Annotated in this window: 102 protein-coding genes, 1 tRNA gene, 8 pseudogenes and 1 riboswitch (1 of these 112 only partly in view); of the genes and pseudogenes, 72 read left to right on the top strand and 39 right to left on the bottom strand. The window is 46.0% G+C overall.

From position 1 onward, the window contains the following. A protein-coding gene (locus EYA81_RS03075) for a hypothetical protein (RefSeq protein WP_119961297.1) crosses the window boundary here: on the bottom strand, window positions 1-113 show its start. 475 nt of this gene lie to the left of the window's left edge; 113 of the gene's 588 nt are visible here — the first part of the coding sequence; it begins with the start codon at window positions 111-113; its stop codon lies off the left edge, out of view. A gap of 160 nt (window positions 114-273) precedes the next feature. On the opposite strand from EYA81_RS03075, the gene EYA81_RS03070 reads away from it, so the two are divergent. The 4 genes from EYA81_RS03070 to EYA81_RS03055 all read left to right on the top strand — a co-directional run bounded on the left by EYA81_RS03070 (window position 274) and on the right by EYA81_RS03055 (window position 2,484). Continuing rightward, window positions 274-618 (top strand): helix-turn-helix domain-containing protein, encoded by a 345-nt coding sequence (locus EYA81_RS03070; protein WP_005831772.1) that lies wholly within the window; start codon window positions 274-276, stop codon window positions 616-618. A gap of 128 nt (window positions 619-746) precedes the next feature. Further along, window positions 747-1,262 carry an RNA polymerase sigma factor gene (locus tag EYA81_RS03065; protein ID WP_117964229.1) on the top strand — a complete coding sequence of 172 codons (516 nt, stop codon included), beginning with the start codon at window positions 747-749 and terminating at the stop codon, window positions 1,260-1,262. Then, window positions 1,243-1,767, top strand: a complete 525-nt coding sequence (locus EYA81_RS03060; RefSeq protein WP_118930882.1) for a hypothetical protein — start codon at window positions 1,243-1,245, stop codon at window positions 1,765-1,767. Before EYA81_RS03065 ends, EYA81_RS03060 begins: the two co-directional genes overlap by 20 nt. A gap of 6 nt (window positions 1,768-1,773) precedes the next feature. After that, window positions 1,774-2,484: a DUF4252 domain-containing protein gene (locus EYA81_RS03055; protein ID WP_117964231.1), complete on the top strand. Its 711-nt coding sequence runs from the start codon at window positions 1,774-1,776 to the stop codon at window positions 2,482-2,484. A gap of 67 nt (window positions 2,485-2,551) precedes the next feature. Here EYA81_RS03055 and recA read toward each other — a convergent pair whose 3' ends face one another. Genes recA through EYA81_RS03040 form a run of 3 tightly spaced genes read right to left on the bottom strand, consistent with a single transcriptional unit; the run spans window position 2,552 to window position 5,300 of the window. Further along, on the bottom strand, window positions 2,552-3,589 hold the full coding sequence (gene recA, locus EYA81_RS03050) for a recombinase RecA (protein ID WP_117601636.1): 1,038 nt from the start codon (window positions 3,587-3,589) through the stop codon (window positions 2,552-2,554). A gap of 18 nt (window positions 3,590-3,607) precedes the next feature. Beyond that, on the bottom strand, window positions 3,608-4,054 hold the full coding sequence (gene bcp, locus EYA81_RS03045; RefSeq protein WP_057258658.1) for a thioredoxin-dependent thiol peroxidase: 447 nt from the start codon (window positions 4,052-4,054) through the stop codon (window positions 3,608-3,610). Between the two features lie 52 nt (window positions 4,055-4,106). After that, complete coding sequence (locus EYA81_RS03040) at window positions 4,107-5,300, bottom strand: saccharopine dehydrogenase family protein (RefSeq protein ID WP_016272822.1); 1,194 nt, start codon at window positions 5,298-5,300, stop codon at window positions 4,107-4,109. Window positions 5,301-5,491: 191 nt separating this feature from the next. Between EYA81_RS03040 and EYA81_RS03035 the strand changes: the two genes are divergently transcribed. Beyond that, window positions 5,492-6,283: an META domain-containing protein gene (locus EYA81_RS03035; RefSeq protein ID WP_117601635.1), complete on the top strand. Its 792-nt coding sequence runs from the start codon at window positions 5,492-5,494 to the stop codon at window positions 6,281-6,283. A gap of 81 nt (window positions 6,284-6,364) precedes the next feature. Here EYA81_RS03035 and EYA81_RS03030 read toward each other — a convergent pair whose 3' ends face one another. Together EYA81_RS03030 and EYA81_RS03025 are read right to left on the bottom strand one after the other, a co-directional pair. Beyond that, entirely contained in the window at window positions 6,365-6,940 is a 576-nt protein-coding gene (locus EYA81_RS03030) for a Crp/Fnr family transcriptional regulator (protein WP_117601654.1), read from the bottom strand. Window positions 6,941-6,993: 53 nt separating this feature from the next. Next, a complete protein-coding gene (locus EYA81_RS03025) occupies window positions 6,994-8,394 on the bottom strand; it encodes an MATE family efflux transporter (protein ID WP_131225354.1) in 1,401 nt (466 codons plus the stop codon). A 443-nt stretch (window positions 8,395-8,837) separates the two neighbouring features. On the opposite strand from EYA81_RS03025, the gene dnaK reads away from it, so the two are divergent. Both dnaK and EYA81_RS03010 read left to right on the top strand, forming a co-directional pair. After that, entirely contained in the window at window positions 8,838-10,757 is a 1,920-nt protein-coding gene (gene dnaK / locus EYA81_RS03020) for a molecular chaperone DnaK (protein ID WP_005831748.1), read from the top strand. Between the two features lie 203 nt (window positions 10,758-10,960). Then, a pseudogene (locus EYA81_RS03010) lies at window positions 10,961-11,506 on the top strand (helix-turn-helix domain-containing protein). Between the two features lie 123 nt (window positions 11,507-11,629). Here the strand turns inward: EYA81_RS03010 and EYA81_RS19415 are convergent. From EYA81_RS19415 to EYA81_RS02990, 3 genes and pseudogenes are all read right to left on the bottom strand, one after another. Next, a pseudogene (locus EYA81_RS19415) lies at window positions 11,630-13,127 on the bottom strand (RNA-binding domain-containing protein). A gap of 50 nt (window positions 13,128-13,177) precedes the next feature. Further along, window positions 13,178-18,052, bottom strand: coding sequence for a RecQ family ATP-dependent DNA helicase (locus tag EYA81_RS02995; protein ID WP_131225352.1), 4,875 nt, complete (start codon window positions 18,050-18,052; stop codon window positions 13,178-13,180). 66 nt (window positions 18,053-18,118) lie between these two features. Beyond that, window positions 18,119-19,351 carry a Cof-type HAD-IIB family hydrolase gene (locus EYA81_RS02990; RefSeq protein ID WP_131225351.1) on the bottom strand — a complete coding sequence of 411 codons (1,233 nt, stop codon included), beginning with the start codon at window positions 19,349-19,351 and terminating at the stop codon, window positions 18,119-18,121. Between the two features lie 100 nt (window positions 19,352-19,451). After that, window positions 19,452-19,651, top strand: a riboswitch (cobalamin riboswitch). 58 nt (window positions 19,652-19,709) lie between these two features. On the opposite strand from EYA81_RS02990, the gene EYA81_RS02985 reads away from it, so the two are divergent. From EYA81_RS02985 to EYA81_RS02940, 10 genes are all read left to right on the top strand, one after another. Next, complete coding sequence (locus EYA81_RS02985; RefSeq protein ID WP_131225350.1) at window positions 19,710-21,725, top strand: TonB-dependent siderophore receptor; 2,016 nt, start codon at window positions 19,710-19,712, stop codon at window positions 21,723-21,725. A 53-nt stretch (window positions 21,726-21,778) separates the two neighbouring features. Further along, window positions 21,779-22,897, top strand: coding sequence for a YncE family protein (locus EYA81_RS02980; RefSeq protein WP_117966856.1), 1,119 nt, complete (start codon window positions 21,779-21,781; stop codon window positions 22,895-22,897). Between the two features lie 5 nt (window positions 22,898-22,902). After that, window positions 22,903-24,036 (top strand): ABC transporter substrate-binding protein, encoded by a 1,134-nt coding sequence (locus tag EYA81_RS02975; RefSeq protein ID WP_131225349.1) that lies wholly within the window; start codon window positions 22,903-22,905, stop codon window positions 24,034-24,036. Window positions 24,037-24,117: 81 nt separating this feature from the next. Continuing rightward, the gene (locus tag EYA81_RS02970; protein WP_117887667.1) at window positions 24,118-25,146 is read left to right on the top strand and encodes an iron ABC transporter permease; all 1,029 of its coding nucleotides are present in this window, start codon (window positions 24,118-24,120) and stop codon (window positions 25,144-25,146) included. Window positions 25,147-25,379: 233 nt separating this feature from the next. Next, entirely contained in the window at window positions 25,380-26,642 is a 1,263-nt protein-coding gene (locus tag EYA81_RS02965) for a carboxypeptidase-like regulatory domain-containing protein (protein ID WP_009038151.1), read from the top strand. Window positions 26,643-26,693: 51 nt separating this feature from the next. Next, window positions 26,694-27,245, top strand: coding sequence for an RNA polymerase sigma-70 factor (locus tag EYA81_RS02960; protein WP_005831734.1), 552 nt, complete (start codon window positions 26,694-26,696; stop codon window positions 27,243-27,245). Then, window positions 27,242-28,102: a FecR family protein gene (locus EYA81_RS02955; RefSeq protein WP_009038153.1), complete on the top strand. Its 861-nt coding sequence runs from the start codon at window positions 27,242-27,244 to the stop codon at window positions 28,100-28,102. Before EYA81_RS02960 ends, EYA81_RS02955 begins: the two co-directional genes overlap by 4 nt. Then, a complete protein-coding gene (locus EYA81_RS02950; RefSeq protein WP_131225348.1) occupies window positions 28,099-29,652 on the top strand; it encodes a carboxypeptidase-like regulatory domain-containing protein in 1,554 nt (517 codons plus the stop codon). Before EYA81_RS02955 ends, EYA81_RS02950 begins: the two co-directional genes overlap by 4 nt. Window positions 29,653-29,771: 119 nt before the next feature. Beyond that, window positions 29,772-29,948: a DUF4250 domain-containing protein gene (locus EYA81_RS02945; RefSeq protein ID WP_005832662.1), complete on the top strand. Its 177-nt coding sequence runs from the start codon at window positions 29,772-29,774 to the stop codon at window positions 29,946-29,948. A gap of 72 nt (window positions 29,949-30,020) precedes the next feature. After that, window positions 30,021-31,619: a ClC family H(+)/Cl(-) exchange transporter gene (locus EYA81_RS02940; RefSeq protein ID WP_131225347.1), complete on the top strand. Its 1,599-nt coding sequence runs from the start codon at window positions 30,021-30,023 to the stop codon at window positions 31,617-31,619. Here EYA81_RS02940 and EYA81_RS02935 read toward each other — a convergent pair. Then, entirely contained in the window at window positions 31,616-32,983 is a 1,368-nt protein-coding gene (locus EYA81_RS02935) for a TrpB-like pyridoxal phosphate-dependent enzyme (protein WP_005831725.1), read from the bottom strand. The genes EYA81_RS02940 and EYA81_RS02935 overlap by 4 nt on opposite strands. A gap of 133 nt (window positions 32,984-33,116) precedes the next feature. Here EYA81_RS02935 and EYA81_RS02930 point away from each other — a divergent pair, with 133 nt between their 5' ends. After that, entirely contained in the window at window positions 33,117-34,946 is a 1,830-nt protein-coding gene (locus tag EYA81_RS02930) for a TrkH family potassium uptake protein (RefSeq protein ID WP_131225346.1), read from the top strand. Window positions 34,947-34,951: 5 nt separating this feature from the next. Further along, window positions 34,952-35,638, top strand: coding sequence for a TrkA family potassium uptake protein (locus EYA81_RS02925; protein ID WP_131225345.1), 687 nt, complete (start codon window positions 34,952-34,954; stop codon window positions 35,636-35,638). 50 nt (window positions 35,639-35,688) lie between these two features. Here EYA81_RS02925 and EYA81_RS02920 read toward each other — a convergent pair whose 3' ends face one another. Next, entirely contained in the window at window positions 35,689-37,197 is a 1,509-nt protein-coding gene (locus EYA81_RS02920) for a DUF3843 family protein (RefSeq protein ID WP_131225344.1), read from the bottom strand. A gap of 226 nt (window positions 37,198-37,423) precedes the next feature. Here EYA81_RS02920 and EYA81_RS02915 point away from each other — a divergent pair, with 226 nt between their 5' ends. From EYA81_RS02915 to EYA81_RS02860, 12 genes are all read left to right on the top strand, one after another. Then, window positions 37,424-38,044: a DsbA family protein gene (locus EYA81_RS02915; RefSeq protein WP_005832650.1), complete on the top strand. Its 621-nt coding sequence runs from the start codon at window positions 37,424-37,426 to the stop codon at window positions 38,042-38,044. Then, window positions 38,004-38,315, top strand: a complete 312-nt coding sequence (locus EYA81_RS19320; RefSeq protein ID WP_117976735.1) for a helix-turn-helix domain-containing protein — start codon at window positions 38,004-38,006, stop codon at window positions 38,313-38,315. The genes EYA81_RS02915 and EYA81_RS19320 overlap by 41 nt, the downstream gene beginning before the upstream one ends. Beyond that, window positions 38,248-38,952 carry a 4Fe-4S binding protein gene (locus EYA81_RS19410; RefSeq protein WP_131225343.1) on the top strand — a complete coding sequence of 235 codons (705 nt, stop codon included), beginning with the start codon at window positions 38,248-38,250 and terminating at the stop codon, window positions 38,950-38,952. The genes EYA81_RS19320 and EYA81_RS19410 overlap by 68 nt, the downstream gene beginning before the upstream one ends. A gap of 185 nt (window positions 38,953-39,137) precedes the next feature. Further along, a complete protein-coding gene (locus tag EYA81_RS02900) occupies window positions 39,138-40,052 on the top strand; it encodes a formylglycine-generating enzyme family protein (protein WP_370293442.1) in 915 nt (304 codons plus the stop codon). 290 nt (window positions 40,053-40,342) lie between these two features. Continuing rightward, on the top strand, window positions 40,343-40,822 hold the full coding sequence (locus tag EYA81_RS02895) for an HU family DNA-binding protein (protein ID WP_009038158.1): 480 nt from the start codon (window positions 40,343-40,345) through the stop codon (window positions 40,820-40,822). A gap of 126 nt (window positions 40,823-40,948) precedes the next feature. Further along, window positions 40,949-41,176, top strand: coding sequence for a DUF4248 domain-containing protein (locus EYA81_RS02890; protein WP_005831704.1), 228 nt, complete (start codon window positions 40,949-40,951; stop codon window positions 41,174-41,176). Between the two features lie 136 nt (window positions 41,177-41,312). After that, window positions 41,313-41,762, top strand: coding sequence for a DUF4890 domain-containing protein (locus tag EYA81_RS02885; protein WP_005832642.1), 450 nt, complete (start codon window positions 41,313-41,315; stop codon window positions 41,760-41,762). A 60-nt stretch (window positions 41,763-41,822) separates the two neighbouring features. Continuing rightward, a complete protein-coding gene (locus EYA81_RS02880) occupies window positions 41,823-42,371 on the top strand; it encodes a DUF4738 domain-containing protein (RefSeq protein ID WP_005831701.1) in 549 nt (182 codons plus the stop codon). Between the two features lie 49 nt (window positions 42,372-42,420). Then, window positions 42,421-43,098: a response regulator transcription factor gene (locus tag EYA81_RS02875; protein ID WP_005832639.1), complete on the top strand. Its 678-nt coding sequence runs from the start codon at window positions 42,421-42,423 to the stop codon at window positions 43,096-43,098. Next, window positions 43,095-44,384, top strand: a complete 1,290-nt coding sequence (locus EYA81_RS02870) for a HAMP domain-containing sensor histidine kinase (RefSeq protein ID WP_131225341.1) — start codon at window positions 43,095-43,097, stop codon at window positions 44,382-44,384. The genes EYA81_RS02875 and EYA81_RS02870 overlap by 4 nt, the downstream gene beginning before the upstream one ends. Before the next feature lie 92 nt (window positions 44,385-44,476). Further along, complete coding sequence (locus EYA81_RS02865) at window positions 44,477-44,917, top strand: PepSY-like domain-containing protein (protein WP_005831697.1); 441 nt, start codon at window positions 44,477-44,479, stop codon at window positions 44,915-44,917. 36 nt (window positions 44,918-44,953) lie between these two features. Continuing rightward, complete coding sequence (locus EYA81_RS02860; protein ID WP_005831695.1) at window positions 44,954-45,457, top strand: PepSY-like domain-containing protein; 504 nt, start codon at window positions 44,954-44,956, stop codon at window positions 45,455-45,457. A gap of 69 nt (window positions 45,458-45,526) precedes the next feature. Here the strand turns inward: EYA81_RS02860 and EYA81_RS02855 are convergent, their stop codons facing one another. Together EYA81_RS02855 and EYA81_RS02850 are read right to left on the bottom strand one after the other, a co-directional pair. Beyond that, complete coding sequence (locus EYA81_RS02855; RefSeq protein WP_117966895.1) at window positions 45,527-46,738, bottom strand: L-serine ammonia-lyase; 1,212 nt, start codon at window positions 46,736-46,738, stop codon at window positions 45,527-45,529. Between the two features lie 56 nt (window positions 46,739-46,794). Then, a complete protein-coding gene (locus EYA81_RS02850; protein ID WP_131225340.1) occupies window positions 46,795-49,332 on the bottom strand; it encodes an endonuclease MutS2 in 2,538 nt (845 codons plus the stop codon). Window positions 49,333-49,448: 116 nt separating this feature from the next. Between EYA81_RS02850 and EYA81_RS02845 the strand changes: the two genes are divergently transcribed. The 4 genes from EYA81_RS02845 (at window position 49,449) to EYA81_RS19135 (ending at window position 51,756) form a co-directional block, all read left to right on the top strand. After that, a tRNA-Ser gene (locus tag EYA81_RS02845) sits at window positions 49,449-49,533 on the top strand. A gap of 326 nt (window positions 49,534-49,859) precedes the next feature. Further along, complete coding sequence (mef(En2), locus tag EYA81_RS02840; RefSeq protein ID WP_005786079.1) at window positions 49,860-51,065, top strand: macrolide efflux MFS transporter Mef(En2); 1,206 nt, start codon at window positions 49,860-49,862, stop codon at window positions 51,063-51,065. Between the two features lie 24 nt (window positions 51,066-51,089). Continuing rightward, complete coding sequence (gene lnu(AN2), locus EYA81_RS02835; protein WP_004308783.1) at window positions 51,090-51,602, top strand: lincosamide nucleotidyltransferase Lnu(AN2); 513 nt, start codon at window positions 51,090-51,092, stop codon at window positions 51,600-51,602. 10 nt (window positions 51,603-51,612) lie between these two features. Continuing rightward, complete coding sequence (locus EYA81_RS19135; protein WP_004308782.1) at window positions 51,613-51,756, top strand: hypothetical protein; 144 nt, start codon at window positions 51,613-51,615, stop codon at window positions 51,754-51,756. A gap of 292 nt (window positions 51,757-52,048) precedes the next feature. Here the strand turns inward: EYA81_RS19135 and EYA81_RS02830 are convergent, their stop codons facing one another. The 8 genes from EYA81_RS02830 to EYA81_RS02795 all read right to left on the bottom strand — a co-directional run bounded on the left by EYA81_RS02830 (window position 52,049) and on the right by EYA81_RS02795 (window position 60,577). Beyond that, window positions 52,049-52,402 carry a nuclear transport factor 2 family protein gene (locus EYA81_RS02830; RefSeq protein WP_004308780.1) on the bottom strand — a complete coding sequence of 118 codons (354 nt, stop codon included), beginning with the start codon at window positions 52,400-52,402 and terminating at the stop codon, window positions 52,049-52,051. Window positions 52,403-52,490: 88 nt separating this feature from the next. Continuing rightward, window positions 52,491-53,894: a hypothetical protein gene (locus EYA81_RS02825; protein WP_004308779.1), complete on the bottom strand. Its 1,404-nt coding sequence runs from the start codon at window positions 53,892-53,894 to the stop codon at window positions 52,491-52,493. 211 nt (window positions 53,895-54,105) lie between these two features. Further along, window positions 54,106-55,065 carry a toprim domain-containing protein gene (locus tag EYA81_RS02820; protein WP_007842328.1) on the bottom strand — a complete coding sequence of 320 codons (960 nt, stop codon included), beginning with the start codon at window positions 55,063-55,065 and terminating at the stop codon, window positions 54,106-54,108. 216 nt (window positions 55,066-55,281) lie between these two features. Then, window positions 55,282-56,358: an AAA family ATPase gene (locus EYA81_RS02815; RefSeq protein WP_007852816.1), complete on the bottom strand. Its 1,077-nt coding sequence runs from the start codon at window positions 56,356-56,358 to the stop codon at window positions 55,282-55,284. 14 nt (window positions 56,359-56,372) lie between these two features. Continuing rightward, complete coding sequence (locus tag EYA81_RS02810; protein WP_007842330.1) at window positions 56,373-56,681, bottom strand: DUF3853 family protein; 309 nt, start codon at window positions 56,679-56,681, stop codon at window positions 56,373-56,375. Window positions 56,682-56,904: 223 nt separating this feature from the next. After that, window positions 56,905-57,924: a hypothetical protein gene (locus EYA81_RS02805; protein ID WP_007842331.1), complete on the bottom strand. Its 1,020-nt coding sequence runs from the start codon at window positions 57,922-57,924 to the stop codon at window positions 56,905-56,907. 10 nt (window positions 57,925-57,934) lie between these two features. Beyond that, on the bottom strand, window positions 57,935-59,227 hold the full coding sequence (locus EYA81_RS02800; RefSeq protein ID WP_007842332.1) for a YhcG family protein: 1,293 nt from the start codon (window positions 59,225-59,227) through the stop codon (window positions 57,935-57,937). 66 nt (window positions 59,228-59,293) lie between these two features. Then, window positions 59,294-60,577: a site-specific integrase gene (locus EYA81_RS02795; protein ID WP_021992115.1), complete on the bottom strand. Its 1,284-nt coding sequence runs from the start codon at window positions 60,575-60,577 to the stop codon at window positions 59,294-59,296. A gap of 411 nt (window positions 60,578-60,988) precedes the next feature. Between EYA81_RS02795 and EYA81_RS02790 the strand changes: the two genes are divergently transcribed. Further along, complete coding sequence (locus EYA81_RS02790; RefSeq protein ID WP_060385845.1) at window positions 60,989-62,212, top strand: site-specific integrase; 1,224 nt, start codon at window positions 60,989-60,991, stop codon at window positions 62,210-62,212. 406 nt (window positions 62,213-62,618) lie between these two features. On the opposite strand, the gene EYA81_RS02785 is transcribed toward EYA81_RS02790, so the two are convergent. Then, window positions 62,619-64,541: a TIGR04086 family membrane protein gene (locus tag EYA81_RS02785; protein WP_060385846.1), complete on the bottom strand. Its 1,923-nt coding sequence runs from the start codon at window positions 64,539-64,541 to the stop codon at window positions 62,619-62,621. Between the two features lie 534 nt (window positions 64,542-65,075). On the opposite strand from EYA81_RS02785, the gene EYA81_RS02780 reads away from it, so the two are divergent. Together EYA81_RS02780 and EYA81_RS02775 are read left to right on the top strand one after the other, a co-directional pair. Continuing rightward, window positions 65,076-65,381 carry a DNA-binding protein gene (locus EYA81_RS02780; protein WP_005651667.1) on the top strand — a complete coding sequence of 102 codons (306 nt, stop codon included), beginning with the start codon at window positions 65,076-65,078 and terminating at the stop codon, window positions 65,379-65,381. Beyond that, complete coding sequence (locus EYA81_RS02775; protein WP_005655143.1) at window positions 65,378-65,707, top strand: hypothetical protein; 330 nt, start codon at window positions 65,378-65,380, stop codon at window positions 65,705-65,707. Before EYA81_RS02780 ends, EYA81_RS02775 begins: the two co-directional genes overlap by 4 nt. Before the next feature lie 110 nt (window positions 65,708-65,817). Here EYA81_RS02775 and EYA81_RS02770 read toward each other — a convergent pair whose 3' ends face one another. From EYA81_RS02770 to EYA81_RS02750, 5 genes are all read right to left on the bottom strand, one after another. Further along, a complete protein-coding gene (locus EYA81_RS02770; protein ID WP_060385865.1) occupies window positions 65,818-66,840 on the bottom strand; it encodes a hypothetical protein in 1,023 nt (340 codons plus the stop codon). Between the two features lie 81 nt (window positions 66,841-66,921). Further along, entirely contained in the window at window positions 66,922-70,995 is a 4,074-nt protein-coding gene (locus tag EYA81_RS02765) for an N-6 DNA methylase (RefSeq protein ID WP_082709293.1), read from the bottom strand. 48 nt (window positions 70,996-71,043) lie between these two features. Further along, on the bottom strand, window positions 71,044-71,223 hold the full coding sequence (locus tag EYA81_RS02760) for a hypothetical protein (RefSeq protein ID WP_008781871.1): 180 nt from the start codon (window positions 71,221-71,223) through the stop codon (window positions 71,044-71,046). Then, window positions 71,213-71,656, bottom strand: coding sequence for a DUF1896 domain-containing protein (locus tag EYA81_RS02755; RefSeq protein ID WP_082709294.1), 444 nt, complete (start codon window positions 71,654-71,656; stop codon window positions 71,213-71,215). Before EYA81_RS02755 ends, EYA81_RS02760 begins: the two co-directional genes overlap by 11 nt. A gap of 104 nt (window positions 71,657-71,760) precedes the next feature. Beyond that, complete coding sequence (locus tag EYA81_RS02750; RefSeq protein ID WP_060385847.1) at window positions 71,761-73,056, bottom strand: DUF3945 domain-containing protein; 1,296 nt, start codon at window positions 73,054-73,056, stop codon at window positions 71,761-71,763. A gap of 252 nt (window positions 73,057-73,308) precedes the next feature. Between EYA81_RS02750 and EYA81_RS02745 the strand changes: the two genes are divergently transcribed. Then, entirely contained in the window at window positions 73,309-74,220 is a 912-nt protein-coding gene (locus EYA81_RS02745; protein WP_060385848.1) for a hypothetical protein, read from the top strand. A 164-nt stretch (window positions 74,221-74,384) separates the two neighbouring features. On the opposite strand, the pseudogene mobC reads toward EYA81_RS02745, so the two are convergent. The 3 genes and pseudogenes from mobC to mobA form a co-directional block, all read right to left on the bottom strand. Next, window positions 74,385-76,397: pseudogene (gene mobC / locus EYA81_RS02740) on the bottom strand (conjugal transfer protein MobC). 47 nt (window positions 76,398-76,444) lie between these two features. Beyond that, window positions 76,445-77,617, bottom strand: a complete 1,173-nt coding sequence (gene mobB, locus EYA81_RS02730) for a conjugal transfer protein MobB (protein ID WP_060385851.1) — start codon at window positions 77,615-77,617, stop codon at window positions 76,445-76,447. 148 nt (window positions 77,618-77,765) lie between these two features. Then, window positions 77,766-78,200, bottom strand: a pseudogene (mobA, locus tag EYA81_RS19405) (conjugal transfer protein MobA). A gap of 740 nt (window positions 78,201-78,940) precedes the next feature. On the opposite strand from mobA, the gene EYA81_RS19850 reads away from it, so the two are divergent. The 25 genes and pseudogenes from EYA81_RS19850 (at window position 78,941) to EYA81_RS02605 (ending at window position 96,883) form a co-directional block, all read left to right on the top strand. Then, complete coding sequence (locus EYA81_RS19850; protein WP_138342084.1) at window positions 78,941-79,033, top strand: ParA family protein; 93 nt, start codon at window positions 78,941-78,943, stop codon at window positions 79,031-79,033. Between the two features lie 9 nt (window positions 79,034-79,042). Then, window positions 79,043-79,237, top strand: a complete 195-nt coding sequence (locus tag EYA81_RS02715) for a hypothetical protein (protein WP_025867500.1) — start codon at window positions 79,043-79,045, stop codon at window positions 79,235-79,237. 63 nt (window positions 79,238-79,300) lie between these two features. Then, a complete protein-coding gene (locus EYA81_RS02710) occupies window positions 79,301-79,711 on the top strand; it encodes a ParA family protein (RefSeq protein WP_025867501.1) in 411 nt (136 codons plus the stop codon). 2 nt (window positions 79,712-79,713) lie between these two features. Continuing rightward, window positions 79,714-80,142 carry a DUF3408 domain-containing protein gene (locus EYA81_RS02705; protein ID WP_060385852.1) on the top strand — a complete coding sequence of 143 codons (429 nt, stop codon included), beginning with the start codon at window positions 79,714-79,716 and terminating at the stop codon, window positions 80,140-80,142. Window positions 80,143-80,145: 3 nt separating this feature from the next. Next, on the top strand, window positions 80,146-81,057 hold the full coding sequence (locus EYA81_RS02700) for a hypothetical protein (RefSeq protein ID WP_060385853.1): 912 nt from the start codon (window positions 80,146-80,148) through the stop codon (window positions 81,055-81,057). A gap of 325 nt (window positions 81,058-81,382) precedes the next feature. Beyond that, the gene (locus EYA81_RS02695; protein ID WP_060385854.1) at window positions 81,383-81,838 is read left to right on the top strand and encodes a hypothetical protein; all 456 of its coding nucleotides are present in this window, start codon (window positions 81,383-81,385) and stop codon (window positions 81,836-81,838) included. A gap of 21 nt (window positions 81,839-81,859) precedes the next feature. Further along, the gene (locus EYA81_RS02690) at window positions 81,860-82,288 is read left to right on the top strand and encodes a hypothetical protein (protein ID WP_025867503.1); all 429 of its coding nucleotides are present in this window, start codon (window positions 81,860-81,862) and stop codon (window positions 82,286-82,288) included. A gap of 264 nt (window positions 82,289-82,552) precedes the next feature. Next, on the top strand, window positions 82,553-82,852 hold the full coding sequence (locus tag EYA81_RS02685; RefSeq protein ID WP_005682322.1) for a DUF4134 domain-containing protein: 300 nt from the start codon (window positions 82,553-82,555) through the stop codon (window positions 82,850-82,852). Between the two features lie 23 nt (window positions 82,853-82,875). Then, on the top strand, window positions 82,876-83,196 hold the full coding sequence (locus tag EYA81_RS02680) for a DUF4133 domain-containing protein (protein ID WP_008781886.1): 321 nt from the start codon (window positions 82,876-82,878) through the stop codon (window positions 83,194-83,196). Window positions 83,197-83,199: 3 nt separating this feature from the next. Beyond that, window positions 83,200-85,224, top strand: a pseudogene (locus EYA81_RS02670) (TraG family conjugative transposon ATPase). 630 nt (window positions 85,225-85,854) lie between these two features. Next, entirely contained in the window at window positions 85,855-87,501 is a 1,647-nt protein-coding gene (gene ltrA, locus EYA81_RS02665) for a group II intron reverse transcriptase/maturase (protein WP_005655094.1), read from the top strand. Between the two features lie 8 nt (window positions 87,502-87,509). Continuing rightward, entirely contained in the window at window positions 87,510-88,118 is a 609-nt protein-coding gene (locus EYA81_RS02660) for a TraG family conjugative transposon ATPase (protein ID WP_117742564.1), read from the top strand. A gap of 6 nt (window positions 88,119-88,124) precedes the next feature. Beyond that, window positions 88,125-88,256, top strand: a complete 132-nt coding sequence (locus tag EYA81_RS19785; RefSeq protein ID WP_005655090.1) for a hypothetical protein — start codon at window positions 88,125-88,127, stop codon at window positions 88,254-88,256. Then, window positions 88,257-88,532, top strand: a complete 276-nt coding sequence (locus EYA81_RS02655) for a hypothetical protein (RefSeq protein ID WP_060386368.1) — start codon at window positions 88,257-88,259, stop codon at window positions 88,530-88,532. 3 nt (window positions 88,533-88,535) lie between these two features. Beyond that, window positions 88,536-88,751: pseudogene (locus EYA81_RS02650) on the top strand (DUF4141 domain-containing protein); the annotation flags it as partial. Window positions 88,752-89,313: 562 nt separating this feature from the next. Beyond that, complete coding sequence (locus EYA81_RS02645; protein ID WP_131225338.1) at window positions 89,314-91,119, top strand: reverse transcriptase/maturase family protein; 1,806 nt, start codon at window positions 89,314-89,316, stop codon at window positions 91,117-91,119. Further along, window positions 91,112-91,648, top strand: coding sequence for a hypothetical protein (locus EYA81_RS19120; protein ID WP_060386370.1), 537 nt, complete (start codon window positions 91,112-91,114; stop codon window positions 91,646-91,648). The genes EYA81_RS02645 and EYA81_RS19120 overlap by 8 nt, the downstream gene beginning before the upstream one ends. 27 nt (window positions 91,649-91,675) lie before the next feature. Further along, window positions 91,676-92,689: a conjugative transposon protein TraJ gene (gene traJ / locus EYA81_RS02635; protein WP_008781892.1), complete on the top strand. Its 1,014-nt coding sequence runs from the start codon at window positions 91,676-91,678 to the stop codon at window positions 92,687-92,689. Window positions 92,690-92,738: 49 nt separating this feature from the next. Continuing rightward, a pseudogene (gene traK / locus EYA81_RS02630) lies at window positions 92,739-93,362 on the top strand (conjugative transposon protein TraK). Further along, on the top strand, window positions 93,352-93,642 hold the full coding sequence (locus tag EYA81_RS02625; RefSeq protein ID WP_060386371.1) for a hypothetical protein: 291 nt from the start codon (window positions 93,352-93,354) through the stop codon (window positions 93,640-93,642). The pseudogene traK and the gene EYA81_RS02625 overlap by 11 nt, the downstream one beginning before the upstream one ends. Further along, window positions 93,626-94,462, top strand: a complete 837-nt coding sequence (locus EYA81_RS02620; protein ID WP_060386372.1) for a conjugative transposon protein TraM — start codon at window positions 93,626-93,628, stop codon at window positions 94,460-94,462. Before EYA81_RS02625 ends, EYA81_RS02620 begins: the two co-directional genes overlap by 17 nt. Before the next feature lie 39 nt (window positions 94,463-94,501). After that, a complete protein-coding gene (gene traM / locus EYA81_RS19865) occupies window positions 94,502-94,879 on the top strand; it encodes a conjugative transposon protein TraM (protein WP_334312426.1) in 378 nt (125 codons plus the stop codon). A 4-nt stretch (window positions 94,880-94,883) separates the two neighbouring features. Then, the gene (traN, locus tag EYA81_RS02615) at window positions 94,884-95,783 is read left to right on the top strand and encodes a conjugative transposon protein TraN (RefSeq protein WP_060386374.1); all 900 of its coding nucleotides are present in this window, start codon (window positions 94,884-94,886) and stop codon (window positions 95,781-95,783) included. Between the two features lie 18 nt (window positions 95,784-95,801). Further along, window positions 95,802-96,392 carry a conjugal transfer protein TraO gene (locus tag EYA81_RS02610; RefSeq protein WP_082709328.1) on the top strand — a complete coding sequence of 197 codons (591 nt, stop codon included), beginning with the start codon at window positions 95,802-95,804 and terminating at the stop codon, window positions 96,390-96,392. A gap of 26 nt (window positions 96,393-96,418) precedes the next feature. Next, window positions 96,419-96,883: a TraQ conjugal transfer family protein gene (locus EYA81_RS02605; RefSeq protein ID WP_060386375.1), complete on the top strand. Its 465-nt coding sequence runs from the start codon at window positions 96,419-96,421 to the stop codon at window positions 96,881-96,883. Between the two features lie 699 nt (window positions 96,884-97,582). Here EYA81_RS02605 and EYA81_RS02600 read toward each other — a convergent pair. Next, the gene (locus EYA81_RS02600) at window positions 97,583-98,494 is read right to left on the bottom strand and encodes a DMT family transporter (protein WP_060386414.1); all 912 of its coding nucleotides are present in this window, start codon (window positions 98,492-98,494) and stop codon (window positions 97,583-97,585) included. 539 nt (window positions 98,495-99,033) lie between these two features. Next, entirely contained in the window at window positions 99,034-99,921 is an 888-nt protein-coding gene (locus tag EYA81_RS02595) for an AraC family transcriptional regulator (protein ID WP_060386376.1), read from the bottom strand. A 358-nt stretch (window positions 99,922-100,279) separates the two neighbouring features. Here EYA81_RS02595 and EYA81_RS02590 point away from each other — a divergent pair, with 358 nt between their 5' ends. The 8 genes and pseudogenes from EYA81_RS02590 to EYA81_RS02555 all read left to right on the top strand — a co-directional run. Next, a complete protein-coding gene (locus EYA81_RS02590; RefSeq protein ID WP_060386377.1) occupies window positions 100,280-100,915 on the top strand; it encodes a hydrolase in 636 nt (211 codons plus the stop codon). A 128-nt stretch (window positions 100,916-101,043) separates the two neighbouring features. Beyond that, a complete protein-coding gene (locus tag EYA81_RS02585; protein WP_131225337.1) occupies window positions 101,044-101,604 on the top strand; it encodes a YceI family protein in 561 nt (186 codons plus the stop codon). Window positions 101,605-101,750: 146 nt separating this feature from the next. Then, window positions 101,751-102,614 carry a pirin family protein gene (locus EYA81_RS02580; RefSeq protein ID WP_060386379.1) on the top strand — a complete coding sequence of 288 codons (864 nt, stop codon included), beginning with the start codon at window positions 101,751-101,753 and terminating at the stop codon, window positions 102,612-102,614. A gap of 185 nt (window positions 102,615-102,799) precedes the next feature. Beyond that, a complete protein-coding gene (locus EYA81_RS02575) occupies window positions 102,800-103,108 on the top strand; it encodes a hypothetical protein (RefSeq protein WP_195399624.1) in 309 nt (102 codons plus the stop codon). 92 nt (window positions 103,109-103,200) lie between these two features. Next, window positions 103,201-105,537, top strand: a complete 2,337-nt coding sequence (locus tag EYA81_RS02570; protein WP_117742429.1) for a TonB-dependent receptor domain-containing protein — start codon at window positions 103,201-103,203, stop codon at window positions 105,535-105,537. A gap of 45 nt (window positions 105,538-105,582) precedes the next feature. Next, on the top strand, window positions 105,583-106,599 hold the full coding sequence (locus tag EYA81_RS02565; protein WP_008781907.1) for a hypothetical protein: 1,017 nt from the start codon (window positions 105,583-105,585) through the stop codon (window positions 106,597-106,599). A 76-nt stretch (window positions 106,600-106,675) separates the two neighbouring features. Beyond that, a complete protein-coding gene (locus EYA81_RS02560) occupies window positions 106,676-107,128 on the top strand; it encodes a copper resistance protein NlpE (protein WP_060386382.1) in 453 nt (150 codons plus the stop codon). A gap of 153 nt (window positions 107,129-107,281) precedes the next feature. After that, window positions 107,282-107,985 (top strand): annotated as a pseudogene (locus EYA81_RS02555) (M48 family metalloprotease); the annotation flags it as partial. Between the two features lie 21 nt (window positions 107,986-108,006). Here the strand turns inward: EYA81_RS02555 and EYA81_RS02550 are convergent. The 7 genes from EYA81_RS02550 to EYA81_RS02520 all read right to left on the bottom strand — a co-directional run bounded on the left by EYA81_RS02550 (window position 108,007) and on the right by EYA81_RS02520 (window position 114,923). Further along, a complete protein-coding gene (locus EYA81_RS02550; RefSeq protein ID WP_060386383.1) occupies window positions 108,007-108,468 on the bottom strand; it encodes a hypothetical protein in 462 nt (153 codons plus the stop codon). Window positions 108,469-108,827: 359 nt separating this feature from the next. Beyond that, the gene (locus tag EYA81_RS02545) at window positions 108,828-109,067 is read right to left on the bottom strand and encodes a hypothetical protein (protein WP_060386384.1); all 240 of its coding nucleotides are present in this window, start codon (window positions 109,065-109,067) and stop codon (window positions 108,828-108,830) included. Window positions 109,068-109,222: 155 nt separating this feature from the next. Next, window positions 109,223-110,878, bottom strand: coding sequence for an IS1182 family transposase (locus EYA81_RS02540; protein WP_131225336.1), 1,656 nt, complete (start codon window positions 110,876-110,878; stop codon window positions 109,223-109,225). A gap of 132 nt (window positions 110,879-111,010) precedes the next feature. After that, a complete protein-coding gene (locus EYA81_RS02535; protein ID WP_060386385.1) occupies window positions 111,011-112,945 on the bottom strand; it encodes a ParB/RepB/Spo0J family partition protein in 1,935 nt (644 codons plus the stop codon). 25 nt (window positions 112,946-112,970) lie between these two features. Continuing rightward, the gene (locus EYA81_RS02530; protein WP_117742428.1) at window positions 112,971-113,561 is read right to left on the bottom strand and encodes a hypothetical protein; all 591 of its coding nucleotides are present in this window, start codon (window positions 113,559-113,561) and stop codon (window positions 112,971-112,973) included. A gap of 64 nt (window positions 113,562-113,625) precedes the next feature. Beyond that, complete coding sequence (locus EYA81_RS02525; protein WP_060386386.1) at window positions 113,626-114,636, bottom strand: hypothetical protein; 1,011 nt, start codon at window positions 114,634-114,636, stop codon at window positions 113,626-113,628. A 32-nt stretch (window positions 114,637-114,668) separates the two neighbouring features. Further along, a complete protein-coding gene (locus EYA81_RS02520) occupies window positions 114,669-114,923 on the bottom strand; it encodes a hypothetical protein (protein ID WP_060386387.1) in 255 nt (84 codons plus the stop codon). Window positions 114,924-115,343 lie beyond the last annotated feature (420 nt).

The following is a 115,343-nucleotide window of genomic DNA, read 5'->3' as shown; positions in this document are numbered from 1 at the left end:
AAAATGGCCAGCTTATTTTTCTTCTTATATTTCCGGTAGTCATTGTATATCCATAGCATAATAAAAATAATGCCGATAGGGATGGCTATGAGAATACATGTCAGTAAATTCATGATAGCAGATATTATTTGTTTGTTTATATGAATATGTTGCAAAAGTATCATAAAATATTTGATAAAACAAACGAATTATGAATAAAAAGAACGATACATACAGACAAATTGGTATTGGTGTTCCTTATAATATGAATGATTAATTTGTACCTTCATATAAATGGAAAAAAGTAATATATACATCGGAGAGATAATCAAGAACGTGATGCTTGAACAGCAGGTTACCAAGGCGGAACTTGCACGAAGACTGAAAGTTAAGCCTCAAAGTGTAGACTATATGCTTACGAGAAAAAGTATTGATACGGATACGTTGTATAATGTCTCACGTGCCTTGAACTACGATTTTGCTTTGTTGTATTCCATTCATAAGGAACAGATAAATTATGATACGTTAGAGCAGGAATACAGACTCTCCACAGCGAAGGTGTTGGTGGAGCTTGAGCTGAAGCCTGAAGACATTGCAAAATTGAATCTTAAAAAGCGGATTGCTGATGTCTTGAAATAAACGCACTCTTGGGCTGGTGCTATTGGTGTTTTCATTTTTTTTCCATTTTTTTTCCTGGTCGTGTAACAAAATCCTTTCCCCCTACGTCTGAAGGGTATAAACAGGAATCTACTATTGATAAATAGCCCATGGACGCTGAAAGTTTTAAAAAAGAGTTTCTGCCATATCATCGCAAGTTGTACTGCATAGCTTATAGACTATTGGAGAATGCTGCCGATGCTGAAGATTTGGTGCAGGAAGCTTATCTGAAGTTGTGGGACAAGCGGGAAGGACTGGCCATTATCAGTAATCCGGAAGCATTCAGCGTTACTCTGGTGAAAAATATGTGCTTTGATTTGCTTCGTTCGGGAAAGTATACTTTGAGCAGACAGAGTGTGGAGTTGGCCGAAGTGCATAATGTGTCTCAAGCAGATAACTTTGAAGTGAGGGATGAAGCGCAGCAGGTAAGGCACATCATTGCCCATCTGCCGGTGCAACAGCAGAAAATAGTAACGTTGCGTGATGTCAAGGGATGTTCTTATGAAGAGATAGAGCAGGTCACGGGATTGAATGCTACCAATGTCCGTGTACTGTTGTCCCGGGCAAGAAAAAAGATACGTGAGGAATTTAATAAATGGAGTAACTATGAAAGTCGAGGAAATTGAAAGGCTGCTCGCCGAATTTTATGAAGGGAATACCAACGAGCAGGAAGAAGAGTTGTTGAAGGAAGCTTTCAGAACCGAAGAAGTGCCCGAGCACTTGCAGAAGGACAAGAAACTCTTTCTCAGCTTTTTTCCCGGGAAAGTGGTGGATAATGTTCCCGCCGGATTGGAGGATAAACTGAGCCGGATGATTGATGAAAAGGCTGAAGAGGAACAACGTTTTTTCCACCGGAACAAGGCCAAACGTAATTGGCGCTGGATAGGAGGTATTGCTGCCACCATTCTGGTTCTTGTAGGTGTAGGTTATGGCATTACGAACATGGGAGAGGATATGCGTCCTCCTACACCTCAGGATACTTTCTCTGATCCGGAAGCTGCTTATAAGGCATTGCAGGCCACTTTAATCGAGGTGTCTGCGAATCTGAACAAGGGAATTGAGCAGATAGAGGAAACGCGGATAGACGTAACGAAGGTGAACCAGGAAGTAAGAAAAGAAATTCAACAATAATCTGATATGAAAACAATGAAAATTATTTTGGCAGGTGTACTGCTGATGTTGCCTTTGCTTTGCCAGGCACAGAAGAACCTATTCAACAAGTATGGAGATATGAAAGGCGTGTCGTCCGTCTACATATCCAAGGCAATGATAGAAACGAATCCCAACTTGTTTACTAAAGATGTTTATATTGGGAAAGTGTCCGGACAGTTGAACTCTGTGCAGGTACTTTCTACAATGGATAATAATGTAAAGAAAGAAATGCGTAAGGATCTTCGTTCTTTGGTGCAGTCTTCCAGATATGAATTGCTGATGAAGCAGAAAGGGACAGTCTCCAGTTCTGAATTCTACATGAGCCGTAAAGGGGAAAAGGTGAAGGAGCTGATTATGATTGTAGATGGTGCAGCTACTCTGAAATTTGTTTATCTGGAAGGTGATATGACTTTGAAGGATATACAGAATATCATGATGTATCAGAATACCAGCTGGAATGGTAACAATGTGAATATACAGCTTCCGGATATAAACTGGGCTGAGATAGAGAAGCTGAAGAACCGCGATTGGCTTGGAGAATTGAAGCATTCGCAAGAACTGGCATTGAAAGGGCTGGAAAATGTAGCTAAACTGAAAGACAACAAGTATCTGAAAGAACAGATGGATGCCGATACTTGGAAACGTTTTGAAAAAAGCATGGAGGCTTTGGAAGAACGTTTGGAAAAAATGGAATAGGAAGCGGTACCCTTTTAGGGAAACTTGCCAATAGAAAAACAAAACATTCTATTGGCAAGTTTTTTTGTTATTTGTCTTTTCTCAATTCTGCAAAGATAAGCCCTTCCAGCTCTTCTGCCAGTTCCGGATTGTCAAGGATGACCTGCTTGGCGGCGTCGCGTCCCTGGGCAATTTTCGTCTCGTTATAGCTGAACCATGAGCCGCTTTTCTTGATGATGCCAAGCTCTGCACCCAAGTCAATGATTTCGCCTGCACGGGAGATGCCTTCACCGAACATGATGTCGAATTCCGCTCTACGGAAAGGAGGAGCTACCTTGTTCTTTACAACTTTCACTTTGGTCTGCTTGCCGATTACTTCATCGCCGTTTTTGATGGCTTGGCTTCCACGGATGTCAAGACGTACGGAGGCATAGAACTTCAGTGCATTACCGCCGGTAGTTGTTTCGGGATTGCCGAACATGACACCGATTTTTTCGCGCAACTGGTTGATGAAGATGCAGGTGGTGCGTGTTTTGCTGACAGCTGCCGTCAGTTTACGCAAGGCTTGTGACATGAGTCGGGCTTGCAGACCCACCTTGTTGTCACCCATATCGCCTTCAATTTCAGCTTTCGGGGTTAAGGCAGCCACAGAGTCCACTACAATGATGTCAATAGCGGAAGAACGGATCAGTTGCTCTGCGATTTCCAGCGCTTGTTCGCCGTTGTCCGGTTGTGATATCAGCAGATTGTCCACATCCACACCCAGTTTTGCCGCATAGAAGCGGTCGAAAGCATGTTCTGCATCAATGAATGCGGCAATGCCTCCTGCCTTTTGCGCTTCAGCAATGGCATGAATGGCGAGGGTTGTCTTACCGGAGGATTCCGGGCCGTAAATCTCGATGATACGTCCGCGGGGATATCCTCCCACGCCAAGAGCTACATTGAGGCCGATGGACCCTGTGGGAATAACTTCTACTTGTTCGACACTTTCGTCACCCATTTTCATGATAGAGCCTTTGCCAAAGCTCTTTTCTATCTTGTCCATGGCAGCCTGCAAGGCTTTCAGCTTTTCACCTGATGCCAGATTGTTGCCATTTTCAAAATTCAGTTCGTCTTTTTTTGCCACGTTGTTAATGTTTAATGATTATAAAATTTGTGCCGCATGGTCTTTGGTCTTCACTTCTTTCGGAGTGATGATACGCTCTACAATACCTTCTTCATTAATGATGAAAGTTGTGCGGAACGTTCCCATATATTTGCGGCCATACATGCTTTTTTCGCCCCATACTCCGAATTGTTCTACCAGCTTCTTGTCGGTGTCTGCAATCAGGGTAAAAGGCAGATTGTTTTTCTCAATAAATTTCTGGTGTGACTTTTCGCTGTCCACACTGACGCCGATGACTTCATAACCGGCTTTGCGCAGGTCGGCATAATTATCCCGCAGGTTGCAGGCTTGTGCCGTGCAGCCGGATGTCATGTCTTTGGGATAGAAGTAGAGTACAATCTTCTTTCCCTTATAGTCGCTCAAGCGGATTTCTTCACCTTTTTCGTTGATGCCCAATACTTCGGGTGCTTTATCTCCTATATTCACTTTGTTAATGTTTAATGATTAGTGATTAATGGATAATGATTAATGGTTAATTTCAAACTTCCAAGTCTCCGTCGATAATCTCATGCCAAGGCAGGCCTTGTTTGTTGAGCTGTTCCATGAACGGGTCCGGATTGAATTCCTCGACATTCCATACCCCTGGCTTTTTCCACAATCCTTTGAGGAACATCATGGCACCAATCATGGCAGGTACACCGGTGGTATAGCTTACGCCCTGCATGCCGGTTTCCTTATAGGCTTCTTGGTGGCTACAGTTGTTATATACATAGTAAGTACGCTCTTTGCCATCCTTTAGTCCGCGGATGCGGCAGCCGATGGATGTTTCGCCTTCGTAGTTTTCGCCCAGGTCTTGCGGGTTGGGGAGGACGGCTTTCAGGAATTGCAGCGGAACAATCTTCATGCCGTTATATTCCACTTCGTCTATGCGGGCCATACCGATATTTTGGATGACACGCAGGTGTGTGAGGTATTCCTGGCCAAACGTCATCCAGAAGCGTGCACGCTTGATAGTGGGGAAATTCTTTACCAGAGACTCCAGTTCCTCGTGATAAAGTAGGTAGGAATCGCGTGGGCCGATGTTCGGATAAGTCAGGTCTTTGTGGATTTCCAGCGGCTTGGTTGTTACCCATTCTCCGTTTTCATAATAGCGGCCGTTCTGTGTAATCTCACGGATGTTGATTTCCGGATTGAAGTTGGTGGCGAATGCTTTATGATGATTTCCGGCATTACAGTCTACAATGTCCAGATATTGTATTTCGTCAAAATGATGTTTGGCGGCGTATGCCGTATATATTCCACTTACTCCCGGGTCGAAACCGCAACCGAGGATGGCGGTCAGTCCGGCATCTTCGAAGCGTTTCTTATAAGCCCATTGCCAACTGTATTCAAAGTGGGCAACATCTTTCGGCTCATAATTGGCAGTATCCAGATAGTTGACTCCACTTTGCAGACAAGCCTCCATGATGGTGAGGTCTTGGTAGGGGAGGGCTACGTTGATGACGATTTCGGGTTTGAAACTATTGAAGAGTGCTACCAGTTCGTCCACGTTGTCGGCATCTACCTGGGCGGTTTTGATGTTCGGGTTACCGATTGCCTTGACAACAGCGTCACATTTAGACTTGGTGCGGCTGGCTATCATGATTTCTGTAAACACATCAGGATTTTGAGCCACTTTGTGCGCAACAACGGTACCTACACCGCCTGCACCGATAATAAGAACTTTACCCATTTCTTTCTACTATATTATTATATTAAGTTTATAAAAAATATGGAGAGCAAATATAAGGGTTAATTCTTAGATAAACATTAAAATCCTGCTAAATACTTTGGGAAAAATGCTTCAAATATTAAATAAATTACTTGCATTTGGGTTATTTTCTATATATTTGCCCCTCGAATAAATTAACTTAAACAACGAAAATGAAAAAAGTATTTGTTTCCCTATGCATGGCAAGCGTATTGATGGGCTTGTCTTCTTGTGCATCAACTAAAAATGCCGCAACTCTTTCTTCTATCAACGGTGAGTGGAATATTATTGAAGTGAATGGCACCGCCGTAGTCCCTGCTCCTGGCCAGGAATTTCCCTATATCGGTTTCGACACAAAGGCTGGAAAAGTATTTGGCAATAGTGGTTGCAACCGTATGATGGGTTCGTTTGACGTGAATGCCAAGCCCGGCACGATTGACCTTGGCGCTTTAGCAAGTACCCGTATGGCTTGTCCGGATATGACTGTAGAAAATAATGTGTTGTCGGCTTTGAACAAAGTGAAAAAGTATAAGAAGCTGGGAAAGGAAAATATAGCTTTATGCGGTGCTTCCAATCGTCCCATAGTCGTGTTGCAGAAGAAAGAATCCGTTTCCAAGTTGTCTGATTTGGAAGGAAAGTGGATAATTAGTGAGGCTGCGGGCGAGGCCATTCCCGATGGAATGGAGAAGCAGCCGTTCATTGAATTTAATATTGCAGAAAAGAGCTTGCACGGTAATGCGGGTTGCAATTTGATTAACGGCGCTTTCCAGGTTGATGATGAAAATCCTTCGGCAATCTCTTTCCCGCAAGTTATCAGTACCATGATGGCATGCCCTGATATGGAGGTGGAAGGCCGTGTGCTGAAAGCCTTAAATTCCGTTCAGTCTTTTGGTAAGCTGGCAGGTGGAGGCATCGGGCTGTACGATGCTGACAATAACCTGGTGATGGTGTTGGTGAAGAACTGACAAGATAGGTTGAAATAATAAAGGCTCTTACAGCAATAATCTGCTAGGAGCCTTTTTTGTATCTTGATATAAAATAGTCTTTTACTTTTTCTTTAATCCTGCGCGTATCCGGCTCAAGGATTGCGGAGTGATGTAGAGGTAAGAAGCCAGATACTTGAGCGGTACATCCTGTAGCAGTTCCGGATTCTCTTCCATCAGCGTCATGTACCTTTCTTTTGCAGTGGGAGGGGTACCGTAGGCTACTGTAGAACTGTCTACCGACAGAATTTCCCGTTCAAAGATTCTTCTGCCGAAGTTGGCCATATCTATGGAATACGAAAAAAGGGCTTCCAGCTCAGGCTTACTGATACAATAGGCGATGCTCTCGTTCACTGATTCGATGTTGATGGGGGAAACTTCGCCGTCCACATATCCCCACGATGAGAAAGCTGTGTCGCCCGGTGCGGCGAACCAAAGGGAGTTTTCCGTACCCTCTGTCAGGTAGTAGGCGCGCCAGATACCTTTCTTCAAAAGATAGAAATTGCTGTTCCTCTCCCCTTCGCTGATAATGAGTTCTCCCTTGCTGAAACGAACTTCTGCCATGTGTGACAGAAGTTCGTGCAAAGTGTTTTCCGGTAGTTTATACTTCTTGCAGAATTTCTTTGTCATAGTTTCCATGCCGCAAAGATAGTGCAAACTGAAGACATAACTTTTACGCTTGCATGAAAAAGTCATGTCGGGGTGCAGCCTGTCTTGTCTAAAGATACGGATTTTTCTTTATGCTTCCTTTTCCCGGATATGTAAATCACGAGGATAAAGAGGGTTGTCAGCATTTCTGCAAGAGGGGTGGCAAGCCAGATTCCCCGGTCTCCCAATAGCAGGGGCAATCCGAAAAAGCAGGCTGTCAGCAGAATAAAACCACGCAGCAGGGTGATAACTGTGGCGCATTTGGCACGCTCCACACTCTGGAAATAGCCGATGGATACGATGTTAACAGCAAAGAACACGAAGCCGGTGGCATACAAAGGCAACCCTTTTACCGCTATGTCATAAGCCGGATAACTGCGGTCTATGAACATGCCTACAATTTCAGGACTGCAGAATATTGTGACCAGGGCAAAACATACACCGCAGCCTATGGCTGTTTTCAATGCCAGCAAGTAGGCGCGGCGGACACGTTGGCTTTCGTTCAGGCCGTAGTTATAACTGATAATCGGCTGTGCCGACTGCGCAATGGCATTATATACCATAAATATAATAGGAAAGAAATAGCAGGCGATGCTGAATGCCGCCACTCCGTCTTCCTTCAGATAATGGATGAACACCTGGTTGCCGACAAACATCATGCAGGCAATCGCCACCTCGCACAAGAAGGCGGAAGAACCCAAGCGGCACATATAGCCAATGTTGCGGCGCATCAGTTGCATGCTTTTCCGGCTCATCTTAATGGGGTGGAAGCGCAGTGTGCACCGGCGGCGCAGTAGATAGAATACTACCATCAATGCGCCTACCGTAGTGCCTATAGCACTTGCCAATGCGGCACCGAACATCCCCCAGTCAAAGGGGAAGATGAACAGATAATCCAATAGGATGTTCAGAACTGCAGCCACCACATTGCACATCATGGCAAAGTTGGGCGAACCGTCCAGCCTCAGAAAAAACATACCCGAATTGAGTAATGCTGTGAACAGAGAGAAAGGCACAAACCAAAGCATGTATTCCACAGCCAATGGCGTGAGCCGTTCGGACCCTCCGAGCAGCTTTACCACCTGCGGGGCAAATGAACAGAATAGGGTGGAGGTACACATCAGCAGCAAGGAAGATATGACTACAGACTGTGTGATGTTGATACGTGCCACCTTGACTTTCCCGTGTGACAGATGAATGGAGGCCACCACAGAGGCACCGACTCCGAACATAAGTCCCACACCCGTAGAGAACAACCATAGCGGTGCCACAATGTTGACCGCCGCCAAAGCATCACTGCCAATTCCTTTTCCGACAAAGATGCCGTCGGTGATAACGAATAGTGCGGAGAAAATCATCCCCAGTACAGTAGGGAGCAATAGTTTGCGGAACAATGTCTTGATGTCCGTGTTCTTGAAGTCGATACTGTCTCTCATCTTTTCCATACTCATCTTATTTATTTCTTTATATGTGAAAAACAATCATTTCCGTGCTGCGATTAAGCCCAATGTTAACTAATCCTTAATCGTTCCACCATGGTGGAACGATATTTCCCTCGTGGTGGAATGATATTTTCTCCACGGTGGAACAATATTTCCTCCATGGAGGAACGGTTAAAGGTATGCAAGGAAAATGATTAATGTTGTTCATGTTTTATTATCTCTGATTCGGGCGACAAAAGTAGAGCTTTTGAATGGAATGGAAATTAACAAATGGTAATTTCCGACAGAAAAAATGATTTTAATTCTGCCAAACTGACAGATAAACTGCCACAAGTATAAATCTGCGGCTGCTCTGAACAATTTGGCACAACGTTTGTCTTTTTATTGGCGTCTGCCACTGAGGTGGACGTCGAAACAGAATAATAACAAATAAAAAAATAACGATCATGGGAAAAATTATTGGTATTGACTTAGGAACAACAAACTCTTGCGTTGCAGTATTCGAAGGTAACGAACCTGTAGTAATTGCAAACAGTGAAGGTAAGCGCACCACTCCTTCAGTAGTAGCATTTGTTGATGGTGGCGAACGTAAAATCGGTGATCCTGCCAAGCGTCAGGCTATCACGAACCCCACCCGTACGGTTTTCTCCATCAAACGTTTCATGGGCGAAAACTGGGACCAGGTGCAGAAAGAAATCGGCCGCATGCCTTATAAAGTAGTAAAGGGTGACAACAATACTCCGCGTGTAGACATCGACGGACGTCTCTATACTCCGCAGGAAATCTCTGCAATGATTCTGCAGAAGATGAAAAAGACTGCCGAGGATTATCTGGGACAAGAAGTGACAGAAGCCGTAATTACCGTCCCCGCATACTTCTCCGACTCCCAACGCCAGGCTACAAAGGAAGCCGGACAGATTGCAGGTCTTGAAGTGAAGCGTATTGTGAACGAGCCGACTGCCGCAGCTCTTGCTTACGGTATTGACAAGTCTCACAAGGACATGAAGGTTGCCGTATTCGACCTTGGTGGTGGTACATTCGATATCTCTATCCTCGAATTCGGTGGCGGTGTGTTCGAAGTATTGTCAACCAACGGTGACACTCACCTGGGTGGTGACGATTTCGACCAGGTAATCATCGACTGGCTGGTTCAGGAGTTCAAGAACGACGAAGGTGCCGACCTGACTCAAGACCCGATGGCTATGCAACGTCTGAAGGAAGCTGCCGAGAAGGCTAAGATTGAGCTGTCCTCTTCTACCAGCACTGAAATCAACTTGCCGTACATCATGCCCGTAGGCGGTGTGCCCAAGCACTTGGTGAAGACGTTGACCCGTGCCAAGTTCGAGGCTCTGGCTCACAACTTGATTCAAGCTTGTTTGGAGCCATGTAAGAAGGCTATGAGCGATGCTGGTCTGAACAATGCGGACATCGATGAAGTAATCCTTGTAGGTGGTTCTTCACGTATTCCGGCAGTACAGAAGTTGGTAGAAGATTTCTTCGGTAAAGTTCCTTCCAAGGGTGTGAATCCGGATGAGGTGGTGGCCGTAGGTGCTGCCGTGCAAGGTGCCGTTTTGACGGACGAAATCAAGGGCGTTGTATTGTTGGATGTTACTCCGCTTTCTATGGGTATCGAAACTATGGGCGGTGTGATGACGAAGCTGATTGATGCCAACACTACCATCCCCTGCAAGAAGAGCGAGACATTCTCTACTGCTGCCGACAACCAAACGGAGGTTACCATCCATGTATTGCAGGGTGAGCGTCCGATGGCTGCGCAGAACAAGTCAATCGGCCAGTTCAACCTGACAGGTATTGCTCCGGCACGTCGCGGTATTCCTCAGATTGAGGTAACGTTCGATATCGACGCCAACGGTATCTTGAAGGTGTCTGCCAAAGATAAGGCTACCGGTAAGGAACAAGCTATCCGTATCGAAGCTTCCAGCGGTTTGAGCAAGGAAGAAATCGAAAAGATGAAAGCCGAAGCCGAAGCCAATGCTGAAGCAGATAAGAAAGAGCGTGAGAAAGTAGACAAGCTGAACCAGGCCGATTCTATGATTTTCCAAACCGAAAATCAGTTGAAGGAACTCGGCGACAAGCTCCCTGCCGACAAGAAGGCTCCGATTGAAGCTGCTTTGCAGAAGCTGAAAGATGCCCATAAGGCTCAAGACCTGGCTACCGTAGACTCTGCCATGGCCGAATTGAATACGGCATTCCAGGCTGCAAGTGCTGAAATGTATGCCCAGAGCGGTGCTCAGGGTGGTGCACAAGCTGGTCCTGATATGAATGCAGGGCAACAAGGCGGTGCTCAGGATAATACAAAGCATGGCGATAATGTGCAGGATGCTGACTTTGAGGAAGTCAAATGATTCCGATAAGGAAACAGATAATAAACAATAAGCAAAAGCGTGCAGCTCAATGAGTTGCACGTTTTTTGCGTTTATGGGGTTCATGGTTGCTATGTGTTTTCTATGGGCTTTTTTATCTCTTATTTGCGACATGTTTGCGACACGTCTTATTTGGCGATAAGGTACAACTTAAATTGATATAAACCATTTAAAACGAGAAGAATATGCCAAGAGGAAATTACACCATTCAAAGAAGTTGCGAGGAGTGTGGTAAAATATTTACTCCTCCCACATTAGTGTCGAAGTATTGTTGTCCGGCTTGTTCCAAGAGGGCGTATAAGAAAAGGCAAATCGCAAAAGAGAAAGAGGCGATACGTCAAGTACTGATTAGATGAATGCCATCCAGTAAGGGGTATCTAACCGTAAAGGAAGCTATGCTGATTTACGGAATTAGTAAAGACGTTCTTTATCGTATGATACGGCAAGGCTTGATACCGTCATACAATTTGGGTCAGCGTCTGATACGCCTTAGTCGGTAGTATATGGATGAACACTTCAAAACAAAGGCAGGGAGTAGAAAGAGAAAAAAGGAGGCATTGTCCTTTGAACCCAAAGATTGTTACACCATCGGAGAGATCGCAAAGAAATTCCATATCAATGACTGCAGTGTATTTAAGCACATACGCCGTCATTCTATTCCTACACGCCAAATCGGTAACTATGTTTATGTTCCCAAATCTGAAATTGATAAATTATATAAGTCGTTATGAAGCACTCTGTATCGCGTTTTATGATTTACATGTGGTAGGGAGGCAAACAAAAAGGCGATAATTAAAACGGCAATTATTGCACTGAGTGGTATGAAAGATGTTCCCATCGGTTTATTATTCAGTTTATGGTTTAACAATAATGCGCCAATAGCCATCATGGTCTGCTCCTTCACGAGACAAAATACCCATAGAACGTAACTTGGAAATATGTTTTTCTACGGCTCGGGAGCTTATTCCTATTTTATAGGCCATTGTTTCTGTAGACATTGACGGGTCGGAAATGACGAAATCAATAATCTTTTGTGCGGTTTTCCCAATACTTTTAGATTTGTTTTTCGAATCTCCGAACCTTTCTCCGAACTTTCTTGCGTATCACCGAACTTTTCCACCGAACTTCCTTCGTTTTCAAGGTACTTTTCAAGGGTACTGTTTACCCTGTTGGCTACTTCTTCCATAGGTATTCTTCCGTTTTCGCCCCAGTTCAAATTATAGAATGTGGTGTAGAAAGAAATCGCTTCCGTTTGATATTGCGGTTCTTTGCCTTGCAGGAAATTAGGCAGCTTCTCCGTAAGTTCCCGCATTTTGCGTAAACCGGAGCCACGTTTCTCCATGTAGTCCAATTGTGTAAATACATCCGCAATGACGGGGTTGCGGCGCATGGACGGCACTTTGTATATATCTCGGTCTTGAATCTGTGTACCGTCAAGTATTGCACCTGGTAACACTAGTTCTACTCGGTCATCGTAAATGTTGATATGCACTTCACCGCCCATTACAGTGTAATCCCAATGGATAAGGTGGTTTACCAATCCTTCAAAGATGGCCCGGTCGGAATAGTCGGGAAGGTTCAAGCGATAGTTTGGCATCTTTACCCATCCGCTCATGGTATAGTTCTTAATGAAGTCCATACCATATTTTAAGAGCAATACAAGGTTAGCCCGATGTTCCACGGAACTGATGGCATCATCCTTATAGAGTCCAGTCCAACGAGTACAGAAAATACGTGATTGAAATACAGTGCAATTATCCACAAACAACAATCCGGCATTAGTCAGTTTACCGTCAGGAGTTACTAGTCCAAATGATTCCAGATACTTGTCATTCCATTCTTGATGGGTTTGCTCACGGAAAGTATTGGAAGGATGATGAAAGAATGTTTGCTGGCATTCACTTGGGTAGGCAGTGAATCCCATGTCATGTGCGTACCTTTCAATACCAATGAAAGAAGTTGTTGAGAATTACATTCCACGCTTTCATTGCCAACTCGTGTATAAGCTGTACGTGTTCCGTCTTGATAATAATAATAAGGTGTAAGTGTTCCTGCCTTTACTTTCACTTCAATCAAAGTATGTCCTTCGTGTTCAATCGGAATAAGTTGTACCTCTGGTACTGGGTCAAGTCGTGCCTTTATCATTTCACTGATAAAATCAGCATCGGCTTGTGGATTCTCCAACCCTACAATTACGCCGTCATCATTCACTCCATAGAACAAACTGCCACCGTCCGTATTGGCAAAAGCCGACACGGATTTAAGCCATGACTTCACTTTCTTATGTTCCAACATTTCCTTGAAATCGTAAGCTGAGCATTCCGTTATCAATGTATTGTTATGTATTTGCATTATTCGTATCACAAAGGTAATGATAATATGATAATTTCAAGTGCTTTAACTTACAAAGAAAGTATCAAGTCTGCTAAAAGAACAGCCGTTTCCGTTTCATCTTTTGGTGCATCTTTGGGCTTCCATGCCACAACAAACCGTACAGATGCAGATTTCACCTTATAACCTCTTTGTTCCCATTCAGATAACGTGCCCTGCATTCTTGATGATAATTTTGCTATAGGTTTATCGGTCGATGAACTGTACAAAAAGAAATCACTGTAAATTAATGAATCTCCCCCTCTCAGTGCTAAGACCTCTTGCTTCCGTTCTTTGAAGAATCTCAAATTGACATCTTTGTGAGAGAGCTGTAGTATAATTTCTTCAGGCATATCATATTGTCGTTGGTCAATGAGATATTGGTTTACACTTAAATGATTGAAGCAATCGCCGTTTGTATGTATGAATAGTCTGTTTTTTGCACGAGTTATTCCTACGTAGTATCGACGCATCAGATGGATATCCTTTACATAGCTGTCAGATATGAGCATATATACGTCATCAAATTCCCTGCCTTTAGCCTTGTGGATGGTTGATACCACAACATCGGTGCCTGATGTGTCGCAGAAGTCTTCCACTGACGACTCAAATGCAAATTCTTTGAAGTCACTGAAATATTTTGTCTTGTTGGTTTGTTCAAACTGTTCCACACATCGCTTCACATACATCAAACCTAGACTTCTGTCATAAATAGAAAAGGTTGCATGTTTGGCTTCTTCCCATAGTTCTTCTGTGATTAGAGGTGTTTTTATCCGTTTGTCTATATACTTCAGGAAGTATCTCATTTCCGCCATGTTCCAAAAACGTAAACCGTCCATTGATTGTATCAGTTTACTGTTTATACCATGTTTTCGCAGGAGGGCTATCAAGATGACAGCCTCTTCGTTTGTTTGGGTGAGTACACACGAAGTGCCTTTGTCCTTGTGTTGAAGTAAGTTTTCGACAAGCGGCTGATACATATATGTTGAATGATGACGTATCACTTCCACCCAACCTTTCTCTTTTCTCATAGAGATGATAGGTGTACTTTTTATTCTTTTATTGATAGTTTTTAAGAATCCGTTGGCAAAATCAACCGGCTGGCGAGCACTGCGGTAATTCTCGGTCATTTCGACAAATGTACTTCCGGTTTCTTGCGCCAGCCGGTACATATAATCAGAATCGGAACCTCGGAATTCATAGATGTTTTGGTCATCGTCTCCCACTGCTATCACACGCATTTCTTCATTGTTGGTCATCAGAGCCTTTACAAGTGCGTGTTCTTCTGTTCCCATGTCCTGGGCTTCGTCTATAACCAATACTGTCTTACCGATTTTGTTCGGTTCTACTTCTTCTTGACATATCATCTCGGCTGCCTTTGAAACGACATTCTTTGAATCTTCAAGATTTCCTATCCGTCCCAGGAGATCGAAGCAATAGGAGTGGAATGTTTTTATTTCGACAAAATGGGCTGCATTGCCTATCAACTCCATAAGCCGTTGTTTGAACTCCGTAGCGGCTGCCCTTGAAAATGTCAGCATCAGTAGCTGTTCGTGTTTTACGTCTTCAAGTAGTAGGAGTGAAGCCAGTTTGTGGACTAACACTCGTGTTTTTCCACTACCGGGACCTGCCGCAACTACAATACAACGTGAATCCTTATCGGAAATAATTTCCATTTGCCGTTTGGATAATTGTCCAAACAATTGATTGTATTTCTGTGGCGTCAAGTTACGTTGTATCTCGCTTGTTCTGTCTCCTTTGAAATATTTTGTGACAAATTTCTTGTAGTCCATTTGGAAATAGTCTTGAACATATTGCAAGGCTGCATGATAATCTCTCACCATCAGATTGGCATATTCCCCCACAATATGCACTTGTTGGATTTTCAGTTTGTAGAATTCGTTCAGCATTCGGTAATCGTCTTGCTTGTATCTCGACTTATTGTCTTTTATTCTTTGGATATTCATGGCGTTGTAAAGTACCAAAAAGCCGCCTTCAAGTTTTAGCGCACCGATTTTCGATAAATATAGAAGTGCTTCCTCCACGTCTTCCAATTGAATGTCATCAAGTCCACCAAAAAGAGATTGGGAACTTGATTTTATTCGGTTCAGAAGCTCTACTATGGAGAACTGGATGGCTTTGTCGGATACATTCTTTTTTTCTGCATCAAAAGCTAGTTTGTATAGCCATTCTACAGCAAAGCGACTTATTTCCAATCGTTTTTCAAATCGCCTGATGGTGGATTCCATGTCTGCCTGACGACTTATCTCCATGTTACGGGCCGCATCTTCTTTTTTACGCGTATATCCCTTGACGGTGAGAAAATAGAGTAACGTCCGAATGTCTTTTTCTTTGGATGTGTTGATTCCGTCGTTTACGGCATTCTCATTCAGTTGCTTGTATGATATTCGTAAAGACTCATCGGGAATATGGTTGAGAATGTATTGTTCAAGTTTTGCAAAGCGTTCGAGGAGCATTTGCGACTTTCGTTCCGAATCACCTGCATCCTGCAAATAGGCAGATATATCTTTGCTGTCTGCCAATATGCCTTCCTGTCGCATGCGCTCCACTACAGATATAACATCTCTTTTGCTTAGTCCCAAAATATCTGCCAGATAGTCGATTCGTGATTCTGCTTCCGAGTCCTGAGCCTTAGCGATATGTTTTTGAGAAATCAATGACTTGATGATACGGACTGCCTTTTCTATTTCATCGTTGCCAAAAAGTAGTGATGTTGATATGCGTTCTCTAGCTTCGTCCATATTCTTTACTGTTATTCCTGTGGCATATACATGAGGTACATTGTTTCCTCTTACCAAGTATCCGCTTTGTTCCAAAGCTGCTAATGCTGTCCGTACACGGGTCTCAATGTCAGATACCGAATCATCCCATCCTGCTTGCCGGGCAATTTCCAACGCAGAACAGTTGACTTTCATACGGTATTTGGTAAGGTCTTTGACGGCTTTCCATACCTGTTGTATTTCGCTAATGCTAAGTTTCGTTTGGTTTAGCAATATAAAATGCTTGTCCAAATCATTGTCACTATAAAGCACATAACAACGTGCGCTAAGACCGGGATCACGACCTGCTCTGCCTGCTTCTTGAACATAATTCTCCAGCGAATCGGAAATATCATAATGTACCACAAGACCGACATCTTTCTTGTCGACTCCCATGCCAAATGCGGATGTGGCCACAATGATGTGTACCTGATCGTTCATAAAAGCATCTTGGTTGGCAATTTTTTCATCGGCTTCCATTTTCCCATTGAAAGGGAGTGCCTTGTAACCGTCGCGAGTCAGTTTTGCAGCCACTTCCTTTGTCCGTTTGGTGCGTGATACGTAAACAATTGTCGGACAATCGGCTTCTGCTACAAGTTCTCTCAGTTTTAAATATTTATCATTGTCATTCTCTACATGTATGACGGAATAGTGCAGATTCGTTCTTGAGGCCGTTGATGCGAATAATTCCAAGTTCAAATCCGAAGTCTGCTTGAAATAGTCACAGATGTCTTGGATTACTTTCTGTTTTGCCGTGGCCGTGAAACAGGATACAGGTATCGGGGTTTTGCATTTTTTCTTTTGCTGGTATTTTTGGATGAATTTGCCAATGTAGAGATAGTCAACCCTGAAATCCTGCCCCCATGAAGAAAAGCAGTGCGCTTCGTCTATCACAAACCTTACAACGTGGCGCGCCATCAATATTTTCTCGATTGTTTTTGAACGGAGCATTTCGGGAGAGATATACAACAACGAGGCTTCTCCGTCTTGTACTCTTTGTATGGACAGTGATCTTGTGATGGGGTCTAACATCCCATTTATGGTTACGGCATCCGTGATGCCTCTGTCGGCAAGGTTGTCTACCTGGTCTTTCATCAAGGACTGCAAGGGGGAGATGACTACCGTAAGCCCGTGCACGGAGTGCCCAGCCATGAGTGCGGGCAATTGGAAAGTAAGTGATTTGCCGCCGCCGGTAGGAAATATCGCCAGTAGCGATTCCCCTTTTACCGCAGCTTGGGCAGCACGTTCTTGCAGTGGCTCGCCTTCGTATGTCCGGAAGCGCTCATATCCGAAAAATATTTTTAGGTTATGGAGCACATCCAATTGCGTATGGCAGTAGTCGCAGCCTTCTTTGCAAGTAGTGTGTCGCAAGAGTTTTACGATAAATTCCACTTCCGGATAATTATAAAGTACCCATCCGGGAGTGATGGAGCGGTAATCGGTGGTGTCAATCAGAGCCAAAGCGTATGCCAATCCGCATGGGTATTGATTGGTGAGCATGTCAAGGTCGGCATGTTGGCAAATTTTTCCGGCATAAAGTTCTTTAATAAGTTCAGGTATTCCTTTATGAATATACTCCGCACTTACCATATTGAGAAATCCTTCAAATTCTTTCTTGTCCTTCAGCAACGATGCGAATAGTATACGCTTTTCTTTTGGTAATGAATGCCAGCATGCTATTTCATCCAGTAATAAGTCTTTTGCTTTCTTGCAATCGTTCACCGGATTGTTCATCTGTTCGCTCATCAGTTTATCATCTTTCACAAGCCTGTGGTAAGGGTGTTCAGGGAACAGTAAAGGCGAAACATAAAGTGTATCAACTAAAATCCAGCGGCAAATTTTGTCCGTAAACAGGTATTTAGCATCATGGTGAACGATATTGTGTCCGCAGATGTAGTCTATGTCGTTTAAGAAAATGAATAGTTCTTCTTTTGAGGTTTTATGAAATGTCGTGTCATCATGCTTGAGGGCTCCTATATCATGGATTCTGTGGTCTTTCAAGCCTATTTCAACATCTACTATGGCATAATTGTAGGCATTATATGGTACAGAGGTGGTTTTATAGCCGATGATATTGTTTCTATCCTCGGTTTTCTTGATTCCTATAAGCTTGCTCCATATTGACATATCTCAATATAATAAATAGTTTTACAACTTGGATTTGTTATGTGTCTGTATCGTTTTTTTATTATTTTATCTTTTCTTTATCACACTATTCACTACCCGTATAGAGGAAACCAGTTTATTGGTGGAAGTAAATACGTCCACATTCCATATATGGGATGAGCGTCCTTTGTGCAGGATAGTGCCTACTGCCCTTACGGTATCTCCTTCGTGTGCAGAAGAAATATGATTTCCGCTGACTTGCATTCCCACGACAATCTCATCAGGTTCGCAGATAATCATGGAGCCGAGCCCGGCAACGGTTTCTGCCAAGGCAAGGGTGGCACCGCCATGCAGAATGCCGAAGGGTTGGCGGGTACGGTAGTCGACCGGCATGGTTGCTTCTACGCGCTCATCCGAAGCGTATGTGTATTGAATGCCCAAGTTTCCCATCAATGCGTGTCGTGCCCGTTCGTTCAGTAAATCAAGAGGCACCTCTGCTGCACGCACTTCTGCCAATATTAGTTTTTCTACGGCCAGGGCCACTCCATCTTCTTCATTCGATGCAGTCACATAGTCTGCACAGACCTTTACAGAATCTTGTGAATGTCCCATAGCTACCCCCATGCCGGCCAATTGGAGCATGGTCACATCGCATACGCCATCTCCAACGGCAATGACTTCTTCCCGTGTTACTCCCAAATGCTCTAATAGGGCGCCTAACGTATTCGCTTTATTGACTCCGCAGGGCACCACCTCTAAAAAGTAAGGCTCGGAACGGAAAGCATCCAAAGTACCTGCCAGGCGTTTTTCCCAATGTTGTTCCAGCCCTATCAGAGCTTTTTCCTTATCACTCACCAGCATGCACTTGCAAGGCGCGAAGTCTATGGCAGTAGAGAATTCATCTTCCCTGATTATCTTCAAATTGTTTAGCAGGGCTTCATTCTTTATATATTCATTGTCCGGACTATCCGTAATGAGGGTATCATCGTGGTAGGTGAAGATGGCAAAGCCGTTCTTGCGGGCTTTCTTTTCCAGATAAGGCAGCATTTCCGGATTGATGCGTCGTTCAAACAATATTTCTCCGTTCTGTGCTTTTATTATCTGGCAACCATTATAGGAGAGAACAAACCCTCCATAATTGCCGAGTTCGAGGGTTTTGGCCAGTGGCATCAGTCCATAAGTCGGCCTACCGGATGCCAAAACTATGCGCACTCCCATCTGCTGGACCTTTAGCAGAGCAGCTAATGTCCTTTTACTGATTTCTCTTTCATCATTGAGTAGCGTTCCATCTACATCAAGAACCAATAATTTATATTTCATGGCAACTCGATTTTGGGGTTATTATGTTACAAAGTTAGAAAAATGACTGTTAAAACGGTAATATTCGTTTTATTGTTTACTGAAACTTCTTTTATTTATCCTATCTTTGTCCACGTTTTGTTCCGCGTTCTCTATCCGGAGAAGCGGATGAAAAGGGAATCGGGTGAAAGTCCCGAACAGTCCCGCTGCTGTGAGTTCCATGCTCGGTGTATCATACTTGTGCCACTGTTCTTCGGAAAGAACGGGAAGGCGATGTACCGGGAACGAGTCAGAAGACCTGCAAAACAAAGTCGAAAAATTGTCCATTCGAGGAAAGTGGGCAGTGCGCAAATGGTTTAAGATAATCTTCATTTATTCTATGTCAGGAAGGACTAAGGTACTACTGGTCTGTGCTGTTTCAGTGGGTGCAAGTATATTCCGGCTCTCTGCCCAGGAGGTGGGAGGAGATACGATTACAGGGAAAGTGCATCAGATAGAGAAAGTGACAGTGACAGCACGCAGGTCGCCCAATAAAGTGACTTCTGCCGTACCCATACAGACGATGTCACGGCAGGATATCAGCCAGCTGGGAATACAGAATATGGCAGATGCTGTGCGCCGTTTTGCCGGAGCCAATGTAAAGGACTATGGAGGTATTGGAGGACTGAAAACGGTTTCCATACGCAATATGGGAGCAGCCCATACAGCTGTCAGTTATGACGGGGTGGCGGTGAGCAATTGTCAGGCGGGGCAGATAGATATCGGGCGTTTTTCGCTGGACAATGTTTCCATGCTTTCGCTCGCCATCGGGCAGTCGGAGGACTTGTTGCAGTCCGCCCGCTTGTATGCGTCGGCCGGTGTGCTGGGCATAGAGACGGAAAAACCTCATTTTGATGACGGGCGCAATGCCGCTTTTCAGGCACGGGTGCGCGGAGGGTCGTTCGGCATGGTCAGCCCCTCGTTGCGCTGGTGGCAGAAACTGGGCAGCCGTACACGCGTGGCGGTAGATGCCGCTTATATGAGGGCGGACGGTAATTACCCTTTCACGCTGGTCAATGGAAAATACGTGACGGAAGAGAAACGTAACAACACCGGCATCTATTCCTGGCAGGGCGAAGCTACCCTTTATCATACTTTCAAGGATGACAGTGAACTGGATGTGAAGGGTTACTACTTCTATTCCCGTCGGGGACTTCCAGGGGCGGTTACGCTCTATAATCCCCTTTCCGATGAAACGCTTTGGGATGAGAATACTTTTGTGCAGGCACGTTATAGGAAGCATTTTTCGCCCCGATGGAGTCTGCAGGCACAAGCAAAGTATAATCATGGCTGGAACAAATATAAGGATGAGGGTAAGGAATATACCGACGGATATTATCGGGAAAATCACCGGCAAGACGAATATTATATTTCCGCGACCGTTCTCTACCGTCCTTTGGAAGCTTTGACCCTTTCGTTGGCGCAGGACGGGGTGATAAACAAGTTGCGCAACAGTTTGCCGGAATGTCCTTTCCCCACAAGATATACTTCCATCAGTGCCTTCAATGCACGCTACCGGCAAGGATGGCTCACGGCCACGACCTCGCTGGTGCATACCGCCACTTCGGAGCATGCCGAGAAAGGTACGGTCCCCGATGACTTCCATCGTTTTGCCCCCTCTTTATCAGTCAGTATGCAGCCTTGGCAGGACGAGTCGCTGTATTTCCGGTTGATGTATAAGAGTACGTTCCGTCTGCCCACTTTCAACGACCTCTATTATTACCGGCTGGGCAACCGCAATCTGCGACCCGAGAAGGCAGACGAATATAATGTCGGCATCACATGGAGCAAATCCGGATTGTCTGTGTTCGATTATATCTCCGTTACGCTTGACGGTTACTATAATAATGTGACGGATAAGATTGTGGCTTTTCCCACCACCTATGCGTGGAAGATGGCGAACTACGGCAAGGTGCATGCCGCAGGTGTGGATGCCACTTTGGCGGCAACCGTTCCATTGACGGAGAAAATAAGACTGATTATGTCGGGCGGATATACATGGCAAAAGGCCATTGACCTGACCGATTCCGACGCGAAGAACTATAAGGACCAATTGCCTTATACTCCTCTTCATAGCGGAAACGCGTCCGCCATTGTAGAAACGCCGTGGGTGAATGTGGGCTACTCGGCGGTAGGAGTGGGAAAGCGTTACTATTTGTCGCAGAACATTCCGGAGAATGAGATTGAGGGCTATCTGGAGCATACGATGAGCCTCTCTCATGAGTTTGTTTTGGGCGGTTGCCGGCTTCTGTTGCAGGCCGAGATTATAAATCTGACCGATGAGCAGTATGACGTGATAAAATATTATCCTATGCCGGGCCGTTCGTGGCGGTTGACGGGTACTTTCAAGTTTTGAATAATCTATTTATGAACAACAAAAACTAATTATAAACAATAACAACTGTGATTATGAAAGTAAGAAGTTTATTATTCGGTATGCTCTGCATGCTTGCTTTGGGTGCCTCTTTGGCATCTTGTAGTGACGACGATGACGATTCTCTGGATGACGGCGGGTCGAAGGTGACACTGCCGCAGACGCGTGTCTATATTCTGAACGAAGGCTCTCAAGGAGCCAACAATGCAGGACTTGCCTTTTATGCACCCAATAAGGATGCGGATTTTATCAGTGATATCTACAAGACCCAAAACAATGCCAAGTTGGGTGACCTTGGTCAGAGCATGATTGAGTATGAAGATGAAATATATATAGCTGTAAGCGGTTCCAATTATCTGACCAAGCTGAATGCTGCAGGTGTGGAGTTGAAACGTGTTTCGTTTGTAGATGATAATGACCTCAGTGCTGGTATTCGCTATATAGACGCTGAGGATGGATATATCTATGCTTCCTTCTACGGAGGAGCTGTGGCTAAAATCAATGCGAAAACGTTGGAGGTAGTGGATAAATTGACCGGACTTGGTGACAATCTGGAAGGTGTGGCAATCTGCGAGGATATGCTGTATGTGGCGAATAGCTGTACTGCTGATTGGAGCACTCGGCACACTGACGTAAAGGTGATAGATTTGCGCACTTTCAAGCTGAAAGAGCAGTTGACGGTAGGTTTGAACCCCAATGCTTTGATTGAAGAGGATGATAAAGTCTTTTTGATTTCATGGGGCAATTATGGCGATGTCGGCTATTCATTGCAGATGATAGATCCTGCTGCCAACAATAAGGTGACGGAATTAGGCAGTGCCACCCGTATGTGTGCTGCTGATGATATCTTATATCTGGTGAATTCAATGACGGACTGGAATACTGAACCATATACAACAGTCAACACTTTCTTTACTTATAACATCAAGACCGGGCAGATGAATAATGCTTCTTTCCTCAAAGACGCCCCTGCCGAACTTGCTTCAAGCACGTTGTACATGTTGGAAGTAAACGAAAATAACGGTGATATTTATATCGGTACTTCCGAGTTCACAACGAACGGTACCATCTACCGTTTCAAGAAAGACGGTACATTTATCGAGAAGTTCGATGCAGGAGGCATCAATCCTAATTCCGCTATCTTCTTTAATTAATATCAATGAAAAGAGGCTGCTTTTTTATCAGTATATTCGCAGTCTTGCTTCTTTTCTCCTGTGGGGGAAGGGGCAAGACTGCCTCTGTTTTGGTCAACGGTGACACCATTCCCTTACGTTATGCGGAGAATCTTACCTTAGTGTCCTATCCCGGCTATACCCTTGCCACCTTGCGCAATCCTTGGGATACGTTGCACACGCTACATACCTATATACTGGTCCCGAAAGACCGCGAACTTCCGGCACATCTTCCGGCAGGTACTGTGGTACGTACCCCACTCTCCAAATCAGTCATCTACTCTTCCGTCCACTGCGGACTGATGGATAATCTGGGTGTGTTTGGTAGCATCGGCGGTGTCTGTGACTTGAAGTACATCAAACTACCCGCCGTGCACGAAGCCTGCCGCCGGGGTGCCATCGCCGATTGTGGCGACGGTATGAATCCCGATATGGAGCGCATCATCGACCTGCATCCCGATGCCATCCTTCTGTCTCCGTTCGAGAACAGTGGCGGTTATGGCCGTATCGAGAAACTGGATATTCCCATCATCGAATGTGCCGACTACATGGAAACCTCCGCTTTGGGACGTGCCGAGTGGATGCGTTTCTACGGACTGCTCTTCGGGGTTGCGCCACAAGCCGACAGCCTTTTTGCTGAAGTGGACAGTTGTTACCAACGCCTCAAGATGCGTGCGCAACTTTCATCCACCTCGTTCTCCGTTGTCAGTGAGTTGAAAAGTGGCTCGGCATGGTACGTACCGGGAGGGCGTAGCACCATAGGAAGGCTTTTTCAGGATGCTTGCGGGCGTTACGCCTTTGCCGACGATACCCACAGCGGCTCTGTTCCTCTGGCTTTCGAGACCGTTTTCGACAAGGCGGGCGATGCCGACGTCTGGCTGGTGAAGTTCAACCGCGACCGCGACATGAGCTATGCTGATTTGGAGGCGGATTATATCGGCTACACCGGTTTTAAGGCTTTCAAGACCCGGAATGTCTATGGTTGTAATACGGCAAAAGTTCCTTTCTACGAGGAGACTCCGTTCCGTCCCGATTATTTGTTATCCGATCTGATACAGATTCTGCATCCCGAAATAGGAGATTTGGGAGGCTTGCGCTATTTTTGCAGACTGAAGGAGTGATGAACACAGAGATACGGAACTTTTGTGAAAGTAATAGAAAACTCTGTGCCTCCATGTCTCTGTGTGCTAAATAATGTAACTATGAGTAAAGGCTGGAAATATGGTATCGGGTTGGGAGTAGTAATCTTATTGCTTTTTGCGGGCAATCTGCTGGTGGGGTCGGTTTCGATTCCGCCTGCCGATGTTTTCCGTATCCTGCTCGGTGGAGAGGGGGAGAAGGCAAGCTGGAGCTTCATTCTTTGGGAATCCCGTTTGCCCCAAGCGCTGACGGCGCTGCTTTGCGGTGGCGCATTGGCTGTCTGTGGACTGATGTTGCAGACGGCTTTCAAGAATCCGCTGGCAGGACCATCCATTCTGGGCATCAACGCCGGGGCAAGTCTGGGAGTGGCCTTCGTCATGTTGCTGTTTGGCGGCAGCATCACGGCAGGGGCGTTCAGTCTGTCCGGCTTCTTCTCCGTACTGCTTGGCGCATTTATCGGAGCCATGCTGATTATGGCACTTATCCTTTTCTTTTCCACGCTGATAAAGAGCAATATCATGCTGCTGATAACGGGTATCATGATAGGCTACATCGCTTCTTCGGCCATTGCCCTGCTGAACTTCTTTGCTACGGCAGAGGGGGTGCAGTCCTATATGATATGGGGGCTGGGCAACTTCGGTGGAGTTTCCCTACAGCAGATGCCGGCCTTTGCGCTGGTCACCATTGTGGGACTGTTCGGCTCATTATTGTTGATAAAGTCCCTGAACGCCTTGTTGCTGGGAGAGCGCTATGCCGAAAATCTAGGTGTCAATATCCGCCGTGTGCGCAACTGGCTTTTGATTATCACCGGGCTCTTGACGGCTGTCACCACCGCTTTCTGTGGTCCGGTCGCCTTTATTGGCCTGGCCGTGCCGCATGTGGCCCGCATGATATTGGGGACAGCCAATCACAATTCCCTATTGCCGGTCACCATCCTGAGTGGCGGTGCAGTGGCACTGCTTTGCAATCTGATTTGCGTCTTGCCCGGCGAAGCGGGTATTATTCCCTTGAATGCCGTCACGCCCATTATCGGTGCGCCGGTCATCATCTACGTTATTCTGAGCCAGCGGAAGCCCCAACAATTCAACTAAGCTATTGCCGACAGCTTGACAAGTTTTTGCCTTACTATTGGCAAGACTTTGCCACCGCGTTGGCAAACTTTTGCCATAGGCATGGCAAAGTTTTGCCAAACCTATGGCAATGTCTTGGCAAAATTTCTCTCTGATTATCAACGTGCTACTTTTTTTGTATTTTTCTCTCCATTCTATAGGGTTTTATCTTCCTCACCGCTCTTATTAATAGAAACCCCTTAAAAACATGCCTTATGAAAAACTTTGTAGGATTTACACTTGGGTGTTTGTTTGCATTCTTATCTTCGGGTATCACCCCGTTGATGGCGCAGGACGCGGCAGTGAACGAGCTCGTCATCACCGGTACGGTCAAGAACAAGGACAGCAGGAAGAAACTCGAAAACGTGAACGTCTCTGTTGTCGGCAACAATATCGGAACGGTGACCAATGCCGACGGCACATTCTCCTTGAAAGTAGCGGAAGCGGAAGCTTTCCGTGGACTGGAAGTCTCCCATATCGGCTATCTCACTACACACCTCTCTCTGGAAGAACTTGAAAAAACGGGCGAGCTGACCATCTGGATGATACCGGCCCCCAATCTTTTGAGCGAGATTGTGGTCTATGGCAATAATCCCCGCGTCATAGTGGAAGAGGCCATCAAGAAAATTCCAGTAAATTATTCTGGCAATGACAACATGCTGACCGCCTTCTATCGGGAAACCGTGCAGAAGCGCCGCCGCTATATCAGCGTGTCCGAGGCAGTGATGGATGTCTATAAGACGGATTATAACTCCCGCGATGTAGACCGCGACAAGGTGCAGCTGCTGAAAGGCCGCCGCCTGCTGAGCCAAAAGCAGAGTGACACGCTGGCTGTGAAAGTGGTGGGAGGTCCCAATTTGTCCCTTTATCTGGACATTGTGAAGAATGGCGATGCGCTGTTGAGCACGGACAATCTGGACTATTATGAATTCCGTATGGAGGACCCCGTCAATTTGGATAACCGCATGCAGTATGTGGTCAGCTTCCGTCCGCGGGTCAGCCTGATGTATGCCTTGTTCATCGGGAAACTGTATATAGACTACGAACGGCTTTCCTTTACACGTGCCGAGTTTGGCCTGGACATGGCAAATCGGGTGAAGGCAGTGGAGGCCATTCTGCATAAGAAGCCCGTCGGCTTACGGTTCCGCCCGCAGGAAGTCACCTATCTGGTGACCTACAAGCAGCAGGGGGCCAAGACTTACCTGAACTATATACGGAATGTCATCCGCTTTAAATGCGACTGGAAAAAAAGGCTGTTCTCCTCCAGCTACACCGCTTTCTCTGAAATGGTGGTGACCGACAGGACGGAAAGCCCTCTCTCCGGCATCTCCAACAAGAACACCTTCAAACGGAAGCAGGTATTCTACGACCTGGTGGATGAGTACTGGAACGAAGACTTCTGGAGGAACTACAATATCATAGAACCTACGGAATCCCTGGAGAATGCAGTCAGCAAATTGCGGAAACAATCCAATTGATTATCTGATAGTTTTCCTTATATTTGGAGCAACCGAGAAAAAACACCGTGTATGCTGGACGAACTGATGATACTGGCCAGAATAAAGGAGGGCGATATAAAGGCGTTCGAAGGAATCTTCCGCCGGTATTATTCCCCTCTTTGCTGGTATGCTGCGGGCATCACGGGGGATACGGCGTCTGCCGAGGAAATTGTGGAGGAGCTGTTCTACGTGCTGTGGAAGAACCGGGAGCGGTTACAAGTATTCCAGTCCGTGAAAAGCTATCTCTACCGTTCTGTGAGGAATGAAGCCGTGCAGTTTTGTGAGCATCAGGAGGTCAAGGAGCGCTATCGGGCATCTGTCCGTACGGAGTCCGGGCCGGGCTATTCGTCCGACCCCCACGCGCATTTGGAGTACGAGGAACTACGGACTCTCATCCGGCATACGCTCGACAAGCAGCCCCGGCGCCGGCAGCAGATTTTCAGGATGCACCGCATGGAGGGGAAGAAATATGCAGAGATTGCCTTGTCGCTTTCGTTGTCCGTCAAGACGGTGGAAGCGGAAATGACCAAGGTACTCCGAACCTTACGAAATGAAATTGATAATTATATCCGGACACAATGATGGAAGTAGATAAAAAGAAGACAAGGACCGACGAGGCATGGGTACGGCTTTATGCCCGCTTCGAAACGGACTGCCTGCTGCCGGCAGATGCGGAACATGCTCCGGCAATGCACCGCAGGCTTTACCTCAAGTGGGGGAGCGTTGCGGCAGCCGTGATTGCCGGAATCGTATGTTTTGCCGCATGGTGGGCCGTACCGGAACAAGGTGGGGACAGTCGTAGCTTGCTGACGGAGGAGAACCGGGAGAAGCCCACACTGGTCAAGACCCTTGAAGACGGTTCGGTGGTATATCTGGCGCAGGAAAGCACGCTGAAGTATCCCGAACATTTTGCGGAAGACAAGCGGGAAGTGAACCTGCAGGGTGAAGCCTTCTTCGATGTGGCAAAGAAACCCGAGCAGGCTTTTACGATTGAGACGGCGAGGGTGCGTGTGGAGGTACTGGGCACGGCTTTCAATGTCAGGAGCAATGAAGGGCTCCCCTTCAGCTTGTCCGTGAAGCGCGGGAAGGTGAAGGTGCTGCTGAAACAAGAGGAACAGACGGTCTTTGTAGAGGCGGGAGAAACGGTTATCTTGCAGGGGGGCAGTCTGCTCGTCAGCGAGACGGAGAATCCGGAGCTCTTTGACCGCTACACCAGCAACATCCGTTTCAAGGACGAGTGCCTGGAGGATGTGCTGCGTGCCATCAATAAGGAGTCTGCCGGCTGGCAGATAGAAGCCGCGTCGCCAACCCTGGGCAAACGGCGGCTGACGGTCGAATTTTCGAATAACTCCCCGGAGTCTGTGGCCGAGCTGATATGCTGGACGTTCGACTTGAAGTGTACACGTCAGGGCAATAGACTGATATTGTCGGAACAATGAATTCAATGAAATGCTTCATTCTCCATTTGCCACTCTTCATTTTCTTCCTGGCAGGCAGTGCAAGAGCGGACGGAGGCGATGTGCTGGACCGCATCGTCCGGCTGCCCGGAATGAAGGGAACGGTTTATGCGCTGTTGGGGAAAGTCTCGGAGCAGTCCGGCTATCTGTTTATCTATGACAGCAAGGTCATCCATAACGACTCAGTAGTGAGGGTCAGGAAGCAGGAGTGTTCCGTGAGACAGGCCATTCATAGGATAACCGGCAGTCGGAACCTCGAATTGAAGGTATTAGGCAACCATATATTGATAACACGGGCGGCAGAAAGGAAGAGTATGGAAGAAACGGTACTCCTGCCGCCCCGACCGGCGTATTCCACCATTGCCGGAATCCTGTTGGACAAGGAGACGGGAGAGCCCGTCGTCAGTGCGTCGGTCATCGCACAAGGAACCTCACTGGGTAACATTACCAACCAGAACGGTGAATTCCGGCTCAACCTGCCCGACTCGTTGAGGCGCTGCATGCTCTCCTTCTCCCATCTGGGTTATGTGGGGCAAACGGTGGAAGCCTCTGCTTTGGAAGGACGCAGCAATGTTCTGAGCCTTGAGCCGAAAGTCATTTCCTTACAAGAAGTGCTTATCCGCTTGGTGGAGCCTAAAAAGCTGCTTCGCGAGATGATAGAGCACCGGGATAGGAACTGCTCCACTTCTCCGGTCTATCTGACCACCTTCTACCGGGAAGGTGTACAACTGAAGAACAAGTTCCAGAGCCTGACGGAGGCCGTTTTCAAGGTCTACAAATCACCGACGATGGAACCCGGACAGAAAGACCAGGTGAAACTGCTCAAGATGAGCAAGATAGATAACCGGGAGCAGACGGACAGTGTGCTTGCCAAAATCAGCTCCGGGGTGGAAGCATGTCTGCAGTTGGACATCATGAAGAATCTTCCAGACTTCCTCTTGCTGGAATCCGGCGAGGAACTTTATACCTATACTTCGGGCGACATCGTATCGGTGGACGACCGTACTGCCAACGTCGTCTATTTTGAGCAGAAACGTGGGGTAAAGGAGCCTTTGTTCTGCGGAGAACTCTATATAGACTCGGAGAACAGCGCCTTGCTGCGTGCCCGCTTCGAGATTCATCCCCGGTATGTGAAGGCCGCCACACGGCTTTTCGTGATACGCCAGGCTCCGAAAATCAGGCTGACAACGGAGAAACTTGTCTATACCGTCTCATACAAACCCTGGAACGGTACCTATTATGTCCACCACATCCGTGGCGACCTTTACTTCAAGATGAAGAGAAAACGCATGCTCTTCAGTAATCCCACTCTGTATACCTGGTTCGAGATGGTGACCTGCCGGATTGACGGGGAGAACGTGACGCGCTTCCCGCGTGCGGAACGGCTGCCGGTGCATACCGTCTTCTCTGAAACCGACTTCAAGTATGATGCCGATTTCTGGGGCGACTTTAATGTGATTCCGCTGGAAGAGGAGCTTGGCAAGATTATCGAGAAGGTCTCCCTGAAGATAGAGCAGACGGAAGCTCCGTAAACATGGCCCTCAATCGTTTGCGGTGGGTAGGTTGTATATTCCACACTAAAATTATCTCTATTTTGTTTTTTTATTGTAATTTTGTCCCCGGTATTAGTTTAAATTTAAAGATTGTAACTATGAGATTACCTGAGGACCCGGTGATGCTGTACAGCTTCATCAACATGAAACTGCGTGATTTCTATCCTTCGCTGGACGCGCTCTGCGAGGATATGAACGTAGAGAAAGAGGACATTGTACGAAAATTGAAGCTCGTGGGATTTGAGTATAATCCTGCAAAGAACAGATTTTGGTAAATAATGTTTCTGTATAAAACAACTCCCGTTGCTTGTTGTTGTAAAGCGCAAGTTAACGGGAGTTGTTTTGTTATGGAACTATGGGATAAGGCAGAACGTCTTTGGACGAGGGTCAAGAACTGGAAAACAGTACGCGGCTGGCACATCTGGAAGTTGAAGCTGGTGGATGCCCGGCTGTATTTCGTCAGCATGTTCGTCGGTTTGCTGACGGGACTGGTCGCTGTACCCTATCACTATCTTCTCTATTATCTGTTCCACCTCCGCAGTGGTTTCTTCGCTTCGCATCCGGCCTGGTACTGGCACATTCCACTCTTTCTGTTTTCTTGGGGCATTCTCGTCTTCGTCATGTGGCTCGTGGGGAAAATGCCGCTTATCGGTGGGGGAGGTATTCCGCAGACACGCGGCGTGATTAACGGGCGCATCACTTACCGGCATCCTTTCATCGAGATGGTATCCAAGTTTGTAGGGGGCATTCTGTCCTTCTCGGCGGGGCTGTCTTTGGGACGCGAAGGGCCTTCCGTGCAGATAGGCTCTTATGTGGGTAGCCTGGTATCTCGCTGGACCCATATCCTGAAAGGCGAACAGAAACAGTTGCTGGCAGCCGGGGCGGGAGCGGGGCTCGCTGCGGCTTTTGCAGCGCCACTGGCTTCCTCGCTCATTGTAATAGAATCCATTGAACGCTTCGATGCCCCTAAGACGGCCATCACTACCTTGCTGGCGGGTGTTGTGGCAGGAGCCGTGGCAAGCATGGTCTTTCCCGTGAATCCTTACCATCTGATAGAAGTAACGGAACCGGTTTTCGCCTTCTTTGTCCAGATGAAGTATTTCTTGATATTGGCGGTGATTGTCTCCGTATGCGGGAAGTTCTACTCCTCCACCATGAATGCTTTCAGGCATGTGTATGCCAAAGTCAATTCTCCGGCGTATGTCAAGATGTTCTATCTGGTGCTGGTGGCCTACATCATTTCGCTGATGCAGGTCAATCTGACCGGAGGCGGGGAGCAGTTTCTGCTGGCCCAGGCACAGAACGGCAGTACGCAGATTATGTGGGTGACGGCCGTCATGTTGTTGCATTTTGTCTTTTCAGTTTTCTCTGTCTCTTCCGGATTGCCGGGCGGCAGTTTCATTCCGACGCTGGTTACGGGAGGGTTGTTGGGGCAGATTGTCGGTCTGGTAGGAGTGAGGTATGGCATTATCGGGCAAGAGAATGTCAGTTATGTCATGCTTATTTCCATGTCGGCATTTTTGGTAGCCGTGGTCCGTACACCGCTCACGGCCATTGTGCTGATTACGGAGATTACGGGGCATTTTGAGGTCTTTTACCCTTCGGTGGTGGTAGGCGGGCTGACTTACTATTTTACGGAACTGCTGCAAATGAAGCCTTCCAATGTCTCCCTCTATGAAGATATGATTCATGCTCCTTATTTTAAGGAGGAGAAGCGCTATACGCTTTCGGTGGAGATTATGACGGACTCTTATCTGGATGGGAAACTGGTGGACGAACTTTCCCTGCCGGAGCGTTGCGTCATTATCAATGTGCATCGGGATGGAAAAAACTTGGTCCCCGCAGGAACTCGTTTGATTCCGGGGGACCAGGTACAGATTGAGATGGACTCGCAGGACATAGAGAAACTCTATGAACCGCTTGTCAGTATGGCGAATATCTATTAAGCCAGATTGCCTATCTCGTCCAGATTCTTCTGGATGTCGGCATCCGTCAGCTCGTAATTCACTAAATCGCCGGACAAATACTTGTCGTAGGATGCCATGTCGATAAGTCCGTGACCGGAAAGGTTGAACAGAATCACCTTCTCTTCACCCGTTTCCTTGCATTTGTTCGCTTCGCGGATGGTGGCGGCAATGGCATGGCAGGACTCGGGGGCGGGGATGATGCCCTCTGCTTGCGCAAACAGACAACCGGCGTCGAATGATTCGAGCTGCTTGATGTCCACCGCTTCCATATAACCGTCTTTCAGCAGTTGTGATACGATGACACCTGCACCGTGATAGCGTAGGCCGCCGGCATGGATATTGGCAGGGGCAAAGTTGTGTCCCAGTGTAAACATGGGCAGCAACGGAGTGTATCCGGCCTCGTCGCCGAAGTCGTATTGGAATTTGCCGCGTGTCAGCTTCGGACATGAGGCAGGTTCGGCGGCGACAAAGCGTGTTTTCTTTCCTTCGAGGATGTTGTGGCGCATGAAGGGGAAGGCGATACCGCCAAAGTTGGAACCTCCTCCGAAGCAGGCGATGACGGTGTCGGGATATTCACCCGCCATTTCCATCTGCTTTTCGGCTTCCAGTCCGATGACGGTCTGGTGCAGGGCCACGTGGCTCAATACGGAGCCGAGGGTATATTTGCAGTTGGGAGTGGTCTGTGCCAGCTCTATAGCTTCGGAAATGGCTGTTCCCAGCGAGCCCTGATAGTTGGGATGGGCGGTCAGTATATCTTTTCCGGCGCGGGTAGACATGGAGGGAGACGGGGTAACCTGCGCACCGAATGTCTGCATGATGCTGCGGCGGTAGGGCTTTTGCTCGTAACTGATTTTTACCTGATAGACAGCGGCTTCCAGTCCGAAGAGGCGGGCGGCATATGCCAGGGAAGCTCCCCATTGTCCGGCACCGGTTTCGGTGGTCACGTTAGTCACTCCCTCCTGCTTGCAATAGTATGCCTGCGGGATGGCGGAGTTCAGCTTGTGCGAGCCCATCGGGCTGACGCTCTCGTTCTTGAAGTAGATATGTGCCGGTGTGCCGAGCGCTTTCTCCAATCCATAAGCGCGCACCAGCGGAGTGCTGCGGTAGTATTTGTACATTTCGCGGACCTCTTCGGGGATTTCAATCCACGTGTCGGTCTGATTCAGTTCCTGGCGGCAGAGTTCCTCGGCAAAGATAGGATACAAGTCTTCTGCTTTCAGCGGTTGCTTGGTGCCGGGGTGAAGCGGTGGCATGGGCTTGTTCACCATATCGGCTTGTATGTTATACCAGTACTGTGGGATTTCCTCTTCCGGGAGAATGAATCTTTTCTTTTTGTTGCTCATAGTGGTTAAAATTATTAATAATTCAATGCCCAAATGTAGCTATTATTTTTGAACCAATTTCTTTTTCCTTTTGTTTTTTGTATATCAAGGTATATTTGTCTAAGTTTGCCGCGTTTCATTAATCGATGCATTTATGAAGATTTATCATAAATTCCTTTTGTATCAAAATAAATGGATTCACCCTTACGTACGGATGACAGTGGGAGTAATGACTTCCATCACTTATTTGGCCTCCATCCTGCTGATTGTCGGCGTGGTCTATGAGCATGGCTTTACGATTTCAGAGGTCGAGGCGCATCAGCTCCAACGCTTGTACCATGGGGTGTGGATTGTTTTTCTGGTAGATGTCACCCTTCGCATTTTGCTGGAATACAAGGATACCCGGCGCACCTTCAGTAAGCTCACCTGGATACTGACCATTCTGCTCTATCTGACCCTTATCCCGGTCATTTTCCATCGTCCGGAGGAGGAGGGCGCCATCTTGCAGTTCTGGGAATTTCTGCATGGCAAGGCCTATCATCTTGTCCTGCTGCTGGTGTTTTCCTTTTTCAGCCTTTCCAACGGGCTGGTACGGTTGTTGGGGCGGCGTACGAACCCTTCGCTTATTCTGGCTGCAAGTTTCCTGATAATCATAATGATAGGCACGGGGCTGTTGATGTTGCCGCGCTGCACGACGAACGGCATATCGTGGGTCGACTCGCTGTTCATATCCACCAGTGCGGTGTGCGTCACGGGGCTGACGTCTGTCGATGTGGCGTCCACTTTTACCCCGACCGGTTTTGTGGTAATCATTCTGCTGATTCAGATAGGCGGTCTGGGAGTGATGACACTGACGAGCTTCTTTGCCATGTTCTTCATGGGTAATACCTCGTTGTACAATCAGTTGGTGGTGCGCGACATGGTGAGTTCCAATTCCTTGAATTCCTTGCTCTCCACCCTGGTCTATATTCTGGCCTTTACGCTGGTGATTGAAGGAATAGGGATGCTTGCTATCTGGGGAGACATCCACGGGACGATGGGGATGGACCTTCAAGAAGAGCTGGCCTTTTCCGCTTTTCATGCCATTTCCGCTTTCTGCAATGCGGGATTCTCCACGTTGCCCGGAAATCTGGGTAATCCGTTGGTGATGACGGGGCACAATCCGTTCTTCATCTATATATCTCTGCTGATTATTTTGGGGGGTATCGGTTTCCCCATACTGGTGAATTTCAAGGATATTATTCTTTACCATCTGCGTCGTCTGTGGCACTTTCTGCGTACGTGGCATTGGGACGGCAAGCGTTTTTACCATCTGTACAACCTGAATACAAAGATTGTACTGATAGTCACCTTCCTGCTGCTGGTACTGGGCACGGTGGGCATTGCTGTCTTTGAGTGGAATGCCTCCTTCGCCGGCATGTCGGTGGCAGACAAGTGGACGCAGGCGTTTTTCAATGCCACGTGTCCCCGTACGGCAGGCTTTACCAGTGTGGACTTGGCAGGCTTGGGGGTACAGACATTGCTTATATATCTGTCTCTGATGTGGGTGGGAGGCGGTTCACAGTCTACGGCAGGCGGTATCAAGGTAAATGCCTTTGCGGTAGTGGTGCTGAATCTGGTGGCTGTGTTGCGCGGCACGGAACGGGTAGAGGTGTTTGGCCGTGAGCTGTCACACGATTCTATCCGTCGTTCCAATGCCACGGTGGTGATGTCGTTCGGCGTCTTGTTGCTGTTTATTTTCATCATCAGCATTCTGGAGCCGGGTACGTCGCTTTTGGCCATTACCTTCGAGTGTGTGTCGGCATTGAGCACGGTGGGGTCCAGTTTGAACCTTACCCCGCGGTTGGGAGACGACAGCAAGCTGCTGGTGGCACTGCTGATGTTTGTGGGGCGTGTGGGACTAATTACGCTGATGCTTGGCATCATCAAGCAGAAGAAGCATACGAAGTATCAGTATCCGAGTGGTCAGATTATAATCAATTAAATAAGATGAAGTATATTATTATCGGTTTAGGGAATTATGGTCACGTGCTGGCAGAAGAGCTTTCTGCACTGGGGCACGAAGTGATAGGTGCGGACGTGAGCGTCGGCCGGGTGGATAGTCTGAAGGAAAAGATTGCCACAGCCTTTGTCATCGACGCTACGGACGAGCAGGCCTTGTCCGTATTGCCGCTGAACAGTGTGGATGTGGTGATTGTTGCCATCGGCGAGAATTTCGGTGCATCCATCCGTGTAGTGGCTTTGCTGAAGCAGAAGAAGGTGCAGCATATCTATGCCCGCGCCATTGACGCTGTCCACCGTTCCGTACTCGAGGCTTTTGAGCTGGAACGCATTCTTACTCCCGAGGAGGATGCCGCACGCGGACTGGTACAGTTGCTGGAATTCGGTGCCGATATGGAGACATTCCGCGTGGCACCGGATTATTATGTAGTCAAGTTCACCGTTCCGGACAAGTTCATTGGCTATTATGCCAATGAATTGAATCTCGATAAGGAGTTTGGCCTGAAGATGCTCGCCTTGAAACGTGCCAAGACTTTGAAGAATTGCCTGGGCGTCTCGTATGTGGAACACAATGTACTGAACGAACTGCCGGAAAATGACCAGATACAAGCCGGCGACCAGTTAGTGTGCTACGGACGGTATAAGGATTTTCAGAAGTTCTGGAAAGCACTATGATAATTGGTAGTTGGAAATGTGTCAAAAGTGGTATTCACCCCCATTTTCAACTAATCAAAGTCTTTCTCCCGACACCGATAATGGAAATAATCAGTCAGGAAGTGTGCATTCTTGCGTATGAACTCTTGCCCGTATTCTTTTCCTTGCAAACTGTTCAGATAAGCATCCGGAAGCATGCCTTCGTCTTGCAGGATGCAACTCAATTGGTAGGGGATAATGTCTGGGTTGACGATGAACATAATGGCGTTTTTCTCTGCTTCCTCCTTATTATAATTGGGGTTGTCCGGAGATTTGATGCATTCGCACAGCTTGAATTGGATATGTAGGCCGGTGTGCGGGTTGGCCATCAGCATGGCTCCGGTTTCTGTATGTATGCGTGGTATGTTCAGGTCTTCTTTCAAGCCGTATCCCATTTTGTTCAGCAGAAAATCAGAGATTTCCTCTTGCGATTGGCAGAATACAAAAGATTTCCCGCCGGATGCTTTTATGAAATCATGGAATGTAGCCTTTTCATTCGTTTTTTCTTTCTGTTTCGTCAAGTCGTCCACATATTCCGCTATTTTCTGGTCGTACTTGTTTTCGAGAAGCATGCCGCACTGCCACCATGCATTGCCAAAATAAATCAGTTCGCAGATAAGGGTGCTTTTCCCTACTTCTCTGCTACGGATAGCTGAGAGGTTCAAGGACTTCTTGGTTATCTTGAATTCGCCTTTGTCTTCACTACACAAATCTCTGACATACAGATACTCGCCGTCTTCTTTCTCCAGCAGATAGCAACTGTTTTCCCGTGCCTTCACCTTGCCCCAAAGCTGATGTTCGGGATGGGCTTTTCCGATGAGAGCCAGCCATTCCGGTGAGGTCAGCGACAGCAGGTTGCGGCGCCCTTTGAACGTCAGTGAGGTGCGTGTGGCATATATGAGGGTCTCTGCCATTTCGGGAGTAATCTTTTCATCATCCAGCAACCGTTCAGCTTCGTCCCGGTATTGGGCGACATTTTCGATGTTGAAGTAGCATTGGTAGTGAAACCAATCCAGTATCTCCCGGTAGCGGAAGAAGTCTTCTTCTTCCATGGCAGAGTGGTATAGAAATTCCTGCATCCTTTCATTTTCGGGAGCGGTTTCGTATTCCTCTGCAAGCAGTCCGTATATCTTTTGTGCAGTCTGCTCTATTCCGGGATTCTCGGGGTTGATGGCGCTTATTCCCCGGCATAGATATTGTATATGGTGCCAAAGCAGAAAGCGTATGTCCTCCAGATTGATTTCATCCGGAAAATAATCGCCTTTGATGGGGTAGAAGGGCAGATAGCTTCCGTATCGCTTCCGGCACTCGGCAGTGAATGCCTGCCAGATGCCGGTCTGGGAGATGACGTCCTCAAACCATGCGGCGAGGCAGAGGCTTGTATAGCGTATGTTTTTCTCTTCTTCGAAGGCGTCGGCTATCGTTGAAGAATAAAGTCTTTTGTGGATTTCGTTTGCAATGCCGACGTAGTACTGGTCAACGCTGTTTGTCTGCTTGTAAGGATGCAGTTCCAACCATTCTTTGGGATATATTTTCTTCATGACTCTAAAGTGAGTTTGGTGTGTGTTTTTTATATGTTTCATTTCCGGCGTAAAGATATGTTTTTTATGGGAATTTTTTTGCTTTCCCTCCTTTCGATTAGTATATTTGTATGCTACTATTAAATCGTTCCATCGTGTGGAACGATTAAAGAATAGCATTTCTTCTCCTTAATGCCAGGGAAGAAGAAAAAACGGAATTACAGAACCATTTAAAAACAGAATATATATGAGTGCGTATTACGACCTTTTCGAGAAACCCGACGTCCGCCAGACCGGCGAGCAACAATCCCTTTATGCCCGCTTTGTCCCCAAGGGCACCATCGACCGCAAGGAATTTATCGAGCGTGTACATCTTTTCACCGGTCTCAGCCGCAGCCTGCTGGAAGGAGCGATGGCAGGCTTTATGGACGAGTTGCGCGACTGCCTTGCCAATGGCTGGACGGTGGAGCTGGGCGAACTGGGTTACTTCACCCCCTCTTTGAGTTGTACCCGCCAGGCGACGGACAAGAAAGAGCTTCGTGCCGCTTCCATCGCTTTGCGCGGTTTGAATTTCCGTCTGGGCAGGGAGTTCTATAAAGATTTAAAAGGAAAGATGCAGTTGGAGCGTTGTCCGCAATCGGCATCGGCGCCTGCTTCGTCTGCCGATGAGGCGTTGGGCGTGGAGCAGCGCTGGCAGTTGCTGGATGAGTATTTGCAGCAATATCCCTGCATCAATCGTTCCCAGTATGCACGGCTGGCAGGACGTAGTTATAAGCAGGCGGTTGTCGATTTGAATAGGTTTATAGAAGAAGGGGTACTGATGAGGCATGGGATGGGGCCGAGTGTGGTGTATGCCAGAAAGAGGTAAAATTCAAGATGTGTATTTGCATCCGAATCGAAATGCAAAGGACATATCCCGTGAGCTCAATATGGATAAAGGGCTGTTATCCCGCATATTGAAAAAGCTGGAGGCGAAAGAATACATATATAGGGAGAAGGCAACGAACGACAATCGTATGGAGTTCGTAAAAGCTTACAGAACATGGAGAAGAAATTTACCATACGTTGAATATGGCCGCGAACCAATCCGTCGAAGAGATATTTGCAGGATTGGACGAAAGCCGGATTCAAGAAAATAGAGCTTCACAACAGCTTTTACGAGTTAAGGGAGACGGTTCTCCTGCCATTATCGTTTGCTCCTATGGGAACAGAGATTATGAAGATATGCTTGTCGAGCTTAAAGATTTGCTGACTGCCAACGGGTTTAGAATCGTGTCTGCCGCCGCATTCATTGCCCGACACTCCGTATTCAGAAATGTCGCATCCGAACGTCCCGATATGGAAGACAACCGTATAGTCGATGATTTCGGTTGCAAGTCATGGCAGCTTCTATCGGGCATTACGGATACGAGTGCGATACCGGATATAAATATTAGGGGCAGCAGACTTTATCGGGATATACTGCAAGTTCCGCTTTATCCTACGGGGGACGACACATGCATTGATTGTAAAAAATGTGTCGAGGAGTGCCTGACATGTGCCATTGTGTTGGAGAACCCCATAAAGACAGATGAAAGTCAATGTATTTCATGTGGAAGGTGCATTGCCCTATGTCCTGTCGGCTCACGAAACTACCACTATCCGTTTTTCGGAAAAAAGAGTTTGGAGTTTGCAAGCGCAAATTCAGAGAGAAAAGAACCTGAACTTTTTTATGCTGTCTATTTGGATTTGTGTTATATGGGGATTGGCGTCTATGCGGAAAAAGAGAATTGTTAATAGGGCAACTGGGAATTTAAGTTTAATCCGGTAAACGGATACATATCAGGCACATGTTTTGCTAATGAGGCATATTGTAGTATTTAGACTGGGAGCATCTAAAATGATTTTTCAGTATCGGAATAAATTTAAAAAATAATTTTCTTATATTTGAGTTGTGATAGAATATCCATTAAAGGATAGTAATAAGCAGTTTACTAAAGTTAGAGATAAAGGCTTATGCGGAATTTTTTTTTAATATCAACGGAATAAACAATCTGATGCTTGCTTTTGTGCTGAGTTGTGCAATGGCATGTACCCCCGACAAATCCGAACAAGAACCAAATCTGACCAAAACTTTTACCGTAAACGGTGAAAACTTTGAAATGGTTCTGATGGAAGGCGGAACCTTCATGATGGGAGGTACAAAGGAGCAGGGAAAGGATTGCGAAGAGAATGAAAAACCGGTACATGAAGAGAAAGTGGATTCTTTCTATATAGGAAAATATGAAGTGACTCAAAGATTGTGGAATGCCGTAATCGGTAGCGAACACAACCCTTCCTTTAATACCGGATGCGATGATTGTCCGGTGGAAGGTGTAAGTTGGAACGATGCACAGGTATTTGTCACCAAATTGAGTATCCTCACGAAGCAACCTTTTCGTCTGCCCACCGAGGTGGAATGGGAATATGCTGCCCGTGGCGGCAGGCAGAGCAAAGGATATAAGTATAGTGGCAGCCATCATATAGACAAGGTTGCCTGGTATATTGACAATTATCAGAAAAACAAATCCGGAGATAAAGGCACTACGCATCCGGTTGGTATGAAGCAACCAAATGAATTGGGACTATACGACATGAGTGGAAATGTGTGGGAGTGGTGTGAGGATTTATATACCAAGGAATACGAACAAAATGGCAAGTCCGTCCATTCGGGCTGGCCTTTTGAGGGGACACATCTCTATTTCCGCCATGTACTGCGTGGTGGAAGTTGGGGAGGAACAGCCAAAGGGTGCCGTGTGTCCTACATTGATTACGATATGGGAACGTATCGTGATGAATATGGCGGTTTCCGTATAGCTCTTGGCATCAGCCCTGCACAAGTCTCTGAAGAAAAATAATTCATCAAGTATACCCCCCAGCCATAAAGGTAAAGTTAGAGCTGATAAACTGAATGAAAGAAGCATCTCCGATAATATTTCTCAAAGTTTTTTTACTCCTTGTTTATCAGCTCCTTTCTCCTCCTCCAATATCCTTTTTTATCCTACGAAAACCTCCTTAAACCTCCGTTAAAGCACCACCCCGTTTTCTGCCCGTTGTATCTTTGCATCGTGGTCACAAAGAAACTGGTTTTGCAGACTGACGAGCGAACAAGACCGACTTTTATTAATCAACTTAAAATTAAAAAACTATGGCTTTGAATTATGAAGTAAAAAAGAGAGTATTCGGTTTTGACGAGACAAAAACGGAAAAGTACGTGGCGCAGATGAAAACTTTGGGTGTGGTAGGTTTTAAGGATTTATGCGACGAGGTTTCCAAGATAGGCATGGCGCCTCGCGGTGTGGTGAAGCTGGTGCTGGACGGATTGATCGACACCTTGAATATGGATATCAACAAGGGATTTTCGGTACAGCTGGGTGAGTTCGGCTGTTTCCGTCCCGGCATCAACGCCAAGAGCCAGGACAAGCTGGAAGATGTGAAGGCAAGCACGATTTATCGCCGCAAGATTATCTTCACTCCGGGCTTCTACTTTAAGGATATGCTGACTCGTGCCAGTGTAGAGAAGATGGATTGGTCGGGCAACGGCACCGTTTCTGGTGGGGGTAGCTCCAAACCAAATCCGGATGGCGGCGGTTCCGATGGCGACCAGGGAGAAAATCCGTTAGGATAAACATTCTGTAAATAAGGAGAATATGAACTTTCTCAGAAAAAGGTTCATATTCTCCTTGAAATACTTGACTTCGCCTTTTGAATATCGTATCTTTACATCAATCATTTAAAAATCAGACAAACTGCTATGGAAACAGAAAATGGCTTTCGTATCACGACTTATAAAAAGAAAGATTTGGCATGCCTCTATTGCCCCAATGCTACTGCACGTTGTGCCATCCGCACCCTGACGCGGTGGATAAAACGGAATCACGAGCTGTATGAAGCCTTGGCGCATACCGGCTACAATGTAAGGACACGGACATTCATGCCGAAGCAGGTGAGCCTTATCGTACAGTATTTGGACGAACCTTAATATTCTTTTCAACCTCATTTATTATGTTAAAGCGGGAAGTTGCGGTTAAACTTCCTGCTTTTGTTTTTGTCATAGATACGTTGCAACACAATAGGTATAACTAACATAAGGTATTAATTAAAAAAAGAGAAAAATGATGAAAAGAATAGTTCTGATATGGATGGCCGCCTTCCTGATGGGTGGCATGGCAATGGCACAACATGCCCGCCACAGTGATAAAATGCCCGAACCGAAAGTCCGTGCCGAGCGCATGACGGAACGGATGGTGAAAGAGTACTCCTTGAACGATACGCAGAAACAACAACTGCTGGAGGCAAATCTAGCATTGGTTGAGAAAATGGGAGATATGCCGATGCATCGTGCCAAAGCACACAAGCATCATAAGAGAGATGGCAAGCGCCATCAATTGACGGATGAGCAACGCGCGCAGAAAAAAGCGGAGATGGAAAAGAAGCGTGAAGAGATGAAGACTGCCCGTATTGCTTATGATTCACAACTCCGGAAGATTATGACGGAAGAACAATATGCTGCATACAGCAAGAAAGTGCAGGATAGAAAAGCAAAAATGGAATCTAAAAGAAAATAAATTTTCTATTGCATTCAATTTGTACTATTTTTGTCCGGTCAACTACTAAAAAACAGAACGATGAAGAATATAGTCTATATTTTAGTGTGTGCATCGGTCATCTTCTTCACTGCTTGTTCGTCGCAAGACAAGAATAAGAAAGACGGTACGCAGGTATTGATGCAGGATAGTACAGAAATTGCCGGCCCACAGCGCATGCAGGTGTCTGATGTAAAAACATCCTTTACGTATAAGGGAAAAGAGTATCAGTCTTCTGTAGTGCGCCGGCCGGATGAATCTCTGCCGATAGTGAAAAACGAGCAGGGGGAGAAATTTGTGGATAACCGTATCACCTTGCGCATCACGTGCGGCGGGAAGCAGGTGGTGGATAAAGTGTTCACCAAAGATAATTTTGCTTCGTTGGTGGATGCCAAGTTCATGAAGTACTCTATTCTTGAGGGGCTGGTCTATGACAAGACCACTCCGCAAGGAATCATATACGCGGCCAGCGTCTGCTATCCGCAATCCGACCTTTATGTTCCCATCAGACTGACCATTACGGCTGACGGGAAAATCTCCATGGCAAAAGAAGAACTGATGGAGGATTATCAGACAGACAGCATTGATTAGTGGATAGTTTTCCAGATTGTTTCCAGTTTTATAGACCATCTTTGCCGGTATGAAAATCCTGATTGTAGAAGATGAGCAAGATTTGCGGGAAACCATCCGCACTTCGCTCTTGAAAGAAAAGTTTGTTGTAGAGACCGCTGCCGACTATTTTTCGGCATTGGATAAAATCAATGACTACGATTACGACTGCATTCTGCTGGATATCATGTTGCCTGGCGGGAGCGGTCTGGACTTGCTGCGTGAGCTGAAACGGCTGCATCGCAGTGACAGTGTGCTTATTATCTCGGCCAAAGACTCGCTGGACGACAAGGTGGACGGGCTGGAACTGGGAGCCGACGATTACCTTACAAAGCCTTTCCATCTGGCAGAACTCAATGCACGTGTCAAGTCATTGATACGTCGGCGGCAGGCGAAGGGAGATGTGACCGTCACCCTTGGAAATCTTTTGCTCTACCCCGACAAACGGCAGGTAGAGATAAACGGAAAACCCTTGCAGCTGAACCGCAAGGAGTTCGACCTGCTCTATTATTTTGTAGTCAACCCCGGCCGGGTCATCAATAAAATGAGCCTTGCCGAGTCGGTGTGGGGAGACAATATAGACCAGGCGGATTCGTTGGATTTTATCTACTCGCAAGTGAAGAATCTGCGTAAGAAATTGAAACAAGCTGAGGCTACCATAGAATTAAAGGCTGTCTATGGATTCGGCTACAAACTCTCCGAACTATGAAGCTGCTGAGCTACACCTACCGCAAACTTGCATTGCTGCTGTTTCTGTTGATGGCAGTGTGGGGTGTGCTGTTCTATTACGCAATCATTGACGAGGTGGTGGATGAGACGGACGATACGTTGGAGAATTACGGTGAGATATTGATGGAGAGTGCGCTTCACGACCCCTCGATACTCGAAACGGAAGGCTCGTTGATGTCTTTCTATAAGTTCACCCCTATATCCGAAGAGGAAGGGCGGCATTACAGACAAGTGTTCTATGATGCTACGGTTTATATCGAACTGGAGGATGAAGACGAACCGGTACGTGTCATGTGTACCGCTTTCCGTATGCCCGACGGGCAATATTATGAGTTGAAACTGATGATTTCCATTTTGGAGCGGGATGACATGGTGGAGGCTATGCTTTGGTATCTGGGAGCGCTGTTCCTGTTGTTTCTCATCTGTACTTCCATCGGCATCCAGTTGGTGCTGAAGAGAGTGTTCCGTCCGTTACATAGGTTGCTTGACTGGCTGCACTGCATTCAGCCCGGCAAGGAGGTGCCTCCATTGGACAACCCGACGAAGATACGGGAGTTCCGCCAGCTGAGCGATGCTGCATTGGATATGGGCAACCGCAGCTACAAGGCATACGAGGAGCAGAAGCAGTTCATCGAGAATGCCTCGCATGAGTTGCAGACACCGCTTGCCATCGTGAGGGGAAAAGTGGAACTGCTGGCTGAGAGTGAAGGGATGACGGAACAGCAAATGGAGCAGCTGGACGAGATATATGCCACGCTGGGGCGTGCCGTAAAACTGAACAAGTCCCTGCTGTTGCTTTCCCGTATAGAGAACGGGCAGTATACCGAGATGGAGGATGTCTCGGTGGATGAGATATTGGATGAACTCTTGCCCGACCTGATGGATATCTATGAACATAAGCAGGTGAGACTGATACGAAAACGGGAGGAGCAGCCTTTTATCATCCGTTGCAACCATTCGCTGGCGCAAATACTGGTTTCCAATCTTGTGAAGAACTCGTTGCTGCACAATAGGGAAGGGGGAGAGTTGCAGGTGTTTACTACTCCCGCTTCTCTGGTCATCAGGAATACGGGGGATGCCCCTTTGGATGGAGAGAAGTTGTTCCGGCGTTTCTATCATGGCATGGATGGCAAGAAGGACTCCACCGGACTGGGGCTTGCCATAGCGCGTTCCATTGCGTTGTCGTCTTCATTGAAGCTCACGTATGAATGGCAGGACGGTATGCATACCTTTCGTCTGGTTAAAGAAAGTAAAATTTACTGTTAACTGCGGTTATTCCTAAATCTTTCCTAATTCTCTACCGTTATTTGCAATGTGAATAATATGAAATTTATTAGTAACATTAAAAAATAACGATTATGAAGAAAGTATTGTCTATTCTTGTGTTGGCTCTTGTAGCTGTTCAGTTTGCCTTTGCCGGTGATGTCATCACTCAGGATACCAAGCAGCTTCCGCTGACGGCACGCAATTTTATCAACCAGTATTTCTCGAAACCGCACATTTCACACATCAAGATTGAAAGTGAAATATTGCAGACTAAAAAATATGAAGTGCTGTTGACAGACCGTACGGAAATAGACTTCGACAAGAAAGGAAATTGGTTGGAAGTGGATTGCAAGAAGTCCGCTGTTCCCGAAGCATTGATTCCGGTTCCGGTAAAGGAGTATGTGAAGGCTAACTTCCCGAGAGAGATTATTACTAAAATCGAACGCGGACGTACCGGCGTGGAAATTGAACTAGGTAATGACTACTCTTTGAAGTTCAACAAAAAGGGAAAGTTCGTCAGCATGGACGACTGATTCTCCGGTAGCTATTAACTTAAACCTTATAGAGAAATGATGAGAATGAAGATTCAAATGTTGGCGATGATGTTCATCGCCGCCTTGGCACTTGGTGCATGCAGTGATGATGACGACAAGGATGATGTCAAAGTGCCCGAAGCAATGTCACAAGCATTGAAGTCCAAATACCCTTCCGCAATCCATGTGGAATGGGAACAGAAAGGGGGCTATTTCGTTGCAGATTGTAAAGTGGATGGGCAGGAAAAGGATGTATGGTTCAATAATCAGGCGGAATGGCAACTGACGGAAACCGAATTGCTTTGGAATAATCTTCCGGGAACAGTACAGACCTCTTTCAGCGCCAGTGAGTATGCCGGCTGGAAGATAGAGGAGATTGTTCTTTTGGAGTATCCGGTAGTGCCTATGCAGTTTGTCATTGAAGTTGAAAAGGGAAATGCAGAGTATCAATTGTTCTATTCGGAAGAAGGCGGCCTGCTGCAGACAAAAGATGTGAGCGGTAATAGGGATGATACGCATTGGCCGGTAAAACTTGATTAGGGATGAGGGGATAAAGAATTAGGGGGGGCAATCATATTGACCCCTTAATCCTTTATCCCTAATCTCTAACTACATTGGCTTATAATCCTTCGCCAGTCCTCCTTCGCTGGTTTCTTTGTAGAGGGAGGGCAGGTCGTTTCCGGTTTCTTTCATGACTTCCACCACTTTGTCGAATGACACGCGGTGCATGCCGTCGGTGAAGGAGGAGTAAAGGTTGGCATCCAAGGCGCGTGCGGCGGCGTAGGCATTACGTTCGATGCACGGGATTTGTACCAGTCCGCAAACCGGGTCGCAGGTCATACCCAAATGATGTTCCAATCCCATTTCGGCGGCATATTCTATTTGTGCCGGACTACCTCCAAACAATTGGTTGGCTGCGGCTGATGCCATGGAACATGCTACACCTACCTCTGCCTGGCATCCGGCTTCCGCTCCCGAAATAGAAGCGTTGGTCTTCACGATGTTTCCTATCAGTCCGGCTGTGGCAAGGGCACGGAGTATGCGTGTGTCGCTGAATTCCCGGCTTTTTTGCAGATGATAGAGCACTGCCGGTACAATGCCACACGAACCGCAGGTAGGTGCAGTGACAATGACCCCACCTGACGCATTTTCTTCACTTACTGCCAAGGCATAGGCAAATACCAGTCCGCGCGACTGGAGGGAAGCCTTGTAGCCACTGGCACGTATATAATAGGTAGAAGCCTTTCGGCGCAGATTCAGAGGGCCAGGCAGGACTCCTTCACTATCCAATCCCCGTTTTACGGCAGCCTGCATGGTTTTCCATACCTCCTGCAGGTAATCCCAAATGTCGCTTTCCTCGCATTCCTTGACGTACTCCCAGTAACTTTTTCCGGTACGTTCACACCATTGTAGTATTTCGGTCATACTGTTCATTTTGTATACATCCGGAGTGTTTACGGATGATGCTCCGTCATTCTCTTCTGCCAGGGCACCGCCTCCGACACTGAATACGGTCCATTGGTCGGTCTCCTTGCCTTCGCTGTCCAAAGAGACGAATTTCATGCCGTTGGGATGGAAGGGCAGGAATATTTTGGGTTCCCAGATTATTTCTACCGGTGCTGCGGGTTGCAGTGTCTCGGTGATGGCAACATTGGTCATGTGTCCCTTGCCGGTAGCGGCGAGGCTTCCGTACAGGGTTACTTGGAATGCGGCTGCTTCGGGATGCCTTTCCAGGAATATCTGAGCTGCCTTGCGCGGCCCCATAGTGTGGCTGCTGGATGGACCGGTACCGATGCGGTAGAGTTCTTTGATTGATTTCATATATTTCAGATTTATGATTTAGCTTTAACTATCAGTTATCAACTGTCAATTATTCATTAACTCAAGTCCACAACGGTGATGCCTGCTCCGCCGAACTGTATATGTTCGTCGGCAAAGTGGCGCACTCCGGGAACGGTTTCCAGATATTGGCGGATAAGCGTGCGCAGGATACCCGTTCCAGTTCCGTGAAGGATACGCACGCGTGACATGCCGACAAGGATGGCATCATCAATGAAATAGGTAACGGCTTGCAAGGCTTCGTCGCCACGCATGCCGCGGACATCAATGTCTTGTTTGAAATGTAGTTTCTTCTCGTACATGCTGTCCTGGGTTTGGACACTGATGAAAGTGCTTTTGGTGGACACATCAGCTTGTTTAGGCTGCGCGTTGGTACGTTCCAGCCTATCTAGTTTTACGGTAGTTTTGATGCTGCCGAACGCGACGACCGCATTCTTGCCATTCACTTCCATTACTTCTCCCACAGAGGTTTGTCCCTTTATTCTGACGTTGCAGCCGGGGGTGATGGCTGCAAGGCGTTCTGCTTCCTTCCGCGCCTGCTGTTCTGCCAAAGCCTGGGCGGATAGCCCGTCATCTTTTCCTTTGCCTGCTTTCTTTTCTTTTTTCCGGTTTTGCTTCTCTTTCAGCTTTTCCATTTTGCGGGCAATTTTTTCTTCCAGTTCCTTGTTGGTAAGCGATTCCATTGATTCGCGGAAGTTCGTCAATTCCTGGCGGGCCTGGCGTGTCTTTTCTTTTTCTGCTTGGGCTTCTTTGATGGAGCGTATGGTGTTCTCGATGCGCGCATTGGCTTCCTGCATCAATTGCTCCACTTCTTCTTTCGCTTTGTGCAGAATCTCCTTCCGGGATTTCTGCAAATCTTCGATTTCGGTTTGATAACGCTCGATAGTCTCTTCCATGTGCTTTTCACGCTGGCGTATTGTCTGGCGTTTGCCTTCCCAATAGCGTTTGTCGCGCACAATGTCTTGCAGGTACTTATCGGCATTGATGTATTCGCTGCCCACAATTTCCGAGGCATCGGCGATGACATCTTCGGGCAGACCTATCTTGCGGGCAATCTCTACAGCGAACGAACTGCCAGGATTGCCTATCTGCAACTGGAACAGTGCTTGCATCAGATGGCGGTCATAGAGCATGGCGCCGTTTACTACACCTTCGTGGTCTTCGGCAAAATGTTTCAGATTCTGATAGTGTGTGGTGATGACACCGAACGTCTGTTTTTGGTTGAAGCGTTTCAATACGGCTTCGGCGATGGCGCCTCCTATTTGGGGTTCTGTTCCACCACCGAATTCATCAATCAGGATGAGGCTCCGTTCATTGCAACTTTTCATCATGATTTTCATGTTTGTAAGGTGGGAGGAATAGGTACTCAAATCATCTTCAATGGACTGCTCGTCACCGATGTCAATGAATATGCTGCTGAATATTCCGGCATGACTGCGTTCGTGCATCGGGATGAGTAGTCCGGATTGCAGCATGTATTGCAATAAGCCTACTGTCTTTAGGCAGACGGACTTGCCGCCTGCGTTCGGACCGGAGATAATGAGGATACGTTGCTTTTCATTCAGTTCGATGTCAAGCGGTACGACTTTTTTGCCATGTTTGGCGAGAGAAAGTTGCAAGAGTGGGTGTACCGCCATTGTCCAGTCCAGCAGTTGCTTGTTTTCGAGAGCCGGTTTCAGTCCGGATATTTGCTCGGCAAACAATGCTTTGGCACGTATGAAGTCTATTTCGGCAAGGAACTCATATGATAGCAGTACGTCGGAGATGGAGGGACGCAACTGGTTGGAGAAGTCCGTCAGGATGCGGATAATTTCTCTGCGTTCGTCACCTTCAAGTTCTCGTATGCGATTGTTGGCTTCCACTACTTCGGCAGGCTCGATGAATACGGTTTTACCACTGGCCGACTCGTCGTGTACAATACCGCGTATTTTCCGTTTCAGTGCCGGTGCAACGGGAATGACCAGACGGCCGTCACGCATGGTGGGCGTTACGTCTTTGTCCACAACGCCCTCGGACTGGGCATTTCGTAGAATACTATTCAGTGAGCGGGAGATGCTTCCCATAGTACTTGCCAGTTCCCGGCGGATGCGTGCCAACTCTGTAGAGGCATTGTCCTTGATTTTTCCGTAAGGGGAGAGGATGCCGTTTATTTTTGCTATGAGCTGTGGGAAAACGGTGATGTCTCCCGCCAGTCTTTTCAGACAAGGGTAGGGGGAAGCGCCCTCTTCCTCATCATCGTCGCTTTTCTGTAGGAAGCGTACAATATCACGTATGGTTTCCAGTGAACGGCGCAGGTCAAATAGCTCTTGTTCATCCAGATACATGCCTTCCACGCGTATGCGTTTCAGTGACGGACGTACATCAAAAAAGTATTGTGCCGGGAAGTTGTCTTCTTCTTGGAGTATGCGTACAAATTCAGTGACTTGGTCCAAACGCTCCTCCACCTCCCCAAAGTGGTCGGAGAATGCCATGTCCATCACCCGTTCTTCGCCAAGTGTACTGAGGCATTTTTCTTTCAGCAATTGGCGTATTTGGTCGAAACCTATTTTCTGTTCAAAGTTCTGCGGATATATCATGGTGCAAAAGTACTATTAATTCATGAAAAAAGAGAAAGGAAGTTTGCAGAATTAAAAATGATTTGTACCTTTGCACCGCTTTAAGGAAAAAGTACTTCTCGAAGAGGAAGTTTTTAGGAGAGGTGGCAGAGTGGTCGATTGCGGCGGTCTTGAAAACCGTTGTGCTGCGAGGCACCCGGGGTTCGAATCCCTGTCTCTCCGCAACAAACGCTGAAAATCAGCAGATTGCAAAACAAACACCCAGTTTTACACCCAAGAATGTAAAGTCGGTGTTTTTGTTTTATTTAAGATAATACAACCACTACATAATAAAAGAGTAGCGATATTAAAAGAATCCGATGAGAAAAGACTAATATTTATCTATCCATTCAGTTTGATTTTTCAGGACTTTACATCGTCCTGAAAGTATTTGTTATTGTATTCCAACGTCAGGAGTGGATTATAATACAAGCTTTTTGTGTGGATAGAATTTCGTTTTGCTTAATGTACGAAAGTACTTATCTATAAACGCATGAAATATTAGCACAATGAATCATTGGAAATCAACTTTGGCCGTGATAGGAATAGGCCAACTCATATCTATTTTAACAAGTACGATTGTTGGCTTCTCCATTATTTTTTGGATTAGCAACGAATTTAAATCCCCGACAGCTTTATCTCTGGCTATTTTAGCTGGATTTTTACCACAATTTGTATTAGGCTTGTTTGCCGGGGTCTATGTTGACAGATGGAATCGAAAGAAAACGATGTTTTATTCGGACTTGTTCATCGCGTTCTGTACCCTATGTCTTTTTATTGTGATAACCAAGGGTTATAAAGACCTTTCTTTTTTTTATCTATTGACTGCTTGTCGTTCAATAGGCAGTACGTTTCATGCACCTGCTTTACAGGCAAGCATCCCTCTACTGGTTCCCAAGCACCATCTTGTCAGGGTATCAGGTTTGTACCATTCCATTCAATCCTTCAGTGAGGTGATAGCTCCCGTTGTAGGGGCAAGCCTCGTTGTTTGGCTTCCCATACAGTATATTCTGCTCATAGATGTGATCGGAGCTGTTGCTGCTTGTCTGACCTTACTTTGTGTCCAGATTCCTTCTCTTCAAAAAACGAAAGTTCTTCCAGATTTCAAAAAAGAACTGACGGAATGTTGGCATACCTTGCGGCGTACAATGGGCATTTTGCCTTTATTCGTATGCTTTACGCTGGTGACTTTTGTCCTTATGCCTGTTTTTACGTTATTTCCTTTTATGACGCTTCTGCATTTCAACGGAAACATTTTGCAAATGGGAGTTGTGGAAATGGGTTGGGGCTCAGGGGCATTGTTGGGCGGTTTAGTACTTGCCTGTAAGGCTTTGAAAAGCAAGCAAACATTAGTGATGCATACGGCTTATGTGATATTGGGATTGTATCTGATTAGCGCCAGTTATTTACCATCAAGCGCATTTATAGGTTTTGTTTGCCTAACATTTACAGGAGGCATAGCCTATTCCATTTACCATGCGCTTTTCATCGCTATTATTCAGCAGAACTTGGCTTCGGACATGCTTGGACGGACTTTTTCTCTCATCTTTAGTTTGAGTACCTTTCCATCAATGCTGGGTATCGTAGCTTCAGGATATTGGGTGGAAGCATGGGGTATCACATCCGTCTTTATGATCAGCGGATGGGTTATCTTTCTGATTGGAGTGGGTGCAAATTTTATTTCTTCAATCAAGCAGTTGGATAATTACGCATAGTATTATTTATTAAAGAATTATTATATGACAAAGAAAGAACACACTACGATTACAGAGTTATTTCAAGTTTTGGACTTGTTGGAAAGCCTGGACATGCAGTTTTGGTTGGATGGAGGCTGGGGAGTGGATGTCTTGTACGGACAGCAAACCCGCTTGCATAGAGATATTGACATTGATTTTGATGCCAATTATACAGACCAACTCCTTGATCTTTTGCAGGAGAGAGGATATCAAATTGAAACAAATTGGTTGCCCACCCGTGTGGAACTGTATAGCAAAGAATTAGGCTATATTGATATCCATCCTTTTGTCTTGAATGCGGACGGCACTTCCAAACAAGCCGACTTGGATGGAGGCTGGTATGAATTTCAACCGGACTATTTTGGAACAGCAGTCTTTGAAGGCAGAAGCATCCCTTGCATTTCTGCAAAAGGGCAACAAGTATTCCATTCGGGCTACGATTTAAGAGAGAAGGATATTCACGATTTATCTATAATTAAACAATGTATAACAACAATGAGCCTAACAATTAGATAAGAACAAGAAAATGACAGAAAAACAAATTGTCTGGTATATCTTACTTACAGAAGTAAAGATAGACAGTGACACCCAGTCTGTCACATCCCTGAGTGTAGCTCCATTGGCAGTCTTGCCGGAATTCCAGCGTAAGGGAATTGGGGGGGGATGTTGATTCAGTAAGCCCATCAGAGGGCAGCACTTTTGGGTTACGGCACAGCAGTCGTATTGGGGCATAAAGAGTATTATCCTCGATTTGGCTATCGCAAGGCTATCGATTTAGGAATTGAATTTCCTTTCGAAGTCTCTCATGAATATTGCATGGTGGCTGAATTAATACCTGGAGCTACTGAGAATGTGAAAGGTATGGTTTGTTATCCAACTGACTTTAAATAGTTTAACAAGTAAAATTCATTATATAACTCGGACTGGGTATTTCAATTTCCCAGTCCGTATTCTGATAGTACTTATTCAATTGGAAGATTGTGTTGCTTCAAGAATGAAAGTTTATCCCAATACCCTCTTTGAAAGACGATTTTGTTATCTTTTACATGAAAAAATCCGCATCCACGAAGTCCAAGAGAGTCTTTCCATTCCATGATAGCCCATTCGCCATCTTCAAAAATATTTTCCACCATACAAACCATTTTAGCAGTGGCAAATTCATTCACAAACATTTTGTAGATTGATTCTTTACCTATTATTGGTTCGTTTGCGACTTGATGATTTACTGCATTAGTAGCATACAGCTCTGCTATATGATAAGCATCTGCTTTGTTAAAGCAATCTATCCATTTTTCCAAAACTTCTTTAGGCTTCATTTTTTATAAATTCTTAGGATTTTGATTCTGTAATAAAAACAATCTGTTTGGATGCATAGATACTTGATTTTATTAATAATAGGCTATTCTATATTCTAAATCCTCTGGATTTTTGCTCTCTCTGCACCGAGTTACGTAGATTCTGCTGTAACTTTTCCCATTGTTCCTTAAACCATTGTACTATGGGTTGTCGGTTTATGGTCAGCATAAGCTTACCACTATCCATCGGATGTTTCTCAACCCTAAAAATATCATTCTTGATGTCAAATTTCCACCTGTGTTCTTCGGAATAAATTTTGCCACTACATTGTATGGATTCTTTCTTTGTCAAGAGGTTTTCTATCATGTCTTTGGTAAACCCGATAACAGCGCATAATTTTTCCATTCTCAACATCTCTTTGAACATGGGAAACCATTTGTGGGCTTTTTCAAGCAAGGTGCTCAATCGTGATATTTCCTTGTCTTTGGCTTCAAGTTCTTGATTATGTATTCTTTGAAGATTACGAATTTGTCTGCTATGCTGTTCCTGTATTTGTTGTATCTGAATTTTTAATTCATCAGTAGCTTTGTCCCGTTTGGTAATTTCCTGATGTAGCTGCTCGATGTGATGTTCCAGTTCTTTCAGCTTACCGCTTCCGAAAAGAGAACCTACACCGCTTGCTATGGCGGTAGCAGCATTGGTGGCTGTTTTCTTTAGTTTGTCCGTGCGTATCTCTGCTTTTACCTGTTTGAGTTCCTGTTCGGCAAGGCTTACTTGTTGTTCCTTGTGTCGCTTGGTTTCCTCTATACGTTGCAGTTCGGCTTTCTGCTTCTCAATGATGAAATCATTTCGTTCCAGATGCTCTTTACCTGTGACAGCTTTTGCCTGTCCACGTTCCATCAGGAGAATATCGGAAGCAAGGGTCTGCATGGTTGCCATATCCTCGTCATTGAGCTTTCGGCTCTTTCCAGTTTCATGGTTCATCCAGTCGAATACGACATGAGCATGATAATTTGGTTTGAACCATCTGTTACCGACTTGGAAGCTCTCCTTGTCTTCTGCTTCCGGCTGACCGTTCAGCCAATGCCCTTCGTCTTTATGCAGGAAAATCTGTAGCGGAGTGATGCCCCAGCGTCTTTGGCACTCTTCACCGAATTTGCGTACATCAGCCAGTGTGGTGTCCGGTCTGATAAGCAATACTCCTTCACGGATGGGTGAGCATCCCGCCACCTTGATAATCTTTCCATTCTTTCCCTTGCGTTCCCTTTCCTTTTCCTGCATGGCACGTCCGGTCTTTTCCTTGACCATTTGCTTGATATTGTCATAATGAGTTCGCAGTTCGGGAGTGCCGAAGTCGGGATTTATCCACTGTTCGTTATCGGTGGAAAGTTCGGGAACGACATAGATTCTGGACTCCCCGATATTACGCATATACTCGGCAGTCCTTCGGTTGTGTGCCTCGCTCGATGCGATGTTGCAAGGCTTGATATGTATGCTTGATTTTGTTGCCATAGCTTCTTTCCTTTGTTTACAATTGATTTACTTTGCTCGCTTTCGCAGAGGGGTTCTTAGGGGTAACCCATAAGCGGAGATTGCAAAGAGAGGGTCACTCTTTGCTCGGGGTTCTCAGGGGTGAAACGCCCTGAGTGGGTCATTAGGGCAAAGCCCTAATCCCCTCGGGAGAGCCCACAACTACGAAAGCGAAGCGTGTAGTTATAGTGGGCTATAACCGGAAGCCTTTCGGTTTCTTGGATAGCGTATCATTCCTCTTTTCGACAGATTGCGCTTGCTCTTTCCTATCGGCTATTCGTTTCTGTAAATATTCGTTCAGATCTTTACATCCACTGTAGATTTGCGAGGCGTCACGTATATACCGGGTAGCATCATACTCCTTTCGGATTTGCTGTATTGCTTCCATTCCTGCACGGTCATTGTCAAAGAAACAGTGGATGCGCTCATAGCTTCCCAACGGATAGAGTGCCTTGGGAACATTGGCTACGGAATTAAGAACTATGTAATCCTGTCTGTCGAAGTCGGGTGATTGCGGACAGCTTTCCAGCCTTAAAGTAAGAAAGGAAAGGTAATCCATAAATCCCTCAAAAACGTAACATGTACTCCTTGGTTTTCCTGACTGTCTGATATGGGATATTTCTTTTGGTGCGATACATCCCTTGAAATATCGGTTGCGAATTTCATATCCGCCTGATATGTTCGGAAAGGCAATGGCGAAATACCGTTTGCCGTTGTGGGTGAAACGGGCTTCCTTACATTCTCTTTTCGCCAGTGCCGTGTTTATCCCTCTTTCCTGTAGGTAGGCAAGCAGGGCAGGAGAAGCCAGCAGCACAATGTCCAATTGCTGAAAACTCGGTTCGGAAAATGATTGCTTGCCAAAAGAGAAAGACACGGGACGTATGTGTGGTATCTGTTCTTCGATTTTCTGTAGAAGATAAGGCACATAGTCGGAACAGTAGAGTTCCTGTGCCAGTGCGATGATATTTCCACCTTTGCCGATTGCGAAATCATACCATTGGTTGCGCTCGGTATTTACTTTGAACGAGGGTTCTGTCTCTTCCCGTAACGGGGATTTGTACCATAGGTTAATACCTTGCTGCTTGACGGGAGAATATCCCAAACTGTACAGAAAATCCGCTATCCTGATTTGTTTTGCTGTCTGTATATCCATAATAAGATGAGTGTTTGAATAATGGTTGGAATATTTATTTCTCTTTTCGCCCGTACTTTTTTATGAAGTACGGTCTGTATAATCACTTCACTTTATCTTCGTATATATAGGATACGGTAATAAAGTGAAGCGCTTTTCTATTCCCTACAACCGCTTCGCTTTATTCTTAATATATAGACCTGCCGAATAAAGTGAAGTGATTACAGGTTATACGGTCTAATAGTGAAAGTCCGGCTTGAACGTGTATTTCCTGCCGTTCTCCTGTACTATCATCCGTTTGTTCCGGAGCATGGTGATAAGTGATACCGCTTTTTGATGGTTCAGTTTTACACCTACCGACATATATGACTTGATTAAGGAGGTTTCCAGATCCTTGTAGCCGTATTCCTCTTTCAGTCCGAAAGCCGCTTCCAGTGCTATGCGGTGCTGCTGTTCGCTAATATGTCTGTAAGGGTCAAACTTTTCCTCTTCCGGTCTTCCGGGTTTCTTCGCTTCGGGTCTGTACCCCTCTATGAGTTCAGGCAATGCATTGTCGTTGATACGGAAAGCGAAAGGCTCGAAATCCATTGCACGGATGTGCATGGCTGAAACATTGCTTATATCCCCGTTGCTCTTGTCCTTTTCCACCAGCAGAACGGTTTCCGCCTTGTTGTTCAGCTCCGTACCGATATGCCCTCTTGCGTTTTCATCGCCTTTGTTCTGGTGGAGTATCGTATGGATGTGTATCTGCCTGTCATCCGTCCACTGCATCAGTTTGGATATAATGCGTGTCGATTCTCCCGGACTGTTGATGTCATATACCATATCACGGATGCCGTCTATGATTACAAGCCCTATGTCCGGTGTATTATAGATAGCCTGTTCGACAATCCTGATACGCTGTTCGGGCGTGTATTTCCTCAAAGCGAGAAACTCCAGATGTTCATTGTCCCTGTCATCAGGAAGACCAGCAAGCCGTAAAATACGTTTCATGACTTTCAGACAGTGATAATGGCTTTGTTCCGTGTCCACATAAAGAATCTTCCTTTTTTCTTCCGGTAGTTCCGCAACATACCGCAGTACCGTACCGTTTTTCAATGCGGCGGCTACGATAGCCGATACATTGAAAGTCTTTTTACTCTTGGCTTTGCCGATGGATGCACTGAAATTGCCCAGTGTACCAATGACCGAACCTTGCACTTTTAGAATCTCAGGTGCTTTTTCGTAGATTTTCGACAGACTCAGGCGTGAAGCTTGCCAAAGGATTATTGCCTGTTCTGCCGAAATCTCCTTTATTTCTTTCATATAGTCCATAAGCATACCTCCCATTATTTCCGTCCTCCTGTTTTCTTCCCGGCAAGCTCAAGAGCCAATTCCGCATCTACGATAATCTTGCGCCCTATCTGGGTAATCGCCTTGTCTATCTTACCGCTTTTCTTTATGCGGTTGGCAGTGGGCAGACTGCACCCGAACAGTTTGGCTATACCGAGTATTCCGTACACATACTTCTTTTCCGTGTCTGTAACGGGTTGCGGCAATGCTTCGGCCTGACCTGAAGCGTGCTTACTCAGGAATATGAATTCTTCGCCTGTCATCTGCCAGACGGGTTTTGATAATAATTCTTGGATATTTGTCATCGTCCAATCTATTTAGTCGTTAAACAATCAGCCCTGCGCACTGGCTGTTATTTCTGTTCTCGAACGATGCAAAATTAGGTAGGGTTATGAGTGGTAAGGATGGGGACGGTACAAACTGAATATCATTGTATCTTATTGAATATCAGAAAATAAAAATACCACTCAAAAATTATTTTGAGTGGTAAAAGTGGAACTTTCGTAAAGTATCAGGATATATTACGGATTATCTGAATATATGTTCCATTTCCTTGGCGAAATTTTGGTTGCTGTCACTGGGGAAATCTGAAACAGGCTCCTTGTACTTGGATTTGTAGTAGCTGTCGTCAATATCCAGCAGTTTCAGTATTCTGTCTTTCCATTTGTCCCTGTCCTGTTTGGAGAGTTTCTCGCTCATCAGGAATATCAGATAGCATACACGTATTTTCTCTCTCGGTTTTATTTTCAGCTTACAGTTGCAGGGGTGAAGATTCATATTGGCATAGAAATCCAGTGCGGAAATTTCTTCGAACTGTTCTCCTATGCACACCTCATGAATGAGCGAAAGTAATTTCATGCTGAAATATTCCTGTTGTTCTTCTGTCGTTTCCTGCTGACTGATTGGCTCGCTTGATTTATTCTCTTGCTTTCCGTCAGGAATGTATTTCTTCAATATATCCAGAAAAAGGCAGCTTTGACGGTATATGTCCGCACAACAGTTCTTCATGTATTGGAATGCCTCTGTTCTTGCAGCCTTTTGCTGATCATAGAGTTTGTTCAGTTTGGCTTTTTCCCTGTCATATTCAGCCTTGCAGCGTTCATATTCTTTCTCTGCCTGTTTTTCCTCTTCGGCTGTATGCTCCCTGTAACCAATGGAATCATACCTGTTGTTGGCTTCATTCAGCGGCTTGCTCAGACTTCTTGTAACATCCAGCTGGGCTTCAATTTCCTGAGAATACCTTTCCATGTGCTGATAGCAAGCACGTTCTATGGCTCTGTCACTTAACGGGCGTATCTCATAAGCCTGTATGCTCTTTTCTATTTCAGTTTTCAGGCTGTTGAGTATCAAGGTGTATTGCTCTTTTTGCTTGTCAAGCACCAGTTCAAGGATAGCGGCTTCAAAGGATTTCATGTCATTATACTCCTGATAGAAATCCGATATGAATTTCTGCCTGTCAAAAGAAAAAGCGTAATTATCTATATAGTCTCTGTATATTCTGTTGAGTTCTCCATATTGGGGAATCATCGTCTGTATCTTTCCTGCCATATACTTTATATTATGGGTTCTTGTCCTTGTCAAGGAATAAGGTCAGTTCTTCTTCCACTTCTTCTATACTCGGTAGGGCAGATTTCAGATTTTCGGGTACTGCCTTGCTCAATTGATAGTCGCTGATACCTATCGGCTGGTCATATCCAGCCAAGGCATATTGTGCCACGACCTCATCCTTACCCCTGCACAGCAAAAGACCGATGGTCTTGTTATCATTTTCTCCCCTCAGTTTATCATCTACAACATTGATATAGAAATTTAACTGCCCTGCATATTCCGGTTTGAATGGCGTTGCTTTCAATTCCACGACAACATAGGCATGGAGCTTGATATTATATAGGATCAGGTCGGCGAAAAAGTCACTGTCCCCAATCTGGAAATGTTTTTGTCTGGCAACAAAAGCAAAGCCGTTACCCATTTCCAGCAAGTAACGGGTTACATGCTTTACCAACTGTTCTTCTATATCCCTTTCGTCAGCCTTTTCCTTTGCTCCTGCCAAGTCAAAGATATACGGGTCTTTTAACAGATAATTGGCAAGATCGCTTTGAGGTGCCGGAAGTGTGGCAGTGAAGTTGTTTACCTTGTTACTCTTGATTTGTCTGTCATACAGATTACTTTCAATCTGCATTTTCAGCACATTACTGCTCCAACCCATTTCTACAGATTGTTTCATATACCAATACCTTACGCCCAATGGTAGCGGATTATTGAGTATGACCATATGGCTTGCCCAATTTATTCTTGCAATCGGTGACGCCAAGAATAAATCTTCTATATCCTCTATTTTTATTTTATAGATGGTTGCTACTGTTTTTGCTACATTCTGAAATTGCGCAGGAACCTCCTGCGTAATTTCTAAAGATTGATTATCAGCTGATTGTATTTGCGCAGTAAGCTCCTGCGTAAATTGTCCGCTATTGAGCTTAAGGACTTCATTAGTAATGTTTTGAATATTTGGGACCGACAGTATTGAATCTGCTTCAATAAAACTACGAAGTACATTTAACGGATATAAACGGGCAAACTGGCACATATAAGTAAGATTACGTTCCGAATATCCCTTCTTTTCAGGATAATTGAATCTGATTGCCTGTGCCAATTTTTTGATAATTTTACCACCCCACCCATGTAGGTGTTGGTGGTACAGTATATAATTCCCCATTTTCCAGTAATGGAACAACATCTGGGCATTGGCTGCGGTAATGAGTCGGACTTGTGCCTGTTCTATTTCCGAACCGACAGCATGGACAAAGGCATCAAAATGACCTTTCTTTATATTATGTTCGTTGTTATTTTCCATATCACTAACTATTACTTAACAAAGATAACTCTAATAATGGATAATCTGTGAAACTGACTGATACTTTTAGAGTTGGTTAAACTTGTTCATTGCATTGGCCTTAATATCGTCTGCTATGTCAATGTAAGGCTTCATGGCTTTATAATCACTGTGCCCTGTCCATTTCATTACAACCTGTGCAGGAATACCGAGAGCCAGTGCATTACAGATGAATGTCCTTCTTCCTGCATGTGTGCTGAGTAATGCGTATTTCGGTGTAACTTCATCTATACGTTCATTTCCTTTGTAGTAGGTTTCACGTATAGGTTCGTTAATTTCTGCCAGTTCTCCCAGTTCTTTCAGATAATCATTCATTTTCTGATTGCTGATAACAGGCAATGCCATGTGGTTTTCAAAATGGATGTCCTTGTATTTTTCAAGTATGGCTTTACTGTACTTGTTCAGTTCAATACTCAGACTATCTGCCGTTTTAACGGTGGTGACTTCTATATGGTCGGACTTGACATCACTTCTCTTTAGGTTACGAACATCTGAATAACGCAGACTGGTAAAGCAACAGAACAGGAAAACATCCCGGACACGTTCCAGATACTGTTTGTCTTTGGGTATCTGATAGTCTTTTAGTCTGTTCAACTCTTCCCATGTCAGGAAGATTACCTTCTTGGGGGTGGTTTTCAATTTCGGTTTGAACGTATCGTATGCTATATTCTGGTGATAGTCTTTCTTGAAGCTCCATCGCAGGAACCATTTGAGGAATCCCATTTGTTTACCGATGGTACTGTTTCTCATGTCTTTTTTGTCACGCAGGAAATTGATATACTCGTTCAATCCGAACTCATCGAAATATTCAAAGGTCACATCTTCCTTGAACTCCTTGAGGTGATTTTTAACGGCTGCAAACTTTTCGTATGTGGATTCAGTCCAGTTATTCTGATTGCCGCATTCTTTTACAAATTCATCGAACACCTCCCAAAAACTTATCTGTGCTTCTTCCTGCTGTTCTTCGTTGGCATTCTTCATCCGCAGGTTGAATGCATCCTTTAGTTGTTGGGTAGTTGGCATGGTTTCCTGTACCTCAAACTCCTTGAACACATTTTGAATTTCGGCATAGTATTTCAGCAGATCGGCATTGATTTCAGATGCACTTTGCTTTAATTTGTTGGTACACCCGTTCTTTACTCGCTGCTTGTCGGAATCCCATTTGGCTACATCGATGCGGTAACCCGTTGTAAACTCAATGCGCTGGCTTGCGTATATGACGCGCATACGGATGGGGACATTCTCCACAATTGGCACACCGTTCTTTTTCCGGCTTTCCAATGCAAAAATGATGTTTCGTTTGATATTCATAATTGGGTGCGTTTGAAATTCTACACCCAAATATACACCCAATATTTGGAATAGCAAAAGATATTCAGAAAGATTTAGATTTACTATGTATTCCAAATTGTGTGTGATTATCAGTAATTTGCAATTTTATGATATTTCTTGAATGTATAGGTTCGAGAGCCTCTCTCTCCGCTGGAAAGAATTGCAAAACAAAGAAAATCCCTGTAAATTAATACTTTACGGGGATTTTTTGTTTTTGATGCATGGCAAAAATAAGCATATCAAAGCATTCTTTCGGTGTACTATTCGGTGTACCTGATCTCCTTCAATGTCAGGTACACCTATTAAGTGAATAATTCGCTGTTTATCAGTGTTTTGCATCTTGACTTGTTGCTCTTGGAATTTTAGTTTTGTGATTAAAAAACAAGTAAGATGGAAAGAACAACATTTTGTCTATTGTTCTACATTCGTAGGACGAAATTGAATCGGAACGGTGAGGCTCCGATAATGATGAGAATTACAGTGAATGGAGTTCGGGTTGATGCTTCAGTGAAGAAAACAATTCTTCCGGAATTCTGGAGTGTGGCAAAAGGAAAGGCCCTGGAAAAGAAGCGTGAGTACAAGGAACTGAATCTGTATCTTGATTCTATCCGTTTGAGGATAATGAAAATTCAGCGTGAACTGGAAATAGAAGGTGTAGCGGTTTCTGCCGGCAGTGTCCTGGACCGTTTTTTGGGTAAGGATGCTCCCGTACAGCGTACCCTGTTTGAGGTTTTCCGTGAACATAATGATAAATGCGCCCGATTGTCCGGTACGGACATGGCGCCTGCAACCGTGCAGCGTTATGAGACATCCTTGAAGCATACTCAGGATTTTGTCTGGGAGACATATCATAAGAAAGATATTCTTTTGGATGAAGTTTCCCGCCAGTTTGTTGAGGATTACGAGTTTTGGCTTAAGACCTCGAAAAAGTGTTGTCATAATACAGCCACCAAGTATCTGAAGAACTTCAAGAAGATTATCCGTATCGCTTTGGCCAAGGGATGGATGAAGAATGATCCGTTTTTGGAAATCAGGTTCTCGTTGGATAAGGTGGAGCCGGACTTCTTGGAAGATTCGGAAATCCGAAAACTGATTTCAAAGGAGATTGATATTCCGCGGCTGGGTCAGGTACGGGACATTTTTGTGTTCTGTTGCTTCACCGGTCTGGCCTTCTCGGATATTCACGGATTGGGAAAGGAGCATATCGTGGAGGACTCGAACGGTGTCAGATGGATACGCAAGGGAAGGCAGAAAACCAAAATCATGTGTAACATCCCATTGATGGAAATTCCGTTAAAAATATTGGAGAAATATTCCACCAATGAATATTGCAGGAAACATGGTGTACTTTTTCCAGTGCTTTGTAATCAAAAAATGAATGCCTATCTCAAGGAACTGGCTGATATTTGTGGCATAAAAAAAACATTGACCACCCACGTTGCGAGGCATACTTTTGCCACATTTGCTCTGGCCAATGGTGTCTCGATAGAGAGCGTTGCTAAGATGTTAGGCCATACCAATGTCCAGATGACCCGTCATTATGCACGTGTACTGGACCGTACGGTGATGCGTGAAATGTCACAAATAAAAATGGATTTTCATTTTTCCATGTAATGTAAGGAGAGGAGGTTAGGAATGAATACTGGCAGGCATGAGCTTTGGATGCCTATTCTTTCAAGAATGGCTGGAGGTTGCTTCCGGCTGTCTTGGTAAACAAATTTATTAGCGTAGCTATATACTTTGGTCACTGTATAATGACTGGCTGGGAGATTGTAAATTAAACAGGAGACATTCAGTAAAATTACAATAAAATGGCATATGGAAAGATTATCGTTTATCAGTTTTATACGACATCTTACTTTTTAGAGGCATTTTCTGAATGCCCCTAAACTGTGTTAGCAAAGTTAATATTTTAGTCTTTGCTGACACAGTTTAGTTTACAGCCTCAGGGCATACAGGGAAACTGGTATGCCCTCTTATACTTTATACACGCATATCGTAGACGATTTACTCAAGCATACTATTTGTGAAAAAGTTTACATATGTTAATTATTAAACTAATTAATCCCCATACTCCCCCCAGAGAAGCTATGCCTTTTATAAAATCTTTCATTCCAGAAAATAATGTTGGATAATATAAAGCAACTAGAAAAATAACTGCTGAGAGGATTAGTCCGCCTAATGCTAACCAAAAACTACGTTGAGCTTTTTTTCTCTTTAATAATGATTCAGCTTGTTGTTCTTCTATTTTCCTAATGCGTTCTTGCTGTTCTTTCCGCTCCTTTTCCCCTTGCGATAGCTTAGCTTCTAGGTTTTTCAACTTTTCCTCTAAAGATAGTTTCTCATGATTTACTTCTTCAAACTGCTTTTGTCTTTGTATTTTTTCCTCTTTTGACTTAGCTTGTTTAGTTCTTTCCTTTTCAATTAAATTATGGATACTTTCATTAAACTTTCTTTTATCGCTGATTTCCTCAAGTAATTTCTGGATTTTATTAGTTGATTGCAAAGCAATAGAAGAAAATAATATGTTATAATCTTCGGCACTCAAATCTGCAGATTCTTTAATAGCAATATCAATTTCATTTATAAGCTCTTTACTTGCATATTCTTCAGAGAGAGTCTGTGCAATAAGTTCGTTAAGTCCTATTTGAGATACCTTTTTAGCCAATTTTTGAGGGTTTTTAAGGAATAGCAGGCTAGTTAGTTCTTCAGGCATAATAGTTTCATTAACAAACCCATTTGTCTTGCGTGAAATATTGAAATCAGCTAACTTCTTGTTAGCTGTAACAAACCAATATTTAGCTTTTTGAAATAATCTAATATTACCCTCTCGACGATCTCGAACATGTAAATAGGCAGCTACATCATGAATTGCAGTACTTTTATGTATTCGTGTCTGTTTTAATAAATTAACGTCCTCTGATCTGGAATATAGATTCATTTTTGTTTCCAAAATACCATCAATATCTACTTGCAGTTCTGCTTTAATGAAAGATTCCAATTTCCCATTAATACTTATCAACCAAGTCTTGTTTTTACCAATTCGTACACACGCTTCATTTACAGTAGTAGTAGGATGGCTCTTACTATAATTATTTATTGCTAATTCGATTATTTTATGAATTTCGTTGATTGTAATGTCGAGTAATCTAATTTTACCTCCTGTTGCTCTTATAAGCTTTAATAATTCTTGAGTTGGTAATGTGTCTTCTGCCTTCTGTAAATCTAATGCTTCTAAAACGATTTGAGTATCTAAGTAATAGATAATATTATCATCTATTTTGGATTCTAAATCCACTCCCGTTTCTAGAAAAGAAGCTATAACAGAACCTAAATAGATTCGTTCAGCAGTTTGATAAAGATAGTGATAACCTCCTTCTATATGCTGTAGAAAATTAACATGAGCCATAAAAGAACCTTCTACATCATGTATTAAACAGTTTTTTCCTGAAAAGAAAGAACTTAGATTACATTTATTCTTATCTATGAATTGTGAAAAACTTGGAATGTTTTTTTCTGATAAATTCTCTGATTTAAGATAGTCTTCAAAAGCCTGTTGTAGAGCTTGAGCATTGCGTCTTTCTCTATCATAAATTTCTTCTGTAGAAAAGTAATTATAATTAGTAAATTGAAAGGCTTTTCCGTCTTCAAAAGTATCAAATTTGAATATATTACGTTCTTTCTTTGATAAAGAAGTGCCTACTGCTTTTATTAATTTTCTTACAATAAGAATTGGAACCTCAATACCATATTCTTCAAGGATAATACTCTGTATATCAATATCTGTGCCTTGAATTGAATTTGATTCCTTAGAAGATTTCTTTGCTGCATACGAAGATATTGCCCTTTTAAATAGAGGTAAATAAACGGTTTTATATATGTCAGTTTCGTTTTCTGACAAAGCAGCTAGAAAGGAATAAGATGTTAATACATTATCATTCATGCTTTATTTGTTATTCTATCAGTTGGTTAAAATGCAAAGTTAACTAAAAAAACAATAGCTGTTCGCACTATAAGTCTCTTTTAAATGCTGAACACCTTTAAATGTGTGTAGTTAAAAAGATTGTAAGTCAAATCTTTAATCCTTTTTTATCAATGAGATGGAAAATGAGAATGCTAAACAAAACTCGTATTGTCAGTTTTTTTGAGTTTACTCAAAAATTATGATTGATGTGGTTTAATAATGCCAATCTGCGTTTTAGCGGATTGGCATATTAAAGTTCAACCATTTATTATACACAATCGTTGGTACAATAAAGTATATAGCTGCGTCTGATTATTAACATATTAATAATTGAAGGCATAACTTATTGATGCCTACTTGTTATAGAATAGCCGTAGACACTGCCTCCCGGCTATTTTTTGTCCCGGCTTGGCGTTTTCTGTCTTTTTTTGGCGGTTGCTCAACGGTTGAGTAACCAATGGCTTTATAATATCTCCGTAATATTGCACCATAAACAATAAAAACAAGGTCATTATGAATAACAGAAGAACTGCACCTGGTGGGCAGATGACCCACATGCTCAGTACCATACTCGCCAAAGTAACCAACATTGAAAAGTTACTGGCTCCTGCCATACATAACTTGCCCGACAGCGAGATACTGGATTCAAAAGGCGTGCGCCTGCTTACCAAAATGTCCGACAGGACACTTCTAAGACGCCGCAATGACGGTTCATTGCCTTTCCACCGTGACAAGGGGAAGATTTACTATCGCCGTTCGGACGTGCTGCGTGCCATGCTGCTTGAAAAAGAAGAACACTCTAAAAATAAAAGGTTATGAGAAAGATGATTAAGGTTGAAAGCGGCTCGTTCGCCGCACTCGTGAGAAGTTACAAGAAGTCCCTCAACATGTTGGCCGTGCTGCAACATATCTGTGAGGATAACTGTGTAGAACTCTCCATGCTGCCCGATGAGGTTTGTGAGCTGATAAACCTCGATCCGGCAGAGATTGAGAAGCAGCGTTTGAGCGGACGGCTGCGTTTTGCGGAAGAGGAGAACGGGACCAGGCATTATTCGATTGTGGATATAATCAATCTGAAGGATTCCATTGACTGGAAGGTTATTAACAGACAGGTGGAAAGCCTTTCCTTTGAGGAAGAGGAATGACGGAGTGCCCTTCTTCCCATTACAGATAAGAGTATGGCCGGCAGACCGGATTTATCCGGGTGCCGGCCATACCTTTGTCATTTCCTGAAAAGCGGCTCTTTACGGCAAACTTAGGATATTTTTTTCAGTCCGTTTGACGGGGTGGCAATTTCCATTGGGGGTACATGCCTTGCCTTCCGTGGCAGGTCCGGTTTATCGTCACTTTCGCCTGTCGCTTTCTGTCCTTTCATTTCCGTTCCGTCATCCGTTCCGCTTTCATGCCCGCCTGCCGGTTTTATGGTAAGCTGTATTTTCCGGTTCAGCGTGGCAAGTTCCTCATTCAGCCGCTTGATTTCCGCATCCTTGGGCCATGAAGCCGCCACAATCTCCTGAAGGACCGGGATGTCCTTCGACAGCTCCGCGTTTTCCTGCTCCCGTTTCTCTATCATGGCGGGAATGCGTTCCAGCGCATTGATGAAGTTCATGACGGCCAGTTTCGGGTCTTTGGCAATATAACCGTTGTTGTAGGTATATTTGATACCGTCCAGCCCCTCGACCATGAACTTGTTCTGCAAAGCCTGCATGTCCCCCTCACAGGTCCTTTCGGTACGGACAAGGATGCGGAAATCGAACAGGGTCCCGATTTTCATATAGTCATCCTCCGTCCGGGCATTCCGGTTGATTGCGGCAAGCCGGTTGCCGAGTATCTCCACGTTGTCCGAATCCACACCGTCCAGTTTCAGGGGATTGGGACGGAGTCCGGTTTTCGCATCTGCGGGGGCCACCTTGTTGAAATATTCCCAGTCCCTGGTGAAACGCCCGATAAAGGCATTGTTTTTTTCTATTCCCGAAGTCCTTTCATTCAGCTTGCCTTTCGCGTTTCCCTTGTTACGGTGGAATGCCTGCCTCTCGCTTTCGAGGACCGCCAGTTTCTTGTCCAGCTTCGCCTTTTCCAGCAGGTCGTCGTTGCCTGAAAGGATGGCCACGTATTCGCTGAAACTGCCGCCTCCGTTTTCGTCAATCGCCCCCTCGTCAATGGTACGGGCGGCCAGATTGCGGCTTTTGAGCTGGTTGATGAACACCTGCTTGTTTTGCAGCAGGTTGAACTTGTAGCTGTCCAGTGACTTCTCCACCGCATAGATATAGCAGTCCACCTTGTTGCCGGCGTACTGCTTGGCGATGATATTGCCTTTTCTCACCGCGCGTCCGTTGCGCTGCTCCAGATCGGACGGCCTTCAGGGTATGTCCAGATGATGGATGGCCACGGCACGTTCCTGCGCGTTGACACCCGTTCCCAGTTTCTGTGTGGAACCGAAAAGGAAACGGATGCGCCCGGAATTCATATCCTTGAACAGTTCCTTGCGTGCGTTGTCGCTGTTCGCCTCCTGAATGAACTTTATCTGCTTTTCCGGGATATTATGGTCTTCCACGAGTTTGCGCCTTATCTCACTGTAGATGTTCCACTGGTCGGGTTTATAGGTACTCAAGTCTGAAAAAATGAACTGTGTGCCTTTCTGGTCAAGATATTTGTAGTAATACTCCGCAATCTTGGCCGCGCAATGGGACGCCTTGTTTCCCGGACTGTCGCCGTACTGCTGGTCTATCAGCCGCATGTCAAGCGACATCTTGTTCGAGTAGTTGGTGGCGATCAGCATCTGTGCCTTCTCCTCCGCTTCGGACAGAGGCTCCCTGTCTATGTAGGTCGCATCCCCGGTTTCAGCGAACTTTATCAGTTTTTGAATGAAAATCTCCTGCTGGGGAGTGGGCGGTATGTGATAGAGTTGCTCGTTGAGTTCCGGCCTGTCAACCCCTACGTCCTCGGCCGTTTTGTAATCGGTTATCTCCGCATAAAAATTGGCGAGTTCCGGCACCTTGATAAAATAGCGGAAACGCTCTTTCTGCACCACCTGGTTGGTCACTGAAAATTCAAAGTCCGTGCTTTTCTTCGCATAGACGGCCGCCCAACCGTCAAAACAGGTAATCCCCTGCCGCTCCATTTCCTTCGGACGGAGATACTTGAAAAGGAGATAGAGTTCTGTCAGGCTGTTGGAGATGGTCGTACCGGACAAGAAAGTGGCCCCCAAATCCCTGCCCGTACGCTCCTGTATGGTACGGATGGCGAAAAGCATGTTCATGGCCTTCATGCTTCCTTCGGGATTGCCCAGGCCGGAAACCCTCGCATGGCGTGTGTTGAACATCAGGTTCTTGAAATTGTGCGATTCGTCAACGAAGAGGTGGTCGATGCCCATCTGCCTGAAATCTGTAACATCATCCGTCCGGTCCTTTATATCCTGTTCCAGCTTTTCAAGTTTGGCCTCAAGGTTTTCCTTTCTTCTTTCCAGCCCCTTCTTTATCCAGCCGGTCACTTCATTGCCCTGCTGCTCGAATACGGCGAGATTCTCTTCGATGCTGTCTATTTCCTGCGTATATATTTCCTGCTGTATTTCGGGGGACTGGGGTATTTTCCCGAACTGGTCGTGTGTCAGGATGATGCAGTCCCAGTTGTTGTTCTTGATGTCATGGAATATTCCGACACGCTTCTCCGGCGTAAAGTCCTCCTTGCCCGGATACAGCACTCTGGCATTCGGATAGGCCCTCTTGAACGTGTCGGCTATGTCATGCACATTGCTTTTGAGTCCGATAATCATCGGCTTGTTCGCCAGTCCGAGACGTTTCATCTCAAAGGCGGCTATACACATGATAAGGGTTTTGCCCGTACCTACCTGATGGTCGATTATCCCGCCTCCGTTCATCTTCAGCATCCATACGGCATTTTTCTGGCTGTCGTACAGGGACGGTATGCCCAGCCCTTTCAGGTCAAGGAACGGGAAGCTTTGCAGGGAACCGTCGTAATCGGGACGTACATAGCAGTTGAACTTGCGGTTGTACATGTCCGCAAGGTTCTGCTTGAATTCGGGCAGCTGTTCATTCAGCCAGCCGGTGAAGGCGGAACGTATCTCGTTGATTTTGGTGTCGGCAAGCTGGATGGCCTCCGCATCCCGTACCTTAATGTCATTGCCCTCCTTGTCCTGTACGGTCTTGGTTATGTCGGGTACGGTGTTGTGCAGCGCATGTTTCAGCAGGTCGTTTCCGTAATAGCCTCTCTTTTCCCCTTTCACATAATATCTGTCGGTGATGTTCGCGTTGGTGCTCTCGAAGCTTACGCTGAATTCGTCGATGGATTCCGTATAGTGGATATGGGCCTTTGTCTCGAAGAGGTATCCGGCGAATTCCTCATATACGGACATGGGTATCCACCGTTCCCCCAGGTTGAAGTCAAGCTGTTCAAAACTTATGGGCTCCGGTATGGCTTTCCGAAGGGCCTCCAATGATTTTCTGCTCGCTCCGTCATCGGGATAGTCTCTCAGGTGGTTCTCTATCCATTCTGCTTTGGCGATCACATTGCCCGCTATGAAACGGTCCTTGATTTCATGGCTCTTCATCATGGGATTGTAGAAGATGCGCTCTTCCAGCTGTTCGAGCAGTTCCTGCCTGCCGATGTCGCAGAGATTCTCCATATATTCCAGATTGACCTCGCCGAACTTGTTCAGGGATGCCGCAAGGGCTTCCTGCGGTGTATCCACATGTGTCACTTCATTGGCGTTGAACGATACGGGCACGGTGAATATGTCCGCCTTCTGTATCTTCCCGTTGACGGAACGCTCCAATGAGAGCATTTCCCGTCCTCCTGCATCCAACAGCAGGAACTTGGCGTTGTCCTTTCCGTTCAGCTCCCTGAACATGCGGTGGAAACGGTCATACTGCCGGTTCAGTTCCTCCCTTAGTTCCGGCTGTTCGGTTTCCGTTTCGGCTTCCACATTGTAGAGATTGTGGTAGGCTTCACGGAGCGGGATATAGTAGGCGGCCCGGTATTGTTGTGTGACAGTCAGCCTGAGCGGATGGAACTGTACTTCGGGAGTACCCAATCCCTGCAAATATCCGTATTGCTCACCGGCTTTCACGAGAGAGCCGTTCTTGTATTCGGGGCGTATTTCTCCGGTAAACGGACGTGGTTCCGTTTCTTTTTTCCGTTCTTCCTCGAACCGTAGTCTGCGTTCCTGCCATTTCGCTTCCGCTGCCGCCTGTTCCCCGGTCATTTCTTCTTGTGAGACGGCTTCATCATACATGTTCTCTTGCGAGAACAGATTGAACATTTCCGGTTCGTTTCCTTTTCTTTTGCGGGATGCCGACGCTGTCCGGCCCGGTGATGGCCGGCTTTCCATCATCTGCACCTCCGCTTCCTCCTCGTCCGCATAGGCGGCAAACAGATTAAGCATGGGTTCATAAGGCTTGGTGGAAAGGAGACTTTCTTCCTGCATCTCCTGCCGGTGCTCCACTGCTGTTGTTTCCGGTGGAACTTCCGGTCCGGTTTTCAGGGCAGTGGAAACGGTGGAACGGGACAGGTTTTCTTCATAAAGTTTCCGGTCAAGATGGTTTCCCACATCTTGGGCCAATAATAGCCTGAGATGTTCGGAAATGGCTCCGATACCCCCTTCATGGATAAAATTCATGGCCGGTTGTCCGTACATGTTTTTACCCATGGATACGGAAGTATGGATGATATGGTCCAAATCGGCATAGCTGTTGTTGATATTGATACTGCCCGATATAAGACGGGTTTCAATAAAGTTCCGTTCCTTTTCGGTCAGTTCCGATTTTCGGGTATTCTTCTGCAATACGATCAGGTCGCTGCCCACTTCCGTACCCGCATCGGTAAACAGATTGTCCGGCAGACGGATGGTAGAAACGAGATTGGCATGGTTTACCAGCCAATCCCTGACGGGACGGTTCTGTGGCGAGTCCATGACGCCCGAAGTCGTGATATAGGCCAGTATCCCGCCTTCGCGCAGCGTATCCATGCCTTTGAGAAAGAAATAGTTGTGTACGGCAGCGAGTGAGGATTTGCGCACCGGGTCGTCACTCCGGTCAAAGTCCCGGTCATAAATCCTGGTATTCCCAAACGGGATATTGGAAGAAACAACATCGAAGTAGCCGTTATAATAAGGCTGTATGGACTGGAAACCCTCTATGTTCACCTTGCTTTCCGGATAGAGGGATGAGAGTATCCTTCCCGTCAGCCTGTCCTTCTCGAAGCAATGGATTTCGGGGACATCCTTCAGAGTGCTGATGAACATGCCCGTTCCGGCGGAAGGGTCAAGAAAACGTTCCGGGCGGATTTCCGGTATCAGCAGGGCTTCCTGCATGGCCGTTACCACCGGCTCGGGTGTGTAAAAGGCTGTAAGGACGGAATTCTTAAGACTTTGGACGTATGACTTGTATTCTTTCTCATCTTTGGAATACTCACGCAGAAGTTCATGCAGCAGCCGGACCTGGGGAAACAGTTCTTTGTCCGACCTTCATTTTTCTATGTCCGTATCTTTCTCCGCCGGATTCAGGATGCACTTCAGTCCTCCGAAACCCGAATAACCGTTCAAGACCTTGCGTCCCTGTTCTGTAAGAGAGAACTCCGGACGCATGAATATCAGTTCAAGTGCGGCTATGTTGTCCGCCAGATGTTGTCGTCTGTTATATGCCATATTGTTCTATATAGGATTGTATGAAACCTGTAAGTTCAACGGTAAGTGTATGACAGGCCGGAGATGATTCAAACCTGTCGTCTATGGAATATTTGCCGAATACCGCCTCTGCGGGCGACAATACCTTCAGGCAGAAATCCGTCCGTCTTTCGGGCCGTACTTCGGGAAACCACTCCGATACGGCCTCGAAAACCGTATCGAACCGGGAAAAGCGCAAGTCCTGATAGAGAACGGCGTCAGCCTGTTCCAAAGCCTGCCTGACGGATAGGCCGTCACGTATGGCATGTTCGTAAGCCTCTGCGGCACTGTCCGCACGCTCCCGGATGAATGCCTTGTCATCGGCCATGTGCGGATGGCTTTCTCTCAAATAAAAAAGGAGAGCTGACTTGAAGCAGGACAGTTCTCCGTTGTTGTCATGTTGTGTAATCATCATCTGTTGTCATTGGATTTTGAATGGGGAAATAATTTGTGACATACCCGGTAACCTGAGAGGAAACCGGGTATATGGATTCGGTAAACGTTCCGCCTGCTGCCGGATTACGAGAACGAGAGGCTGTTCTTTCTGGCCTGCGGTCTGGGAGATACGACATGGCGGGCCGTCTGCTTTGTTTCTTGTTTCCTGTCGTTTTTGGGGTTTTCAACCGCCGGCTTGTATTCACGGGCATTGCGTCCTATGAGCAGGTTGTTGCTCTTGTTGCTGAAACGCACATCATCCGAGAACAGCTGTCTGGTCTTGGGATTGCGCATGTTCTCAATGAATACCATTCCGTGATTCTCCAGTATCTTTTTCTGTTCGGGGGTTATCTTGGCTCCCAGAATCGTATCGCTGACCTTCAGCTGCTTGTCGGACTGTTTGAATGCGATGTCCCTTATGGTCGGATCGACATAGGCCACACCGGAAAGCATGGTGTCGTTCTTGCGCTGTATGTCATTGATGGGGACTTCGCCACCTGAAGCGAGTATCTGCTTCTGCTTGTCGTCCAGTCTCTTCCCATAAATGTAGTCCGGGATTTTGATGGCATCCACGGGCATGGTGATGATGCGGTTGGTGGACTCGTGGAAACTGACATAGCATTTGCAGACATTTCCGGTAAGCGTGTCCTTCATTTCCTTGATTCCTCCCAACGTACCCGTTTCGGCCAGTTTGTCCTTCTCTTCATCCGTGAATACGCCTTTATAGACCGGCAAATCATATTGGGGCTTGTCCAGACGGGTGAGTGTCTTGAGTTCCACTTTGCCGTCCGCACCTTTCACACACATGAAACAGGCCTCGCCCAAATCTTTCTTTTCTCCGTTTATCTCCTTGCTGATGGGCAGTGCGGTGGAAGTGATTCTTCCTTTGAGAAGTTCTCCCATGCAATGGTTGTTGAACAGAGTCTCCTTGTCAAGACCAAGTGCGTTCAGATCTTTCCACGGCAGCTGGTGCTCATCAAACTTATACCGCCGGGCCAGTTTGGCGATACGTCCCTCGTCGTTGAGTTCGCTGTTTTCTACCAGTTTCTTGCCGTCCGGTCCGGGGTCTTCCCCTTTCCGAATCTGGATGACCGCGTTCAGTGTCTTGTCCAAAACGGCAAGTGGTACAAGGAAGAAACTGAAGCTTGTGGGATTTTGGTACTGGTTCTTGAAATTCGTGAAGAACAGTTCCAGAGGTGTGGTACGGTCCAGTTTGAGAAAACTGTTGTTGTTCTTTTTGTCCGGCGGTACGACTTCGATGCTGCCGTCCTGTTCGTTCATCTTGGAGATGACTGCGGTCTTGTTCGTTCTCTTGTCAAGGACTGCCATTACATGCTCGTCCTGACTCTGCTCTTGTTGCTCTTGTTTTTTCTTAGCCATAAAATTAATAGTTTAAGTGATACAATAATTAATCAATATCGGGTAAACCTTAGCCCGTCGGTGCGAATGTAGAGGTTTAATTGATAGGTTATTACAGTTCCGGGGATGGCGGAAAGGAATGGCGGGATTTGGCGGAAAATGGCGTTTCCGAAAATAATAGCTGTTATTTAAAAATATGAATTATAATCATCTATCATTCATTTGGTTTGATTATATTTGCATATGAGGTATTGATTTTTAAGATTATATCATATGGTAACAAAAGATGTTTTAGAAAAATTACTTGTGGCCGCCGTTCTTAAAGCTTTAGGTATGAATAGGGAATTGGATGTTATATCTTTTAATAGAACTATAGAGTTACTTACTTCTCAAAATAGCATAATGCAAAAAATACCACTACGCATTAGCCAATCTATAGAGGAGCTTCAAAATGAAAGAAGTAAGTCCTCGAAAACGAAAGATAAATATATATCATTTTATCCTCAAAAGGGAATTATACTTTATGATGGAATTTATGGCTCTGCCTTTGGTAGAATGAATTACTTCTATAGGTCAAAAGGTATTCGCATTTTTTTATTCAAGGATAAAAGTCTTGATGTTGTTGCTACATATTGTACAATAAATGAAGATGGATTTAATTTTTCAAATGAGAGTATAGATACTTATGAAGTAGTGAATAATATTGCATCGTGTTCCAGTTTACTACAATATATGGATGTAACGGTGGAGAATATCCCCTTACAAATGATTAAATTCATTACTCATATCAAGCAGCCATTTACGGTTGATTATTATATCGAATACTTGCTATTACCTCCTGATGTAGATAAAATTTCCAATTATTCTTTAAAGGCACAATCATTGCTATGGAAAATTTGTTTAAGTGCGAAGTTTAGGAAAGAATGGGGGACGGAGATTGTTAATACAGCTATTAGTTTATTGATTTCAATAGGGCTTTTACCACCTTCTATAGAATTGTTGAATTTTATAAAAAAAAGTGCAATGGTAAATGTTACAGACCTGATGGGAACAATTAATCATATTGCAGAGTCTATTGATAAACAAAATAGCAGCCTGCTTTCTTCCATTAATTTAGGCATGGGACCTTTGGGAGTCGGAATTAATCCTAATGTATTGTGGGAGAAACTTAAAAAGGTATTTTGAAAATCGTTATAAGATAAAAAGCACTATTCTTGTAGTATCATTAACAAGAAGTAGTGCTTTTTTTATTCAATATTAGAATTTATATAGAATAAGGAACTGGATTGTTGAAAATCGGTACCCTAAAAACCTTATTCGATATATTCCCTATTAATGTCATTATAATTTTAATTTCCATTCTCTCCCAACAGATGTTTGAGTTCCGGGTCATTCTCTATGCGGATCAGTTCGTTTTCTACCAGTTCCACAATATCCTGCTTGATTTGCCGGTAGTTGGCCTGTATCTGTTGCTCCATTGTATCATTGCCGTTCTCATCCAGAAAGCTGCTGATTTCGGGAATGGGTTGATAGGCCGCCGTCTCTTTCTGTACGGCTTCATTGTCCACCACTATCTGCGCATGGAAAATCTTCTGCTCGATTGTCTCACCGAAGTTATCGGCTACCGCACCGACAAACATACCTTGCGATAACGTACTGATTTTGCTGGCAGGTATCAGACTGTCCAGTTGGGTGCTGATGGAAGTGGACGTATCGTTACGGTTGATGCTCATGGATTCCCGCTTTTGAAGAATTTTTCCGAACCTCTCCGACAGTGTTTTGGCGGTTTCACCTACCACCTGGCCGCTGAAAACATTACCAACAGTTGACATGATTACAGCAGCTTCCTTGTCTCCGTAATCGCGCTTTAACTGGCTGAAGTCCTGAAAGCCCAACACAACCGCCACTTTATTACTTCGTGCCGTGGCAATCAGATTATCCAGACCTTTAAAGAAAATGGTGGGTAACTCGTCAATTATCACACAGCTTTTCATTTGCTTCTTCTTGTTTATTAACTTCACAATACGGGAGTTATACAGACCTAAAGCTGCTCCATAAATAGAAATTCTATCGGGATTGTTGCCCACACATAAAACCTTAGGCTCTTTGGGATTATTAATATCCAGCGTAAAGTCACTGCCGGACATCACCCAGTAGAGTTGCGGGCTTATCAGTCGGGAAAGCGGGATTTTGGCAGATGCAATCTGTCCCATTAACTGCTCACTGGCACCGCCTTTCCACGCATCAATAAACGGGCTCAAATAGTTTTCAAGTTCGGGATAGCTTGTCAGAATGGTGAATACATCCTCGTACCTTTTGTTCAATAGTTCTATCGCATGAGGGAACGTACAATACTTGCCATTTTCATACAACTTCAAGAACCATATTATCGCCGTAAACAATACAATCGGGGATTCTACGAAGAAGTCCCTTTGTTTTTGCACCCACGACTTATTGAGGTTAAGCATTATGGTGTACGACGACTCGTAAGCGTCTGAAATATCCGTCATCAGTTCCGGTGCCAGCGGGTTACAGCGATGGCTCTTGCGTGGGTTATCGAAATTTATCACGTAGAACTTGGGCGGTATCTTATAGCGGTGTCTGTACTTAATCAGGTGGTTATAGGCAATAACCGACAGGTCATCAAATTTAAAGTCGTATATATAAAGAGCATAGGACTTCTCTATTGCCTGCTTTATGTAATTATTGACCACGGCATACGATTTTCCGCTACCCGGTGTACCTAAAATCATGCTGGCCCGGAAAGGATTCACCACGTTTATCCAGCCTTTCCATTCCTTTCTCCCGTACCAGAATTTGGTCGGCAGGTTAATGGAATACTCGTTTTCCATAAGGCGGGTTTCCTGCATGAACGATTCATTTTCGGTATTGAAAACGTCCTCCAGCAAATTGTTCTTCAACAGACGGCTAATCCATAAACCGGATGCCAACAGGCAGAAGAAACCGCCGGCCAATGTCACGGTATAAAGTATGGCGCATACACCGGATGATGCGTCAATGGACAGTAACCACCAGTTCAGGAAAAAGAGTATGGCACCCGCTATGGCCGCAATAATTATTTTCCTTCATGTGATTTCATGCTTCTTTACCCCCTGGTTGCCCATGCAGGACAGACCGAGGAAGAGGACACAAAACAGTTTGGTGTAAAGAAGGGACGAGAACAGTCCTGTGGTACGCTGGAAATTGGACAGTATCCTGTCCACAATATCAAGCGTCCAGCCCATTTCGTGTAGCCAGCCGTAACAAAACCAATAGATGTGTATCGCCAAAAATAGAAAACTGACGGCCCGCATAAAGTCCGTGACTTTGGCAAGACCTCTTAAATCATCTTCATTCTGCATAATTGTAACTGTTAAAATTCGACTTTTTGTTCTATACCTTAATTATATTATAATTTGCGCCTGCGCTTCTTCTTTTTCCTGCGTCCGAAGCGGAAGGCCGGATCGATGTACTCGTGCGTATGGTCATCTTCCATGAGTAGGGAGAAAATGTCAATGGCACCGAGTGCGGACGTATCAATCAGACTGCCGGACAGTTCACTCTGATAGCCTTGATTTTCCTGCTGCCGGTATTCCTTCCTTTCCAGTCTTTCTTTCGTATCTTGTTCCGGCCGGGGTGTATCCTGCTCCGGCGGTGGTATCAGCCTTGTACGGTCCGCATCCGGATTGTTGAACAATTCGTTGAACACATTGGCTGAAAAGGCCTTGCCCAGACGCGAGCCGTTAAGCACTGTCCGGCTGGTATGGTCTATGAAAGTGATGCCGTACAGACGTCCTTCGGGATTGATACGGTAAACCGTCTCTATATCCGCCTCTTTCAGCTTTCGGGCGAAATCCTCTTTCGTGCCGATGTCCTGCATGGCTTTAATGACTTCCTGTCTTGTCCTTTCGGCAAGGCTGTTCCTTTTCACCTTTTCAGTAGAAGCGGCAAACTTCTTTTGCAGTGCTTCATAACCGAATGCCTTACCGAACTTGCTGGACTTGAAAGGTGTTCCCACCTGCTGTCCGTTATCATCCAAAGCTCCGTACATAATACCGTGGTATTCCTTCCCGTCCACACTTCCCCTGACTTCATAAACGGTTACGTTATACAGGTTCAGAAGAGTGCCATATTCGGCAAGCGAGTGACAGTTGTAACATTCCAGCAAGGTTCGGGCGGTATGCTTTACCTGTGCTTTCACGTCTCCTTTCGCATAGTCCACTTTTTGTAGGGATGATAGTTCCCTCTCACCGTGTTCTCCGAGTGTGGGATGAAGCCCGTACTTCACTTCCATTTCACGGCAGATGTTCTGTGCCCGGATAGCTTCCCGGTTATGGTCTATTTTTTCTCCGGTTTCATCAATACGTACCGATACGATGTGCATGTGCTTGCGGTCTATGTCTTCATGCAGCCATGCAATATAGGGCTGGTTCCCGTAACCGAAGTTTTCCATGAACTCCTGAGCCAATACGGTCATCTGCTCTTCCGAAAGAATGTCTTTCGGGGATGGGTTCAGGGAGATGTGGATAACCGGTTTCCGGACGTGCGAGTTGAGTGCGATGTAAGGCTCAAAAGCCTGCACGCAGTGTTCAATCGGCACATTGCCCGAAGTGTCAGCCGCAATTTTGGGATGTCACAATACCTTTGCCATACCTTCGTCCACCTTTATCTTATTATAGGCAATCACTCCATAGAATGAACTGCCGGATGTGATATTCGGCACCATGATGTTATTCCTTTTTAGTGAGATACTCTTTTTCGTACCGTTTTGTCAGTTCGATAATCTGTTTGCAGAGTTCCTCCAGTTTGCGGGTTTCTTCGGCCAGTTTATAAAGGAAGGCAAGCGATTTCTTTTCCCCATAAATGGTATGGATGGTCTTTACACATTGGTTGTAGTTGTTTCCGATACGGCGGAACTGCTGATAGAAAGCGGTCAGCCGGGCATAATATTCCTGCGCTTCCTTATCAATCCTCACTACCTTGAACTCTCAGCCGAAGATGCGGGCAAAGATAAATTCGGCCTTGTTCTTCATGCCGGACTGTTCAAACATCGTGAGAAACTTCTCGTTCTCACTGTCATTGAGACAGAGATAATAGCGGTGCGTACGCGGGTCCGCCAGCACCTTGCGCCCTGCGGCGCTACGGATTCTTGTTTCATCTTTCATAACATGAATAATTTAGGAAGTTCGACTTGGGAGAACTGACATCCCCGAAAGGCCTTTCGGGGCGGGACTTTCAGCGGTTGGAAATATTTTCAACCGCTGAAAGTACACCTCGCTATATGCTGACGCATATTAAAATCCGGCTGTGCCGGATTAAAGGTCTGAAGGATTTGTCTTACGTTCTCTTACCGAGAACGGGCTGCGCTCTCCCTGCGACAAAGGTAGATAGTTTTTTCTGTCCGTGCATCATGGCGTATCACGCCAACACCCGCCAATGAATGACTTTGGAGCCGGGGGTACTTCATGGATGCTCTTTTTGAGGTTTATTTGTAGCCGGATAGCTATTTGAACGGATAAACAGATATGCAATCAGGTAGATATTCAAACAGGCATTTATCCGGATATATAGCTATACATATATATAAATGTATAGACGGATAAACAGCTATTCGGATAAATGGCTATGCAATCGGATATGTGAATAGCTATCCGAATATGTACATAGCTATATAGCTACATAGCCGAATAGACAGATAGCTGAATAGCTACATAATTAAATAGCCATGTAATAGAGTAGCTATATAAGTAGATAGCCGGATAGCCAAGTAGCCGCATAATTAAATTACTATATAGCTAATTGGACAAACAGATAACAGAATGAGTAACCGGACAGATGGCACCAAAGACAGACGGCTGTTCATCTGGCTGTCTATAAATCAATTAATTCATTTAAATCAGTAACAATGGAAAAGAGAAAGAAAACCGTGTTCGTTTCGTTCGCCTCCCAGAAGGGCGGCGTGGGTAAATCAACCTTTGCGATTTATGCGGCGTCGTGACTGCATTATGTGAAAGGTCTGAATGTGGCGATAGTGGATTGTGACTATCCGCAGCATTCAATCATCAAACAGAAAAAACGGGATATGGAAGTGGTAAAGACCACACCCGTCTATCAGAATCTTCTGGTGGAACAGGCCGGGCGGTTGAAGAAGAAGGCTTACCCTGTTATCGGCAGTACCCCGGCGGATTGCATGACGGACTGAAGGGCGTTTGAGGAAAAGGCAGACGTGCATTATGATGTGGTGCTGTTCGACCTGCCCGGAACAATGGGCAGTGACGGGGTGATTGCCACAATCAGTGCACTCGATTATCTGTTCGTACCGATAAAGGCAGACCGCCTTGTGCTGGAAAGCACGCTGAACTTTGCCACGACTGTCAATGACCGCTTGATAAGGACCGGCATCTCCAATCTGAAAGCCTTGTGCATGTTCTGGAATATGGTGGACCGGAGGGAACGTACCGTCTTATATGACATTTACCAGCAAGGTTTCTCCCTCCTGGGACTGGACTGTCTCCAAACCCGTGTCCCCGTGCGCAGTAACTTCACCAAAGACCTCTCCACTACGGGCGGCCCGGTTTACCGGAGCACCCTGTTTGCACCGGATGCGGGCTTTACGAAGGAGTGCGGCTTTGATGCGCTTATGGATGAAATCATGCGGACAATCAAAATTGTATAGTCATGGTAAAGAAAACGAGTGGACAGAATCCGGTGGATGAAGCCTACCTGCGCAGCCTGATGGCGGGTAGTCCGCCGGAAAAGGTAACACCGTCCATTCCCCCCAAAGAGGAAACGGACAGGGAAACGGCTGAAAAGGCAAAGACGGAATCTGAAGCGGAAGAGACGCCGGAAAAGGCCGCATCCAAAACGTTGAAAGCCGCACAGACCGAATTTATGAGGAGATTCCTCACCCCTTACAAATGCGAAGGCAGGCAGGGTGTCTATATAGACAAGGAACTACACCGGAAAATATCGGTCATCGTCGGCATTGCCGGTAAACGGCAGTTGACGGTGGGCAATTACATTGACAATGTATTGCGGGAACATTTCGAGAAACATTCGGATGAGGTGAAGGCATACTGCCAGAAGAGTTACAACAAAATCTTTTAAGCTATGGATATGCGATTATGTTATGAAGCCGGAGCGGTTCTGTTCTGGCTGCTGTTCGCCTATCTGTTCATGGACAAGTTCCTGTTCAGGGGGCAGCTTGGCGAGATATGTTTCGGGAAGGCACGCCGCCGCATGGCGAAAGCCCTGCGGGGTGCGGCAGGCTGGTTCGATCCGGTGAAGGAGGAACGGAAGAAGGGACGTGGACAAGCGAAAGGGAAAACGGGCAGGAAAGAGATTCCGACAGTCGTGAAAAGGCAGGAGAAAGAGCTTCCACCTGTCAAGGCGGCGATGAAGCCCACAGAAAAGACTGCGGAGAGAAGCAGTGAAAAAACGGTGGAAAAACAGTCGGAAACGGACAGCCTTGTCGTCACGAAAAGCTATGGGACACGCCAGCAGCCGCCAATGAACGCCACCGGTTCCGGGGCTATTGCAGGTAAGGAAAATGCCTCTACTTTTGCTGGCAGAAACGGGGACACGACACCGCCAAAGGCTGCACAAGTGCCGCCGGAGCGCATCCCGGATCTGTTCCGGGACAAGCGTGTGGAAGAGTGGCGGGCTTCCCCGGACGGGAGTTCCGGCGGACATGAAGGCGATGACGGACAGAGAGGAAACGGTGACGGAGTGGATACCGACGAGTTGAACGAAGAACTGGAAGATCTGAACTGTGTCCGCGAAGATTATTCGGACGGGGCAACCGGCATAGGGCCGGAAGAGCTTGATTTAATCATCGACCTCTGCAACGGCAGGGAGATTCCGACAGACAGACGATTGTCCCTTTTAAGGGCGATCCACCATATCAGGGATACGCAGATTGAACGCTCGATACTGGAAAGTATCAATGGCAGCGACAGCCGTATCAGCAAATTTCTGGATGAAGTCGAGCAAATGGGCGGGGCTGCTCCGGACAGTGACTAACCGATTAAAAAAGGAGGTAACAATGGCAAGAGGCTATTTCGATACGGGTTGATGCCCGTATCACTGTAAAAAGAGAGAACCGGCAGGAATACCAACAACAAAACGTATCATCCATGTTTATGACGTATTTCGATTCAAGTTGACAAACGGCGGCTTCCCCTTATGGGGGAAACGTACCGACTCCCGGAGAGACAGTCATTCCATTAACTTATCCATAAAACGACAGCGGTAATGACAAAAGGCCATTACGATTCGGGATGACAGACCGCTTGCGGCATTCACCCGGTAAGACAACAGGAACTATTCACCATTAAATTTTATTTGTATGAACATAGGACTGGTAGATGTGGACGGGCATAACTTCCCCAATTTCGCACTGATGCGCCTTTCGGCCTGTTACAAGGCAAAAGGGCACCGGGTGGAATGGGCGGCACTGCGACAGCGGTATGACAAGGTATTGGCAAGCAAGGTATTCACCTTCACGCCTGATTATGATTATGACCTGCTGGATGTGGGGGAAGTGGTAAGGGGCGGCACCGGGTATGACATAGCCGGCAGGCTTCCCGAAGCAGTGGAGAACAGCCGGATGATGGACTATTCCATTTACCCCGAATACCCTTTTTCGCTCCAGTTCTTTTCAAGAGGCTGCATCCGCAAGTGTCCTTTCTGCCTCGTCCGTGAGAAAGAAGGATACATTCAGACCGTGGAACCGGTGGAACTGAACCCGAAAGGGAAATGGATTGAGGTGCTGGACAACAATTTCTTTGCGAACCCGCAGTGAAGGAGTGCGGTAAGCTATCTGATGAAAGCGGGCCAGCCCGTGAAGCTGCACGGCGTGGACGTAAGGATTATGGACGAGGAACAGGCCTGGCACCTGAACAGGCTCAGGATGAAGCAGAACATCCATATCGCATGGGACCTGCCGCAGCTTGACCTGAGGGACCGCCTGAAAGAGATGGTAAAGCACGTGAAGCCCTACAAGATAACCTGTTACGTACTGATAGGATTCAATTCGACCATTGAGCAGGACCTGTTCCGGTTAAATGTACTCAGGGAACTGGGAATTACCCCCTTTGTCATCCCTTTCCGGGATTATGGAAATGAACGGACGCCTACGCGGTACGAGCGTGACCTTGCCCGGTGGGCGAACCGGATGTGGCTGTTCAAATCCTCCTCCTTTGAGAACTATATGCCCCGCAAGGGATTCAAGTGTGGGGAATATTTGAAATAAACCGATAAGGACAGTAAAGACAATGAGAGCAAAAGGCTATTACGATTCGGGATGATTCAGACCCTCATCCCGGGAGAGAATTAACAATGAAGTTTCACCATTCAATCATGTAACCATGCGAAAGATGTATTTTGACTCCGGCTGATTGCCTGCCGGAACTTACCCCCTGAACCATTAAACCATAAGCGGCTGCGGGCTGCCTTATGGGGATAGTGCAAGGGGTAGCCCGTGGCTTTTTAAATCACTTAAAAATCACGGAATTCAATGAAACAGAAAAGATTGATTATGATGCTGGCCGTACTGGCGGCAGCGGGTGCGGCAATGGCACAAGGAAACGGACAGGCGGGCATCACGGAAGCCACGCAGTTGGTGACGGGATATTTTGACCCGGGCACGAAACTGGTGTACGCGGTGGGTGCCATTATCGGCCTGATAGGCGGCGTCAAGGTCTACCAGAAATTCAGTTCGGGCGACCCCGACACCTCGAAAACCGCCAGCTCATGGTTCGGAGCCTGCATTTTCCTGATAGTGGCCGCCACTATCCTGAGGTCATTCTTCCTCTAAGAACAGATAAAAGACAATAGCTTATGTCTGACTTTGAGATAAACAAAGGCGTGGGCCGTGAGGTGGAGTTCAAAGGGCTCCGTGCCCAGTACCTTTTTATTTTTGCTTTCGGGCTGCTTGCCGTGTTCGTGGTGTTCGTCATCATGTACACGGCGGGCATCGGGCAATGGACGTGTATCGGCTTCGGGGTATCGGCTGCCACGGCAGTGGTCTGGCTGACCTTTTCGCTGAACCGGCGTTTCGGCAGCCACGGACTGATGAAGCTCCTTGCCGCCCGGCAGCATCCCAGGAGAATCCTCTCACGCAAACGTATCACACGTCTGATTAAAAAACAACAATCGTAAATCATGAGAAGTACATTGACAACATCCACACTGGAAAGCAAATTCCCCGTCATGGCGGTGGAGCACGGCTGCATCGTCAGCAAGGACGCCGACATCACGGTGGCTTTCCGGGTGACACTGCCGGAAGTGTTTTCGGTATCATCCGCGGAATATGAGGCGATGCACGCCACATGAGCCAAGGCAATCAAGGTATTGCCGAACTATTCAATCATCCACAAGCAGGATATTTTCATCACGGAGAAATACAGGCCCGACATCGGAAAAGACGGCCCGGGCTTCCTCTCCCGCAGTTTTGAACGCCACTTCAACGAACGGCCCTACCTCAACCACACCTGCTACCTGTTTCTCACCAAGACCACCAGGGAACGCTCCCGGCAGCAGAGCAACTGGAACACGCTGTGCCGGAAATTTCTGGTGCCGAAGGAGATACAGGACAGGGAGACGATGGAGCGTTTCATGGAGTCGGTGGGACAGTTCGAGAGTATCGTGAATGACAGCGGCCTTGCCAGGCTGGAGCGGCTGTCCACGGAAGAGATAACGGGAACGGAAGACGGCCCGGGCATCATCGAGAGGTACCTGACCCTGTCTTCGGACGGAAGCGTCATGTTGCAGGACATGCAGCTGAACCCGGACGGGATGCGTATCGGCGACAAACGGCTCTGCCTGCATACCCTTTCCGACCTCGACGACCTGCCGGGCAGGGTACGGACCGACGGACGCTATGAGCGTCTTTCCACGGACCGCTCGGACTGCCGCCTGAGCTATGCCTCGCCCGTGGGTATCATGCTTCCCTGCGACCATATCTACAACCAGTGGATATTCATAGACGACAGCAGCGAGAACCTCGCCCGTTTTGAGAAGACGGCGAAGAACATGCAGTCGCTTTCACGCTACAGCCGGAGCAACCAGATAAACAAGGAATGGCTGGACGAATACCTGAACGTGGCGCACACCAACGGGCTGCAATCCGTCCGCTGCCATTGCAACGTGATTGCATGGGCCGAAAACGGGGATGAGCTGCGGCGGGTGAAGAACGACGTGGGCAGCGCACTGGCGCTGATGGAATGCACACCCCGCCATAATACCACCGACCTGCCGGTCCTTTACTGGGCGGGCATACCGGGAAACGAGGCGGACTTCCCTTCGGAAGAGAGCTTCTACACGTTCACCGAACAGGCACTATGCTTCTTTACGGCAGAAACCTGCTACCGGAACTCGCTCTCCCCCTTCGGGCTGCGCATGGTGGACCGGCTGACGGGAAAGCCCGTCTTCCTCGACATATCCGACCTGCCCATGAAAAAAGGGGTGGTGACCAACCGGAACAAGTTCATCCTCGGCCCGTCGGGCAGCGGAAAGAGCTTTTTCACCAACCATATGGTGAGGCAGTATTGGGAACAGGGCACGCACATCCTGCTGGTGGATACCGGAAATTCATACAAGGGGCTGTGCGACCTGATCCGCCGGAAGACGAACGGGGATGACGGAGTTTATTTCACTTACCAGGAAAATGACCCGATTTCCTTCAATCCGTTCTTCACCGAGGATTACCGGTATGACATCGAGAAGCGGGACAGCATCAAGACGCTGATTCTGACCTTATGGAAAAGGGAGGACGAACCGCCCCGGCGCTCGGAAGAGGTGGCGCTCTCGAACGCAGTCAGCCTGTATATCGAGAAGATAAAGAAGAACCGGAAGATAAAGCCGAACTTCAACTCGTTCTATGACTTTGTAAGGAAAGACTACCGCAAGGTGCTGGCGGACAAGAACGTGCGCGAGAAGGACTTTGACGTGGACGGTTTTCTGAACGTGCTGGAACCCTATTACAAGAACGGCGAATACGGGTATCTGCTGAACTCGGACAAGGAACTGGATTTACTGAACAAGCGGTTCATCGTATTCGAACTGGATGTCGTGAAGGATAATCCCGTCCTTTTTCCGGTGGTGACTATCATTATCATGGAGACTTTCATTAATAAAATGAGACGCTTGCAGGGCATCCGCAAGATGATACTGATTGAGGAAGCATGACTGCGACATGTAAGTCTTGTATATGATTGTTTAACATTCCATTCCACGCGCTGGAAATAGAACGATTAAACCTGTTGTTTCGTCAACAGTAGCCTATGGGAACGTGCGATAGTAAGCAATGAGGTCGTGCGATAGCAGAACCAACAATGAAGCCCTTCCGAAAGGAGAAGTCAGAACCGCGAGGGAACGACAACTGCCGTTAGTATCGAGTGGCAGGGGAGCTAGGCTGAATGGTATGAATAACGTAATGTGAACCGTTGATAAACGTCGTAACTTCGAATGAGCTGTTAATGATACTGGGCTCTAACCCAAAAGGGACGCAGTCGGATAACCTTCTTCATGCTAAGGTTACACGAACATGATGACTGCCGGCGGATAGACGGATTCTAACCCATTCGTTTGTCATATACAAGAAACATGGTAAACCCGTATTTCTCCTGTATAACAGCAGGTAAGCAAACCGTAAGGAAAGCCGAATGAAATGCGGGCAGAGGAATGTGGAAAAAGCGAATGCCATTCTGTAATGGAGCGGATAGAGGTTGAAACATCACCTCACACGAAAGTGGGCTGACTTCCGCAAGGTGACTTTTTACAAGAAACTTTTAGAACTTATTTAAAGGAGAAAAGCAAATGAACGAAAGTAAGACATCGTGTGCATCTACTGACCAAAAGTGGAGCACTTGGGAAAGCATAGACTGGAACAAGTGCGAAATAGCGGTTAATAAGCTACAAGCACGTATTGTAAAAGCTCAGAAAGCAGGCAAACACGGCAGGGTGAAAGCTTTGCAGTGGATGCTGACGCATTCGTTTTACGCTAAAGCTTTAGCGGTAAAACGTGTTACATCGAACAGAGGCAGTAAAACTGCGGGTGTTGATAAAGCTGTGTGGGCAACTTCCAACAGTAAATTCAAGGCCATCAGCGAGCTAAGAAGAAGAGGCTATACCCCTCAACCTCTAAGAAGGATACATATTAAAAAGAGTAACGGGAAGTTGCGTCCATTAGGGATTCCGACGATGAAAGACAGGGCAATGCAGGCATTGTATCTGCTCGCATTGGAACCTGTGTCAGAAACAACTGCTGACAGCAACTCCTACGGATTCCGTAAAGAGAGAAGTGCTGGCGATGCAAGAGAACAATGTTTTTGCGTCCTTGCCAAGACAGCTTCTCCCGAATGGATTTTAGAAGGAGACATCAAAGGTTGTTTTGACCATATCAGTCATGACTGGCTGTTGGAAAATATTCCAATGGATAAAGTCATGCTGAAAAAATGGCTCAAATGCGGTTTCGTTTTCAACAAGGAATTATTCCCTACGGAAGAAGGAACTCCACAGGGTGGAATTATCTCGCCAACTCTTGCCAATATGACATTGGACGGTCTGCAAGCAATGCTCGCAGAAAAGTATTATAGGAAATCCGTTAAGGGACAAGTATATTATCCAAAGGTTCACATGGTTCGATACGCGGATGATTTTATCATTACGGGAAGGACTAGGGAAGCATTGGAGGAAATAAAGCCGTTAGTGGAGAACTTCCTTGAAAGTCGGGGACTTACTCTATCAGAAGAAAAGACAAAGATAACCCATATTGAAGAGGGCTTTGATTTTCTCGGGTACAATATCCGTAAATACAATGGAATACTTCTAATAAAGCCGTCCAAAAAGAGTCTGAAGGGATTCATGGAGAAAATCAGAGGAATCATTGATTCCAATAAAGGTAGTAAACAGGAATCTCTTATAAGACTTTTGAATCCGGTAATAGTCGGTTGGGTGAATTACTACAAGAATTGCGTGGCTTCGGACACATTCAGAAAAGCTGATTACTTGATATTTGAAAAGCTATGGCAATGGGCCAAGAGACGACATCCCAAGAAAGGTAAATATTGGATTGCCAGCAGATACTTTACACGAATAAAGAATCGTAACTGGTGCTTTGTGGCGAACTTCAAAAGGGGTAAAGCGGATGATAAGATTGCCCTCAAAAGACTGTACGACACGAAAATCACCCGATACGTAAAAGTGAAAGGTGAAGCCAATCCTCTCGACCCTGAATGGAAAGAATATTTTGAAAAGCGCAAGACTTACAAGATGCTCAAGTCGCTTAATGGTAGAAAATCATTGCTGTATATGTGGGAAAAACAAAATCATTTATGCCCCATATGCGGAGAACCCATAGACAAAGAACACTCGTGGGGAACTAATGAAAGAATTGTCAATGGAAAGAAAGTTAATTTCTTGGTACATGACAGTTGCAGAAGAAAAGTCATTCAACTTAAATAGATGTAACAATGAGCTGGTTTCTATTAGATAGAAATTTAAAGTTGCTTGAGCCGTATGATTGGAAACTTTCACGTACGGTTCTTAGGGGGGAAAGGGGCAGTAATGCCCCCGACCTACCCGGCAAGGCAATCGCCAAGGAAGGTATGGCCTCTTATATTAAATATTTGTTTAAGACGGTCAGAAAATTTTTCGGCGAAGCGGTTGTGGTGACGCAGGAAGTGGACGACATCATATCGAGTCCGGTTGTAAAGGAGACAATCATCAACAATTCGGACTGCAAGATACTGCTTGACCAACGAAAGTACCAGAACAAGTTCGACCAGATACAGAACCTGCTCGGCCTGACGGACAAGGAACGCTCACAGATACTTTCCATCAATCTTGCCAATGCGGCCAACCGGCTTTATAAAGAGGTCTGGATAGGGCTTGGCGGTACACAAAGTGCGGTATATGCGACAGAAGTTTCGGCTGAAGAATACCTTTGCTACACCACAGAAGAGACTGAAAAACTGGAACTTACCAGGCTTACGGAAAAGCTGGATGGAAACATCGAGCTGGCTATCAGACAGCTTGCCGAAAACAAGCGGCAGGAAAACAAACAATCCTTTAATCCATAAAACACAATGAGTAAGAAAGATTTATTAAGCCAATGCAGGGAAGCGCTCGGAGACGCCACCCTGACCAATCTGGACCTGCTGAACCTGATTGGGGAGATGAGAAAGGAACTGGAACATGACCGCATCTGCGGGCACTGAATGAACAGGGAAGGCAGCTCGACGCTGACCATCCGTAAATCCAACTGGGTGACGGACGGCTTCAAGGGATACAAGGCCACGCTGTTCGCCGGAGAAAGGGCCTACGTTGAAATCAATATCCCGCTGCGCGGTGGTGACGATCTTTTCCTGCACGGGAACAGGGATGCCGGATGCATCGGGTATTTTTCAGGCAGCGAGGTGTTGCTGTTCGGCAGTTACGGTCTGTTTGCCCGTGATGACGACAGCCGGTATTTACTGACTAAAGAAAGGAGATAGGGCATGAAGAAGAGAACGATAATTTTGTTTATGGCATTGTCATCCCTTTCAGTGACAAGCAAGGCGCAATGGACGGTGATAGACCCCACGAATCTCGCACAGAGTATCGTGAACTCGGCCAATGAAATCGTACAGACTTCCACAACTGCACAGAACATGTGGAGTAATTTTCAGGAGACTGTAAAGATTTATAAGCAAGGGAAGGCTTATTACGATGGTGCGCCCGTATAGGCGATATAATAAATATAGCATTGGCAAGCTATTAGGTAAGTGTTCCAATATTTACCTATCATCACCAGCTTATCTGCCCACGAAAGGACGGCAGGGAGTATAGCACGCTGGAAAGCCATAAGTCAATTAGTTATCAAATTGCAACTGAATGGTGAGATGAAACAGATAGATACGAGGATAAAATCCAAACTGATTGAATGATAGTCCAAGTGAACCCAGTATGTTTTATAGTGAAAGATAACTTAACTCGCTATACCGTAATACCTCTGTTGCGAGCGTCGTGTAGTAGAGGCAGGAACAAATTACGGCACAACCGCAGTAAGCGGTAACGGGCGGAAGTCATATCCGATAATCTATCATAGCCATGTTATTATATCGTAAACGGGGATTGCCTAAATCGGAACGCCGCAAGGCTATTAGGTACAGACCTATGAAAATCCGACAAGGCAACGGAGCTTCCGTAGTAGTCTGAGCAGGGGAAAGCCCTGTACATGACGAAGGGAAGCAGCTAATAATTTTAATGCAAATAACGGAAAATGTGAGAGACATTATGAGAAGTCCAGAGTATGTATTAAACAGTCTAACGGAACACAGTGAAAATTTGAATTACAAGTTCGAACGCTTGTACCGTATCTTTTTCAATGAGGAAATGTATTACGTTGCCTACCAACGCATATATGCGAAACCGGGCAATATGACAGCAGGTGCAGATGGGAAAACCATTGACCAAATGAGCCTGAACCGAATTGAACAACTGATAACATCGTTGAAAGATGAGAGTTATCAGCCCCAACCCTCAAAACGGGTGTATATCCCAAAGAAAAATGGGAAAATGCGTCCATTAGGTGTACCAGCTTTTAACGATAAATTATTGCAGGAAGTGGTCAGAATGATATTGGAAGCCATCTATGAAAGACAGTTTGAAAAAACGTCGCATGGCTTCCGACCCCTAAGAAGCTGCCACACTGCCTTGTCTGATATTCAGAAGACATTTTCGGGCGTGAAATGGTTCGTAGAAGGTGATATTAAGGGATTTTTCGACAATATCAATCATGAGATACTGATAGGTATTCTGAAAGAACGTATCGCTGACGAAAGATTTATTCGCTTGATTAGAAAATTTCTGAATGCAGGATATATCGAAGACTGGAACTTTCATAACTCCTACAGCGGAACACCGCAAGGCGGAATTGTCAGCCCTATCTTGGCAAACATATACCTTGATAAGTTGGATAAATTCATGAAGGAATACACTGAAAAATTTGATAAGGGGAAAGAACGGAAAAGAACCAAACAGGCAGTATCACTTGAAGGCAAACGACACCGTATTCTGAAAAAGTTGAAAGTGGTAAAAGACAAAAATGAAAGGTCAGAATTGATAAGACAATATAAGGCTTATCAAAAAGAAGGTTTGCAGTATTCTGATGGTGACGAAATGGATATGAACTACAGAAAACTCAAATACGTGAGATATGCGGATGATTTTCTAATTGGAATCATTGGCAGTAAACAAGATGCTATCATCATCAAAGAGGACATAAAGAACTTCCTCTATGAAAAGTTGGCTCTTACACTGTCCGATGAGAAAACACTTATCACCCATGCTGAAAACGCTGCAAAATTTCTCGGATATGAGATTTTTGTAAGGAAATCCAATGACACCAAAAGAAGCAAATACGGAGTACTAAGACGTGTCTTCAATAAGAGGATACAATTGGCACTTGGAAAGGATACGTTTAAGAAAAAGTTGCTCGAATATCGTGTTTTAGAAATAAAGATACACAACGGCAAGGAGTATTGGAAAGCAAAATCCCGTCCCAAACTTTCAAACAACAATGACTTTGAGATACTTGACAGGTACACCAAGGAAATAAAGGGCATTTACAATTACTATTGTTTGGCTAATAATTGTAGTAGTCTGTCAAAACTTGGGTATATCATGAAATATAGTATGTACAAAACATTTGCGCAGAAATATCGGACAACGATGTCGCAAATCCGAAAAAAGTACACCAAGAATGGACTTTTTTCAGTTAGATACTATTTAAAGAACGGTACTGCCAAAGACTTGACCTTTTATCATGGTGGGTTCAAAAAGAAAAATCCAATGAACATTAAGGATTTAGACAACTTGCCCAAATTCACATATCATCCTACAAACACAAGTCTTATAGATAGGCTGAAAGCGGAAAAATGTGAATTATGTGGAGTAGTCGATAAGTTAGTGATGCACCATGTGAGAAAATTAAAAAATCTTCAAGGGAAAACTACCTGCGAAAAACAAATGATGGCTCGCAAACGAAAGACTATTGCCATATGTGGTAAGTGTTACAAAAAACTCAGTAACAATGAATAGATTGATATTATTAGTAGAAAGCCGGATACGCGGAGACGTGTACGTCCGGTTTGGGGGCGAGCTTCCGAAAACCCACCGTAGTAATACGGCAGGGCGTTGGATGCTTAGCCTACCCTTGAAGTCGGTGCATGACCTGGTAAAGGGCGCTCGCAAGGTGCAGCAGACCATCCTTCTGGTGGGTGACATCAGCGACATCTACGTGACGAACTTCAACACGATGACGGGCGACCCCAACTTTACGGTGGAAGAGCTATCGGCCATCGCTTTCGGGTACAACAGACTGCTCAAGGAAAGCAGCGACCTGCTGCTGGACTTGAAGGAAGTGACCACGGCAACCGGACTCTCGATGACGGACAAGGAACGGCTGGACATCATCAACCGGATATACGGCGAGGTGCTGGAATACAAGAACCTGACATGGTACTATACCCGCAAGAACATCGGCGTGTCGTACCTGCGGAGCAAGGAAAAGGGGGATGCCGCACGGGTGCTCTCCCTGTACGGGACACACGAGCAGCGTTACTGGTAATCATTCATCCGTTAAATCAAGAAGACTATGTTATTATTATCAATAGACTGGACAAACCTTCACGAGCTTCTGCGCTCGCTGTATGATGAAATGATGCCGCTGTGTGAAGACATGGCTTCGGTAGCGAAGGGAGTGGCGGGCCTCGGTGCCTTGTTCTATGTGGCCTACCGGGTATGGCAGTCCCTTGCCCGGGCCGAGCCGATAGACGTGTTCCCCCTGTTCCGGCCCTTCGTGCTGGGCCTTTGCATCATGTTTTTTCCGACTATGGTACTGGGTACAATCAACGGGATTCTTTCTCCCGTATGCAAAGCGACTTCCTCACTGGTCGAACAGCAGACCTTCGACATGAGGAAATACCAGGAAGAGAAAGACAGGCTGAAACGCGAGGCGATGCTGCGTGACCCGGCGAAGGCCTTCCTGGTGAGCGACGAGGCGTATGACAAGAGGCTGGACGAACTGGGCTGGTCGCTGGGGGACATGGACACGATGATAAACATGTACGGACAGAAGAAGATATACGAACTCGGCGAGAAAATCCGGGGATGGTTCCGCGAACTGCTGGAACTCTTCTTCCAGGCGGCCTCGCTGCTGATAGACACGCTGAGGACCTTCTTCCTGATCGTACTGTCCATCCTGGGACCTGTCTCCTTCGCGCTGGCCGTCTATGACGGATTCCAGAGCACGCTGACCACCTGGCTGTCCCGGTATATCTGCATCTATCTGTGGCTGCCGGTGAGTGACCTGTTCGGAGCGGTCCTCTCACGCATACAGATACTGATGTTACAGCAGGACATAGAGAATATGCAGGACCCGGCATTCATACCGGACTCGTCGGGGAAAGTATATTGTATTTTCATGATTATAGGTATCATCGGTTACTTCTGTGTCCCCACCGTTTCATCGTGGATTATCCAGGCGGGCGGTGCCGGAGCTTACGGGCAGAAGGCAAACGGTGCCGGAAAGATGGCCGGTAACGGTGCTGCGGCGGTAGGTGGTGCAGCAGGCGGAGCGATAGCCGGACGTATCAGGAAAATGTTCTAACCTTACATCAATAATTGTATAACGACAACATTAAAAACAGAAGAAGAAAATGGAATTCAAATCATTAAAAAACATCGAGACATCGTTCCGGCAGCTACGGCTGTTCGGGATGATATTCCTGGGGGCGTGTACGCTAGTAACGGTATTTGCCGTATGAAAGGCTTATGATTTCGCCGAGGCGCAGCGACAGAAAATCTATGTGTTGGACGGCGGAAAATCACTGATGCTGGCCCTTTCGCAGGACGTGCAGCAGAACCGTCCGGTGGAAGCGAGGGAACATATCAGGCGTTTCCACGAGCTGTTCTTCTCCCTGTCACCGGACAAGAGCGCCATTGAAAGCAATGTGCAGCGTGCCCTTTACCTTTCGGATGAAAGCGCCATCGGCTACTACCGGAACTTGCAGGAAAAAGGCTATTTCAACCGGATGATAGCGGGAAACATCTCGCAGACACTGACGGTGGACAGCATAAGGGGAAACTTCGACAGTTATCCCTACCGGATGAAGGCTTATTGCCGGCAGCACATCATCCGTTCGAGCAGCGTTACCGAAAGGTCGCTTGTCACCACCTGCCGTCTGAGGAACGTCACCCGGAGTGACAACAACCCGCAGGGCTTTCTGATAGAGAGTTTTACCATCATCGAAAACAGGGACATCGGACAGTATGAAAGATAAGGGGATAAAAAAGGTCTTCCACCCGTTCAGAACGGGGATAGACCGCCATATGGCCGGACTCCGCAGACGCTGGCTGCGGTTGAGCTGCCGGCAGCAAAAGGTTATCATCCTTTACCTGCTCGGACTCTTCGCCGCCATCGACCTTGCCTGCATCGTGGGCGGTTTCTGCGGAACAGACAAATTTCCGATTGAGGTACGGCATCTCCAAAGGATTGCGTTTCCCCAGACGGACAGTATCCAACCATTAAAAAACAATATATCCAATGACACAATCCGATAAGAAAGAAAAGGATAAGGAAATGCGGAAAGCGGAGTCCGTACCCGAAAAGGGGAAACAGTTAAGCCGCAAGGCTGCCGACAAGCTGAAATTCTATGGCGTGGCGGCTGTTCTGTCCCTGCTTTGCGCCGGGTTCATCTGGTTTATCTTCAAGCCGGACACAACGGAAACGGTGGAAGGGACGGCTGGCATCAATACAACGATACCCGACGCTATCGCACCGGAAACGATGACCGACAAACAGAAGGCTTACGAACTGGAGCGGATGAAGAAGCGCAGGCAGGAAAAGGTAAGAACCTTGCAGGACATAGCGGGCGATTACCTGATACCGGACACGTCGGACGGGCTGAAGCCGGAAAAGGCGGCACCGGAACAGGACGCTATCCGGGAGTCACGGCAACAGCAACAACAAATATCAAGACAGATAGCCTCGTTCTATCAGGAACCGAAAGACAATCCCAGGGTAAGCGATCTGGAACGGCAGGTGAAGGAGCTTAATGAAAAGCTGGAACGGGAACGGAAGGGACAAGATCCGCTGGAACTGATGGAAAAGTCGTATGAGATGGCGGCACGCTATTTTCCCGGTCAGGCGGGCGGGCAGGTGAAAAGCATACAGTCGGGCGGTCCGTCCGGCAACCCTGCCGCCATAGCCGCCGGACGTGCCACGGAAAGCGTGGTCTCGTCGCTGGCTGCGCCATCGGCTCCCGACACGATACCCCGCAATTACGGTTTTGCCACGGCGGTAGGTGCCGGACAGCCTGCCGGAACCAATACGATACGTGCCTGCGTGGCTGAAGACCAGACGGTGACCACCGGGGCATGACTGAAGTTCCGGCTGCTGGAACCGCTGCAAGTGGGCGGCGTGCCTGTGCCTGCCAATACTCCGCTATATGGCACGGTGCGTATCGAGGGGCAACGGATGGCGGTCACGGTAAACTCCATAGAGAGCGGCGGCAATATCTTGCCGGTGGAACTGGTGGCTTACGATATGGACGGGCAGGAAGGGCTTTTCGTCCCGAACACAGCGGAACGTACCGCCATGAAGGAAGCCGCCGCCAATATCGGGGGCAGTTTCGGGACAAGCATCTCATTCGCACGCAGTGCCTCGCAGCAACTGGTCATGGACGTGACAAGGGGCGTGCTTGGCGGCGGGTCGCAATACCTGGCCACAAAGATGCGTGAGGTGAAGGTGGTCGTGAAAGCAAATTATCAACTTCTATTAATCTCAAAAAAACAGTAATCAGATGAAGACAAGAATTATTTTATCATTAGTAATGCTTTTGACCGTATTGTCGGTAAAGGCGCAGGAATCCGTGGAAACAAGGATTTTCCCCACCAATCAGATTATCGCACCGCACCTCATCGAGGTGACTTTCTCGAAGACCGTACATATCCTGTTCCCTTCGGAAGTGAAATATGTGGATTTGGGCTCCTACGACATCATTGCCGACAAAGCTACGGGGGCGGAGAATGTGGTACGTATCAAGTCTGCCGTAAAGGGCTTTGAGGGCGAGACGAACTTCTCGGTCATTACGGCTGACGGCTGCTTCTATTCCTTTAATGTGGTATATAAGAATGAACCGGCACAACTTTCCATTGAGATGGAAGACTGGCTGCGGAAGAACCCGATGGGCGGGGCGGCTGACGATCGCATGTTCGTGAAACTGAAGGAACTCGGCGGGGAGACACCGCTGGTGGTGAACCGCATCATGTACACGCTGTATAAGAAGAACAAAAGGGACATCAGGCATATCGGCTGCAAGAAGTACGGTATACAGACCCTGCTCAAAGGAATCTATATCAACAATGACCTGCTGTACCTGCATACTTCCCTGCGCAACACTTCGGACATATCGTTCGACATAGACCATATCCGTTTCAAGGTGGTCGACAAGAAGGTGACCAGGCGCACGGCCATGCAGGAGAATATTATAGAGCCGGTAAGGACTTACAACCGTCTGACAACGGTGGACGGTAAGGCCACGGTACGCAACATCTTCGTGTTGCCCAAGCTGACACTGCCGGATGACAAGCTGCTGGTAGTGGAGATTTACGAAAAGGGTGGTGCCCGTCACCAGTCGTTCCGCATAGAGAATACAGACCTTGTGGCGGCAAAACCAATCAGTGAGCTGCACCTGAAATAATAACCTATATATAATATAATGTATATGCAAAGAATATTATTCATATTGACAGCTGCTGTACTGTCGCTCCTTGCGGGTGAAGCATACGCGCAGCGTGACTTGCCGGGGCAGACGGGCATACAGTTTACGACGGGCGGGGTGAATCATTTCCTTTTATGGAAGAGTGGCGGTGAACGCCACTACTTCACCTCGCTGGCCTTTACACATACCAACCGTAACCGTACCTATTGGCTGTATGGCCTGGATTATCAGATAAAGGAGTACACCTATGAAAATAAGGCGATACCCAAAGCGCAGTTCGCAGGGGAACTCGGTTACTTTATTCCCGTATTGTGGGACAAGGGCCGGAATGTATGTCTACGTATCGGACTCTCGGCATTGGGCGGTTTCGAGACGGTCAACCGGGGAACCTCCCTGCTTCCTGACGGGGCGACGGTGACAAACGGTGACTGCTTTATCTATGGCGGTGGGCTGACTGCGGCCTTTGAGACTTATCTGACCGACCGGGTGATGCTCCTGCTGCAAGTCAAGGAAAGGGCCCTGTTCGGAACCGATGCGGGTAATTTCCATACGCAGGTAGGACTGGGAGTCCGCCTTATCATTAACTAATGAAAAGAGAAAGGAGAAACTTAAAAATGAAAAATGTACTATATATATGTATAGGCGCACTCTTTGCGGTGCTGGCCTTCGGTTCCTGCAACGATGCTATAGACATCCGGCAGGATTATGATTTCAGCCTCTCGTCATGGTATCTGCAAGAACAGATTGAAACGGGTGAAACGGTGGAGATACGCTTTTATCTTGACCGTGAAGGGGACTATGAAAAGGCGGAGTATGAAATCGGTTACATCCAGATGGAAGGCAAGGGAGAGGTGACGGACAGTGAAGGCGTAAGACTCGTCAACCGGGAAGTGAGGCCGTTGGCGGAAGTGCCGGAACTGGATAGGGAAAATCCGGTCAGGCAGATATTCACCCTCTTTTACCGTTCGACAAGTGCCAGACGCTCGGAACTGAAATTCTTTGTCCGGGACAATTTCGGACAGGAAAGGGAACTGACAATGACATTTGATACGGAAAACGGTATGGTGGATTATAAATAAGAATGGTGGGGCATCCTGCCGTTCTTTGTTCCATAAATTTGATTGTATGGCAGTAATTTGATTTATCCACTAGGTAATTCAAATTAACTTTTTATATTTGTCAACTGTTTTTAATTTATAAGGGCATGAAACCGATATTCTGTATATTCCTATTAAACTTTAACATTGCACTGATTAGCACACCAAAGGAAAGTATTTTCATAAATTCCTAGTAAAACAATAGCAATTATAAATATTAGGACTATTGATAGCTGCTATTGTTATATATGAGTCTATTTGTAATTTATTGATGTCCCTCAAATCAAGCATCTTCTATTGCTTTTAAAAGATCTGTTTTCCTATTCTCAGATGTTTTCAATAAAGGAAAAACAGCAAAACTCATTGTAAGTATAGCAATAGAGCATAATAATGAAAAAAGAATATAACAAGAAAAAAATAACAATTAGAGACTCGGTGGCAGAAAGAGAAATTTAAAGGAATAGCTCAGGTGAGAAAGAAGTTTGAAGCAATGGATATTAGTATGCTCCTCGCTTTTGTCGACCGTGAGACTGTGATTAGGTAGGAAGTGACGGATAAACAAACATTATTGGATGATTTATTGAAAATTCATGTATCTATGGAAGAAAAGTACAATATTGCAAGAGGTAAACTGGAAAATGCACGTTAGGCATTTAAAAATACTTAAAAAGGAGTATTTGGTTACTTTTTTAAAGTAGTACTTTGGGGGAGTGGGTGGGAGTTTTTAGTAGCCAGATATACGCCCGAGAGAATCAAGACGATCCCGACTACCGCAACAGGAGTCACTTCCTCATGTAGGAATATAGTCGCTCCGACCGTTGTGGCGAGAGGATTCAGATAAAGATAATTGGATGCCTGTATCGTTCCCAGCTGTTTTACAACAATGTTCCACAATAGATAACAGGCAGACGAGGCTATGACACCTAAAAAAAGGAGATTGCTCCACACTTCATTGTCCAGTAATACAGCAGGATTTGTCAATGAGGGCAGAAAAAGGAAAGTGGGAAGAATTGTTATTATGCCATAGAAAAATATCTTTCTGGTGATGAAAGCCGGAGAATATTTTCGGGTGAGACTCCGAATGACAAGACTGTAAAACGCCCATGACAGGGAAGCTAGAAGAGTCAGTAAATCTCCCAAAGGTGATATCCGAAGAATGAAACTTCCGTTGAATATCAGCAAGCCTACACCCAACAGAGCAATAATAGATCCGTATATGAAGCCTCTTGAGACCTTTTCCGTCCGAACGGACAATACGGTCAGAACAGCTGTCAATAACGGGGCCATACATATGATGAAAGATACATTTGAAGCCTGTGTCAGCCCCAGAGCTATGTTCTGTAAAAAGAAGAACAGGGAGCCACCCAATACTCCGCCACCCACCAGATATAGCTCATCTTTCAGATTACGGGCAAAAAAACGATGGAAAGAGATAGGACACACTGCAGCATAAGCCAGCAAAAAACGGAAAAGGAAAATCTCCTGAGCAGACAGACCATGAACTATTAGAACCTTGGTGGAAATAAAAGTCATTCCCCATACCACAACGACCATAACAGCGGTCAGATGATAAAATATATGTTTCATTACAATTAAAATATTTTTAATTCTGATGTACATGCTTTTTTGCTTACAGTCAAATTGATATATATCCAGCCGATATCCCGGCTCCTTGGAACGGACTTCTATCCATACCAATCTGTATGACAATGGGCTTTTCAATCCACACCAGTTCAATATATAAGGCCCGGAAGAATATTATTTATACTTCCATACAGTTTGCCGAATGTAAATGAAAGGAAACTGACTTTAACATATTCACATTAAAGCGGTGTGAAAATAGTAAAATAATGAAAGGCAAATACGGATGAAGTCAGATCTTTTCAAAATATGTCTCAAATATAGTAGATATTGTCTGCTTTAATAGACTTGAGAATACATAAACTATCACTTAGAATGGAAAGTCTGATTATATCCCCCCCAAAAAAAAATATCGGTAATTATGAATGTACTCTCCCTTGTCAACATGTTCCGGTCCGTATCCATAGAATATCCCAAAAGAGATTTCTTTGCGTGGCAGGGTCTTCTGGTTTCCTTCCCCAACTTTTGCGTATACTATACAGCATCCATTTTTACAAATTGTGGAGTTTCTTATATCCGGCACGAAAGTTTGCAGGGGATGTTCCTGATTTCTTCTTGAAGAATTTCCCGAAGGATGACTGGTCTGAAAAGCCTAATTGTTCAGCAATCTCCTTTACAGTCAGATCTGTAAAAACCAGCAGACGTCTGGCATCCCTATAAAGTGCTTCCGTTATATAGTTGTTCACTGTTTTTCCAGAAATCTGGCGTACCACTCTTGACAGGTAGGTCTGAGACACGTTAAGGGAGTCTGCATAGAACTGAAGATCATGTACTTTCCTGTAATTCTCAGCCAGTAATTTTCTGAAAAGGCGGAACAAAGCATCGGAATGCCTGACTCTTCCAGCAGGATGTACATTTTGGCTGTGAAAGATTTCTGTTATTTGCAGCAACAGGAAATTGACCAGCGAACCAGCCATTTCCTCAGGATGGTCAGAAGTAAGGTAGTGGGACATCAGGTCTAACGTTTTGCGTATATGTACGGTATCGCTGTCCTCCAGCCGTAAGACATATGTCGTATGACTGTTGTTATAAAGCCGTTTGTATACATAGTTTCCTATGGAAAGGGAGTCAAAAAAGAAAGGCTCCATACATAGACCACATGTACCGAAGTCGGAACTTTTTTTCATTAACTCTACAGACATTCTTGGAGCGACAAGAAGCATGTCCCCCTTTCCTACATTATAAGAATGACAGTCAACTACAAATTCTGCTGTTCCGGCTTCCACCAGTATATAAAAGAAAGCCCCGGCACGCAATATCTTATTACTGTACTTGTCTAAAAAAATCTCAATATTCAGGATATAAACTCCTCTATTGTATGCGGTGACTGACTGCATTTCCCGCACCAAGGCCGACAATGTTTCTTTGGTATGCTCCATAAGCACAAACTATTTCTATATATTTTCCTAAAATGACCATTTCATCTGTAAGCTCGGATAAAAGTCTGACATCCAATGACGGATATGAGAAAGGTCAGCAAGATACAAAGAAAAGATCAAATATACAAAAAAGCCAAACTATATACGAAACAATATAATATACGTGTCAATGTTGGGAAATAATAGCATCGGTATCATCAGAGAGATGTCGGGGCATAAAAAGTGTTGTAATTGACTAAGTTTCGTTCTTTTAAGAACAGATAAATCAGACATAAGCTTACTAACTTTGCAACCAATAAACGAGATGGAGGTCTACATACCGCTATCTCAATTTGTTTAACTATAAAAATATAAAGTAATGAGTAGTATCAAACCTATCAGAGATCCCAAAACGGATCATTTGCTAACACCGGAAAACTCCGCATTGTTAGTCATCGATTATCAGCCCATACAGGTTCATTCCATAGCTTCCATGGACAGACGGGAACTGGTGGAAAATATATCCAATGTCTGCCGTGTGGCCAAAGGGTTCAATGTCCCTGTTATTTTGACTACTGTGAATGTTGCCACCGGTCTTAACCAGCCTACTATCCCCCAGATAAAGAAGGCCCTTCCGGGGCAGCCTGAGATTGACAGGACTTCTGTCAATTCATGGGAAGACAAGGAGTTCCAGGAAGCAGTCAAGGCACTGGGCAGAAAGAAACTTGTGGTTTGTGCGCTATGGACAGAGGTCTGTCTCTGTTTTCCAGCCTTGGATCTTTTGAAGGAGGGCTATGAAGTATATACTATTGTTGACGCTGTCGGCGGAACATCCAGGCTGGCTCATGAAACGGCCCTCAGACGGATGGAGCAGGCCGGAGTTCGGCTGACTTCCGTAACCCAGTATATCTGTGAACTGCAAAGGGACTGGAACCGCAAAGAAACCGTTCCTGTTTTCTTCCAAGGGCTGTTGGATAACGGATCTTTTTTTGTGGAAACACTCAAAGAAAAATAGTATAACAGACAAAAAAAGCATCCAGTTATAAAAGAATGAAAACGGATGTTATCCTTTGTATAAAAGAATAACATCCGCCTTCCTGAAATATCCAGTTTATGAAAAATATTTTATTGTTCCTATTGTTTATGACAGCCGCTAGTATCAATGCGCAGACAGTCATGTGGACTGACGATCCCGAACATACCCGTATCGGTTTTGAAGTGAAGCATGCGGGGCTCTCCTTTGTCAGCGGATATTTCTCAGACTTTGACATTACCGTAAGGCAGAAGAATGGTGATTGCACGAATACGGATATCCGGGTGGAAGTCCGGACGGCAAGTGTGAGCACAGGAGTGGAAGCCAGAAATAAACATCTGCGCTCATCCGATTTCTTTGATGTGGAGAGATTCCCCATGATGGTGTTTAAAAGTACGGAAATGAAGATGCTCGGTACAGATAAAGGGGAGATATATGGAGAGCTCACTCTCCACGGAATTATTAAAAAGGTGCGGTTTGACGTGATGTTAATTGGCAGAAAGGAAAGTCCGGTGTCCGGTAAAGAGACGGCAGGTTTTCGGCTCCAGGGTGTGATCAGATGCTCGGACTTCCAACTAGGTTCCAAATATATTCCGACTATGATCTCGGATAACGTACATGTTGTCGTCGACTGTGAATTCTCACCAAGGCAGGGTGAATTGGATATATAGTCAAAAGCAGACGGCATCTGTATCAGAAATATTTGGCGATACCAACTTAATTATATATTCCGGAGAAAATCCGCTTCGGGATAATTATATTCTACAAACCATTCTTGCATGGATTGAAAAACAATTAATATTAAAATGACAACAATATGAAAAAAAGAAAAGTGACACGGATTGTGAGAGGAAGAAAGACTGTTGACGGGGCAGGTGTACATCTGCGCCGGATATTGGGAGAGCAGACGGTGGTGGACTTTGACCCGTTTCTGATGCTTGACGGTTTTGACTCCACCAATCCGCAGGATTATATAAAGGGATTTCCCTGGCATCCACATCGCGGAATAGAGACCATAACCTATCTTGTCAGCGGAACAATGGAGCATGAGGACAGCCTGGGAAACAAAGGGGTGATCCAGTCCATGGGATGCCAATGGATGACAGCCGGTTCAGGAATACTCCACAAGGAGATGCCGCAGCCATCAGAAAGGATGCTCGGATGCCAACTGTGGGTCAATTTACCTGCTGCAAAAAAAATGGTTCCACCGGCATATAGGGACATTGCTCCGGATGACATCCCGGTGGTGATGTCCGACAAGGCAACCGTCCGGATCTTATCAGGCAGCCACCGGGGGATACGGGGGACTCTGGACAATTCGTATGTTCAGATAACATATTTGGATGTAACTTTGCCCGCTGACGCCTCATGGAAGTACAACGAAGCACGCGATGATGAAAACCTATTTCTCTATTTGCTGGAAGGCTCGCTTTTCCCCGAAGTGAGACAGCAATCTGCGGAAAGTAAGGGTTGTGCCATATTATATTCTGTTCCCGTTCCTGGAGAAGATACGGACGAACCGGTAGAGGTGAAAGCCGGACCGGAAGGCGCACGTTTCCTTTTGTTGTCGGCTCCTCCCCTGAAAGAACCTATTGTCTGGGGAGGTCCCATAGTGATGAATAGCCGGGAGGAACTGGAGGAAGCTTTTAGAGAATTAAGAAATGGAACATTCATCAAATAAACGGCATTATTTTACTGAGGCAACCGTCTCCCCCGGATGAACGGATATAAAATGTATGGTAGGCTTATGACGGCTGTGGTTATATTCCATGCCGTTGCCGACCATATAAAAAAAACGAAAAATACCTATTTGTAGGTATTGTGTGAAGCTGTATAATCCACTATCTTTGTAATATGGATGGAATAATGAAAAATAGAACAGCCGTAGCATACCTGCTGTTACTGAGCATGATGCCTTTCTTTTTTGTGAAAGCCTTTCATGTTCATAAGGAGCGTGCATGTATTCATGACGGGCAACAGTTCCCTCATCACGATTCAGCAGATAAATGTGCTATCTGTCTTTTCACTTTATCCTTATTTACCGAAGCGGAAAGTTTGGAGTACACCCATACCTTGACTGTAAAGCCTGTTAAATATCTTATTTTGGAGGAGCAGGGCGTCACTGCTACAATTCTCCTTTTGTCTCTTCGCGCTCCTCCTGTCCGAATGTCATAATTCTCTATGGATTACATGCACTATGTGATGACATGTAAAGGGCTCTTATGCCTATTGACTATCCTGAACAACTTATAACGCTTTTATAAAATATGACATTTCATGCATATTTCCGATATGTGTGTCTGTTCCTTACCTGTCTGTATATGGCATTTTCTGCACATATGCATGCACAGGAATACCGGCAACGATCAGACACAACCAGGACCCTGCTGATTATAGACGGGGAAAACGGAAACCCTATTGAAGGAGCCGGTGTATTAGCCGGCGGGCAGGTGCTTGTCAGCTTATCCGAAGGAACGGTAACTATTCCTTCAAGGAATTCCGCAGATACAGTCCTTGTACAGAGTCTGGGGTATAAATCTCAATATATATCCTTGAAGGATGTGTTTAAAAGAAAGAACACCTATACGATACGTCTTTCTCCGGAAATGACGACATTGGGGGAAGTCATCATTATCGGTGAACGTTCCGGAATAACCCGGAATGCAGTGAGCGGGCAAATCCCATCCCCTGCAATCAATCATGCGTTGGGGACCTCCCTGGGTGCCCTGCTCGAACAGGTCAGTGGTGTAAGCTCTATCAGTACGGGGACGGCAATAGCCAAACCCGTCATCCAGGGGATGTATGGCAACCGGATATTGATCATCAACAATGGCACCCGCCAGACAGGGCAGCAATGGGGGGCCGATCATGCTCCGGAAGTGGACATGAACGGTAGCAATTCCATCCAGGTGGTGAAAGGATCCGATGCGGTACGGTACGGTTCAGAGGCTTTGGGGGGGATTATTATCATGGAACAGGCCGCCCTGCCTTTCCGGACAAAGTCCTTAAAAGGAAAGGGATCCATGCTTTATGGCAGTAACGGACGCCGTTTTGTCCTTACCGGACAGATGGAGGGAACCTTCCCTTTTCTCCGTGACATTGCCTGGCGTGTACAGGGAACCTGCTCGAATTCAGGAGACCGTTCTACCGCGAACTATCTTCTTAACAATACCGGAACCAGGGAATTGCATACCTCCGCTTCACTCGGCTATGATCATGGCCGTTTAAGAATAGAAGGGTTCTACAGCCGCTTTTACAACCGCATGGGGGTAATGCTCAGTGCCCAGATGGGAAGTGAGGATCTGCTGGCGGAACGTATCCGGCTGGGACGTCCCCTGCATACGGACCCTTTCGCCCGAAGTATCACATATCCATATCAGGAGGTCACCCATCAGACAGCCGTTGGCAAAATAAGATTCAGCATGTGGGATGTTGGAAATCTTTACTGGCAGGGTTCCTGGCAGAAGGATGACCGGCAGGAAAAACGTATCCGCCGCCTGGGATCCGACATCCCGGCTGTTTCCCTGCACTTGTATTCATTTCAAAACTCCCTCCGGTGGAAGTGGAATTATAATTCATGGCAAACGGAGATTGGGGGACAAATCATGTTCATAGACAATCACAGCCGGGCAGGGACAGGTGTTGTTCCTGTTATTCCCAATTACACGGAGACACAGGCAGGAATATATGGCATTGGAAAGTATAATTACAGCAAGGGAGGAGTTGAAGCGGGTGTTCGCTTTGACGGGCAGGAAACCCGTGCCAGCGGCTATGACTGGACTGGAAATCCCTATGGGGGAACAAGAAAGTTCAATAACATATCATACAGTCTGGGAGCCCATCACCTTTTTTCCGGACACTGGAAACTTACCACCAATTTCGGGATGGCCTGGAGGGCCCCCCACGTGTATGAGCTGTACAGCAATGGGAATGAACTCGGATCAGGAATGTTTGTCAGAGGGGATTCGGTCATGAATTCCGAAAGAAGCTATAAATGGATATCCTCTATCAGTTACAGTGGCAAGGTGTTCAGCGTCCATGCGGACGGTTATCTGCAATGGATAAGCGGTTATATCTATGATGAGCCCCAAAAAGAGAACATTACTGTCATTTCAGGGGCATATCCTATATTCCAATACAGGCAGACCCCGGCTTTCTTCCGCGGAATGGATTTTGACTTTCACTTCATGCCTGCAGATTCATGGGATTACCATCTGACCGCCTCCTTTATACGGGCAAACGAACGGACAACAGGAAATTATCTTCCCTATATCCCCCCTTTCCGTCTCAACCATGAGCTTTCATGGAACCACAGAACCCGGTCGCATTTCCGGTTGCGTCTGGGTGTCCGGCACCGTTTCGTGGCAAAACAGACCCGGTTTGACCCGGATACGGATCTTATCCCGTACACTCCTCCGGCATACCATCTTTTTGGAGCCGATGTGGATCTGGAATGTCCCGTAAGATGTGGACACATATTACGGTTCATGATATCGGCAGACAACATTCTGAACAAAGAATATAAAGAATACACCAACCGTTCGCGTTACTATGCGCACGACATGGGGCGCGATGTGCGTTGCGGAGTGAGTTGGAGCTTTTGACTTATAACGAGACATAATCAACAAACCTATTTAATTACAAGTAAAATGAAAACAAATGTATGTAAAATCGCATTAATGCTCCTGATGGGGGCATCTTTTACCTTATTATTTAATTCATGCAGCAAAGATCCTGTGATTCCTGAAAATGAGACAAAAAACAAATTGCATGAAGATCCTTCCAAAATGACAATCCGTCTTGTGGAATGCCACTTGCATGCAGATTGGAATGAAATACAGAAAGTCGGTGGTCCTCATCAGAATCCGGAATCTCCAGCCAGACACATGAAACGTATTCAAGAAATAACCTACGAACTGAAGACCGGCCAGGGCTGGACACTTGCCGAAGGCAGTCAAAACAAGTTCTACGTACAGAAAAACGGAGAATATAAAAATGGAGACAACTTTACTCCAGCCCCTATTTATCTGATGTTTATTTATTACTACAATAGTAAGGGAGAGTTGATGAATAACCAGTTTATAGAAAATGGACAGGATAAAATACATCAACATTTCTTTACACCAGAAAATGTAAAACCCACCTTTGACGGGCAGCCGGAAGCTGATGACAATGATCCGCAAAAATTAGTGGACTATCTTTATGTAGATACTACCCCTTGGGACAAGACCAGACATGACAAGGAGGCTGAAATAACAGGAGGAAGCAATCCTGTCGGGTTGAAAGGTGTCATCCGTTTTTTGAAAGATCGTAAGGAATTTGACTTGAAAATTCGTCTTTATCACGGTTACAAATCCAAGACCAATCCGGAAACTGGTACTTTTGATCCGTTCTACAAGCCTTCCGGAATATTGATCCAGCGTGGCACATGGGATATCAACTTAAGTATTCCTATAGTGGTATTCTGGAGTCGTGATGAATATCTTGACATAGAACCGGATGCAGATGTTAACCAAATCGAAGAAGATAGTCTTGATGAAGAAAGCAACCGTACCGTGCATTCCATTATGAAAACCTTCAACCTTACATGGAAAGAAGCGCTTGAGGAATTCATAACTTATACCTATAAGGCGGGAGATACTGAAGGAGGGGCTATCTGGCTATAGGTCTCTTGTAAGGAGTATAACCACAACAGATTGATTTAAAGATTTATAATATTTAATTTATTAAACATTCGGAATTATGAGATTTAACAGATTCAATCTTTTATTGGTAGCAACAGCCATAATAACGTCAATGTCAGGCTGTACCGGATCACAGAAGAGAACTACACAACAGGAAAAAGAAAGCGCTACTATGGCCACCACTACAGTCAATACCAAAAATAAGAATTTTTATGGGACTTATGAGGGCACATTACCCTGCGCCGATTGCAGTGGTATCAGGACAACACTGAAAATCAACAGTGATACAACCTACGAACTGCGGAGTGAATATTTGGGAAGGAAGGATGGCGTCTTTGAAGAAAGTGGCATTTATAACATTGTGGGTGAAAACATCATAGAACTGGTAACTCCTTCTTCCGGGGAGAAGACATTCTATAAAATTCTCGATGGTTCAGTCGCGTTGTCCGACAGTCTGGGAACGCTCAACGGCAGTGAATTGGCTGAACATTATATTTTGAAAAGACAATAAAGGATACTGCATAATTGCATCCGGAGCTAATGATGAAGAATTGACCGTATATCTAGCCAATCAGTTCTTCATCTTTTCCTGTTTTTATAAATCAAGATGGAACATACCCTAAGAAAAAACAGTTCATACGAACAGCTGTATTTCATTATTGTTTTGTTTACATATTATAAAACCTTTCACCATTGAACGTATGAATGATGTGGATGAAAGAGGGTTACAAACCGTTGGACGGTGAGGAACGGATGCGGATGGAACGTCTGCTCTCGGAAATGGGGATGGAGAGGAAGCTGAATATCTACTGCAACAGGGACGCACGTACGAATGCCGTGACTTTCGGGTTCCATACAATCGGGCTGACAGGTGGTATTCTTCAGACGGCATCGGACGAGGAACTCAAAGGGGTAATCAGCCATGAGGTGGGACACATCTCGCATTATGATTTTGTCTATCAGGTGCTTCTTTTCTCTATGCAGTTGCTGGGCTACCGCTGCCTGTACGGGCTGTTCCTGATTCCGGCCCTGTTTTTCGGATTGGCAGGCAATCTGATAATCGCCGTGGTCCCGGCTGTCCGTTTCGCCGTGGTGGGGATGGCCAGACTCTGGTGGAGCCTTTATAAACTGTTGCATCATACGATTTACGGTATCAGTCGGATAGCAGACGTGAATATCAACAAATATGCCGAATACCGTTGCGACACGTATGCGGTACGTTACGGTTGTGGGGAGGGCCTGCTCTCGTTCCTGCGTCGGCTGGAGGTGGCGGAAACGGGTGGGGAGCGGCCTTCGTTCACCGAATATATCATGAGCACGCATCCATCAACCGAAAAACGGATTGTCCGGCTGGAAAAGTTGTTGTAACCTGCGATAAAGAATAGATGCCTATATCATTTTGCGGATATTGGTACAAGGAGTGGCGGACATGCGTATCCGCTGCATTTCCAAAGAAAAGTCCTCGTAATAACAGATGATATGGCTTGCGGCAAGCGCACCGGTGAGGCTGTCTTTCTCTGAAAGCGTCTCCTTGCTGTCCGCCTTCTTTATCAGGTCATCATATAAGGCGCAATACACTTTGTCGGTATCTGCCGGATAGCATGTACCGGTGATGACGGCTGAAAGATGTATCTCCGGGCATTTGTCCGCTTCACGGAGTATGATGGCCGTATCTGCCGCCAATAATCCGATATAGGTATTCAGATTGCAGGAAAACATGCGGTATCCTTCATCATAAAGTGCAAGAATAATACGGTAGAGTTCCATACGGATATTGTTTTCCCTGAACCGGTCGTATCGGCTTGTCTTTTCAATGGTACAGCCTGTAACGGCAACATTCCTGTCATACATATTTCCATGAGTTTTTTTGTTAATGCCTTGTCCGTAATTACTGTTAAGTACCGAAAAAAGCACGGAACTTAACAAGTCCGAACACAGGCACGACCAAGCGCCTCGCAGGAGACGAGTTAAGTCCGTGCCAATGGATATGACAAGGACTCCGCTCGTTTATTCTCCTGCATTAAAATTGGTCGTTTCGTGTTCGGGAATAAACAGCTAAAAGCTATTCTAATATGTTATCATTCAAATTCTTTAATCTTATAACCTTCTTTTTTTGATTCAACCCTGCAAAAATAGAAAAAAGCCGGGCAACCGCATAGGGATTGCCCGACTTTTTTGAGAGGAAGTATTCAGGTGTGGGGTGTGGCAGGTCATTCCACCGGCTCGCCGCCATAGCGAAGGCGGCAGATTTCCTTGTGGATTTCACACATGATATGCAGCTGCATCCGCTTGCTGATATGGCGGCTTTGGGAACGCATGAACAGACGGTTTTCTATCAGGCTGCAAAACTTCGTGCCCTCCCTGCTTACAATGCAGACAATCTGATTTTCAAGGAAAAAATCCCTGTCGGTGGAATACTCCACGTCCGGGAACATTCTTATATATTTCATTCGCAAATATTTTAAAAGGTTTTACGGTGGCGGTGTGGGTGGGGTCGTCCGGCCCTGCCCTCTGTTCTCTTGGGGCGGTGAAAAAGATGAAGGTGTGTCGTAATGCACGATGCACCTCTTTTTTGTTCATCACTATACAAATCTGTTCATTTTCTTTAAGCTGCGATAATTCGAAGATTTCTTTGATTTATGTGTCTCCAGCATCTAAATAAAGCGACAGTAAGTTCATAAAACCATCCAATCAGCCATTTCGTATCTTCTTTTGTCAGTTTTGCACACATTTTTTTTATATTGAAGGCAATGGCTAGGAAGGCAAAGTCCATGAAGACCTTGTCCTTTCCAAAATGTCGGAAACGTTTGTAGTTCATATTGTTTTTAATTTGTCCGAACACGGCCTCCGGTTCTATGCATCTCTGCCCTCTGTGTTTCAGTCCTTTCTCTGAGCAGAGCAGTTCTTTGGCTCTCCGCTTGTATTGTCTAAGCCTATGATTCAGTTCTATCGTCCTGTTTCCTTTTGCTTTAAAACAGCGGCATCGCAGGGGACAACCTTCACACCTGACAGCTCTGTACCGTGCATTTTCGCTGACATATCCGGATGCGGTTTTCACATTCCTGGTGCCTATCCTCCGCATCCTTTGCCCCATAGGGCAGATGCAGAAGTCATGTTCTTCATTGTAGTAGAAGTTTTCGGCCTTGAACGGGGCCGGTTTGAATCTCGGCCGCTGCTCCATGTGGAAATAGTTGTACTTTACGTAGGCTTCCATGCCGTTTTCGGACATGAAGCGGTAATTCTCTTCGGAGCCATAGCCGGAATCAGCAACCACCGTATGGGCCATCCGGTCATACCTGTTTGAAAAAGATTGCAGGAAAGGAATCAGGGTCAGTGTATCCGTAGGGTTCGGGAAGAGTGCAAAATCGGTGATGAACTGATTTTCGGTGCCGATTTGAAGGTTGTAACCGGGCTTCGTCTGTCCGTTGCGCATGGCATCCTCCTTCATTCTCATAAAAGTAGCGTCCTTGTCCGTCTTGGAATAGGAATTCCTCTCTTGCAGTGTTTCCAGATGGCAGTCGTATTCCTGCAGTTTGTCCCTGTGTTCTTCCAGTTCCTTCAGCTGTTTGCGTTTCTTTTTCAGTTCAGTCTTTTCCTCTTTCGCGGATGGCTCGGAAACCTGTTCCAGTGCATGACGCAATTCTCCTGCCATTTCAGTCAGCATGGCCGGAGTGAACTCAACTTCCTCATTGTTCTCTGATGACTTCTCCTGAGCAATGACATCGTCTATCTGCCCTAACAGGACATGTATCTTCTTCATCAGGCGTTCACGGTTCCGCTCAACCGTTTTTCGCCAGACGAAAGTGTACTTGTTGGCTTTGGATTCGAGCTTTGTCCCGTCAATATATTCCACATTCAGGCTGATGAAGCCTTTGGAAGAGAGAAGAAGTACGGTTTGCGTAAACACTTCGTTAATTTCCTTCTTCACCCGGTTGCGGAAACGGTTGATGGTAATGAAATCCGGTTTCTCATATCCGGCCAGCCAGATATAATGGATGTCACGGTGAAGAAGCTTTTCAATTTTCCGGCAGGAGTAGATGTTGTTCATATAGGCATACAGAATGACCTTGAGCATCATCTTGGGGTGGTAAGGGCTGCGACCGCATTCCTTATACAGTTTTCTGAAACTTTCAAGATTCAAGCCCTCAACCAGGGCGTCAACCATGCGCACCGGATCGTTTTCTGCAATATCCTCATCAATTCTTTGAGGAAAAAGAACGGTTTGGTTGGGATTGTAAGGACGAAAATGTATCTTTGTCATAGTAAAGAACTTATGCTTAAAGATACAAAATCTTTAGGTAATAACAAAGCCCCAGCTTGTGAAAGTCGGGGCTTTGTGCGTAAAAAACAGAAGGTGTGCATTTTGACACACCTTCATGCTTTCCGCTTGGTGTCAGGCGGCTTTTCCGCTTTCGGGCTTCTCTGTTTTCGGGGCGGTGGTCTTCTTTTCCGTCTTTTCTGTCGTCTGCTGTTTTTCGGCTTCCCTGGCAGCTTTCTTTTCCGCTTTCTTCATTTCCTTTATCCTTTCCTCCAAACGTTCATGCCGTTTCTGATATTCTTCCTCGTGGGTGGCTTTGACAAGTCCGTATTGGTCGGGGAAGTGCATGTTTGCGAAGTCCCTCAGCAGCTTGGATGCGTTGTTGTCTCCGTGGCCGTTCTCACAAAGGAAGTGGCTGATGAAGTCCCGTTTGATTACCGTTTTTTGTGTGTCCGTCAGTTTGGCAACGATTTTCATCCGCTGTTTCTCGTCCAATGCGAAAGGCTGGTCCTTGATGCCGAAAAGCGGGAAATGTCTCCTTTGAAGTTGGGCAAGCATGGCAAAATAAACCATACCGTCTTCGTACTGCGTGAACGAGCTTTCGGGATAGTCGTTCTCACGGACAATCTTTTTCGTATCGGCAACGGTCTTTTCGATGGAAAGCTGTTTGAAACGCTTGTCCCTTTCCTGCAATGTCCCGATAGTGACGGGGGCGGTTTCCTTTCTGTTTATCTCCACGTAGCAGAGTTCGGGTTCTGTCTGTCCCACCTTTACATAGGTCTTTATCCTGCCTTCCTCCTTCATGCGGTCAAGTTCCTCCACCTTTCGGGCATATTCCTCGTTTCTGCGCTCAAATGTCTGCACCGCCTGTTCGTACTCTTTCGTTTGGGTGAACTGCTCTTTCTTCGGTGCTTCGGGTGCTTTGGGGAATTCCCTTGCCGATACGTTGTAGTCAAGTTCCTTGATTTCATGCCCTTTCTTGTCCAATTTCTGTAGTGCCATATCGTTACGGCTTCCGTAGTAGGGGCGTGCGACAACCAGCTTCGGATCGGATTTCAAAAGTTTCTCCGTCTCTTTTGCCACATGGGCTGCGTTCTTGGCCTCCAGACATTTGCGGTTGGTGCAGTGTCCGCACCCGTTATGCTCGGCAAAAAGGTTGTAATTGGCTGCGTTGTGTACGCATGTATTGCATTCCGTCTTGTCGAACTTGTATTGCCCAAGGTCGGTGGTATAGTATTTTTCAAAGTACCTTTTGAAGAGGTTCAATGTATATCCCGTCCAATCCTCACCGTTCCCCTCTTTGAGGTGCTTCTCGTACACGTCCTTTTGTATATCGGGCTCATAGGTGCTTATCTCCTCGGCTACGCTGACAGTGATTGTTTCATTGTCCAACAGTTCACCGACAGGCGCATAGAGTTCGTTCAGTTTCAATCGGGTATAGATATATTTCTCGCTCCGTCCGAAACGGGCGGTCAGTGAATACATGTCATATCTGCCCTTTTCAAGCAACCGCTTGAACGCTTTTGCTTCTTCAGTGGGGCGTACCTGCTCACGCTGCAAGTTCTCGCTTAACGACATGTCTTCCGCTTCATCGTCCGTCACATTGTTATATATGGTTGCCTTTATGGTCTTTGCTCCTGCAAGCAATGAGGCACGGTAACGGCGTTCACCGTATATAATTTCATAACCGCCTTCCGTGCGTGGGCGTACTGCAATGGCCTGCAGGATTCCTACTTCCCGAATGCTTTCCGCAAGTTCCTGCAATGATGCGTCATTGAACGTCTTGCGGTGGTTGTCCGTGCTTGGGTGTATGGTAGTGATGTCAAGGTCTGTTTCGGCTGTGGCCGTTGCAAGCGGTGTCTTGAAAGTGGCCTGCTGCGATGCTTCTTCCGTAACGGTGGGAATGGTTGCCGTTTCGGGTGCTTCTGTCACTTCGGTAGCCGTGGGCACGTCCTGCGGTGTGAGTAGTGTCATCGGTTTCGGGATGATTGCCAAAGCGGTCACCTTTACTGCATTTTCTTTCTCTGATTTCTGTACGCTGTTCGTCTGTACTTTCTTGTTCGTCTTCATAATGATAAGTTTTAAATGTTGATAATTAATTGAATGGTTTTCCGTCTGAAAGGTATTCCCAACCGTTGGCGTTGCTTTCTTCCGTGAAGTGTTCCAAAGTCCGGGTGCTTTCCATATCATCCCGACAAGCACGGAAAAAACTGTCGAGACATTCGTTCATAAGGCAGTCAAACGTGATATTTTCGGTGGGGGATTTCAAGAACTGATAAATCGGATCAAGAATACAGTTATCTATATAATAGCCCGTAAGGGGACAACAGGCATCTACAAATATCCTGCTTTTTCGTCCTTTCGTCCCTTTCCAAAAATATTTTGGCGTGTATAGGTCGTTCCAATGGTTGTTCATCAGATAGGCCGCCAACCGCCAACCGTTTAGCCTGTCTATGCAGTCTTCCTGCCTGCTGCGGTAGTCATAGCTGTAATTGCATGCGTCATATCTCCAATTACGGCACACAATGCCGAAGCGTTCGCAAAAGGTATTAAGGGTCTGACGGTTCTCGTGTGTCCAACCGTAAAAATATCGGTTGTACAACCATTCGGTGTGTGCTTTCTCTTTGGCTTCCTCGGATAACTCGGTTATCCGATAGAGGGTGTATGTTCTTGTTTCCGTTCTCATGTCGTTACTTTTTTATGGGTTCGTTGATAGGCGGGCGGATTGTTCCGCCCTGCCGTTCATGCTGTCATACACGGATGCACGTGGCGAGTGCTTCCCTTACTTTCGTTTCCTGCTTCTTGGAATATATCCACCCTGCACGCCTTTCGCCCTTATAGGTGAGGTTCGCACGGAACAGACCGTTCAGGTCTTTCAGAATGTCCTTTATCGGCCTGGTGTCACCGAATACGGCAATCGCCTTCTCGCTGTATTCCACGATTTCAAGACTGAGGGTTGAAAAGTCTGCGGTTGCTGTGGATTGTTCTGCCGTATCGCTGTCCGTCTGCGGTGCTTTCATACAAAGGTTGGCTTCATCCCCTGCGGTGTGCGCATACCGTTCTATGAATTTTTCAAGGTCGTGGATAGGCTCTTTCTCAACCGTCCAACCGCTGTACTTGTTCCTGCCCAGATACATACCGTCTCCCATGCTGTAATTTTCCCGGTGTTCGTAATCTGCGTTATATTCCGCCAAATAGGCTGTTCCCTCAAAATTGGCGGCATGCTTGCGCATTTCTGAAAAGAGGTTGCGTGTATGTTTGGAAAAGCCTAAAATGACGGTTCTTGCTATACTGTAGTCATAATAGTCCGTATAGCTGTCGCACTCGTTTACCCGTAACGTGCCGATAATGACCGCCTTTGCATCCGTCGGGACAAGGGGGCGCAAACGCTCCGCACCGATTTTGGCGATACGTCCGTATTCCTCTCTTGTTTCCTTCGCTTTCTTTTCTTCTTCGGCTTTCTTCTCTTTTGCCTTGGTGAGTAAAGCGGCTGTTTCCAACGGATCTAAAAACTTGGGGTTCGCATCATCGTAATAGATTCCTATTCCGAATTTTTCCGATAACGGCCGGATAAGGTCGGATGTATGAAACTCGTATGTCCGCAAATTGACAAGATGATAGGTTATTCCCCACTTGTCACGGGTTACTTCATACACAACATAGCTGTCATAGCTATCCAATACTACCACTTGGTTGACTGAAACGGTCTGAACGTCTCTGTCGTAACTTCTGTTGGCTCCCAATAAATGTACTTTGTTCATAATGATTTGATTTTAAAATGATTCATATTCTGTCAGAGTATCACGCAAAGCGCAAGGATGAAAAGAGCGAGCACGCAAAGGATGCACCACACGGCACGGATGAGGAAAACCACCACCGCCAAAACTGCCAACATGGGCAGAATACCACCCCAAAAGGCACACACGAAACGCACCGCCACATAGACCACGAAACCGACCAGCGACCACTTCACCCAATTTTTAATGCCGGTTGGAGCGGAGCCGAAGCCTCGTTTCCAATCCTGCCGTATTTCAATTCTCTTTTTCATAACATTGACTTTTTTTTTATGCCTTGTCGGTGGCTTCACCTTGCTCGTTTCAGGGGGCAGATACGGACGGGGAGAAAATATGCAAGGCTTTTGGTGAAAAATTTTCAACCGCCCGGCTGGACGGATTGAAAAATTTTCGCCAAAACCCGCAGGGCGCGAAGCGGCCTTGCAGATTTTTAGGGGTCCCGTCCGTAGCTTCGCACCCTGAACCCGGCAAGGTGGAGCTACTGACGGGATAAATAAAAATGGGAAAATCGTTATATGGGAAAAAGAGAATTGAAATACGGCGGGATTCAAGGGCTGTTGCTTGAATGGTATAATAGAATTTTACAAGTAATATAACACAGAAAAAAAACTGAATTTAATCAGGGGAATGGTATATCTTATATTTCTTTTCAAGTAAGATATTAAATTAAAAAA

This window comes from Bacteroides sp. A1C1 (assembly GCF_004328515.1).
In the GTDB taxonomy this organism is placed as follows: Bacteria; Bacteroidota; Bacteroidia; order Bacteroidales; family Bacteroidaceae; genus Bacteroides; species Bacteroides uniformis.
Note: the sequence above shows the minus strand (reverse complement) of the source record. Positions and strands in the feature narration are given on the sequence as shown.

What these genes read in the sequence shown, in the direction of transcription:
- EYA81_RS02780 (WP_005651667.1), top strand. Translation starts at nt 65,076, where the DNA reads ATGAATAACAGAAGAACTGCACCTGGTGGGCAGATGACCCACATGCTC.
- EYA81_RS02915 (WP_005832650.1), top strand. Translation starts at nt 37,424, where the DNA reads ATGAGTGCGTATTACGACCTTTTCGAGAAACCCGACGTCCGCCAGACC.
- EYA81_RS03040 (WP_016272822.1), bottom strand. Translation starts at nt 5,300, where the DNA reads ATGGGTAAAGTTCTTATTATCGGTGCAGGCGGTGTAGGTACCGTTGTT.
- EYA81_RS02690 (WP_025867503.1), top strand. Translation starts at nt 81,860, where the DNA reads ATGAAAGCGGGCCAGCCCGTGAAGCTGCACGGCGTGGACGTAAGGATT.
- EYA81_RS19135 (WP_004308782.1), top strand. Translation starts at nt 51,613, where the DNA reads ATGACAGAAAAACAAATTGTCTGGTATATCTTACTTACAGAAGTAAAG.
- EYA81_RS02875 (WP_005832639.1), top strand. Translation starts at nt 42,421, where the DNA reads ATGAAAATCCTGATTGTAGAAGATGAGCAAGATTTGCGGGAAACCATC.
- EYA81_RS02855 (WP_117966895.1), bottom strand. Translation starts at nt 46,738, where the DNA reads ATGAAATCAATCAAAGAACTCTACCGCATCGGTACCGGTCCATCCAGC.
- EYA81_RS03065 (WP_117964229.1), top strand. Translation starts at nt 747, where the DNA reads ATGGACGCTGAAAGTTTTAAAAAAGAGTTTCTGCCATATCATCGCAAG.
- EYA81_RS02755 (WP_082709294.1), bottom strand. Translation starts at nt 71,656, where the DNA reads ATGATGATTACACAACATGACAACAACGGAGAACTGTCCTGCTTCAAG.
- EYA81_RS02760 (WP_008781871.1), bottom strand. Translation starts at nt 71,223, where the DNA reads ATGGCATATAACAGACGACAACATCTGGCGGACAACATAGCCGCACTT.
- EYA81_RS02895 (WP_009038158.1), top strand. Translation starts at nt 40,343, where the DNA reads ATGGCTTTGAATTATGAAGTAAAAAAGAGAGTATTCGGTTTTGACGAG.
- EYA81_RS19850 (WP_138342084.1), top strand. Translation starts at nt 78,941, where the DNA reads ATGGAAAAGAGAAAGAAAACCGTGTTCGTTTCGTTCGCCTCCCAGAAG.
- EYA81_RS02865 (WP_005831697.1), top strand. Translation starts at nt 44,477, where the DNA reads ATGAAGAAAGTATTGTCTATTCTTGTGTTGGCTCTTGTAGCTGTTCAG.
- EYA81_RS02885 (WP_005832642.1), top strand. Translation starts at nt 41,313, where the DNA reads ATGAAAAGAATAGTTCTGATATGGATGGCCGCCTTCCTGATGGGTGGC.
- EYA81_RS02625 (WP_060386371.1), top strand. Translation starts at nt 93,352, where the DNA reads ATGAAAGATAAGGGGATAAAAAAGGTCTTCCACCCGTTCAGAACGGGG.
- EYA81_RS02580 (WP_060386379.1), top strand. Translation starts at nt 101,751, where the DNA reads ATGAAAAAAAGAAAAGTGACACGGATTGTGAGAGGAAGAAAGACTGTT.
- EYA81_RS02540 (WP_131225336.1), bottom strand. Translation starts at nt 110,878, where the DNA reads ATGACAAAGATACATTTTCGTCCTTACAATCCCAACCAAACCGTTCTT.
- EYA81_RS02935 (WP_005831725.1), bottom strand. Translation starts at nt 32,983, where the DNA reads ATGAGCAACAAAAAGAAAAGATTCATTCTCCCGGAAGAGGAAATCCCA.
- EYA81_RS02775 (WP_005655143.1), top strand. Translation starts at nt 65,378, where the DNA reads ATGAGAAAGATGATTAAGGTTGAAAGCGGCTCGTTCGCCGCACTCGTG.
- EYA81_RS19320 (WP_117976735.1), top strand. Translation starts at nt 38,004, where the DNA reads ATGGGATGGGGCCGAGTGTGGTGTATGCCAGAAAGAGGTAAAATTCAA.
- EYA81_RS02810 (WP_007842330.1), bottom strand. Translation starts at nt 56,681, where the DNA reads ATGACAAATATCCAAGAATTATTATCAAAACCCGTCTGGCAGATGACA.
- EYA81_RS02620 (WP_060386372.1), top strand. Translation starts at nt 93,626, where the DNA reads ATGACACAATCCGATAAGAAAGAAAAGGATAAGGAAATGCGGAAAGCG.
- EYA81_RS02990 (WP_131225351.1), bottom strand. Translation starts at nt 19,351, where the DNA reads ATGAAATATAAATTATTGGTTCTTGATGTAGATGGAACGCTACTCAAT.
- EYA81_RS02965 (WP_009038151.1), top strand. Translation starts at nt 25,380, where the DNA reads ATGAAAAACTTTGTAGGATTTACACTTGGGTGTTTGTTTGCATTCTTA.
- EYA81_RS02545 (WP_060386384.1), bottom strand. Translation starts at nt 109,067, where the DNA reads ATGAAATATATAAGAATGTTCCCGGACGTGGAGTATTCCACCGACAGG.
- traN (WP_060386374.1), top strand. Translation starts at nt 94,884, where the DNA reads ATGAAGACAAGAATTATTTTATCATTAGTAATGCTTTTGACCGTATTG.
- EYA81_RS02955 (WP_009038153.1), top strand. Translation starts at nt 27,242, where the DNA reads ATGATGGAAGTAGATAAAAAGAAGACAAGGACCGACGAGGCATGGGTA.
- EYA81_RS19785 (WP_005655090.1), top strand. Translation starts at nt 88,125, where the DNA reads ATGAGTAAGAAAGATTTATTAAGCCAATGCAGGGAAGCGCTCGGAGAC.
- EYA81_RS02950 (WP_131225348.1), top strand. Translation starts at nt 28,099, where the DNA reads ATGAATTCAATGAAATGCTTCATTCTCCATTTGCCACTCTTCATTTTC.
- ltrA (WP_005655094.1), top strand. Translation starts at nt 85,855, where the DNA reads ATGAACGAAAGTAAGACATCGTGTGCATCTACTGACCAAAAGTGGAGC.
- EYA81_RS02960 (WP_005831734.1), top strand. Translation starts at nt 26,694, where the DNA reads ATGCTGGACGAACTGATGATACTGGCCAGAATAAAGGAGGGCGATATA.
- EYA81_RS02970 (WP_117887667.1), top strand. Translation starts at nt 24,118, where the DNA reads ATGAGTAAAGGCTGGAAATATGGTATCGGGTTGGGAGTAGTAATCTTA.
- EYA81_RS02975 (WP_131225349.1), top strand. Translation starts at nt 22,903, where the DNA reads ATGAAAAGAGGCTGCTTTTTTATCAGTATATTCGCAGTCTTGCTTCTT.
- EYA81_RS02940 (WP_131225347.1), top strand. Translation starts at nt 30,021, where the DNA reads ATGGAACTATGGGATAAGGCAGAACGTCTTTGGACGAGGGTCAAGAAC.
- EYA81_RS02925 (WP_131225345.1), top strand. Translation starts at nt 34,952, where the DNA reads ATGAAGTATATTATTATCGGTTTAGGGAATTATGGTCACGTGCTGGCA.
- EYA81_RS02920 (WP_131225344.1), bottom strand. Translation starts at nt 37,197, where the DNA reads ATGAAGAAAATATATCCCAAAGAATGGTTGGAACTGCATCCTTACAAG.
- EYA81_RS02655 (WP_060386368.1), top strand. Translation starts at nt 88,257, where the DNA reads ATGAACAGGGAAGGCAGCTCGACGCTGACCATCCGTAAATCCAACTGG.
- EYA81_RS02590 (WP_060386377.1), top strand. Translation starts at nt 100,280, where the DNA reads ATGAGTAGTATCAAACCTATCAGAGATCCCAAAACGGATCATTTGCTA.
- EYA81_RS02550 (WP_060386383.1), bottom strand. Translation starts at nt 108,468, where the DNA reads ATGTATGACAGGAATGTTGCCGTTACAGGCTGTACCATTGAAAAGACA.
- EYA81_RS02535 (WP_060386385.1), bottom strand. Translation starts at nt 112,945, where the DNA reads ATGAAGACGAACAAGAAAGTACAGACGAACAGCGTACAGAAATCAGAG.
- EYA81_RS02985 (WP_131225350.1), top strand. Translation starts at nt 19,710, where the DNA reads ATGTCAGGAAGGACTAAGGTACTACTGGTCTGTGCTGTTTCAGTGGGT.
- EYA81_RS02795 (WP_021992115.1), bottom strand. Translation starts at nt 60,577, where the DNA reads ATGAATATCAAACGAAACATCATTTTTGCATTGGAAAGCCGGAAAAAG.
- EYA81_RS02890 (WP_005831704.1), top strand. Translation starts at nt 40,949, where the DNA reads ATGGAAACAGAAAATGGCTTTCGTATCACGACTTATAAAAAGAAAGAT.
- EYA81_RS02880 (WP_005831701.1), top strand. Translation starts at nt 41,823, where the DNA reads ATGAAGAATATAGTCTATATTTTAGTGTGTGCATCGGTCATCTTCTTC.
- EYA81_RS02820 (WP_007842328.1), bottom strand. Translation starts at nt 55,065, where the DNA reads ATGGATATACAGACAGCAAAACAAATCAGGATAGCGGATTTTCTGTAC.
- EYA81_RS03055 (WP_117964231.1), top strand. Translation starts at nt 1,774, where the DNA reads ATGAAAACAATGAAAATTATTTTGGCAGGTGTACTGCTGATGTTGCCT.
- EYA81_RS02830 (WP_004308780.1), bottom strand. Translation starts at nt 52,402, where the DNA reads ATGAAGCCTAAAGAAGTTTTGGAAAAATGGATAGATTGCTTTAACAAA.
- EYA81_RS02520 (WP_060386387.1), bottom strand. Translation starts at nt 114,923, where the DNA reads ATGAAAAAGAGAATTGAAATACGGCAGGATTGGAAACGAGGCTTCGGC.
- EYA81_RS02745 (WP_060385848.1), top strand. Translation starts at nt 73,309, where the DNA reads ATGGTAACAAAAGATGTTTTAGAAAAATTACTTGTGGCCGCCGTTCTT.
- EYA81_RS03035 (WP_117601635.1), top strand. Translation starts at nt 5,492, where the DNA reads ATGAAAAAAGTATTTGTTTCCCTATGCATGGCAAGCGTATTGATGGGC.
- EYA81_RS02980 (WP_117966856.1), top strand. Translation starts at nt 21,779, where the DNA reads ATGAAAGTAAGAAGTTTATTATTCGGTATGCTCTGCATGCTTGCTTTG.
- EYA81_RS02850 (WP_131225340.1), bottom strand. Translation starts at nt 49,332, where the DNA reads ATGATATATCCGCAGAACTTTGAACAGAAAATAGGTTTCGACCAAATA.
- EYA81_RS02660 (WP_117742564.1), top strand. Translation starts at nt 87,510, where the DNA reads ATGAGCTGGTTTCTATTAGATAGAAATTTAAAGTTGCTTGAGCCGTAT.
- EYA81_RS02685 (WP_005682322.1), top strand. Translation starts at nt 82,553, where the DNA reads ATGAAACAGAAAAGATTGATTATGATGCTGGCCGTACTGGCGGCAGCG.
- EYA81_RS02945 (WP_005832662.1), top strand. Translation starts at nt 29,772, where the DNA reads ATGAGATTACCTGAGGACCCGGTGATGCTGTACAGCTTCATCAACATG.
- EYA81_RS02750 (WP_060385847.1), bottom strand. Translation starts at nt 73,056, where the DNA reads ATGGCTAAGAAAAAACAAGAGCAACAAGAGCAGAGTCAGGACGAGCAT.
- EYA81_RS02995 (WP_131225352.1), bottom strand. Translation starts at nt 18,052, where the DNA reads ATGTCAATATGGAGCAAGCTTATAGGAATCAAGAAAACCGAGGATAGA.
- EYA81_RS02815 (WP_007852816.1), bottom strand. Translation starts at nt 56,358, where the DNA reads ATGGACTATATGAAAGAAATAAAGGAGATTTCGGCAGAACAGGCAATA.
- EYA81_RS02825 (WP_004308779.1), bottom strand. Translation starts at nt 53,894, where the DNA reads ATGGCAACAAAATCAAGCATACATATCAAGCCTTGCAACATCGCATCG.
- EYA81_RS02930 (WP_131225346.1), top strand. Translation starts at nt 33,117, where the DNA reads ATGAAGATTTATCATAAATTCCTTTTGTATCAAAATAAATGGATTCAC.
- EYA81_RS02570 (WP_117742429.1), top strand. Translation starts at nt 103,201, where the DNA reads ATGACATTTCATGCATATTTCCGATATGTGTGTCTGTTCCTTACCTGT.
- EYA81_RS02705 (WP_060385852.1), top strand. Translation starts at nt 79,714, where the DNA reads ATGGTAAAGAAAACGAGTGGACAGAATCCGGTGGATGAAGCCTACCTG.
- traJ (WP_008781892.1), top strand. Translation starts at nt 91,676, where the DNA reads ATGTTATTATTATCAATAGACTGGACAAACCTTCACGAGCTTCTGCGC.
- EYA81_RS19120 (WP_060386370.1), top strand. Translation starts at nt 91,112, where the DNA reads ATGAATAGATTGATATTATTAGTAGAAAGCCGGATACGCGGAGACGTG.
- EYA81_RS02525 (WP_060386386.1), bottom strand. Translation starts at nt 114,636, where the DNA reads ATGAACAAAGTACATTTATTGGGAGCCAACAGAAGTTACGACAGAGAC.
- EYA81_RS02695 (WP_060385854.1), top strand. Translation starts at nt 81,383, where the DNA reads ATGAACATAGGACTGGTAGATGTGGACGGGCATAACTTCCCCAATTTC.
- EYA81_RS02680 (WP_008781886.1), top strand. Translation starts at nt 82,876, where the DNA reads ATGTCTGACTTTGAGATAAACAAAGGCGTGGGCCGTGAGGTGGAGTTC.
- EYA81_RS03030 (WP_117601654.1), bottom strand. Translation starts at nt 6,940, where the DNA reads ATGGAAACTATGACAAAGAAATTCTGCAAGAAGTATAAACTACCGGAA.
- dnaK (WP_005831748.1), top strand. Translation starts at nt 8,838, where the DNA reads ATGGGAAAAATTATTGGTATTGACTTAGGAACAACAAACTCTTGCGTT.
- EYA81_RS02790 (WP_060385845.1), top strand. Translation starts at nt 60,989, where the DNA reads ATGGAAAGAACAACATTTTGTCTATTGTTCTACATTCGTAGGACGAAA.
- EYA81_RS19410 (WP_131225343.1), top strand. Translation starts at nt 38,248, where the DNA reads ATGGCCGCGAACCAATCCGTCGAAGAGATATTTGCAGGATTGGACGAA.
- EYA81_RS02530 (WP_117742428.1), bottom strand. Translation starts at nt 113,561, where the DNA reads ATGAGAACGGAAACAAGAACATACACCCTCTATCGGATAACCGAGTTA.
- EYA81_RS03060 (WP_118930882.1), top strand. Translation starts at nt 1,243, where the DNA reads ATGAAAGTCGAGGAAATTGAAAGGCTGCTCGCCGAATTTTATGAAGGG.
- EYA81_RS02710 (WP_025867501.1), top strand. Translation starts at nt 79,301, where the DNA reads ATGGGCAGTGACGGGGTGATTGCCACAATCAGTGCACTCGATTATCTG.
- EYA81_RS03025 (WP_131225354.1), bottom strand. Translation starts at nt 8,394, where the DNA reads ATGGAAAAGATGAGAGACAGTATCGACTTCAAGAACACGGACATCAAG.
- EYA81_RS02645 (WP_131225338.1), top strand. Translation starts at nt 89,314, where the DNA reads ATGAGAAGTCCAGAGTATGTATTAAACAGTCTAACGGAACACAGTGAA.
- EYA81_RS02565 (WP_008781907.1), top strand. Translation starts at nt 105,583, where the DNA reads ATGAAAACAAATGTATGTAAAATCGCATTAATGCTCCTGATGGGGGCA.
- EYA81_RS02860 (WP_005831695.1), top strand. Translation starts at nt 44,954, where the DNA reads ATGATGAGAATGAAGATTCAAATGTTGGCGATGATGTTCATCGCCGCC.
- EYA81_RS02800 (WP_007842332.1), bottom strand. Translation starts at nt 59,227, where the DNA reads ATGGAAAATAACAACGAACATAATATAAAGAAAGGTCATTTTGATGCC.
- EYA81_RS02610 (WP_082709328.1), top strand. Translation starts at nt 95,802, where the DNA reads ATGTATATGCAAAGAATATTATTCATATTGACAGCTGCTGTACTGTCG.
- EYA81_RS02700 (WP_060385853.1), top strand. Translation starts at nt 80,146, where the DNA reads ATGGATATGCGATTATGTTATGAAGCCGGAGCGGTTCTGTTCTGGCTG.
- EYA81_RS02595 (WP_060386376.1), bottom strand. Translation starts at nt 99,921, where the DNA reads ATGGAGCATACCAAAGAAACATTGTCGGCCTTGGTGCGGGAAATGCAG.
- EYA81_RS02785 (WP_060385846.1), bottom strand. Translation starts at nt 64,541, where the DNA reads ATGAATGATAATGTATTAACATCTTATTCCTTTCTAGCTGCTTTGTCA.
- EYA81_RS02870 (WP_131225341.1), top strand. Translation starts at nt 43,095, where the DNA reads ATGAAGCTGCTGAGCTACACCTACCGCAAACTTGCATTGCTGCTGTTT.
- EYA81_RS02575 (WP_195399624.1), top strand. Translation starts at nt 102,800, where the DNA reads ATGAAAAATAGAACAGCCGTAGCATACCTGCTGTTACTGAGCATGATG.
- EYA81_RS02605 (WP_060386375.1), top strand. Translation starts at nt 96,419, where the DNA reads ATGAAAAATGTACTATATATATGTATAGGCGCACTCTTTGCGGTGCTG.
- EYA81_RS03070 (WP_005831772.1), top strand. Translation starts at nt 274, where the DNA reads ATGGAAAAAAGTAATATATACATCGGAGAGATAATCAAGAACGTGATG.
- EYA81_RS02805 (WP_007842331.1), bottom strand. Translation starts at nt 57,924, where the DNA reads ATGGCAGGAAAGATACAGACGATGATTCCCCAATATGGAGAACTCAAC.
- EYA81_RS02560 (WP_060386382.1), top strand. Translation starts at nt 106,676, where the DNA reads ATGAGATTTAACAGATTCAATCTTTTATTGGTAGCAACAGCCATAATA.
- EYA81_RS02585 (WP_131225337.1), top strand. Translation starts at nt 101,044, where the DNA reads ATGACAGCCGCTAGTATCAATGCGCAGACAGTCATGTGGACTGACGAT.